Origin of the sequence: Desulforegula conservatrix Mb1Pa (genome assembly GCF_000426225.1) — a bacterium.
GTDB classification, from domain to species: domain Bacteria; phylum Desulfobacterota; class Desulfobacteria; order Desulfobacterales; family Desulforegulaceae; genus Desulforegula; species Desulforegula conservatrix.
This window is the reverse complement of record NZ_AUEY01000008.1, coordinates 1-96,535: the sequence shown is the minus strand read 5'-3', so window position 1 is coordinate 96,535 and position 96,535 is coordinate 1. Positions and strand designations below refer to the sequence as shown.

Genomic DNA, 96,535 nt, shown 5'->3' with positions numbered 1-96,535 from the left:
AAAGGGCGTCCTAATCCGACCTACGCATCACCCTTTTTTGATGGCAAATTAACCATAAAAGGCACTTCTTAACTGAAAATCAGGCAGAGCCACAAAAAACAAATGGCCTGGGCATCATCCAGGGAATCCGAACTTGGTCTGAATCTTAACCTTTTATCTGTCACGATCCAAAAAAATCATCCCTATAAGATGTCATGACTATGGATTTGACCCTTCCAAGCACCTTTTCATAATCGATGCAGTTTCTTTTCAGATAATATGTAAAATCAACAAGTCTCCCGCCATTATTCATATTGCCAATGAATTCCCTGAATTCATCCAGAGAATGAAATCTGTTTGCAAAAATCTCTCCCCAGCTGTTTTTGCATATAACGCCTATGTCACTTATCTCTCTTTCAAGATGATGGGTCTCAAAATTGATTATAACCATGGCCTTTTCGATGTAATTATTTGTGAGGTAATTCTGGGGGTCAGTCTCAAAGACATCACAGGTACCGAGAAAATTGCGCATTTTTGTGGCAAGGTTGATGATTTCCTGAAGAGTAACGCTTGTCGGATTAGGCTCCATTTTTGTGGCCACAGGTGAAAAAAAATCATTCCAGACGACAAAAGCAATGGCAGATGTAATGTCAGAAGAAGAAAAAAGAACGTTTTTCTTATCTGTCCCAGCATAAAGATACCAGGCATCGTTTCTGTTTACGAATATAATTCCTCCAAGATTAAGTTCACTGGAAGGCTTCAGGAGAACATTTATCTTGTCTTTTTTGGGCTGATACCCACACGTAATTTTTCTTCCAAGAATTGTTAAATCTTCTAATGCGGCCTTACTTGCAACTCCCTCATGGTTTTTTTTAATCTCATCGTAACTTTTTAGAAGATGAACAAAAAGACGCTTTCCCAGATTAATCTGGGCAGTCACAATCCAGTCTTTAAACTTGGACAAACGTATCTGTGTTTCTTTTGAAAGCTGAAACTGTTTGAAGAGTTCATAGGCGGACTTATTCTTTTTACTTTTTTTCTTATCAAAGGGGTTCAGTTCGCATTTCAGATAAAAGCATTCTTTCAGGAACTCAAAATCCGAAGGAGAACTTTTGTTGGAATAGTGTTTGAAAATCTCTTCCATTGTGAATGCCATGGGATCAAGCTCATAGTCCCCTGACAGCACTCTCTGCCTGAATCTGTGGCAAACAAGATTGTCCTGTTCAACTTCGAGCTGCATTTTGAGCAGGGCCATCTTTATGATGGATTTCATTGGCATGACCATTGATTTATTCAGCTGCCAGAGAGTTGCGCCGAAAAATTCATGCCGCGGAACATTTTCAAGATTTCCGAGATCAATATAATCGCATTCTTCAACAGGCCTTTGGGATGTTTCAAGGGCAAAAGAGTCATAATCCATTCTGCCCCATTCTTCATACGCCACCCACCAGCAAGGAATTTTACCGCAGATCAGTATTGAGGTTCTGTAGAATTCCTCTTTAAGCACATTCTGCTGAGTACTCCCTGAACTTTCAGAACCAACACTCCCGAAATCACCTTTTCTGATATCCTTAATTTCACATAAAAAAAGAAAGACCTGAATCTTGGAAAAATTGTCAAACCATCCCTTGATAAGGTTGATTTTCTGATTGAACTGTTTCCACATTATAGGGTCAAATTCTGACCTGTCATAGCAGATCCAGATATCGCAGTCTGAAATCTGGGTCTGGCTTATGGTTCCAACGCTGCCAATCGTATAAACACCATGGATCATGCATGAATCAGCCTTTGAAACAAGAAGCGAGCCTTTTTTCCTGATTCCGAAAGCTCTTTTAAAAAAATCCTCATTCTTCTGCTGATGTTTGTATTGGCCGCAATTTTCCACGCCGAAAACCCTGAAGTCCCTTTTAAGACCATCAATATATCCGGGACACTCAGGTTCGTTAACACTCAGGAGCCAGGGGAGAATGTACAAAATACGTTCACTGTCACGGGGAGAGTTTTCATAAAACACACTCTTCCGGTAATCATTATAAGCCCTGAAGCTCTTGGAATTTTTTGTAACTACAGGATTAAACATTTTAATACCTTGCAAACATAATCACCAGACTTTAAAATAAGTCAGAGAATGGACACTATAAAACAAAAAAACGGACCGGGTATGAAGCAACACAGAATCAACTGCCTAAAATGCATTCATTATCATGTAACATGGGATTCAAATTTCCCGCACGGATGCAGAGCCATGAAATTCAAATCAAAGGAAATGCCATCTGCAACGGTGCTGAAGAACACTGGACACGAATGCCTTCTGTTTGCGCTAAAAACTCAAAGCAGCAAAAACTCCGGCAAAGACGGCAATATCTCATAGAAGGCATAATCATCTTTTTCATTCATTCTTACTTAATAACATAAAACAGTGCATCTTTCAGCCTTAATTTAATTATTCAGGAATTCATAATGCCCAGAAAAAGCGTTCAACAGGAAAGAAAAACGCAGATATTGGAAGCCTTAGGCAATTGCCTAGTATATAAATCCTTCCCTGAAACATCGATAAAGGAAATTGCAAAAGAAGCAGGTGTAAACCACGGGGTTCTTCATTACTATTTCAAGAGCAAAGAAGATATCCTGATGAATTTCATAGACCATATACTTGAAACATATAAGCTGAAAGCAGCAGAATGGATCTCATCAAAAGACCTTGCGTCCCTTCCTAAAGATGATCTTGTAAGGGAAATATTCAGATACAAATATCATACGTTCACTTCAGACAAACAGCTTTCAATACTGTTCAATGAAGCCATGTCAATAGCTCACAGGAATGGAGAAGTTAAGGAAAAACTAAGGCATGTGTTTAGTCAGTGGGTATCGGTGGTCGCTGATATTCTTATCAGTACAGGCATGGAAAAAAAAATATCCCTTGATATAAGCAGGGAAATCATCTGTATCTTTGAAGGTATCAAAATCTACTCGGATGTTTTAAACTACTCCGAGAAACAGATTCGTGAGCTGCTTGCAGGATTTGAGGAACAGATCCTGCAAAGAATAGCCACTCTTCAAAGCAATTAGGATTCGGAAGACATCCCTGTAAACTTGTCTATATCCGACTGAAAATCACTGTAAATATCCTCAAAAAAAACAGGGAATAGCTTGCTGAAGGCATCAAGCACAGGAAGCATGGATTGCCTCATCTGGGGATGGGCCGCAGATGCGCATCTCTGATTGAATACAAGCCGCCACTGCCTGATATTGGCAGTCACCACTATATCTGTTTTCAGGCTGTTTGGGAGAACACTTCTTGCCTCCTGGGGAGACGCGCCATTATTCAAAAGATAAAGATAAGCTTTTTCGGCCTCTTTCATGGCGCCTTCCCATGTTTTATACATGAGGCTTCCTTTTTTCCAGAAAACAGGCCTTACAAAAGTAATTTCCTTGCCGAATTTTTCTCCTGCATAATTACAGTATCTCGTACTTTCCTGGCTGAATGAACAAAGCCTGTGGCGGACAAGTTCATGGGATACACCCCGGTCGCATATGAACCGTACGCTTAAACTTGAGTGCTCAAGAACACTGTGATGACCCATTTTTATGAGCCGTTTGATGAGATCTGCAGCAGAACCTTCGTTAATCTTTTCCTCTGATTTGTAACAGGTTCTGGCCGCAAGCTCAATATGCCTCAGCATGGCCTTGGCATCCGGCGCATTCAGTATTTCAAAGCTCGGATCAATTACTCTCATGATACCCCACTAAATCCTGCAGGTTCTGATATCAGTTATTATTATGCCCCTGGCGCCTATATCAGTCAGTCTGTCCATAATCAAATTCACTTCCTTGCGCTTGGCCATTGCCTTCACGGCAACCCATCCTTTCTTGCTTAAAGGTGCCACAGTAGGAGATTCAATTCCAGGAGTCAGGCGACAGGCATTCTGAAGATTTTTTTCCTCGACATCATATTCTACCATTATATATGCCCGCGCGAGAATTATGCCTTTGAGCCTCTCGATAAACCGTCTGACCCTCTCATCATTTTCTATTTCAGGTTTTCCTGATACAAGAACAGCTTCGGATTTAAGAATTGGTTCGCCAGTAATTTTAAGACCGGCCTCCACAAGGGTTCTGCCAGTCTGAACCACGTCTGCTATTGCATCTGCGACTCCAAGCTTTATTGATATTTCCACAGCTCCGTCAAGCTTGACAAGCTTTGCTTTGACGCCGCGCTTTGCAAGATCGGCTTTTGTCAGACTCACATAAGACGTAGCAATCCTCAGACCATTGAAGTCATCCGGAGTTTTGTTCTGATCCGATGGAAGCGCATAGCAAAAAGTCGATTTTCCGAAGCCAAGTGAAAGCAGTTCCCTAACTTCAACATCACTGTCAAGCGCAAGATCACGGCCTGTTATTCCAAGATCAAGAACGCCGTTGCTTACGTATACGGCAATATCCCTCGGCCTTAAAAAAATAAATTCAATGTCATTATCCGAATCCCTGACAACGAGTTCCCTGCCGTAACGCCTGCAGTTATATCCGGCTTCTTTTACAAGCTGCACAGCATCTTCGGAAAGGGAACCCTTATTGGGCAAGGCTATATAAAGCATTATTTTAAATCCCTGAAATTACAAATATTTATAAACATCTTCAAGTGTAAGGCCGCAAGCAATCATCATAACCTGGGCATGATAAAGAAGCTGGGAAATTTCCTCAGCTGTTTTTTCATTACCCTCATATTCTGCGGCAATCCAGACTTCACCCGCTTCTTCAAGAATCTTTTTCCCTATGAAGTGCCTGCCTTTGGCCAGAGCCTTTACAGTTCCTGATTCGGGGTCATTTCGCTCTGCCTTTTCTTTGAGCTCGGCAAAAAGCTGTTCAAATGTTTTCATTCTACTCCTGCCTTTGAAGAGCATCTATCTATGGCTTTTGCAATAACCTTCATATGTCCTTTCTCGGCCTGGGCAAGGGAGAGAAAAACTTCTGAAACAGACTTGTCAGAAACCTTATCTGCCATGACCTTATAAAGATCGTATGCTGAAAATTCAATATCAAGAGCTGTTTCCATAACATGCAGACAAAGATCTCGCTCGGTAAATGCATCAAACTTTCTCATCAGATCTTTAAATTCAAGTCCGCCTTCAATTACATCGCCCTTTAGATTATTAAATACTTCATCAAAATCTGGGTTGAAGCCAGGTGAAAATCTTTCCAGATATCCGTGAACAAGCCTTGCATGGGCTGTTTCGGCCTTGGCAAGCGGTTCAATATCCTTTACAAAGAAGTGATCACAATATTTTTCAGTAAGGGAATTATAGAAGACAAAAGCACCTTTCTCAAGCTCAATGGCTTTATAAAGAAGATCCTGAACAGTGCCTGAACCCTCAAAATGAACTATCTTTGGGAGATCATGGACAAGACGGCTTTCCCAGGCCCTAATTCCGCCGCTGATAGAGTAAAGATTTGCTTCTGTTTCAAGCTGCTCCGCAACCATCAGTGCCGCAATCCTTGAGCGTGACCCTGCGCCGCAGTAAAATATGATATCTCTGTCCAATGGAAGCTCTTTGACCCTCGAATCAATTTTCCCGAGAGGAATAAGCTTTGCGCCGGGGATGTGCTCGTCAACATACTCTTCCGGCTGCCGGACATCGACTAAAAGATATTCTGATTCCTGGTGCGTATCGATATACGACTCGAATTCTTCCGGCCATATCTCTTCAATACCCTTATGTCCCATTTTAGACCTCAAGATCACTTAAATCCAGTTCAGGGAAAAAAATTTTCATGGCTGTAAAAAACATATGCTTTTCAGTGTACCAGATTGTGTGGAGGAATTTTTCTTGGGCCCTTCTGATATGCGCGGCATGATCATCAATGAAAATCATGTCTTCAGGATCATAACCTATAGAATTAATAATGAGATCAAAAGTTTCCGAGTCCTTCTTGGTTCTGCCCAGCCTGTAAGAATTAAAGACATTGTCAAAAAGAGTAAAAAATCCGCTTCTCTGGTTAAGATCCTCGATCCAGTGAGTCTGGTCACTCAGAATATAAGTTTTTACGCCAGCCTGCCTCAGTCTTTTCACAGTTTCAAGCATGAAGGAACGAAGTGTGAAGCGTGACAGAACTGTTTCTGTCAGTTCAGCATCTGTTCCTGATATTCCGGTTGTCTGCCTGAAGAGCTTCCAGAATTTTCTATCATTAATCCTGCCGGTAACAAAACCAGTATCGTAGACAGCGTCAAACGCTGTCTTCCTAAGAGAATCAGGATCAAGACCGTTTTTTTTTGCTATTTCGTTGATTCCGGCCTTAAATCCTTCTTCGGCAAGTACACCGCCAAAATCAAAAACCGCCGCTTTTATGAGCATTTAAAACAAACTTTCTCCGACGCTTGGCACCGGAACAGTAAAAAAGGCTGCGGAAAAACCGCAGCCCTTAAAGTCATCTTAATATTTTTTATCGGCGTAATCCACCCACCCGCCAGCATTCACCAGGGCACGGTCAAATTCGGATACTACAAAAGGAATTTCATCAGAAAAAGACACTTCATCGGAAACGCCCTCGGCTATGAAAACAAATTTACCTGCCTGAAAATCTGTTTCCACAACAGTTTCCTTGCCGGCATATTTATCAAAAAGCATATCGATTACGCTTTCAGGAAGCTCAACAGCCATCATTCCGCAGTTAAACATGTTCTGCCTGAAAATTCTTGCAAAGCCTGTTGCAATTACAAGATTGATATCATTGACTTCAAATGCCCACGGCGCATGCTCTCTGGATGAGCCGCAGCCAAAATTATTTCTGGTTACGACAACGCGTTTTCCTTTTATTTTATCTACGGAAAAACCGTCCATCTTGAGGTCATCAAAAAGAAAAGGCTTAAGCGCTTCCTTTGTGACTTCAGTCAAATATTTGGCAGGTATTATTTCATCGGTATTTATATCAGAACGGTCCAGAAAAAGGACTTTTCCGCTGAAGTTTTTCATCCTAAACCTCCATCAGCCATTAAAAAGACTGGAATTTGTAATATGACCTGCAATTGCTGTCGCCGCTGCAGTGGCTGGACTCATGAGGTGAACCATACCGCCCCTACCCATTCTTCCGTTGAAATTGCGGTTTGTTGTCGCAGCGCATACTTCGCCTTCTGCAAGAACGCCGTTGCTCATGCCTAAACAGGCTCCGCATGTAGGGTTTGTAACGCAAAAACCAGCATCCATGAAAATTTTTATAATTCCTTCTTCGAGCGCATTGGAATAAACAGTAGGCGTAGCAGGAGAAACAACCCCTCTGACAGTGTCTGCGATCTTCTTCCCTTTAAGTACGTCCGCAGCTATTCTAAGGTCTTCCAGCCTACCATTTGTGCATGAGCCGATGTAAACCTGATCAACTTGAACATCTGTCATTTCACCTACAGATTTAACATTATCAGGCTTATAACCGAATGTAACCTGAGGATCGAGATATGAAACATCGAAATCCATCACCTGAGCATAAGTCGCGTCAGGATCAGATATCCACTTCCTGTAATCCTCAAGCGCGTCTTCTTTTGAAGCATAATCTTTGCTTATGAACGGCCATAGATAATCAACAGTGATGATATCAGGATAGCAGATACCACATGTGGCCCCAGCTTCTATTGCCATATTGCACAGAGTCATTCTTGACTCCATGCTCATTTCATAGACAACATTGCCAGTGAACTCTATTACCTTGTTTGTGGCTCCGTTAACGCCGATCTTTCCAATAAGATTAAGAATAACATCCTTTGAAAAAACACCTGGCTTCAACTCGCCAATTATGTTTATTTTAATTGTTTCAGGGGCTTTAAACGCACATACGCCTTTAAGAATACCGACTTCAAGGTCAGTTGTTCCGACACCTGCGGCAAAAGCACCAAAAGCGCCATGCGTGCATGTATGCGAGTCGCCCATTATGATCGTATAACCAGGCCGTACAAAACCCTGCTCAGGAAAAAGAGCGTGGCAGACACCATTTTTGCCGATGTCAAAAAAATCAATGATACCGTGCCTTCTTGCCCAGTCCCTGACTATTTTGCCCTGGGTAGCTGTCTTGGAATCCTTGGCCGGAGTTACATGATCGATAACAGCCTTGATCTTCTTAGGGTCAAAAACCCTGTCCTTTCCCCTTGCCATAAGGTCTGTGATGGCAATAGGAGTAGTGATCTCATGACAGAAAACAGCGTCAAGCTTTATGACATGAGTATCGCCAAAAGGATTATCTACAAGATGGGCTTTAAATATCTTTTCGGCAATCGTCTTACCCATTTTATCTCCTCGTCAAAAGGGCCTGCTTTGAGGCATTTAATTCCAACAGATTCATAGTCAAAGCGCCCTGAATCGGCATAGCTGCCTACAATTATCAGCTATCCTCAGGTTCCACCCAGATAATATGATTCTTATTGAGAAACATTATCTTGTCTTCAGCCTGCTTTGTCAGCGCTCCGACAACTACTATGAACGGATTTGAACTCTTGGTGAATAAATCTGAAACTCTCTGCTTTGATGACAAATTAACTTTGCCGTTGAGAAGGGATCCATCAATCATTTTTATGGTAACCCGAACATACCTAGCTTGGAATTCCATAGATTAGCTCCAGAGTTAAAATTTAAAGAAATAATGCTGGATACCACGAAAAAAAAGTACATGCCATACAAATTAAGTTTAGTTATAAATTATATACACATATTTTTTCATTTTTAAAATAGTCAAATTGTCTTAAAGAATCGACACTGAGACTGGAAAGTCTCAATATCAAAAACAATAAGCACAAGCATCGGAATTGACATGAATACCAACATAAGAATCGGCAGCATTGATCTTAAAAATCCGGTTATCTCAGCCTCAGGCACTTACGGCTATGCCCGTGAATATGGTGAAGCACTTGATATCAATGCATTAGGCGCAATTGTAGTCAAAGGAATTTCAATTGAACCGTCCAAGGGAAATCCTGAACCGAGAATAGCTGAAACGCCTTGCGGGATGCTTAACTCAATAGGCCTTGAAAATGTGGGAATAAAAGCCTTCATAAGTAAAAAGCTGCCTTACCTTAAATCCCTTGAAACACCTGTTATAACAAATATTTACGGCAAAACAGCGGATGAATATGCCGAACTTGCAGGGATAATAGACAAGCTTGATGGGATATCAGGAATTGAAGTAAATATTTCATGCCCAAATGTCAGTAAGGGCGGCGTTGCATTTGGTACAGTGCCGGAACTTACCCATGAAGTTATTTCTGCAGTAAGGAAACAAACTTCCAAGACATTAATTGCAAAATTAAGCCCGAACGTAACTGATATTACGATTATTGCAAGAGCAGCAGAGGCAGCAGGTGCTGATGCCCTTTCACTGATAAACACCATCACAGGAATGGCCATAGATATCAGAACCAGAAAACCCATGCTTGCAAACATTACAGGAGGACTCTCGGGCCCAGCCATCAAGCCAGTAGCAGTAAGAATGGTGTGGCAGACAGCAAACAGCGTATCTATCCCTGTAATCGGTCTTGGTGGAATAACATGCGCTGAAGACGCCATAGAATTCATAATAGCGGGAGCAACAGCAGTTCAGATAGGCACCGCAAATTTCCCGGATCCGAAGACCCCCCTCAGAATAATCGAAGGAATTGTGAAATACATGAAAAAAAACAAGATCACTTCTTTGCACGAACTGAGGGGAACCGTAAAAATATAAGGCTATGTTCCCTTTACTTTCCTGAAAGTTTTTGCGGAGCTTATTATAAAAAAGCGACCCGCCGGAAGCCGCTTTTTTATAATAAACAATTGTTAGTTATTGGAAAAATAAAATATTCCACACTTAACGGGAACAGAACCCAATATAAAAGAGGCCCGAAAGGGCCTCTTTTTGCTTTATCAATCTGAAAATATATTCAGATAGTATTAATTCATTTCTTTCTGTAGTCTCGCAGCTTCGCTTTTATAGTATGAGTTACTGGATTTTGAAGCTTTTTCGATAAAAGTTTTGGCTTTAGCCAGATTGGCGTCCCCACCTTTATCAATGAGCAGTTCGGCAACGTAGAGATTTCTCTCATCATCATGTTTGGCGGTGTGTTTGGTCGTGGACATATATTCTTCATAATATTTCATGGCTTTATCTTTGTCTGTAAACGGGAACGGAACAACTGCCCAAAAACGACCCAAGGCCAGCGGAGTACTTGCGTCATCATATTTTTTATCTATATTATAAGCCTTTTCCAGATTTGTCTGGATTTTGTCCTTCAAGCCTTCTTTAAGCGCTGTCATTATTCCTGCTCCATCAGAGTAGATTCCGGCGCAAACACCATAAAAATAAAACCCTTCAGGACTCTTGGAATTTACAGCAATGGCCTTCTCGGCAAATGTCATCCCTTTTTTGCCTGAATCAGCGCATATTTTCTCCCAATCTCCTTTTTTATTTTCTTTGTACCAGTTGCCGTAATCCCTGTAAATTCGCGCGCACTTCCAATTTGCTTCGTAATCCGAAGGATTTGCTGCCACTGCTTCTTCGTAGAATTTAATTGCAGCTGTGAAGTTTTCTATGCCGCCTTTTTCCCTTAGTGCCTCTGCCTGGGAAAGGGGGCTATCGGCCGCGAAGCCGACATTTGTAAAAAGCGTAATAATAAGTCCAAGGCTGAAAAAAAACATCTTTTTCATTGAAACAGCTCCTTTTATGGATTATAGGTTCTTCTGAATTTTTAAATTTAGTTAACTCTATGAAACAAACGAGTCAATAAAAAACAGTGTTTACCCAAGTTTTTTACTCGGCCGAGATCTCAATAGATCAAAACAAATCCCTATATTTATTGCAAATACACAAGCCAGCTAACGGAGAAATCCGTTTTTTTTCGAAAACAAAAACCAAGGAGCTCAAAAAAAATGAAAAAGTTACTGTCTGTATTGCTTGTTCTATTACTCACATCTTCTGTTGCATGGGCTAAAAAAGTAGGTGATTATGACGTGCCTGATACTCTTAAGGCGGGTAGTGAAAATCTTGCGCTTAATGGCGCTGGCTTCAGAACAAAAATAGGTATGAAGCTTTATGTTGGTTCTCTCTACACACAGAAGCCTGCAAAAGATGAAAAAGCAATAATTGACGCAGATGCACCAATGGCAATCACTCTTCATATCGTTTCAGGAATGATTACCAGCGAAAAAATGATGAACGCAATAAATGAAGGCTTTGAAAATTCAACAGGCGGAAATATTGCCCCTCTTAAAAAAGAAATTGATACATTCATTTCTGTTTTCAAAACAGAAATTAAAGAAGGTGACAAACAGCAGTTCATCTATGTTCCTGGAACCGGCGTCGAAATTTACAAAAATGGCGCAAAAGTAAATACAATTGCAGGAATAGCTTTCAAAAAGGCTCTTTTCGGTATCTGGCTGTGCGACAAACCAGCTGACGGCGATCTTAAAGACGCTATGCTTGGAAAATAAATCAGGCTGAAAATAGGTAACAAAAAGGGGGATGGTATCAGCCATCCCCCTTTTTAAGTTTAACAAGGTCGCAAAAAATCCGGCTTGGTGCTGAAGTCCTTTGCTGACTTTTTGCGAGTCCATAAAGTTAAAAAATCCTTGATCAGAAAATGACGATCAAAATGATTCTTTGTTAACCGGATTCTTCTTAAGATGATTAAGCCTGTTCAAGCCGTTTATATATGCTTTTGCACTTGCCGTTACAATGTCCGGATCTGCACCTTTCCCAAGTGAAATAAACTCGCCGTCCTTTACCCTTACAGTAACCTCACCCTGGGCATCGGTGCCCCCAGTCAGTGCGCTTACCGTAAATCTGAGGAGTTCGGGTTTCTCTCCAGTAACTTTTGTAATGGCGTTAAATGCAGCATCTATCGGACCGTTACCGTCACCAAATCCGGAAACGCTTTCGCCTTCTATTTTCATCTTTACGTGCGCCACAGGGGTTACTGTTGTGCCGCATCCGACGTGAAGATAATCAAGGCTGTAATATTCCCCGCCCCTCATTATATCCTCGTTGACAAGTGCTTCAATATCAGCGTCAAGAATATCCTTCTTCTTGTCTGCAAGTGCCTTGAATTTTACAAAAACTTTTTTAAGCTCTTCATCAGAGAGTTGGTATCCCATTTCCTCAAGCTTTGACCTTAATGCGGCCCTGCCTGAGTGCTTGCCAATGACGAGATTGTTTTTGCTTAAACCCACAAGTTCAGGATTCATTATCTCGTAAGTCATGGGGTTTTTCAAAACACCGTCCTGGTGTATTCCTGACTCATGGGCAAACGCGTTTGCTCCGACAACCGCCTTATTAGGCTGGACAATCATTCCGGTAATCATGCTCACAAGACTGCTGGTCGGGCATATCCTTGTCGTGTCTATGCCTGTTTTCACAGGAGCAAGGCCTGGCCTGGTATGAAGAGCCATCACAACCTCCTCAAGTGCCGTATTCCCAGCCCTCTCGCCTATTCCGTTTATTGTGACTTCTGCCTGTCTTGCACCGGCGGCTATTGCAGCAAGGGTGTTTGCGGTCGCGAGTCCAAGATCGTTATGACAGTGAACACTGAGAATTGCCTTATTCATATCCTTTGTATTTTTCATCACATAGCGGACAAGATCGGCAAATTCATGGGGAACGGCATAACCGACCGTATCCGGAAGATTCAGGGTAGTAGCTCCTGCTTCTATTACGGCAGAGAATACCTTGCAAAGAAAATCCCGGTCGCTCCTAGAACCGTCTTCAGCGGAAAACTCAACATTGTCCGTAAATTGTTTAGCGTACCTGACAGCCTCCACAGCTCGCTCAAGAACCTGTTCCTCGCTCATCTGAAGCTTATACTTCATATGAAGCGGAGAAGTGGCGAGAAAGGTATGAATCCTTGGATTTTTTGCAAGCTTTACAGCTCCCCAGGCCTTGTCAATATCCGCTTTGCTCGCCCTGCACAGGCCAGCAACCTGGATATTTTTTACAGCTTTCGCAACAAGAGAAACAGCTTCAAAATCTCCTTCAGACGCGGCAGGGAAACCTGCTTCAATTATATCAACACCGAGCTCTTCGAGCTGGGTAGCTATCCTGATCTTTTCCGCAGAATTCATTGTTGCGCCCGGAGACTGCTCTCCGTCACGAAGTGTGGTATCAAATATATAAAGACGCTCGCTCATGGTATAAACCTCATTTTAAATTTTCATGGATTCGAATTGACTATATTACACAGTTTTCGCCATGAGCATGGGCCGCAGGAAGGATATATTCCCTGCGGCATTGTTGTCTCCTGAATTCATTTAAATATTGCCTCCGGCGGATCGCTTTAAAAAAGTTCCGCAAAAAAACTTTATGAAAGTTTAAAATTAAAACTGTCCGAAAGAGCCTTCCAGCTCGCCTCTATTATATCCTCTGAAACGCCCATTGTGCTCCAGACCTGTCCTTCATCCCTTGACTCTATAAGAACTCGAACCTTGGCCGCTGTTCCATCCTGGCCATCTATTACACGAACCTTATAATCAACAAGATGCATATTGCAGATACGTGGATAAAAATGGCACAGAGCCTTCCTTATCGCATTGTCGAGGGCGCTTACCGGACCGTGGCCTTCAGCAGCAGTTATTCTGTCTTCTCCGTCGACCGCAATCTTTATAACAGCGTGGGATCGACATGCCTGATTCTTGTCTTTCTCAACTGTTACCCGGAAAGATACGAGCTCAAAAAACTCCTTATATTTATCAGCATGCCTGTCGATGAGCAGCTTGAGAGAGGCGTCCGCCACCTCAAACTGGTAACCTTCCTCCTCCAGTGCCTTTATTTCAGCAACAACAGCGCTTGCATTCACGTTAGAATCAGTATCTATGCCAAGTTCCTTGAGCTTGTATTCGACATTACTTTTTCCGGAATAGTCACTCATCAGCACCCTGCGCTCATTACCAACCAAGGCTGGATCCATATGCTCATAAGCCAGAGGATTCTTCATTACTGCGCTAACATGAACCCCGCCCTTGTGAGCGAATGCGCTTTTTCCAACAAAAGGCCTGCTGTTCTGAGGAGTCATGTTTGCGACTTCACTGACAAAACGTGATAGTTTGTTCATTCTTGCAAGATTCTCAGAACTCAAACAGTCACAACCCATTTTTAACTGTAAAACAGGAATGATTGATGTCATGTCTGCATTGCCGCAACGCTCGCCGTATCCGTTTATTGTGCCTTGAACCATCATGGCGCCTGAACGGACAGCCTCAATGGAATTTGCCACGGCCATTGAGCTATCATTATGTGCATGAATTCCAAGCTTTATTGGCAAAACATTGCTGTTGTCCTTGAATCTTTCATCCATAAAAGAAAGGACAGACCTTGATATTTCAGCGACTTCATGGGGCAAGGACCCGCCGTTCGTGTCACAGAGTGTTATATAGTCGGCTCCGCCTTCTACAGCTGCAGCAAGGGTTTCAAATGCATAATCTTTATTTGCCTTGTATCCGTCAAAAAAATGCTCTGCATCATAGATTACAATTCTGCCTTTCTTTTTGAGGAATTCTACGGAATCCCTTACCATGCAAATATTTTCAGGCAGAGTGTTCTCCATAAGAAAGACATGAAGATCCCACGACTTCCCGAAAATAGTCACAGCAGGCGCTTCACTTTCAATAAGAGCCTTCAAAATGACGTCGTCTTCTGGTTTTGTGTTCGGCCTTCTTGTGGATCCGAAAGCTGCGATCCTGGCATTTTTGAACTCCGCATTTTTTGCAAGCTCAAAAAATCTAGTATCTCTTGGGTTTGCGCCAGGCCAGCCGCCTTCAATGAAATGGAAGCCATTGTCATCAAGCCTCTGGGCAATTCTGAGCTTGTCCTCGGCAGTAAAGCTTATATTTTCTCCCTGGGCTCCATCACGTAATGTAGTATCATAAAGAAGTATGGACTTCATAAAATCTCCGATATCTGCTGGCTGGACTTTTAAATTCGCAAATGACTCTGAGTCAATTTTTCTGACAAAAAATGTTCACTTAACCTGAATTGTCAAATCTGATTACGGTTCATCCATTTATTCCTGGAAAACTGGAAGTAATTATTCCATAAATTTTCCTAAATAAAATTTCGATTGCAGATTTTTGAATAATGATCTTTGAAAAAAACTTAAAATTTTTAGCAAAAATCAAACTTCAAAAACCTTAATCACTTAAATTTTATGGTTCTGTCTTGTTTGAAGTTACGAGTGCCTTAGGCGAGTCTTTTTTTGAAAAAAGATCCGCAGAAACTTTATGGTTTTGTGATTTAACGAATATAATGATGCAACCATAACTTGGGGATATACATTATTCGTTCCCAAAAACAATACCGACAACGTCTCAAATTGAAAATACAAGATGCCGGATCAAGTCCTGCATGACGCAGACACGACGCTAAATTTAGAAACCCGTGAATTTAGAAATTGCGGGGGTATTTTTAAAAAAAATACCCCCGCATTCTATTTCCTGTTCAGAAAAAATACTTACTTATTTCTGTTTGCTGGTCTGAGCTTTCTTACAGCGGCTCCGGCTTTCCACATTTCAGAATTCTTGATTGCGTCCAGTTCTTTTTTCAGGACAACTTCCCTGTAGTCAGGAGCACTTGCAGCTGTCATTACTATTTCTGTTTCTTTGCCTGTTTTCACGCTCGCATAAAGCTGCTCAAAAACAGGTGCAACCGCATCTCTGAACCGTGGAGCCCAGTCAAGAGCACCGCGCTGTGCGGTGATGCTGCAGTTTGAGAACATCCAGTCCATGCCGTTCTGGTCAACCAGACGGATAAGGCTCTGGGTAAGCTCTTCAACTGTTTCATTGAAGGCCTCGCTTGGGCTGTGTCCGTTCTTGCGGAGAAGATTGTACTGAGCTTCCATGGTTCCTGCAAGGCATCCCATAAGAACACCGCGCTCACCTGTAAGGTCACTGTAAACTTCCTTTTCAAAAGTTGTTTCAAAAAGGTAGCCTGAGCCTATGGCTATACCGATTGCAAGAGCTCTTTCCTTTGCGCGGCCTGTAAAATCCTGGAAAACTGCAAAACTAGAGTTGATACCTTCACCATTAAGGAAGTTATCACGTACGCTGCGTCCCGAACCCTTTGGAGCAACCAGCGTTACATCTACGTTCGCAGGAGGAATGATCTTGGTCTGCTCCTTGTAAACAATTGAGAAGCCATGGGAGAAATGAAGCGCATCACCTTCGTTCAGGTTGGCTTTTACAATGTCCCAGGTTGCAGCCTGACCTGCGTCTGAAAGAAGTACCATGATGATGGTTCCCCTTTTTGCAGCTTCTGCAATAGGGAAAAGGTTTTCACCAGGAACGAATCCGTCTGCAATAGCCTTGTTCCAGAACGCGTCGCCTTCAAGCTGGCCGATGATTACAGAAAATCCGTTATCCCTAAGATTTAAAGCCTGGGCAGGGCCTTGAACACCATAACCAAGAATAGCAATGGTTTCATTTTTAAGAACTTCTCTGGCTTTTTCCAGAGGAAATTCATCTGACATTATTACTTCTTCCACAACGCCACCAAAATCTATTTTTGCCACGATTATTCTCCTTTAAATTCAGTTCACCGCTTGATTTGCGGCCGTTTTAATTTTTTCAGTAAATATTGATGGACTCGCAAAAAGACATATAAAAGCGTCAGCGTCATGCCGGACTTGATCCGGCATCCTGCATTTTCAGTTATTTCTGGATTCCGGAGCCCGGTTTTCACCGGGCCAGGCCCGCCGGAATGACGGAAAATCAGACTTTTTGCGATTTTGTCAATATTCAATCATTTTATATCTGTCCGAGCCAAAAACCTAAAGCTTTTAGCGGAGCTTTTAAAAAAAAGCGGGCCGCCGGAAAAATGTTATTCCCTAAAAAGAGCTACAGGGCCTGTACGGACAATTTCCTTTATACCCATAGGCTGAAAAATTTTCAATATAGCCGATATTTTATCTTCAGAGCCAGTGACTTCGACGGTATAATGTTCATTACCAACATCAACAATCTTTGCCCTGAAAACATCAGCTATCCTGAGAATTTCGCCCCTTGTTTCCGGTCTGGTATATACCTTGACAAGAACCAGCTCCCTGTGGACATAAGCCTTACCTGTCAAATCATGTACGGTGATGACGTTAACAAGCTTGTGAAGCTGTTTCTTTATTTGCTCTATAATCTGGGCAACCCCGGTCGTAACCATAGTTACCCTTGATACCTTTGGATCATTGGTTTCAGCAACGCTCAGGCTTTCAATATTGTATCCCCTGCCGCTGAAAAGGCCGGCTATTCTTGAAAGAACTCCAGGCTCGTTATCAACAAGAATCGACAAAATATGTTTTTCTTCATTCATGGCCAGTCTTCCTTTCTATACAAGCAGCATATTGGTAATTGGCGCTCCTGCAGGAACCATGGGATAAACACACTCCTCACGCTCAACCACAAAATCCATGATAACAGGCCCAGGAGTTGCAAGGCCCTTTTTAAGAACTTCTTCTACCTCAGAAGGCTTTGTAGCCCTGAATCCTGCTGCTCCATACGCTTCTGCAAGCTTCACAAAATCAGGCGCATGTTCCATGTTTGTGCTGGAGTAATTACGCTTGTAAAAAAGTTCCTGCCACTGTCTAACCATTCCGAGGAAACGGTTATTCAAAATAACTATCTTAACAGGAAGGCCGTACTGGACTGCTGTTGCCATTTCCTGAATATTCATCTGAATGCTTCCGTCACCTGCAACATCTACAACTATCTTGTCCGGGAACGCCATCTGCGCTCCTATTGCGGCGGGGAAGCCAAATCCCATGGTGCCTAGTCCGCCAGATGTTACCCACTGATTGGGCGTTGCAAACTTATAAAACTGGGCCGCCCACATCTGGTTCTGGCCAACTTCTGTCGTTATTATTGCCTCGCCCTTAGTGAGCTCATATAACTTTTCAACGACGTACTGAGGCTTGATAACATCACTCTGACTATAAGCAAGGGGGGTCCCTGTCTTCCATTCGCTGACCTGACCGAGCCATTCCTTTCGTTCGGGCTTTATGATTTCCGGTTTTTCCTGATCAAGAAGCTCATTTAAAACAGAAAGAGTAATTTTGCAATCACCTACAATTGGAACCTGAACAGGAACGTTTTTATGTATCGAAGTAGGATCAATGTCAACATGAACTATGGTCGCATTTTTTGCAAAAGCGTCTACTTTGCCTGTAACCCTGTCATCAAATCTTACGCCTAGGGCAAGCATGAGATCGCATTCAGAAATTGCCATGTTAGCGCAATATGTCCCATGCATTCCGAGCATTCCAAGCCAGAGATCGTCTGTCCCCGGAAAGCCGCCAAGGCCCATAAGAGAAGAAGTTACCGGAATATTCGTCTTTCTGGCCAGTTCGGTAAGTTCCTTGGAGCAGTCAGAGAGAATAATTCCGCCGCCGCTGAATATGAGAGGCTTTTTGGCATTCTTGATCAGACTTGCGATCTTTGAGATCTGCTTCATATTCGGTTTGTAATTCGGATTATAAGATCTGAGACTGACCTCTCCGGGCTGCTCATATTCAGTTCTTGAATTTGTGATATCCTTGGGGATATCAATAAGAACCGGCCCAGGCCTTCCTGTTCTTGCTATATGAAAGGCTTCCTTTATTATATAAGCCAGCTTTTTTACATCTTTCACAAGATAGTTATGCTTGGTGCATGGCCTCGTAATACCAACGATATCAACTTCCTGGAAAGCATCATTACCAATAAGGCTGGTCGGAACCTGGCCTGTGATGATAACCATTGGAATGGAATCCATATAAGCGGTTGCAATTCCGGTTACAGCATTTGTGGCGCCAGGGCCTGATGTAACCATGCACACGCCGACATCGCCGGTAACCCTTGCAAAACCGTCGGCTGCGTGAACAGCCCCCTGTTCGTGACGCACAAGAATATGTTTTATATCAGTCCTTGTCAGCTCGTCATAAAAATCTATTACCGCGCCTCCAGGATAACCGAAAATTACGTCAACACCCTCGTCTTTGAGGGATTTCATCACGATTTGTGCTCCTGTCATTTCCATGACATTTTCCTCGCTTTCTATATACCTGATTAAAGGCCGAAAACCGGCACAGAGTTCCTTTTGCATTCTATCGGAATTGATACTATTTCATCACAGCACCCTTGCTTGCAGATGACACCATTTTCGCATACCTTGCCATATATCCTTTTTTTATCTTGGGCTCAGGCTTCTTCATTTCAGAAATTCTCTTTCTGATTTCGGCATCCCCCACTTCAAGAGTTATGGTCTTTGCAGGTATATCGATTGAGATGATATCTCCTTCATTGACAGCTCCAATCGGGCCGTCCTGCATTGCTTCAGGCGAAACGTGACCGATGGCTGCACCCCTTGTACCACCTGAGAATCTTCCGTCTGTTATGAGCGCCACTTCTGCGTCGAGTCCCATACCTGCAATGGCGGAAGTCGGGGTCAGCATCTCGCGCATACCGGGGCCTCCCATGGGGCCTTCGAATCTTATCACTACAACATCACCGCTTTTGATCTGACCAGCCATGATGGCAGCGCTTGCCGCGTCCTCGGAATTAAAGACCCTCGCAGGCCCCTTGTGCTTCATCATTTCCGGGCGAACCGCAGACTGCTTGACAACACAGCCTTCAGGAGCAAGATTCCCAAAAAGAACGGCAAGGCCGCCGACTTCATGATATGGATTATCAAGTGGCCTTATCACTTCCCTGTCAAGAACCCTTGCTGACTTGAGATTTTCTCCAAGATTCTTCCCTGTTACTGTCAGACAGGAGTTATCCATTCGTCCAGCATCTGAAAGAGTCTTCATAACGCCCTGAATTCCTCCGGCAGCATCGAGATCCTGAATATGATAGGTTCCTCCGGGACTCATGGAGCAAAGATGCGGAGTCTTGGCGCTGACTTCATTTATTATGTTAAGATCTATTTCAATACCTGCTTCCATTGCTATGGCCGGCAGATGCAGAACTGTATTTGTCGAGCAGCCAAGTGCCATGTCAACTGCCAGAGCATTGTTGAAAGCCTGCTTTGTCATTATTTTCGAAGGAGTTATATCTTTTTCAAGAAGCTCCATAATCTTCATTCCTGCTTCTTTGGCCAGTCTTATTCTTGCAGCCATTACAGCAGGTATTGTGCCATTCCCAGGGAGTCCCATACCTATCGCTTCTGTGAGACAGTTCATGGAATTTGCGGTAAACATTCCTGAACATGAGCCACAGGTCGGGCATGCGGAGTCTTCTATTTCAAGTAGTTCAGCCTCGGTCATTTTACCGGACTTGACTGCTCCGACCGCCTCAAATACTGTAATAAGATCGACTTTTTTGCCTGGTTTGGAAGGATGAACCCCAGCAAGCATAGGACCGCCGCTTATAAATATTGTCGGAATATCGAGCCTTGCAGCTGCCATAAGCATTCCTGGCACTACCTTGTCGCAATTGGGAACCATTACTATTGCGTCAAAGGCGTGGGCAGTCGCAACCACCTCGACTGAATCAGCTATGAGTTCACGGCTTCCAAGCGAATAATGCATGCCTGTATGATTCATGGCTATGCCGTCACAGACCCCGATCACTCCGAACTCCACAGGCATGCCTCCGGCCATGTATATACCAGCCTTGACCGCATCGACTATCTTGTCAAGATGTGCATGACCAGGGATGATCTCGTTTGCCGAGTTGGCTATGCCGATAATCGGCCGTCTTATCTCTTCATCAGTGTACCCCATTGCCTTGAACAGGGACCTGTGAGGAGATCTCTCCACACCTTTTTTTACCAGATCGCTTTTCATGGTTCCCCTTTATCTCCCTTAAAAGCATAAAAGCCGTTATCAGCTTTGGCTGATAACGGCTTTTCAGTTTATTTTATGAATCGCTCATCAAGACATTATCAGCCCCGTCATCTCCCGTGTGACGCCCACGACGACCACGAGAATGATAATAATGTTCACGACTAGGCTAATGACAGAATTACGGTTCATATATATACCTTAAATAATAGTTAACTTAGTTAGTTAACAATCAACATAGATTAAGTCAAGAAAATATTTTTAAACATTGACTGCAAAAAAAATATCGTCTTTGCATATACGCAGACCGGATTCTGCTGCAAAATAGATACTGATGGACTCGCAAAAAATCAAAATACGGCGACGGTGTCATACCGGGCTTGATTCAGCAGCCAGTGTGTTCAGCTATTTCCGGATTCCGGACTGCGCCGGAATGACGAAAATATGACTCTTTACTACTCGTCAGATACTATCCATCTTTTAAATTTTCAACAATTCAGAGAAACAAGGCCTTAAAATAAGCGTTGACCATTAATCGTCACTCTATTAAATATTTAGTATTGGAAGCAATAAAAGGTTTCCGTGCCTCTTTTCATTTGACAAAACTCAGAAATAACGGTTATTTTCAAGCATTTCCTGTGGTTTTACTATAATATTTTCGCTCTAAATTCCGGCTGTGTCCAAACGGCCAAGAAAAAATAATATGCCAGAACTTGTCCCTGTAGTAACTGAAAAAGAAATTGAAAAAAGAGTGCAAGAAATAGCAGATGAGCTTTCTGAATTATATAAGGATAAAAACCTTATTCTTATTGGTGCTCTTAAAGGCTGCTTCATTTTCATGGCCGATCTTGCCAGAAAACTGAAGGTTCCTGCAACCATTGATTTCATCGCGGCTTCCAGCTACGGTGATTCTGACGTATCTTCAGGAGAGGTGAAAATAACCAAGCCTTTAAGCCTTGATATTGCTGGCAAGGATGTCCTCATAATTGAGGACATTGTAGATTCAGGCACTACCTTGTCATACCTTAAAGATTATCTATCTTCCATGAAGCCGGCATCACTTAGAATATGTGCTCTTATTGACAAACCGGAACGCAGAAAAACAGAAATAAAGATAGATTTCACCGGCCATGTCGTGGAAGAAGGTTTTCTTGTAGGTTACGGTTTAGATTACGCAGAGCAGTACAGACATCTTCCAGCCATTTATCATTTAAAATTTTAATACTCTAATCACGAGGAGCCTCATGATAATAACCTGTGATAATTGCTCAGCAAAATTCAAAATGGATGACAGCAAGGTAAAGCCTTCGGGCACCAAGGTAAGGTGCTCCAAATGCAAAAGCGTATTTGTGGCGTATCCCCAGGCTGCCATAACGCCGGAACCTTTTCCTGAACCTGTAGTACAGAAACCGGGCAAACCAACATTATCCCAGGAAAATGATTTTGATCTTAAAATGGAAAAAGATGAAGATCTTGATCTGACACTTGGATATGACATCGGCGAAAAAGTAAAATCCGCCCCTGAAGAAGATGATTTTGACATAGATATTGATAATCTTGATCTTGACCTTGATATGGGCTCGGACAAAGAGGTTGACGCAGTCTCTGTGGATGATTCGGATGACATAGATATTGACGCAGACATGGATTTCGACCTTACAGAGCCTGAAGGATCGCCTGCTGGCAAAAGCAGGAAAGAAAGTCTTGAGACGGATCTCGACCTCGATCTTGATATGGATTTTGATCTTGAAGGAGAAACAGTATCAACAAATTCTGCTCCGCCTCCTGTTGATGACATGGAAATCAGCCTTGATCTGGATCTGGGCATAGACCTCGGAGAAGAAACAAAAACAGCTCCAGCTCAGGCAGCCAGTAAAATCCCTGATGAAATTGATCTTGACCTTGATCTTGGCATTGAAAGCGCTTCGGTTCAACCTGCTCAGCCAGAAAAGAAACTGGAAGAAAGCTTTGATCTCGACCTCGAACTTGACCTTGGAATGGATAGTGTAGAAACAAAAGCAAAGCCCGTATCTGATGATTTTGAACTTGATTTTGACCTTGAGTTAGGAGAATCACCTGCCACATCAAAAGTTGAGAACAAGAAACAGGATTTCACAGAAGACAACCTGGAGTTTGATCTTGATCTTGGGCTTGATGAATCGCCTGTATCTGCAAAAACTTCAACTCCGGGAGATGAAATAGAGCTTGATCTGGATCTGGGGCTTGATGAAACAATTGAACCTGCAAAAACCTCGGCATCTACAGACGAAATAGAACTCGATCTGGATCTTGGGCTTGATGATGGTGACTCCATAAGACCGGATCTCGCAAAAGTCAACGAAGAAGACCTAAGTCTGGATCTTGTCCTTGATCTTGACCAGCTTGAATCAAAACCAGAAGCAGAAGACATAGAGCTTGAGTTTGATATCCAGAGCGAAGAGCCATTAACTCTTGATAAGGGAGGAGATGACCTTGATTTCTCGCTCGACCTTGATCTTGAACTTGACGAAACGTCCAAAAAAGACGGCGTTAAAACAAAGACCGAAGAGTTCGAATTTGATCTTGATCTGGACGATGATTTTTCAAAACCGGCCCCATCAAAAAGAGAACCTGTCAAGGCAGAAGAAAAAGAAATCGCTGCAACCATTTTTGCAGATGATTTAAATGACACAGGCAATGCCACAATAGCCATGCCTGAAGATGCTGACATGAGTCCTGAGCCTGCGGTGTCAAGCTATGTTCCCCAGAAACCTTTGGCTGATAAAAACCAGCCCAAGTTCAAGCCCCAGAAAGAATCAAGCAAGGCGCCGATTCTGGCTTTACTGCTTATCATAATCGTACTTGCAGGTGGCTATTATGCTGTATTCATGAAAGGCATCGGCAGAGATACTCTATCCACCCTGCCCTATGTAGGAAAATACCTGGGAGGAAAAGCAGAACTTAACTCAGAAGACCCTGCCGGAATCCTCAAGATAAATTTTGTCGATTACAGAGAGAGATTCATCCAGAATCAAAAAGAGGGAAATCTCTTTATAATAGAAGGCAAAGTAGTCAATAATTACAATATGCCGAGAAGCAACATAAGCATAACCGGCAAGATTTTCACAACCAAGAAGGAAATGGCCCAGCAGAAAACCATATTTGCCGGCAATTTGATTTCAAATGCTGATCTTGCGGTCATTGATATGACTGAAATAGACAAGAGGCTTTCAAATCAGACCGGTATTAATGGTATGAATACCAATATACCTTCCGGCAAAGAAGTTCCTTTCATGATTGTATTTTCAAAACTGCCGGATAACCTTGAAAATTACAGCGTTGAGGTGATCAAGTCTTTTTAATTTGCTTAATGCATTTTTTTGCTTGACGCATATACCCTAAGCTGTTAGTAACTGATCCGTTTTGGCGATGTAGCTCAGCTGGTTAGAGCATACGGCTCATATCCGTAGGGTCCGGGGTTCAAGTCCCTGCATCGCCACCAAACAACAATCTAACAGCGTCCTAAAGCTGTCCGAAGCCCCTTGAGCAATCAAGGGGTTTTTTGTTTTACAGCCATCCACATTCAACAGAAACCTTTCGAGGATATTTTTAATTCCATTTCTGCCTCTCCTTTTTTAAAGGACATATTCCTTTAAATGTTGAAATCTGAAAAACAAAATTCATGTCACTGAGAAGTTTAAGTAGCTTTTTCTGAAAATGACATGACTGGGAGGCAAAAGACGTCTTTCCGTACAGTCTCTCCACCTTTTTTAAACCACAAACCGAAAATAATATATGCTTCAAAATAAATTTTGGCTTTTTGCCCCCAATGAAATATTGTGCAAAAAAACAAAAAATTAAATAAACAGACCAAAGTATGACAAGGTCGCAAAAAGTCCGATTACCGTCATTCCGGCGTAGGCAGGAGTCCAGAAGTGTCTAAGAATACTGGATACCGGATCAAGTTCGGCATGACTCCGACGCTTTTTTTGACTTTTTGCAGTCCATAAAAATCACTTTTTTATTCGTACACTGCCGGAGGTAATAATGTCTGCTCTCAAAATACCTGAAAGAACAGAAATCAAGCACGAAGATAGATGGGATTTATCGCCGCTTTTCAGCTCAGATGATGAATGGAGCAAATTCTTTACTGAAATAGAAAACGGCATAAATGAGTATGAAGCATTTAAAGGAAAACTTGGAGCCTCATTCGAGATATTCAAAAAAGCCCTTGATTTCCACATGGATATTTCCCGCAAGGTTGACAAGGTTTTCACATATGCCCATCTGAGGCACGATGAAGAAAAGTCAGCGCCCAATTATGCCGGTTTTTTCCAGAAAGCCATGAATGTGGCGACCCGGGCAGCCCAGGCTGGAAGCTTCATGGAACCAGAAATCCAGGAAATTCCGGATGAGGATATTAATAACTGGATGACTGATCCATCAATTAAAAATTACTCATTCCATATTGAAAAAATAATACGCTGGAAGCCTCATACCCTGGACGCCAAAACCGAGGAACTCCTTGCAATGTCCGGTGAAATGGCAAGTTCAGCAAGGGAAATATTCGGGCAACTCGATGCGGTTGACATGAAATTCGGGACTATCAAAGACGGCCAGGGAAGGGAAAGAGAACTGAGCCACGGCAATTTTGTCACTTTCATGCAGGACCCTGACAGGGAAATCCGAAAAAAAGCTTTTCTCCAGTATTATGATGCTTACATAAATCATAAACATACAATCGCAGCTTCGCTTTCAGGCTCTGTCAAAAAGGACTGGTTCTATGCAAGGGTTAGAAAACACGAATCCTGTCTTAAATCAGCCCTGTTTTCAAATAATATTCCTGAGACTGTTTATGACAATCTCCTTGATGCAGTAAAAAAAGGAGTTCCTGCCCTTGTAAAGTATCTGGACATCAGAAGAAAAGCCCTGGGCCTCGAAAATCTTCATATGTACGATCTTTACATCCCGCTTGTTCCTGAGGTCGAATTCAACATGCCATACGACGAGGCCGTAAAAACCTGCATTCAGGCTCTTGCTCCGCTTGGCGAAGAATATACATCCGTTCTTGAAAAAGGCCTGACAAAAGGCTGGGTCGACAGATATGAAAACAAGGGCAAACAAACTGGCGCATATTCTTCAGGATGCTTTGATTCTCCGCCTTATATATTGATGAACTATGAACCAGGTAATATAAACAGCCTTTACACCCTGATCCATGAGGCAGGCCATTCAATGCACACATGGCTTGCAAACAAAACCCAGCCGTACTCAAATCACGGATACAGCATTTTCGTGGCTGAAGTAGCGTCAACCTTTAATGAAACCCTTCTAAGCGCATATCTTCTGGAAAAGTATAAAGATAACAGAAATATGACAGCATATATTCTGTGCAGGGAAATAGACAATATAAGATCAACAATGTACCGCCAGACAAAGTTCGCAGAATTTGAAAAGGCCATACATTCAAAGATAGAAGCAAACGAGCCTCTCACGCTCGATGTAATAACCAAGACTTACAAGAATCTCCTGGAAATATATTTTGGAGGAAAACTCGAAATTGACGATGCGCTTTGCCTCGAATGCCTGAGAATCCCGCATTTTTACTCTGCATTCTATGTTTATCAATACGCCACAGGAGTTTCAGCGGCAATATCCCTGGCAAAAAAGCTCATGACTGAAGGTGAGGAACAAAGAAAACGATATCTCGGATTTCTTTCGCTGGGAGGTTCCGTATATCCGATTGATGCTCTGAAAACAGCCGGAGTTGATATGTCAGAAGAAAAGGCCGTGAGAACCGCGCTGGAGTATTTTGAAGAGCTTGTGGAAAGACTTAGGGAAACACTGGCAGATTGATACTGCTAATTTGAATATGTGGGGGCAATCAAATGAAGCCCCCACACTTTTAAGGCATCAAAAATCAGTTCGTCCAGTGAAGAGTTCCTGAATTCCACTCAAATGTCCCATCGCCATTCAGATCAGCTTCAATTTTATATGATGAGCTGTCTATGATTGTAAGGCGGGACGAGGTTCCTTCTCCTCCTTCGACGTAAAGAATTCCATCCGTCGGGTGTTCTGCAAAAAGCTGCTGTCTGAAGGATTCTTCGGTATTCAAGGTTACGTTTCCGTAAATGCTGTGCCCAAAGGTGCCTGCCACTGTGTATACCATATAAGATGATTGAAGCATCATATTGAGGACATAGTTTTCAACCCTTGAAGTTGTTCCCTTGAGCTGATCCTTCACAGAAGCATTGGCAGTAAATACGGCTCCAGAGGTATCTCCTTCCATAGCCATTGTGCCAGCAAGTGTATAATCGTAATTATTGGCGTGTTTGATTCTGAATCCGTTAAAGGATATGTTCATTTTACCTGTGGGAGCATCAGAGGCAGAATCAAAGGTTCCGGTAAGAATGAGCGTGCCGTCGAGATATGTCTCAGGGTATGAAGTGTAGTCATCAAAAACAATGGAAAGCTTGAAAGAAGTACCCTGTTTGGAAAGAGAATATGTAGCTGAACCTCCATATAATCCTTGTTTTGTCCCATATAGATCATCGAGCTGGGTTCTTGAGCGTCCATCAGGATATGCTTCTTCATTATCAGACATAAGAGCGCCTGATTCATTCAGAAAATCGAGGATATAAAAGCCAAAACCCGCAATAATGTTTCTGCCGACAAGCTCGTTTTTTTCTTCTCCTGATCTGCCGATCTCTTCAGATACTGCCCCGCTTCCAGTAATCATGGCGTTTGTGGTCTGGAAAGCACTTTGAGTAACATCGCTGACATTATTCACTGTAAGCTTAACCTTGCTGGAGCCACCTGAAGATCCGCCCGAATCACTGCCAGAACAGGAAGCAAAAAAAAGAAAACCTGCCAGAGCAAACGTCAATAATACACTTTTACGCATGTATCCCCCATCTGATTTTTTAATTGTGATTTCATACTGTTAGATTCAAGGACAATAGCAGACAGAAATCATAAAAACAACTCTCAGTTAAAGAGAGGACATTTATCGCTAATACATTCCTGATTATCGCCGCATTGTTTACAGCTAATCACGTGATCAGCCAAAAGCGTTACATTCAGAAATTTTTGGGATATTTCCGCAGATTTTTTAAGGGCAATCCATCCGTCCCTCTGGCAGCACCGAGCAGCCTCAAAAGAAGCGATTTCCCCAAGAATTTCATGAACAATGCTTTGTACGGCCTTTCTTCCCGAAGGATTTACAGGAGAGCTTCCAAGAATAATGGCAAATCCGGTTCCAGCACCAGATGCTGCGCCGCATACCCCGGAATACCCGCAGCTTCCGCCCGCAATTTTTGAAGCCCGTTCCACAGCCTCAAGGATCATTGATTCATCTTTTCTGGCAACTGTATTCAGATATGCCGCGACAATGATTCCTGCCACGAGCGCATGATGTTCTGGCCCGTGCATGGGAATGCTTTTATGACTTTTAATTGTATCAAACATCAAGACCAAGTCTTTTTCATCTGTGGAAGTCAGATAGCGCCTGATAAAATCAAGGCCGTCAGCGGCATGGCATGAGTCACAAACAAAATGCCCGTTTCTACATGTCACGCTTGAATGCTCTTTCTTCCCGCAATAGCTACATGCCGATTCCTTCATAAATCCCACAGAATAATACAACACCTCTCCGCAGACCATGCATCCGGCCATATGCCTTGGCTGTTCAGCATCACAGCATGAAATTGAAGAAACTGAACCTGAGCAGCATGAAACCTCGCTTTCGGAAGAAGTCGAACAGCAGCAGGATGATTCCCCCCAAAAAAAATTGCTGACAGATCCATGATCATCAAGCACAAAAACATCTTCTCCGAGACCTTTTGCTTCTGTTGAATCCATAAAAGTTTTTATGCCAGCATGAAGAACCGTACCCGCAGAAGTAATAACCGAGACAAAAGGCCCCCGGTAAATAACAGCCACGCCTGATTCTTTTGGTCCTTTTGACGGTTTTATTGCAGAAAAAGTAAGGGAAAAAAAATCATGACCAGACACATTTCTGTATGGAAACCTCCTGATAAGCCTGACAGACTCAAATCCTGATTCATGCAAAATGCCCACAAGATCCTTCTGGGTCATGGCTCCTGCTATGCATTCCCCGCGCAGCTTTTCATCATTTCTTACTGATGGATCAGGTTCTTCATCACAGACGACATCAGACACGACAAGCCTGCCGCCTGATTTTAAAATCCGGAAAATCTCTGAAAAAGTTCTGCGTTTGTCAGGGGAGAGATTCAGCACGCAGTTTGATATAACAACATCAGTGCTTTTTTCTGGGACAGGCAGGCTTTCAAGAAATCCTTTTCTGAAATCAAGGTTGTCAAATCCAAGTTTCCCGACTACTTCAACTGCTCCCTGTCTTGCAATTTCAAGCATGGGATCAAGCATGTCTATTCCGGTTACCCTGCCATTTTCACCTGAAAGCTTTGCGGCAATAAAGCACTCGATACCCCGTCCTGAACCAAGATCGACGACATTTTCACCTTCTTTAATATCAGCGTCAGTAACCGGGCTTCCGCAGCCGTAGCCCCTGAATCTGTATTTTTTTGGGATATGTTCAATATATTCATCTGAATAGCATACAGGATTCAGAATATCCTCGGAATCGGCTGAGGCGGCTTTTGCATAAAAAGATGCAACAGACGACCTTACATCAGTAGAAGCGACATCCAGAAGGCAGTTTGAATGACAAAGAGTTACGCTTCCATGTTCTCCGCAGGTTTCGAGAATATCTCCCATTTTAAGGGCAAGACCAGGAATGTTCATATTTGAGTATTTTTCAGCTGTTCTTGCAATCAGCCAGACAGCAAGCATCATGTGCATCTGATAGTATGGATCTGCGCCTGTATACCTGCCCGATGAAGTATAGCTGTGATCAAAATCCCCTCCTCCAAGAATGAATCTGAAAGGATCATCAAGGGAAGCCATAGTCGCAACCCTGATCTCTTTCATGATTGGAGCATTTTTCCATGCAGACTCAAGGCCGTGTTCCATGCTTACGCCAAGCTCCTTATTCCCTATGGAAGCCGCAGACGGATAAAGCATGAGATCAGGGCCGATGGCAAGAGTGTTCCAAGCTGCCCCGCTTCCATCGTGTATTGTTCCTTGTGGAGAGAAAATACGGTTTTTTAATTCAGAAATATTATCTATATTTACGGACAACTCCCCTGCTTTTTCAGCTGATTCCTGGAGTAAAGGATAAATTTCAGAAGGATCTGCAAATCCGAAATTATCTCCCCTGCCCTTCACAAAATACCACATGAAATGAAGATTTTCGGCTCCGCAGTCTGAAGCCAGCTGAACCATTACGGGCATTTCCTTATAATTTGATTCAGTCACACACATCGAAAGGGTATATGCGAAACCTTCTTTTCTAAGCTCTCCAATGGTTGACATGGTTCTGTCAAAGGAGCCATCGCCCCTTATATTATCATGGGAATCCTTCAGTCCATCCAGACTGATCTGGAAATGAACCCTTTCAGGAGAAATCTTCTTTGCCAGCAGCATTTTTTCTTTAAGAATGCCATTGGTCAAAACCGCCACATGGCAATCCTGAAGATCTGTCACAAATCTTATTATATTCAGAATATCAGGATGAACAAAAGGCTCTCCTCCCGTAAGTACAAACATTCTGCATCCAAGCGAAAAGGCTTCATTAATAAAATCTTTTATTGCAGAAAATGAAATGGATGCCCTTGATTCAGGAGAAGAAGAAAAAAGGCAGTGGCTGCATTCAAGGTTGCAGTTGTCCGTAATATGAAGCCACAATTCTCTGATTTCATCGGTTTTCAGATAATGTTCCCTGCCTTCATATTTTTCGTAAGAACTGTCAGGAAGTCTTTTAATAAGCCGACATTCTTCGGCGCAAAGCCCGTCTTTTTTTTCAGAAGAGAATCTTTCAATAACAAAACTTCCGGAATTATTGGGAACAAACCAGGAAGCCCTATGCCTGTGCAGATAAATACTAAACCCTGAATTTTCAAATTTTGCCCAGTTTTCGGGGATGAATGACATATGACCTCCATATTTATGGCGGAAGAAGCTATATAGCCTTGATAAAAAAATTCCAACAAAATGAATTCAGTAGCAAACTTTCTTCAATTGGACAACAAAACTGCCAATAAAGCGCTATTCTTGACTCCCAGCGGTTCATACCAGACATTTCACCTTGAAAATGCATTGAACTGATGGTATTTTAAATAAAACTGGTAAACATTTTATGCGATGCTTTAATTTTGACAAGGCCGCAAAAAGTCCTATTACCGTCATTCCGGCGCAGGCCGGAATCCAGAAGTAACTGAAATTACTGGATGCCGGATCAAGTCCTGCATGACGTCAATGTCCTTTTTTGACTTTTTGCGAGTCCATCAATTTTCTTAATCTGCACAAGCTTTTTGCCATTTTTTCTAATCCGACACAAAATCCTTTTTTGATTAATTTTGTCCTCTTTTTTATGGAAAATCCAACTATAGCATCAAAAATTCTGGTTGTGGACGATGAGGAAGCCCTGCGAATTGGGATAACATCCTTTCTTGAAGACAGAGGCTATTCAGTCTGCGAGGCTGACAACGGAAGAACAGGCATAGATGTATTTAATCAGGAAAATCCTTCCGTAATTCTTGTGGATCTAAGGATGCCTGAAAAAAGTGGCCTCGAAATGCTTAAGGTGATTACTGATAATTCACCGGACACACCAATAATAGTCATATCTGGAGCAGGACTTGTATCGGACGCAATAGAGGCCCTTCATCTTGGAGCATGGGACTATCTCATGAAACCGATCCCGGACATGATGGTTCTGGATCACGCCATAAAAAACGCCATAGACAGGGCCAACCTCATCAAGGAAAACAGAAAATACAGGGAACATCTTGAAGAAGAAGTCAAAAAAAGGACTGAAGAGTTAGAGAAGGTAAATATAAACCTCAGAAATGAAATAGAAATAAGAAAAAAAACCCAGAGCAAGCTCAAGGAATCAGAGCAGATGCTTGATTCGATTCTGGATACTGTTCCTGATATTATATACAGGCTCGATCCTGAAGGAAGAATTACATTTATAAGCAGCGCAGTAAAAAAATACGGATATAATCCTGATGCACTTCTGGGCCAATATCTCATTGATATTATTCACAGTGACGACATGCTGAAAGGGAATGTCAGAATCGATGAAAGAAGAACCGGTGACAGGCGCACCCATAACATGGAAGCCAGAATAATCCCGTTCGGCCATGATTTTCTTGTAAATTCATCAAAATCTGACCTGCCTGTATTCCTCATCGAGGCAGAAGGTCTTTACAGATTTGAGAACAACCAAAGCAGATTCATTGGCACTCAGGGAATTGCAAGGGATATTACCCAGGAAAAGCTATCAAGCGCGGCCCTTAAAGAGAGCGAGGAACGTTTCAGAAGACTTGCCACCCATGCCCAGGATATTATTTTCAGAATATCCCTTCCGTCCGGCAAATGTGAATTCATAAGCCCGGCCATAACAGAAGTAACCGGCTATACAGCCAGGGAAATCAACGAAGATTTTTTCAGACTTCTTGAAAAATGCATAAAAAAATCCTGGCTGAAGAATTTTTATATAGAATGGCAGAATGTTCTTTCAGGTAATCCGTCTCCTGTCCTTGAATACCCGATAATAAACAAATCAGGGCATGAAAAATGGCTTTACCATCGAAATTTCATTATTTACAACGATGATAACGAGCCAGTTGCGCTCGAAGGCATAATTACAGATCTCACAGAAAGAAAGAATCTTGAGCATCAGCTCAGAAAAGCCCAGAAAATGGAAGCCATCGGAACCCTTGCAGGGGGTATAGCCCATGACTTCAACAACATACTAAGTGCCATAATCGGAAATACAGAACTGCTGAGGATGCTTATCCCGGAAGAAGACCCGCTTCAGGCCAAGACAATAAATATTCTGAAGGCAAGCCAGAGAGCCAGGGATCTGATAATGCAGATACTTGCCTTTAGCAGGCAAAGCGAACAGGAGCTTGGGCCTCTAAGAATCACCAATATTATCAAAGAAACCATAAAACTTCTTGAAGCATCACTGCCAAAAACCATTGAAATCAAACAGGAGCTTTCAAACAAAAATCTGACAGTGATGGCTGATCCGACCCATATTCACCAGATAGTAATGAATCTCTGCACAAATGCCCACCATGCCATGATGGAGACAGGCGGGATTCTTAAAATATCTGTACAGGAACAAATTCTTGTATCATGCCCATATGACATCAAAAGACCCAAAAACAACAAATGGATAAGAATAGAAATTTCTGACTCAGGCTATGGAATAAATAATGATATCATAGATAAAATTTTCGATCCTTATTTCACAACCAAGGAGAAAAGCCAGGGAACAGGACTCGGGCTGTCTGTTGTTCATGGTATTGTTACGAGTCTCGACGGTTTTATTCAGGTTGAAAGCAACTTTGGAAAGGGAACATCTTTTTTGGTATTCCTTCCTCTTATTCAAAATGAAGCTACAGAAATCAAAAAGGATCATAAAGACATTGTGCCTGAAACAGGAAAGGAAAGAATCCTTCTTGTAGATGACGAACCCATGATTCTACAGGCCAATGATGAAATATTGAAAAAGCTCGGCTATGATGTCGTAAGCACCGAGTTTCCTGAAGAGGCTTTAAGAATATTCGAACAGGAACCATATGAATTTGACCTTGTGCTTACAGACATGACTATGCCCAAACTTACAGGGGAAAACCTATCAAAAAAAATCTTGACCATCAGAGAAGACATACCTATCATACTCACAACCGGGTTCAGCGAACTGATATCTCCTGAAAAAGCCAGAATCATTGGCATTAAAGACTTCCTCATGAAACCGCTGACCATAGACATCCTGTCATCAAGCATTAGAAGAATTCTCAAGGCAAAGGATGAAGGCAGAACTAAACCATAAAGCCAATATATTCTGCCTCAAAAGCGACCCTGATGATCTGCCGTCTGAAACAGTTTCATCCTTTGATGAGGCATATGCAAAGCATGAAGACGAAAATTTCATACTTTGCAGAAATTGCGGATCTCCATTAACCTCGATAAATTTTAAAATATCTGTAAACGGAAATCATACCCATGCTTTTGTAAATCCATACGGCATGGTTTTCGAAATTGCCTGTTTCAGCAAGGCACCCGGATGCAGTGCGGCAAGCAGGCCTTCGGACGAATTTTCATGGTTTAAGGGACATACATGGATGGTATCGGTTTGCAAACTGTGTCTTAACCATAATGGATGGCTTTTCGAGTCCAAAGACCACTTTTTTTTCGGGCTGATTTTAGATCAGATTATTTGCCCGTGATCCAAAATCCATAATTCCGAAAACACCTATCAACAAACAACCACAGCTCACACTCCTTAATGTTTTTTAATAAAAAACAATGATTACAGCCAGATATTTCATTACGAATCACAGCAAAACATGTTTGACAAATCCGGATTCATAATATAGTGTGCTGATTTTCTCATGGGGAAAAGGAGGCGGTCTTTATTAACTACTTGAAAATAAAGACTTTTATACCGGAGTGGCTACAGCATTAAAAAACCGTAAGGCTTACGGAAATGCGAGGACACGAGATGGTATTAACTTCAACCAGGAGTTCGTTTTGACATTTTTTAAGCCTAGATCGACAAAAGCCGTCGAAGCCGTAAAAATTGCCGTGCTGTGTACGGTACTTTATGCTTCTGCGGCCAGGACTCAGGAATTCAGACCTGAACACCGGGATTTAGACGAAATTAAGCAGTCGGGTGAGATAGTAATGGGTCTGCCCGATAATGCCCCGGCCCTCTTCATGTATGAGGGAAAACCAATGGGATACGAATATGAACTTTCAAAGTCATTTGCGGATTCCCTTGGTGTAAAACTGAAAATTGTGACCTATGCTCAATGGTCCAGCATGGAGAATGCCCTGAAAAAAGGGGAGGTCGACATTGCTGCCCCATCAGCGCCTGTTTTCCAGGAAAGATATGATGCCTTGAGCTATTCAAGGCCATATATGAACACGCGTCCGACTGTAGTAACTCACCGTGATAACGGACAGGGTTCAACCATGCCAGATGTCGCTGTCCGGACTCTATACCCAGGAGACGATTCTGACTGGCATTCCAACGGCCTGCACTTTTATGCTGAAAAATCCTTCGGAGATACTTCAAGACAGATCCGTCAGGTAGCAAGCAAACAGATTATCCAGACTGTGACCAACGAGCACATTGCCAAAAATGTTCAGAGAAATTTTCCTGAAACAGTCGTTGGAGACAGTACCGGCCCGGCTCTGGGTATTTCATGGGCAGTTAATCCCAAATCAAGAAGACTACTCCACAGCGTCAACTCTTTTTTAACCGAATGTGAAAAGAACGGGGATTTCGAGGAACTTAACGAAAAATATCTGTCTGAGATTGCCGGTCTTGACGCAATAGACAGCATAGCCTTCCTTGATAAGACAAAAGCCTTTCTTCCGGCCTATAAAAGCATAATCAAGAGCGAAGCAAAGGATAAGGGTTTTGACTGGAGGCTGATAGCAGCCCTGATTTACCAGGAGTCGTCGTTTAACCACAGGGCTGAGGGTGGTGCAGGAGCAGCCGGCCTGATGCAGCTATTACCGTCAACAGCGGCTGATCTCGGAGCGACAAATCTAATGAATCCGTCATCAAACATCAAGGCCGGGGTTGGCTATCTCAAAGACCTGTTTGACATTCTGCCGGGCGAAACTGAAAATGACAGGCTAAGTTTTGCCCTGGCCGCTTACAACATCGGGCCAAATCATATCATAGCCGCAAAGAGCGCAGCTTCGTCCAAGGGGCTGAACAACCTTAAATGGAAAGATGTGGCAGAGGTTATGAAAACATGCAAAAAAGGAAGGGCTGCCAGAAAAAATTCGGGGTTCAATTTAAGAGGAAATAGGGCCGTGGAATATGTAAACAAAATCATGGCATATTTTGAAATACTTAAATACAGGGAAATAAAACCTCCTCCTGTGTGTTTTTACGGGCCATCACCTGCTGAAAAGGTTTAGACCCTAACCTGCTTGAGGTGGTTTAATTATGATGGTCTGGCAAAAAGTCAGAAAAAGACATCGGCGTAATGCCGGACTTGATCCGGCATCTTTGTATTTTCAGATATGTCCGGATTCCGGCTTCTGGTTTTAACCGGGACAGGCCCCGCCGGAATGACTGGAATCTGACTTTTTGTATCTTGTCAATTATGACGCAGAATACGTCATTTGCTATCTATCCCGGTTATGTTTCTGATCATTAATTAACGGGGGCTTACGGCCCCCGTTATACCAATTCCAAATCAAAGAGCTATCTCATTGCATGAACCGGGTTGGCATCGTCTTCAGCCTAAGAGCATACAAACAACGTACGTTTGCGTCGATTTCTCCTTGCCGCCTTGATTTCATCTTTGATTTGAAAATGGTATTAATCATTATTAATGCCCGCACCATTTGATCCCCAAAAAACCATTTACCCAGGTTTCGGGATAGCAACGATCACCTCTGTGCCTTTTCCGGGGTTGCTGTTTATATAAATATTTCCCTTGTAAAGCTCGACGACTTTTTTTGCTATGGTAAGGCCAAGACCAAGACCATCCTGGACTCTGGTAATGTAATTCTCTGCCTGATAAAACGAATCAAAAACATGCTCGAGATCTTTTTCCTCGATTCCTTCTCCTTGGTCTCTGCAGATGAACTGAACCTCACCTGGAGAATTCTTCAAAACAATTTCCACAGTGCCGTGCTCCTTGCTGAACTTCAGCGCATTGTCTACGATCTGAAAGAGTATTTCAACGAAATGATCGCTTTTGCCGTAAACCACAGACGGAGGGTCTTCTACGGAAAATAAAATACTGATATGTTTCCTGTCTTTTTTTTCTGAAAACGACTTGATAACGTTTTCAGCAAGTAAATCAAGTCGGACATTGTTATCTTCAGGAGAGCTCATATCACTGTAAAATTCAACGAAACGCAGTAGCTCCTTCACTATTTTTTCCAGTTTGTTTCCACATATATTGATCATGCCAATATATCTTCTGGAATCTTCAGAAAGTGCCGCAGAATCCATGAGCATTAAATCGGAAAGGCCCTTGATGCCGTTAAGAGGGGTTATAAGCTCATGCGACAGAATACAGAGAAATCTGGCCCGTTTTTCATCAGCCTGCTTCTTTTCTGTTATGTCCCTCATCATTATAAGATGGCCCTGGTCTTCCATGGGGGTTGTCAGCACGGAAAAAGTTTTCCGCCCCCACTGAGGGAATTCAATGTCAAGCTCGGCAGAGGTGCCAGCATGTTCAAAAAGGGATGCAAATCCGTCAGTCTGGATGTCACCAACAAGAAGATCTTTTAACGGGAGGCCTTGCAAAGCGCCCTTGCTTTTGCCGATGATTCTGAGAAAAGCCTGATTCATCTCAGTAATTTTCAAATCGCGGTCCACTGTGACCATACAATCGTTCATTCCGTCCAGGACAGCCTGGAGTTTCTGCAGAGTCCTGTTCAGCGCAAAAGTTTTCTGTTCAACGAGATGCTCAAGTTCTTTCTGATATTCCCTGACCCTGTCCTGGGCCTCTTTCATCCTGAGCATTGAATCCATACGGACCTTTAGCTCAATTCTGTCCACAGGCTTGCTGATAAAATCGTTGATGCCCACTTCAACGGCTTTGATCCTGTCCTTTTTTCCGGATAAAGATGTGACCATGATTACGGGTATATGGGAAAGCTGCTGATTTGCCCGCACTGATCGGACAAACTCGAACCCGTCCATGTCAGGCATGACCGCATCGACTATTATGAGATCAATACTGCCATCCGCAACCTCCAGAGCTGAAAGCCCCGATTCCGCCAGGATGACTTCATGGTCAAACCCTATAACCAGTTTGCCCACGTAATGCAGGTCAGTTCTGATGTCATCGACAACCAGCACGCGCTTTTTTTTCTCTGTGGCGTAGTCTGTTTGAATATTGGTGGGTTGCATCATGGCGTCATTCCTTCTCAATAAATACCACATCGACAGTTTCAAGGTATTTTCTGGCCCTTTTAATATGATGAAGGGCATTTTCCGAGTTTCGTTCAGCCGCTGCCTTCTCTATCTCCAAAAAGACATTTCCGAGATCAAAAAACTCGTAATTTCTGGCAGAACCTTTCAAACCATGCCCGAGTCGATACATGGTGTCAAAATCTTTTTCAGCTACAGCTGTCTCCATTGAGGCAAGTGACTCTATGAAATATTCAAAGAAATCTTTGATGAGATCTTCAAACATCACATCTATATACACTTTTCCCATCAAAATTTCCCTGCCCTTTAATTCGTCCTGAACATACTTCATAGAGTCATCAGGCAGCAGACCTGTCTCTTCTGGCTGAGACAGTGTTCCCTTTTGAGTAACCTGGAATATAGCCTGGATCAGGTCATTTTTACGAACAGGCTTGATCAGCAGCCTGTCACACCCTGCCTCGTAACACTGATTTCTCTGCTCTCCGAAGGCATGGGCTGAAATGATGATGAGCGGGCAGGGAGAAAGGTTGTTAGTCCGTTCCCATTCCCTTATCCGGCGAGTGGATTCAAGACCGTTCATAACAGGCATTTCAACATCCATAAGTACAAGATCAAAACTGCCTTTCTTGTAAGCTTCAAGGGCTTCAAGACCATTTCCGACAGCCACTATGGTGATCGGTGATTTCTGAAGATATTTGTGTACAACTTTTCTATTAGGCACAATATCGTCTGCCAGAAGTACGGTCATTGGAGGCAGACTTTCAATAGTCGCATTGGGAATCGCCTTTTCAATAATCGATCCATCATCCACTTTTTTAAGACTGAGGCTGAATAAAAAGGTCGAACCTTCGCCTTCAACACTGCTGACCGACAGAGTTCCGTCCATGAGTTCCACAAGCCTTTTGCAGATGGCAAGGCCAAGGCCTGTTCCTCCGTACTGCCTCTTGATAAAGTTGTCGGCCTGGGAAAAACTGTCGAAAATAATGCCCTGCTTGGATTCAGGAATTCCAATGCCTGTATCCCTGACCCTGAACACAATGCTTTCATAGGTTTCGGGATTGACTGGATCAGGGCTTTTGGCCACCTCTATGGTCACTCTGCCCTCATTGGTGAATTTGACCGCATTCCCTCCGAGGTTGATGAGGATCTGCTTCAAACGGACAGGATCTCCTGCAAGAAAACGGTGAATACCAGGATCTATGGAATAAGTCACAGGCAGATTTTTTTCCATGGCCCTGACTTTGATAAGGCCGGCAACTTCTTCAATCAACTGTTGAAGATCAAAAGGAGAGTCGTCAAGAATAAGCTGTTGGGCCTCAATTTTTGAAAAATCAAGGATATCGTTTATAATGGATTCCAGAAAAACTCCGGAGCTCTGTAGAAGCTTTATGTATTCCAGCTGGTCTTCGGTGGGGTTGGTTTCAGATAACATTTCCGTCATGCCAAGGACTGAGTTCAGAGGTGTTCTGAGTTCATGGCTCATTCTGGCTATGAAAAGGGTTTTAGCCTGGTTTGCCGCATCCGCAGCTTTCTGCTTTCTTTCAGCTTCTTCCCTCTCCATTCGGTCAGAAATATCAAAAATGGACCCCTCGTAATAAAGAACCCTGCCATCACTATCCCTCACCGCTCGGGCGCTTAAAGAAAACCAGAGAATCTCACCATTTGTTTTCAGTCCCTGTACGTCATATCTGGAAATAACACCTGACTCATTGAGTATATTGTCTATCTTCTTAAATTCGTCCGGCGAGACAAAATGCCGCTCAATCTTTGAATCACTTTGGAGCAGGCCCTCCGGCGATTCATACCCCAGGGTTCTGGCCATGGATGGATTGACGCTCAGAAAACGGCCTTCAGGAGATATCTGAAAAATTCCTTCTACAGCGTTTTCAAAAATGCTCCTGTATTTCTGTTCAGCCTCACGCAACTCGCCTATCTGAAGAAGAATCTTGCTCCCCATGACTCTTAACACGTCCACCACTGGCTGAAATTCGATATAGGGGAGATGCTCGTCTCTGCTTTCATATTTGCCGGAAGCATAGGAGCCAACGATGTTGCTCAGGATATCAAGGGGATTCTTCAGGAACATTCTAAGCAGAAACCCGGTGATGGCTATAAGAACGGACAGGTTAATCACCATGGTAATTATTCCTGACCAGAGAAGCTGGCGTATGGCCTCTTTGTATTTGTTGGATGAAAGCCCCATTTTTACAGTTCCGGCAACCTGGCTTCCGAACATGATGTAACGGCTATCCAAAACGGAGATGTCCCTTTTCTTTTCCATCTGAAACATTTCCTGTCCCAGAGAATCAGTGATGGTCAGGAAGACGACATCTTCGCTTGCAGCGTAAAGATTACCTGTATTTTCAATAGTTTCCTGATCATAACTCCATAAAGGCACCTGCAGTATCTCAGAAATGGACGAGATGTTTCTTTCAAGGTTTCTCTCCAGATCAGCCTTGGCCTTTCTAGAAGCCTCGATGTATCCGATTGATATAGAAATAACCGAAACGAATGCCACCGTAAAAATAATGCTTGTGGTAAGAAGCAGGGATATGGAACGCCCTTTCCTTTTAAACATCATTTTACCGGTCGTTTCCTTTTTTTGTTCATAGAGCATATGGAAAAAGTCCCTGTATGAGGGTATCTAACCCATAAATGGTTTTAAGCTTCCAGACGCCACTGGGAATCACCCCGTCCCGGGGCTTTCTCAATCTACTCGCTCTGCATAAATCTAAAAAGCCTTGTATCTATTAACCCAAAGACCTTTTAAAGTACTCTTTTTTGAAAAAAAGCTTGGCAAAAAACTTCCGGATTTGATGGATGATCCTTTTTGTACTCAAATAACGCCTGAGGTCGCGGGAGATTACTACAATGTACATTGTTTGACAACGTCGCAAAAGTACGTTTACCTTCATTCCGGCGGGGCCCGTCCCGGTGAAAACCGGGAGCCGGAATCCAGAAGTGACTGAAAATACAAAAATGCCGGATCAAGTCAGGCATAACGCCGATGCCATTTTTGGACTTTTTGCGAGTCCGTCTTTTTTAAAAAAACTGAAATTTTTTTGGGCAAATGTCTGGAAAACAGTTTTTACAAAAAAGGTTTTCCAGGAATAAACATGCATGCTGAAAATTGCCCTATTATTTATCTGAGTATCACTATCAAGGTACAGCCCCACTTTTCTTGAGCTTTTCGTAGGTCTTATCTAATCTGTCGATGATCTTCTGCCCATCCTTAAGCTTTTTTGAAACCACAAAGTAGCAAGGAAAGCTCGAGATAAGATTAGATGAAAGATCAGGAACTTTGACTGTCTCCAGAGCTTTTTCGGACGGATCCTTATAGTCGAGGAGATAGTCAGCCCTTCCTGCAAGAAGCATCTTGAAGGCAGCGTCGTGCTTATTGGCATTGATATAATTCACTTTGTTTGCCGGATCCTCAATGAAACTGATCCAGCCGCCATAGCTGTATCCCCTCATGATGATGACTGATTTGCCGGGGAGATCTTCTTTTTTAAGGATAGGCGGTTTGGAACCACGGGTATAGGACAAAAGTACAAGTTCTGTTATTACAGCTTTTCCTGTATAGGTTTTTCCTTCGAATTCTGGCAGGGTTTTAAGACCCATCCAGATATCCAGGTCTCCGGAACCGATGTAGTTGGCAAGGCGTCTTACCGGATATGAAGTAGCTGTGAAATCGAAGCCTGCCTCGGGATAGACTTTTTTTGCAAGGTCGATGAGAATTCCGGCAGGCTCACCGTTTTCTTTGGTATATGTATAAGGAGGAAACTCGATATATCCCAGCTTTAATGTTTCAGCAAAGACGGCGTTCCCGTAACCCGCCACCATCAGCACCAATGAAATGACAATTAAAGCGTTTCTCACCGCCATGTTTCCCCCTCTTTTTTCCCCTAAAGCGATTCTTTATGCTTTTTGTAGAAATCCATACCTGCTTTGTATCCGATATCACGAAGCTTTTTAAAGTTGGATGCGCTCCAGTCCATGACATATGGAGCATGTTCTTCAGGAATGGTAAACCCCAGCTTCAAAAGATTCTTTTCCCCCTTGTGCTTGGCTTCATAAAGCTTTGTATCATCTTCAGCTATGGTAATAAAGGGCAACATTATGGAAAGATTATAAGCATCATAAAGACTCTCGGGAGTTCTTATCAGGGACTTTTTATTCAGGATATTCATGACGACAAGGGTTTCGATATCGTCTTCCTTTCTCGACTCCATGAGGCCCTTGTAATTCAGGCTGTCAAGATACGAACCTTCACCATACCACTTCCCGTCGATGTTCTGCTGTGGACAGATGTAAAACAGTGAGGAACCTGCAATCAGGTGCTGCATGGTAATCTCTGTCTTGTCGAATATCTCTATCCGTTTGTCAGTCACGTTCAGGGCGTTGATATAAACGTCCTTCTCCACATTCTTGATATTGTCGAAGTCTATGAAATTTTCAAGAAAAGGAGCTATCCGGCTGATTGAGGTCTGATAAGGAGCAAGAGAACCGGGCGTCATGGCTGTAAGCATATACAGATACATGTCGCTAAAGAATCTCTGATACTCGTTCCTGGGATTAATCGAAAAAAATGGGTTGAAGGTCGTCATGGCTTCCAGCCAGGCGTTGCTTACCGGGTTCATGAACAGGCCGTTTTTCTGGAAAACCTTATAATTGTATGGACAAATGGAATTGTAGATATAATCCGAAAGCCCTGATGCATTGCACCACATTTCAAGGGCCTCCCTCCCTGTCATCCCTTTAGCTGGACTGGTGTATGTCAGGGCAATGACAGAACCGATACAGGCTCCTGATATGATGTCAAATTCCACGCCCATTTCGTCAAGTGCTATGAGAGCTCCGGCTTCAAGCCCCCCGAGCGGGCCTCCCGCGCCTAACAGTAATGCCTTCTTTTTCATTACGTTCTCCTTATGAATTTCATCTTATAACAACCGCCACTGAAGGTGGTTGGGTCTGAAAAAAGCGATGTAAAACCTTCATAGAGCAATTTCGACTTAATTTACGATATATGGATTGGGCTAACAGAGCAAACTCAGGCCGAAAGGTTACCAGCTGGAGAATTAGTATTTTCGGTATTTTTGTGATGCGGGTAAAACTCGTAATTTAAATTTGATGGTCCCGCAAAAACCAAAAAAGGCATCGGAGTCATGCCGTACTTTATCCGGCATACATTATCTTCAATCAATTCTTGATTCCGGCTCCCTGTTTTCACATACACAGGCCCAGCCGGAATTACGGGAATCTGACTTTTTGAACCTTGTCAAATTTATATTACTGTATCATTTAATCATAAAAAACAGAAACCATTTTTTTGTTGCAACGCCCTCGAAGCCCAAGTAAACTAAACGAATACATCACAAATACAGATCAATAATTCTAATCAGATTATACCCATCACTACTCACCACACGATCCGGCTTAGGAGGCTTAATGAAAACGGCAAACGACATCATCACAAAAAAATCCCATGACATTATTAGCGTCCAGGAAGACACTCCGATTTTTGAAGCCCTGAAAATCATGCTCGAAAAAAAAATAGGTGTCATTCTGGTAAAAAATGGAAATAAAATATCCGGGATCTGGTCTGAAAGGGATTTGATCAGAAATATAGTTAAAGACGAAGCTGATTTGAAAGCCACAAAAATTTCAAAAGCAATGCGACAAAATCTTATGTGGGTCGAACCGGATGCCACTCTTTACGAAATAATGGACAAGATGATAACAAATAAAATCCGTCATCTTCTTGTAAAAAAAGGTGAAGACTATATAGGGCTCATATCTATTGGGGACGTAATAACCCACGAGCTTAAAGACAAAGGCTATAAGCAGCAAGGCATACAGGAAATGCAACCATCGTTTGGCATCAATAATGGGGCTGATTCGTCACTCACACTGGAACAAAGATTCAAATATGAACCAGAAAAAAACCTCTTTTATGTAAATTTCAAGGATTTTACAGTAAACTCAAAAAGCGATGTGGGTAAAATTGAATTTATGGTTGCGTCCGAGCTGTCAGGCGTTGGCAAAAAAGTGCATGCGCTTGTGAACTATGAGAATTTTTATATTAACAGTGAAATTGTGGAAGATTACACGTGCATGGTAAACAGGCTGATGGAACATTTTTATCAGGATGTTACAAGATACACCACAAGCCAGTCAATACACTCCCAACTTGAAAGCGCCCTGAAAAAGGCGAATGTTGTCCCGAACATATTCGACAGCAGCGAAGAAGCTGAAAAGGTTCTCAGAACCTTGCTATAGCTGATCGTCAGAATACTATATCGCTTCCGTTCAATTTTATACTGATCATACCGGCCGGGTTCTTGTAAAGGGAAACCCGGCTGATTGAATCGCCTCCGCCAAGTTCTGTATATTCTGACCTTAATCCGCCGAAGTCTAGGGTTTCAAGGGCTTCCCTAAGCATTTCTATTCTATCTTCCATCTCATCAATCTCAATATTTTCCCTGAAGCATTTCCCTATGGATTTTGAGTAAAGCTTTTTTATCTCTGTATGTATGCAGTGTTTTGAAAGATCTAAGGGGATTTCCATTTTTCCTCTTAAAAAAATATTTGAACCGGTGATTAAAAAAGTTTAATCAAAAATCAAACTGATATTGAAAGCAAAATACACAAAAAGCAATTTTTTTTTAAATTCGGAGATTAAGTTGAAAGATCAAAATAGTACAACACCTGATTTTCTCCCTTTTGGGGGGCATGATTTTCAGTCACCCCCAACTGAAGCGCCAATACATATACTTCCTGTATGCTATGAACATAAGGTCTCTTATGGAACAGGGACTAAAATAGCGCCTCTTTATCTTCTTGAGGCTTCAGAACAGCTCGAGCAGATGGATGATGAAACAATGACAAACTGGGGAGAACTTAAATTTCATACACGCCAGCCCTTTTTCCCTTCAAATGATCCTAACAAATCAGTAGATGAAATTAAAGCCGCAGCTTTTGAATCCATAGAAGCCGGAAAATTTCTTCTTTCATTTGGTGGAGATCACTCCGTATCAATTGGCCTGATCAAAGCAGCTGCTGAAAAATACCCTGATATCGGGGTAATCCAGATTGATGCCCACTCAGACTTGAGGGACAGCTGGAACGGAAGCAAAAATAATCACGCATGTATAATGAGAAGGGTTGTTTCTGACATGAAACTCAAAACCGTGCAGGTGGGAATACGATCATTTTCCCCTGAAGAAGTTGTTTTCATGAAGGAGCAAGGCCTTAAGCCTTTTTTTGCATATGAAATTGACGGAAGACTCGACTGGATTGAAGAGGCAATAGAAGAGCTTCCCGAATTTGTCTATCTTACAATCGATGTTGACGGACTTGATCCGTCCATAATGCCAGGGACAGGTACTCCCGAACCAGGAGGACTCACATACAGACAGCTGACAAAACTGATATCAGAGCTCGGCAAAAAAAGAAAAGTGATAGCAGCCGACATAACAGAACTGTCCAAAATATCAGGATCCCAGGTTTCTGAATTTACTGCCGCCAAAATAGCCACAAAAATCATGATCCATTGCCCATAAGCCACACAAAAGGTTTTTTTGTGACCATTAAACCAAATACATATCTTTTGATTTTATGCCATAGAACAGGCATATAAACAGGAGCATATGCGTTAATACAATAAAAGCTTCAAGTTTTTGAGTGATTTGGGGAACTTTCTTACAAAAAGCTCCCCAAATCATGGTCAATTAATTGAATTGGATTCTTCTGCAAATTAAATTATGCCTTGAACTAAGGAATAATTGAAACTCACCAGCATTCCCTACCACATTGATTTTCTGCCTTCGCCCACAAACGGGTTATGGATTTTTTCGTCACCAACTCTTGTATCCGGGCCGTGACCAGGATGAACAACAACCTTTTCATCAAGGCTAAATATTTTTTTTCTGATCGTTGAGATCAGGGTTTCGTAATCTCCTCCAGGCAGGTCGGTTCGGCCTATTGATCCGGCAAAGAGTGTATCGCCGGAAAACAGATGACTTCCTGTGAGAATGGAAATACCTCCGGGTGTATGGCCTGGAGTATGAATAACCTTTAAGGTAACTTTTCCAAAGGAAATCACATCGCCGTCATTGAGTTCCCTGTCCGGCGGAGGTGAGTTTTCTGCCCTTAAGCCAAAAGCTGCGGCGGTTATGGATAGTTTTGAAAGCATGGCAGCATCTTTTGAGTGAATAAGAATCTCAGCTCCTGTCACCTCTTTCAGCTTTTTGTTTGCTCCGACATGATCGAAATGACCATGCGTATTAATTATATACTGAAGAGAAAGCTTGTCATCTGCAAGCGCCTTAAGTATCACGGAAGCCTCATCACCAGGATCAATTACTGCTGCGAGTTTAGTTTCCTCGCATCCTATAATAAAACAATTGGCCATAATAGGCCCCACAGGCATACCCTTTATAATCACATCACCCTCCTTGTTGTTTATCCTGGTTACTTCCTTGAATTTCTTGTCTTTTATGTCCTGACACTCTCCCCTGCCCGCAATAAAGAGCATGAGACAGAATGTGACTATTGCCATTTTTATATTCATTTAGCTCGCTCCGGAAAAATTCTTCAAAGAATAAACCCTGGGTGCGACAGCATTTGATCCATCAAAATAAGGCCAGGCAGACTATTTTCATGATTCAGCTTCATCAATTTTTTGATTGGAATACATCCATAGAATATTTTTAAGCTCACTGCAAAAATAAAAAAGGCGACCTTTTTAAAGGCGCCTTTTTTTATTCAATAATGATTAAAAAACACTTTATCCAAAACTTTTAATTATTCCTGGCTTTGGATACTTTTCAAATACTGACTCTGACTTTCTGCGGTCCTCTTCGGAAAGTTCAAAATTATCCACAAGGCCAGCAAAATACTTGTCATAAGCAGCAAGATCAAGAAGTCCGTGTCCGCTCCAGCAGAAGAGGATGGTCTTTTCCTTTCCTTCTTCTTTTGCTTTATTTGCTTCTTCAATGACGGCTGCAATGGCATGGGTGGTTTCAGGGGCAGGGATTATGCCTTCTGTTCTGGCAAGAAGAACGCCAGCATCATAACAGTCCACCTGAAGAACTGATTTTGGAGTTATAAGCCCGTCAATGATAAGCTGACTTACAGTTGGCGCCATGCCATGATATCTCAGACCACCAGCATGAAGCGGCGGAGGCATGAAATCATGGCCGAGGCTGTGCATTGGCAGTAGAGGAGTAAAACCTGCCGAATCACCAAAGTCATAGACAAAAGGAGCCTTGGTCATTGTAGGACAAGCAGCAGGCTCTACAGGATAAATTTCGACATTCTTGCCGTTGATCTTATCCTGTACAAAAGGGAAAGCTATGCCGGCAAAATTCGATCCGCCGCCAGCGCAACCTATTACAATGTCAGGATAGTCGTTAACAAGTTCCAGCTGTTTCTTGGCTTCAAGACCAATTATTGTCTGATGAAGACAAACATGATTAAGAACGCTGCCAAGGGAGTATCTGGTTTTGCCTGTCTCATCACTGAGCGCTGCTTCTATGGCTTCGCTGATGGCTATTCCAAGGCTTCCTGGTATATCAGGATATTTTTCAAGAATTTCACGGCCAACCTTTGTGGTGTTGCTTGGGCTTGAAATGCATCTTCCGCCCCAAGTCTGCATCATGGATTTTCTGTATGGTTTCTGCTCAAAGCTGACCTTTACCATATAAACAAGGCATTCAAGACCGAACTGGGAACAGGCAAAGGAAAGTGCGCTTCCCCACTGACCTGCGCCGGTCTCGGTGGTAATCTTCTTTATACCGAATTCTTTATTATAGTAAGCCTGGGGAACAGAAGAGTTTGGCTTGTGGCTTCCAGCCGGGCTGACACTTTCATTCTTGAAATAAATTTTTGCAGGAGTGCCGAGAGCTTTTTCAAGATTTGTGGCTCTAACAAGCGGGCTTGGTCTCCAGATTTTATATACGCCAAGAACCTCGTCAGGAATTTTGATCCATCTTTCAGAACTCATTTCCTGTTCGATAATATTCATCGGAAAAACCTTGGCAAGGGCGTCCGGGCTGACAGGATTGCCGTCCGGGCCAAGCGGAGGGTTCATTTTTATGTCGGCAAGGATATTATACCACTGTGTCGGCATGTCTGCTTCTGAGAGAAGAATTTTCTTTAAATCCATTTACTGCTCCTTGGAACCGGGATCATATCAGACCCCTTTTTTTGATGACCCCTTTTTCTCAAGATGGTCCCTTATTGTATCAAGAATACCGTTTATGAACCCGCCAGAATCTCTGGCTCCGTATTTTTTACCTATGTCGATCGCCTCATTTATTGAAACCTTGATAGGGATATCATTGCAGAAGAGCATCTCGTAAATGGCAATGCGCATCGCGTTTCTGTCCACCCCTGACATCCGGCTCAATTTCCAGTTACTCGAAAATTCGACCAAAAGAGTGTCAATTTCTTCCCTTTTTTCGATAACACCGGATACAAGACGCTCTGAAAATGGAGCTACGCTATCCTGGTCAGCATCCTGCGATTCGACAAAGCTTTCCATGAATTTTTCAAACATTTCAAGGGAATAGCTTTTTTCCATATCCATATAAAAAAGAGCCTGCATTGCAAGCTCCCTAGATTTTCGACGAAAACTCATGTCTGAAAATTTACCTTATTTCAACCATGAGGTTGGCCATTTCAATGGCAGTCATAGCTGCATCCCAGCCTTTGTTTCCGGCTTTTGTGCCAGCTCGCTCAATTGCCTGTTCAATGGTGTCGGTTGTGAGTATGCCAAAAATAACAGGCACGCCTGTTTCCATACCGGCCATTGCTATACCTTTGGTCGCTTCATTGCTGACATAGTCAAAATGGGGAGTGGCACCTCGTATGACGGCACCAAGACATATTACAGCGTGATATTTACCAAGGGCCGCAACTTTCTTGGCCACAAGCGGAATCTCAAAGGCTCCAGGCACCTTATAAATCTCGATATCCTCTTCTTTTGCACCGCATCTCTTGAGTGCGTCAACCGAACCGTCCACAAGTCTTGATGTAATGAAATCATTGAAACGACCGGCAATGATTGCAAAATTCTTTCCGTCAGCCTTTAAACCGGCTTCTATTATCTTAGGCATGGTTTCAGCCCCCTTTCTTACATTTTATTAGAGATTAAGCATATGTCCAAGCTTCAGTTTTTTACAAGCCAGATACTTTTCATTATGTTCATTAGGAGCTATCTGAATTGGAACCTGATCAACTATACTAAGGCCATAACCTTCAAGACCAATAAGTTTCTTGGGATTATTAGTAATGAGCTTCATCTTTTTCACACCAAGGTCTGCAAGGATCTGTGCACCAATTCCGTAGTCACGCATATCAGGCTTGAATCCAAGCTTGATATTAGCTTCTACGGTATCAAGTCCGTCGTCCTGGAGATTGTAAGCCTTGAGCTTGTTTACAAGACCGATCCCTCTGCCTTCCTGTCTGATATAAAGAAGAACACCGCTGCCTTCCCTGTCCATCATCCTCATGGCTTCTCTGAGCTGATCTCCGCAGTCACAGCGCATGGAACCAAAAATATCGCCTGTCATACATTCTGAATGAACCCTGACAAGAACAGGCTGGGTTATATCAAGCGTTCCCTTGACCATTGCAATATGCTGGTAATCATCCACATCGTTTTCATAAACAACAGCATTGAAATCACCGGCAAAGTCTGTTGGAATAACTGCTTCTGCTCTTCTGTGAACAAAGGATTCTTTTCTCATCCTGTATTCAACAAGATCCGCCACAGTGCATATATTGATTCCGTGAAGAGTGCTGAATTCCTCAAGCTGAGGCATTCTTGACATTGTTCCGTCATCGTTCATTATTTCACAGATAACACCAAAAGGACGTCTGCCTGCGAGCCTGGAAAGATCCACAGAGCCTTCGGTCTGGCCCGTACGGACGATAACGCCTCCGTCCCTTGCTCTTAAAGGGAAAATATGTCCTGGTTTTACAAGATCCGCAGGTTTTACGTCGTCTGCGATTGCAGCCTGGATTGTTCTTGCACGGTCAGCAGCTGAAATACCTGTGGAAACGCCTTCCCTTGCTTCAATGGATATTGTGAAGCCGGTTCCAAAAGGTGAGGTATTGTTTCTCACCATCATGGGAAGCTCAAGAAGATCGCATCTTTCTGCTGTTAAAGACAGGCAGATCAGTCCTCTGCCATATTTTGCCATGAAATTGACAGCTTCAGGTGTGATGGCATCGGCTGCCATACATAGATCGCCTTCATTTTCACGGTCTTCATCATCGACCAGGATAACCATCTTCCCCTGGCGTATGTCCTCGATAGCTTGTTCGATGGTGACTTTTGGCATATTTTGCACTCCTTAAAAATATATATTCACGCCTTGGGAGGCATGACAAAAAACCATAAAAATAAATCAGAGAAAACCGTTTTTTGCAAGAAAATCAACATCTATCCCTGATGGTTTCCCCTTGTCCCCCTCGCCTCCTGAAGAAGGCTTAAACATAAGTTTCTCTATGTATTTTCCAATAATGTCAACTTCTATGTTTACCTTGTCGCCAACACCTTTAAATCCTATGGTTGTCAGCATCGCAGTGTGGGGGATAATGCTCAGTTCAAAGTCCCGGTCAGAGCATCTGTTTATAGTAAGACTTATTCCGTCAACCGCAACCGAACCTTTTTCTATCATATATCTCGATATTGAAGGATCAATTTCAATGGTGATTATCCAGGCGTTTGCATGGCGTAATTTTGAGCTGATTATACCTGTTCCGTCGACATGACCGCTGACTATATGGCCGTCCAGCCTTGCGCCTAACCTGAGCGCTCTTTCAAGATTCACCCTTGCCCCTGCCCTTGCCTCATTATGGGTGGATCTGGAAAGAGTCTCGGGAGCAACATCTGCGGTGAACCTTCTTCCCTCAAGGGTCACAGCAGTCAGACAAGTTCCGCTCACACTTATGCTGTCGCCTATGCGCACGCCATCAAGATCAAAATCAGCCTCGATAGACATACGTTTTGCTGCCCCGCTTGCGTGAACTTCCCTTATTGTTCCGAATCCTTCAATTATTCCGGTGAACATTATATATAGCCCTCAATCATCACGTCATCCCCAAAGTGATTCACAGAAACATTCTTCAGCCTGATGCCATCCCTCATGAACTCTGGGCCCCTGCCCCTGCATATGGGGAATCCGTCGTCCCCGCCAAGTATGACCGGCGCATAAAAAAAGCTGACCTTATCGACTATGCCGGCTGAAAATGAAGATGCTATGACACTGCTTCCGCCTTCCACAAGAACGCTGGTCACGCGCATATCACCAAGTTTTTTCATTACATCTGCAAGATCAAGCATTCCGTTTTTATCGGCCACTCGAATGACCATAGTACTCCCTGAAGCCAGTAGATCAGCCTTTGCTTCAGGAGCTGATTCCGAGCAAAAAATAATTGTTCCTGAGTCAGGATTGGGAGCAAGGACATTTGCAGAGGGATCAGTCTCGAGAAAAGGATCCAGAATAACTCTCACAGGATTCTTTGTAATATGGCCGTCAAGCCTTGCGGTCAGACTCGGGTTGTCAGCCTTTACCGTGCCCATGCCCACCATTATGGCATCATAGGCATGGCGAAGTTCATGCACATGGCGTCTCGATTCTTCATTTGTAATCCACTTTGAATCACCCGTTCTTGTGGCTGTCCTTCCATCAAGCGTGGAAGCGCATTTCACAAGGACAAAAGGAGTTCCTGTGGTGATAAACTTAATGAAGGCTTCGTTCTGTTTTCTGGCAGCTTTTTCACACAGGCCCGTTATTACCTCTATACCCTTTGACCTCAGATAATCGTTGCCGCCGCCCTTTACAGTGGGATTTGGATCATCAAGGGCAGCAAAAACCCTTTTGATTCCGGAAGACAGGATCTTCTCTGTGCATGGGGGAGTTTTACCTGTATGGTTGCAAGGTTCGAGGGTGACATATATATCCGCGCCCCTGGCCTTATCACCGGCATCATTTATTGCATTTACCTCGGCATGGGCTTCTCCGTATTTCTGATGCCAGCCCTTCCCAACAACCTTGCCATCCTTAACAACAACCGCACCAACCATGGGATTTGGAGACGTAAACCCTCTGCCTCTTTCTGCAAGAAGAAGGGCCATTTCCATATAAAAAATATCCGATTTTGATATTTGAGGAGTCAAAATATACCCTGATCCATTATCTTCCGGTGTTCTGATTGCCTAATAGTAGCTTGAGCTCTGAAACAAAATCGCTCACATCCTTGAATTCCCTGTAAACAGAGGCAAACCTGACATACGCGACCTCATCTAAAGCCTGAAGCTTTTCCATTATCTTCTCACCGAGCATAGTTGAAGGAATTTCCTTTTCTCCAGTATCCCGGAGATCTCTTTCAAGCTCGTCAATAAAATCCTCGATTGCGTTAACACTGACGCTACGCTTTTCACAGGCCCTCTGCATGCCGGATCTGACTTTTTCCCTGCTAAAAGTCTCCCTGCGGCCATCCTTCTTGATAATCATGATAGGCATGTCTTCAATCTGCTCATAGGTGGTGAAACGTCTCGCGCATCCAAGACATTCACGCCTTCTTCTGATCGCAGTTGCGTCTTTGCTCAGCCTGGAGTCAATTACCTTATTGTCTATCTCACCACAAAAAGGACATTTCATGAAAGGTTCCTATGTTTCATCGGTTTTTGAAAGAAATATGCCAGCTTCTTCGAACATTTCTGACGACATAGCATCAGGGTATCCGTCTTTATAATAAATACCGGTAACACCGGCATTTATAAGCATTTTTGTACATATCGAGCATGGAAGATTTGTGCAGTAAATAACTGCCCCATGGATAGGAACTCCGTAATAAGCAGCCTGGACAATGGCATTCTGCTCTGCATGGATTCCCCTACAAAGCTCATGGCGCTCGCCTGATTTCACCCCAAGCTGTTCCCTCAGACATCCTGTCTGGGCACAGTGCTTGAGATTTCTGGGAGCACCATTATAACCTGTTGCAAGAATCCTTTTGTCCTTCACAATCACGGCGCCGACTGACCTTCTCAGGCATGTGGACCTTTTTGCGACCATCTCTGCAATCGACATGAAATACGCATTCCATGAAGGACGAGCAGATTCAAGAACTTCCATGTTAATTGCTCCTATTCCTTAAAAAGAGGAAAACCCGAACATAAATCAGCAACCTGTTTGTTAACTTTCTGAAGAACAGATTCGTTGGTGATGTTCTTTAGAACCTCAGCAATGCTGGATGCGATGAGTTTCATCTCAGAAGCGCCCATTCCTCGGGTTGTTACTGCAGGAGTGCCGATTCTTACTCCGCTTGTGACAAACGGACTTTTTGTTTCAAAAGGAATTGTATTCTTGTTTACAGTTATATTTGCCTTGCCAAGCGCAGCTTCTGCGTCTTTTCCTGTAATTCCCATTCTTGTAAGGTCAATCAGCATAAGGTGATTGTCTGTTCCGCCTGAAACAAGGTCAAACCCTTCTGAAAGGAGTGCCTCTGAAAGAGCCTTGGCGTTTTTGACAATGTTTTCCTGGTAAATCTTGAATGAAGGACTGAGAGCTTCCTTGAACGCAACCGCCTTGGCAGCTATTACATGCATAAGCGGCCCGCCCTGGATTCCTGGAAAAATCTGCTTGTTGAATCCGGCGTCCTCGGACTTTGAAATGATAAGACCACCCCTTGGGCCTCTGAGAGTCTTATGGGTGGTTGAAGTGACTACATCTGCGTAAGGCACTGGGGTAGGATGAACGCCGCCAGCCACAAGACCTGCAATATGGGCCATATCGACCATTAGCTGTGCGCCAACTGATTTTGCGATATCAGCAAATGCCTCAAAATCAAATACCCTCGGATAAGCGCTTGCGCCCGCAACTATGAGCTTGGGCTTTGTTTCCTGGGCCATTTTTTTCAGGAGATCATAATCAATTTTTCCGGTTTCCTTGGAAACACCGTATGAGATAAAATTGAAAAACTTTCCTGAAAAATTGACAGGGCTTCCGTGGGTAAGATGCCCTCCGTGGGAAAGGTCCATACCAAGAACTGTATCACCGGGTTCAAGCTTGGCAAAATAAACAGCCATATTAGCCTGGGAGCCCGAATGCGGCTGGACATTGGCATATTCTGCGCCGAACAGTTCCTTCACCCTTGAGATGGCAAGACTTTCTGCCATATCAACGTATTCGCATCCGCCGTAATATCTCTTGCCGGGATAGCCTTCTGCATACTTATTTGTAAGAAGAGTTCCCTGGGCAGCCATTACAGCAGGACTGACGATATTCTCGGAAGCTATAAGTTCAAGATTGTTAATTTGACGGGTTGTCTCAAGTTCAACAACGCGGGCAATTTCAGGATCTGTCTTTGCAATGATATTTATATCCAAAACACCAACCCCCTATTTGATTTTTTCATGCAACCGGAAACTGATGTTCCAGCTTTATTACGATTTTATTAATCCAGATTCTGTTAATCAAATTGATTAAACAAGGTCATCCATCATATTTATTCTGTCCTGATGGCGCCCCCCCTCAAACGGAGTCTCGAGCCAGGTCCTTAAAATCTCAAGGGCAAGAATATCCCCTATGACCCTCGCTCCAAGGACAAGAATATTGGAATCATTGTGCTGTCTGCTCAGCTTTGCCAGAAATACATCATTGCAAAGGGCGGCGCGTATGCCTTTGAACCGGTTTGCAGTGATTGACATTCCAAGGCCTGTACCGCAAAGAAGAATCCCTCTGTCAAACTCGCCTTTGGATACAGCAAAGGCCACTTTTTTGGCATAATCGGGATAGTTTACGGACTGAATTCCATTTGTTCCTATGTCCGTAATCTCAACACCCTTGTCAGCAAGATAAGTCTTAAGAATATCCTTGAGCTGATAAGCGGCATGATCGCAGCCTATTATAATTTTCATGACCTTAACTCCACGATCTATTTTATGTCCGATTTATGTCCGAGCCTGAAAAATCAGGCTTTTTAAATACAAGAGATATGTTGGTGCCGCCAAAACCAAAGGAGTTGCTCATGGCAGCCCTGATTTCCGAAGATCTTGCCACATTTGCAACATAATCGAGATCACATTCAGGATCAGGATTGTCAAGATTTATGGTTGGTGGCATCAAATCATTATAAATTACAAGAGCTGTAAAAGCTGCCTCAACCCCGCCCGCAGCACCAAGAAGATGGCCAGTCATGGACTTTGTTGAGCTTACTGCAAGCTTTTGAGCGTGATCTCCGAAAACAGTCTTAACAGCCAGGGTTTCCATGGCATCATTGAGAGGAGTCGAAGTACCGTGGGCATTGATATAATCTATGTCTTTTAAGGACAGGCCTGCATCTTCAAGCGCGGCACGCATACACCTGACATACCCATCCCCCCCCGGAGACGGGGCTGTTATATGGTAAGCGTCACCACTTGCTCCGGCACCTGCTACTTCCGCATAGATTGTAGCGCCCCTTTTTAATGCGTCTTCAAGGGGTTCAAGAATTACTACGCCAGCTCCTTCAGAAGGAACAAATCCGTCGCGTCCGGCATCAAAAGGACGGGAAGCTTTTTGAGGCTCATCATTCCTGGTAGACAAGGCTCGCATTGCCCCGAATCCGGCTATGCAGGAACCCGTTATCAGAGCCTCGCTTCCTCCGGCTATCATTATATCCGCCCTGCCTGACTTAATCTCCCTGAATGCATCGGCTATGGCATGACCGCTAGCTGCACACGCGCTGGAAGTCGTCCATTGAGGCCCCTTTGCTCCTGTATGAATGGCTACAAGCCCTGCTGCCATACTGCCTATGAGCATGGGAATAAAAAAAGGGCCTACTCGGCCCGGCCCCTGTCCGTCAATAATACGGACTACCTTCTCAACAGACTCGAGTCCCCCGAGTCCGCAACCTGTTACGATTCCAGTTCTGCATGAATTGGCGTCAGTGATTGATATGCCTGAATCAGCAAGGGCCATTTTTGCCGCAGCAACAGCATAAGCGCCAAAAAGCTCCATGCGTCTGGCTTCTTTTGCAGGAACATAAACAGATGCATCAAAGCCCCTGACTTCTCCGGCTATCCTGGTTGAATACCTGCAGGCATCAAACCTGGTTATTGCCGCAATACCTGATTTCCCGGCACACAAAGAAGCCCAGTTTTCATCTTTCCCGATACCCAGAGGGGTAACCAGACCGATGCCTGTTATAACTACACGCCGCTCCATATATTCCCTCCCCCCCAGTTAAAACGGGTTGTACGGATTAGAGCTTATCCTCCAGATACTTGATAACGTCCTTAACCTTAACAAGCTTTTCAGCTTCTTCATCAGGAATATCAAGATCGAATGTTTCTTCCATGCTCATGATAAGTTCAACTATATCAAGGGAATCAGCGCCCAGATCGTCTATGAGTGATGCTTCAGGAACAACTTCTGATATATCCACACCAAGTTTTTCTGAAATAACCTTACGAACCTTATCTTCAATAGACATGAGTATTATCTCCGTTTTAAATGTACATTCCACCGTTCACATGAATTACCTGACCAGTGATGTAAGAAGCAGGACCAGAGGCAAGAAAATGGACTGCGGCAGCGACATCTTCCGGTCTGCCACAACGCCCCAGAGGAATCTGGGCGAGCATCCCTGACTTAACCTGATCATTCAGGCCTGCTGTCATATCTGTTTCAATGTATCCCGGAGCCACGGCATTTACTGTGATATTGCGGGAAGCAAGCTCCCTGGCAGCCGACTTGGTGAGTGCAATGAGCCCTCCCTTGGATGCCGCATAATTCGCCTGCCCAGGATTACCTGCAACTCCTGCAATGGAGGTTATATTAATGATCCGGCCGTCCCGTTGTTTCATCATGGGTCTTACAACTGCACGAATACAGAGAAAAGCGCCCTTGAGATTGGTATCAATAACTGAATCCCAATCAGTGGTCTTCATTCTGGCTATCAGGCCATCTTTGGTCACCCCTGCATTATTCACGAGAACATCTATTCTCCCGCACAGCTCAAGAGCCTGACCAAAAAAGGCCTCAACCTCATCATCAGATGAGACATCAGCCTTTATTGCAGTAGCTTTTCCGCCTTTTTCCTCAATCATTCTGACAGTTTCCGCAGCATTTTCTACAGATGCCGAATAATTCAGGAATATATGGGTATTCTCGTCCGCAAATGCAAGACAGATGGATCTTCCGATCCCTCTGGATCCACCAGTCACAACAACAACACGCGGCGTCATTTCAAAATCTCCATGCCCGGAATGTTATCGCCCTTCTAAAGGGCACTTGCTATTCTACAGATAGAGGAGCGAGTTCACGACCTCTGTAGGTGCCGCAGCTTGGGCATACAGTATGGGGTCTCTTTGCTTCTCCGCAGTTTGCGCACGCTGAAACTGCTGGTGCAGATGTTTTCTGATGCGTACGTCTCTTGTCTCTCCTGGATTTGGAGGTCTTCCGCTTTGGAACCGCCATATCTAAATCCTCCCGAAAATTTCATTAACTATTTAGAATCAAAACCTTAATTGATCAAAATGCTCAACAAAAACGCAAGCATAGACAGTAGCGGTTTTACTAATTGAATTAAAAACGAATGTCAAGGCATTTCAGGGAATATTAAAAATACTCTGCTTGCAGCAAAAAATCATTTATGGTAGGTGAAAGAGTTTCCGGCACTCTTGCACAATGGCCAGAAATTTCAAGTAAAAAAACCAAATTTAATGGACCGGATATAAAAATGAATCAGAAAATTGATAAAATCATCACCAGATTTCCCCCAAGTCCTTCTGGATACCTCCATGTGGGCGGGGCAAGAACAGCCATCTTCAACTGGCTCTACGCCAGAAACAAAGGCGGAAACTTTGTCCTCAGAATTGAAGACACGGATGCCCAAAGATCCACCCAGGATTCAGTGGACGCAATATTCGACGGCCTTAAATGGCTCGGGATAACCTGGGATGACGGGCCTTACTACCAGAGCCAGAGAACAGACCTTTACCTCGAATATATACAGAAGCTGCTTGATTCCGGTAATGCTTATTATTGCACATGCTCTCCGGAAAAACTGGACGAGATGCGTGAAAAGGCCATGAGCGAAGGAAGAAAGCCAAAGTATGACGGAACATGCAGGGAAAAGAATTTGCCCAAGACAGACAATGCTGTCGTAAGATTCAAGGCGCCTCTCCACGGAGCTACAGTGATTGAGGATATAATCAAGGGCCATATTGCAATCCAGAACGAAGAGCTCGACGACTTCATTATATTAAGGAGTGACGGAAGCCCTACTTACAATCTTGCGGTTGTGGTTGATGACATAACAATGGGAATAAACACCATCATCCGCGGAGATGACCACATCAGCAACACTCCAAAGCAGATTATGCTGTTCAACGCCCTAGGATATAAACTTCCGCTTTTCGGCCATGTGCCAATGGTTCTGGGCGGAGACAAGACAAGACTTTCCAAGCGCCACGGTGCAACATCCGTTACTGCGTACAGAGACATGGGAATCCTGCCTGAAGCAATGGTCAACTACCTTGTCAGACTCGGATGGTCTTATGGTGACCAGGAATTCTTCACGATCGAAGATCTTTTGGAAAAATTCAATCTGACCAGTATTGGCAAGTCGCCAAGTGTATTTGATATGGACAAGCTTCTTGCACTTAATGCTGATCACATGAAGGCTGCCGGAGCTGCAAAACTCAAAGACCTGGTTAAACCATTCCTGGATAAAGCAGGAATAATTCCGCCTGAAGGCATTGATGTTGAAAAAGCAGTTGAAACGCTGATCCCAAGATGCCGCACGCTTGAGGAAATGGCCGAAGCATCGAGATTCTATTTTGAAGATGAAATAGTGTACGACGAAGAAGCTGTAAAAAAACACATGAAGCCGGAATCCATTGCTCCTGTAAATGCACTTATTGCCAAGATTGATGGATTGGAGGACTTTTCAGAAGCAAATATTGATAAAGTTTTCCATGAAATGCTTGAAGAAACCGGACTTAAATTCGGCAAAGCAGGCCCTCCTGTGAGAATAGCACTGACCGGGAAAACCGCAAGCCCCGGCATTTTTGAAATCATCGCTGTGATTGGTAAGGAAAAAACACTTTCACGGCTTAAGAAAGCAGCTGCCTATATTGAAAACATGGGGCAGGCAAAAAATTAGGACTTCTTTCATTTTTTGCTTGAAGCTAAAATGAAATACAGGTATATAGCCAAAGTTCTTTGGGGAATCGTTCAATGGCAGGACGGCGGATTCTGACTCCGCTAATCGGGGTTCAAGTCCCTGTTCCCCAGCCACAAAAAAATCAAAGCGATGGGTTTAATCCCATCGCTTTTTTTATCTTAACTTCCAGATAGTCACAAGCCTTCTTCAAACTCCTTACCGGTCTTATTCTTGAATAAAAATCTTAAAATTTGATTTAAAGATTTTTTTTTGCTACATTTTTACAAAACATGATGTACTGACAATCATCTCCCCACAGCTGTTCGCATCGTGTTATTCCCCACCGGATTCATTCTAAGGATCAGCCATGATAGACCTAAATAACATAAATATTCTAATAGTTGACGACATGGAGAGCATGTGCAAGTCCATAAGGGCCATGCTGAAAATCCTTAATATTGGCAACAGGGTCAGGATAGCCTTTAATGGCCGGGAAGGCCTTAACATCCTTAGAAAAGAGCCCAGTGATCTTGCCATAATTGACTGGAACATGCCAGTAATGACAGGGATAGAACTTCTCGACAAAATAAGGGAAGACCGGGTACTCAGGGACATGCCCATAATCATGATCACCGCCGAAAACTCAAGGGACATAGTTGCCCAGGCAGCAGAATCAGATATTGATGCATATATACTTAAGCCCCTTACAGTGAAATCACTTGGTGATAAAATTGAAAAAGTAATGGAACAGTGCCAGAATCCCAGCCACATGACAAAATACCTGAAAGCGTCAAGGGATCTTGAGGAAAAAGGCAATATTGACGAAGCAATCATCTGGGCTACTGAAGCCATGAATTCAGATCCTTTGTCTTCAAGGCCCATAAGAACAATTGCACATCTGCACTATCTTAAAAATGATTTAGATGAAGCCGAAAAATGGTTCATAAAAGCAGCCAAGATGAACAGGCTGGATGTTTATGCCTTCCATTACCTCGGTGAGATAAACATGAAACGCAACAATGTCGATATGGCTGTAAAATTCTATGAAAAAGCAATGGAAATAAGCCCGAGACAACTCGACAGATCAATTAATTTTGCAAAGCTCCTGATACAGAAAAAAAATATCTCAAAAGGAAAAACTGTCCTTGATAAGGCATTTGCACTCTCAGGATCTTCAGATACACTCAAAGAGGAAATAGCATTATTCTGCTTTGAAAATGAAGCCTTTGATTATGCCCAATCACTTATCGAAGAACTTATTGCATCCTACCAGGACAGATACGATCTTATGTACAAACTGGCAAAAATCCATCTTCTTAATGAAGACACCAACAGAGCCATGAATCTCCTGATAAAGATCGAACCCAAGATGCCTGACAATGTTGACCTGAAACTTTCTCTGGCCAAAATATACATAGCGGACGGCAGATCCTTAAGGGCTGATGGCATCCTTAAGACAGTTCTTGATATTGATCCTGATAACCAGGAAGCAAAGGACCTGATGCGTAATAATGTTTAATTTAGCTAAGACAGCTATGCCTTCTTGTCATGGATACATATATGTTATTTCTACCTGTGATGATTTAAATAAATGTTTGCACCCTCTCAAAAAAAACAGCTTCATGGACTTCGACAATTATATTCCATGACTTTGAGCTAATCAGATAAATATGGTGATGTTGATGAATAACAAAGAAAAGATTCTTGAAATGCTTATTGAGATAACCAGAATTTCCAATAATTCATCCATGGATTTTCATAAGAAGGTAAAAGAAATTATCCATAAAATAGTCGAGGCTGTCGGAGCAGAAAAAGGTTCGATAATGCTTGTCAAAGCCAAGAATATAGAGGTCGTGGCGTCAACAAACCCTGATCTTATTGGCATAAAACAACCTCTTAGCGAAGAGGCTCCATCTGTTTGGGTTGTCAAAAACAAAAAGGCCCTCTTGATAAACTCCGAAAAATCATCAGAGGCTTTACCCACAAAAATGGGAAGGTACCAAAAAAAGTCATATTTTCTTGCACCTGTATTCAGTGGCAACAAGGTTATCGGGGTAATCAACCTTACTGAAAAAAAAGGCCAGGACTGTTTCAGCAAACCTGAACAGGAGCTTATTTTGTCTGTATCAGGAAATGTAATAAGCGCACTTGAGAATTTCAGACTGGCAGAAACGCTCAAACAAAGCCAGAAAACCCTGACTCTGAAGAACAGACAGCTAAAAAAGCTTGAATCGCTTAAATCAGATCTTTTCAAAATGCTCATACACGATCTAAAAGGCCCTATTTCTGAAGTAACCGCAAACCTGGACATACTAAACTATACCTCATCCAGCGAAAACAAGGAGCACGTTGCAGCAGCTCAGTCAGGCTGTGATACTCTTTACAGAATGATCCTCAATCTTCTCGATATATCAAGACTTGAGGAAAAAATAATGCCCCTGATCATGGAAAAGCTTGAACCAGAGGATTTTTTAAAAGAGTCAGTATCCCGCATAATAAGCCTTGCAAGGAACAGGGGAGTAAAAATAATTGAGAAATTTCCTTCTGAATCAGACAAAACATCCTATTTCATGGGAGACAGGGATCTCCTCACAAGGGTTATGCAAAACCTTCTTATGAATGCCATAAACTATTCTACGGCAAACGAATATATTGAAGTAGGTTTTACAAAACCCCAGAAGGGCAAAATAGTATTTTTTGTAAAAGACAAAGGCCCGGGAATTGAACCAGCATTCCACGAGCTTATTTTTGACAAATATTTCCAGATTACCCAGAAAAGCCGCGGATCAAATTACTCAACCGGTCTTGGCCTGACTTTCTGCAGATTAGCTGTAATCTCGCATTCAGGCAAAATTTGGGTTGAAAGCGACGGTAAAAATGGTAGTATTTTTTCCTTTCAGCTGAAAACAATAGGTGATTGAGCCGTAAGCTTTTATAAGGACAGATGAAATGTTGAATATTAATACACACAAGTCTATTTCAAAAAAATTATGCGGAGTACCAACCGCCCTTGAAGACGGAAAGTCAACAGTTGAAATGGAACTGACCGGAGATATGTCGGCTGATGACTCAGGACTTGTCCATGGAGGCTTTATATTTGGCCTTGCAGATTACGCAGCCATGCTTGCTGTCAATCATCCGAATGTAGTTCTTGGCTCGGCAGATTCAAAATTCTTAAAACCTGCGGTTACCGGCAAAAAGGCTGTTGCCATGGCATCAATCGAATCAAAATCAGGTAAAAAGCTTATAGTCAAAACAAAAGTATCGGTTGATGGTGAAATCATTTTTGAAGCTATAATGACCTGTTTTACCCCTGAAAAACATGTGCTTTCGAAATAATATTTTCGAAGAAAAGAACCTATAAGAGCACCGGGCTATCAGTCAAAAAGCTTTTTACCGTCTCCAGGGTATGAAACCCATTCTGATCGCGGAGTATATGATCCGACCTCACACCATACCCCGGAATTTGGCTCAGATCCGGAAGCTGCGGCCGGACAAGGATTTGAATCCTTGAAAACTGGTTTTTTTCGAATATCAACGCCTTCGACATAAGAGCTAAATTCCACAGGAATATTATTCGGGTCAAATGAATATATTGACAGAATAAATCCATGATCAACCACTTCAGAAACCCATATTCCCGCAGCTTCCAGTTTGTCCTTCAAATGTCTGAGATCCTTCTCTGTTGCGACACCTATTGAAACGTGATCGAATCCATACGACCCTTTGACAGGGACACCGTGGTCTTTAAAGTGAAGCGGCTCAACCTCCCTCCATTCAAAAAAAGCAATAAGGTCGGTTGGGGAAATTTCAAAAAAATACTGCCTGTACCCATCATGGCCATATCCAAGAACCATGCGAAACCCAAGAAGGTCTCTCCAGAAAGTGATCGTTTCTTCCAGATTGCCTGTTGCCAAAGCCAGATGATTTATGCCAGTATATTTAATCATTACTTCTCCCGCTCATTTATATAATAATCCAGGCCGCATACAAATAATTTATAACCTGAACTTGAATAAGGGTTCATTATGAATATTTTATGTTAAATGTATCTTGATGGTCTATCAAAAAGCCAGAAACTTGTTTAAGCATCATGCCGGGCCTGATCAGACATAAAGTATTCTCAGATACGTCCTGATCCAGAAATGCTACGGAAAAACGAGAATAAGGCTTTTGAATTTTATCATATTTATACCATTGTTAAACAAACGGGAACATATCTTGATAAGATCCTTGTTTTTTATTCGGCATCTTTGATGGACTCGCAAAAAGGTCGATAAAGGCATCGGCGTCATACCGGACTTGATCCGGTATCCTGTTTTTTCAGCTACTTCTGGATTCCGGCTCCCGGTTTTCATAGGGACAGTCCCCGCCGGAATTACGGGAATCAGGCTTTTTGCGACCATGTCAACTATTATCAAACTAAAAAAATGGAGAACATCATGGCAAAAACAGCTCTTCAAGGCAACACTATCAATACATGCGGAGAGATCCCGAGTAACGGCTCCTTCGCACCTGATTTCACCCTTGTAAAGACAGATCTTACAGAAATAAAACTTTCAGATCTGAAAGGTAAAAAGGTTATCCTTAACATTTTTCCAAGCATAGATACTCCTGTATGCGCTACTTCAGTAAGAAAATTCAACGAAGCAGCATCTAAGCTCGATAACACAGTAATACTATGTGTTTCAAAGGACCTTCCTTTTGCTCATGCAAGATTCTGCGGAGCTGAGGGTATAGAAAAGGTACACTCAGTATCTGATTTCAGGACAGGACAGTTTGGAGAAAAATACGGCGTAACCATTATTGACAGTCCTCTGTCAGGACTTCTCGCCAGATCAGTTATTGTAGTGAATGAAAAAGGGAATGTAATTTACTCTGAACTCGTAAATGAAACCACTTCGGAACCAAACTATGAAGACGCGCTAAAAGCGGTGAGCTGAAAAATAAAGGGATCAAAAATCATTATAATTTTTGATCCCATCCATTTCGAAAAAAGCCAAATAATGTAACAGGCATCCCATGCATGTTTAAGCTGGGATTATGCCTTGCATAGCCGGTGAATGGTCTGAGCATGCCATTTGCCTTTCTTGGAGAAAGTTGGAATACCCTCATCATCAAGAAATTTGGCTATCTGCTCATATGTTGACCCCTGCTTTCTCATTTTTTTTACCATCTGGACAATCATACCCCGGTCAACGAGACCGGCCTGACGTTCGGCTATTCTTTCTTCAATTTTCTTGTCCAGATTTTCAGGAATAATAATCGCGGGCGATTCTTCCTCTCTTTCGACCTGTATCCCGCCTTCTGCAATTGAACCCATGAAATCGCCAAGATGGGCTTCTATTGCCTCAAGAATAAGATTTCTTCGTTCTTCGGTCTCGGCCAGTTTTTCCTTGGCAGCCGCTATTCTTACCTGCTGTTCGGTCAATTTTTCAAGAAAATAACTTATACGGTCAAATATTTCCGGCATTTCATCAGAATCATACCTTGGACGATGATGAGGAGAGTGCCTTCTCTCGTTTCCCGTTCTTCTATCCTGGAAATTAGGGTCGTACTGCTGTCCTCTCTGCTGGCTCTGAGGATGCTGACGATCCTTGCTTGAACTCCGCAAATGCTTTAAGAACTCGTTCATCTTAGCCTCCTTCATGCTTGCCATAATGGAATAAAAATACAGCCTGTTATAACTAATATAAGATCTGTTTATTGGATATTAAACCCCGGGGAAAGGGATTATGATATTCGCTTTAATCTTATCCTGAACTTACTCAACCGCGCAGAAGCTGAAATCCCACAAAGCAATGAAAAAGGGGAGCCAAAACAGACGCTTAATGGAAAAGTATCTTAAGACAAATAAACAATAACGGAAAAGCTCAAAACAAGGAAAGATTTAGAGGCGAACACTCATGATTAACTATTTATAATCAAATACAAAACTTTTCAAACAAAAAAAGCGTTATTTTGATACTTTTTGACGCAGTGTCAATAAAATAGGGGAAACACTTGACAGGCCACAAAAAAAAAGCAGAAGCCAAAAGGCTCCTGCTTTATAAAAACGATGGCTTCCGCTTAATTACTTAGCAAGAAGCTTAGCGATTGCTGCTGCCTGAGGATGTGCATAAATAAGAATAAGAGCAACAACAAGAGCATAAATACAAAGAGATTCGATCATCGCAAGACCGATAAGAAGTGTAACAGTAACCTTACCAGATGCTTCTGGGTTTCTTGCGATACCTTCTACTGCGCTCTTAAGGCCAAGACCCTGAGCTATACCACACATTGATGCTGCGATTGCAAGACCAAAACCAGCTGCTGTAACGCATGCGATGAAGAATTGAAGTGCATTTGCTTCCATTTTAAAACTCCTCCTTTGAAGAAAAAAAATTGAATTTAAAAAACTTTTCCCATTTCCCAATCAAAATTTATATACAGCCCTAAAGCGGTATTACTTTTTAATTAGTGTGCATGCTCCATTGATCCGGAGAAATACATCACTGACAGCAGGAAGAAAACGAATGCCTGAACAAGGGCGACAAAAATCCCGAGAGCCATGATTGGCAGCGGCGCAAGAAAAAACCCTGCAAGCATGAAGAGTATCCCGAGAACCAGTTCATGACCGCACATGTTTCCGAAAAGACGGAAGGAGAGTGAAAGAACGCGAGCACAATGGCCAATAATTTCTATCGGCATTATGATCGGAATCATCCACCACACAGGACCTGTAAAATGATGAACGTAATGAACACCATGGTACTTGATACCTATGTAATGAGTAACTACAAAAACCACGATGGCGCATGAAAACGTGGTGTTAAGATCAGCAGTCGGCGGGAAAAATCCTGGAATCAGACCAACCAAGTTAGATACGAATATATAAATGAAAATCGTACCAACTATGGGGAAAAACCAGCGCCCCTCTTCTCCTGCCACATCGATCATGAAATCTTCGATGCCTGAAATTAACATTTCAAAAACATTCTGGAGTTTTCCCGGCACCATGGAGATCTTTCTTGTTGCAAGAAATCCCATGATGATCAGAAACGCCATAACTACCCATGAATAAACCACATGAGGATATTTATGGGCGAAGCCTCCTAATCCGACTACCTCAAAAAGCTTGACGAAAAATAAAAATGGATGTTCCACCTAAACAGCCTCCTTGAAAATTAGTTTCTTAATCTCAAGCAGGGTAGCTAGCATGAAGCTTGCGGCCACCACTGATAATCCAATAATAAGTCCCAGCGGATGTACGAGTTTAAGGCCAAGCAGGATAAAAATAATTATTCCGCTAACCAGAAATCTCAAATAATACTTGGCAATCACTGACTGATAGGATGCAATAAAGGGAGGCTGAAAGGCCTTTTGAAGGGTTCTTGCCAGCATGTGAAAATTCACGGTGACGATGGCTCCCCCGCTCAAAACCCCAAAAGCAAAACCCTTTGAAGCACAAAAAAAAGAGACAAGTACAAAAAAAGCGAAGAGCACCCAGTTTGACCGACTGACAAATCTGACAATTCGTTCCTGTGGCTGCATTTTTCTTACTTTTCCCTATTCTTCCTGATAGCCAGCGCAATATTTCTGAATCCGGCAGCGATACCAAACCCCAGAAAAATCAATGTAAACCAAGGCGTAGTACCGATCTTACCATCAAGCCAGATTCCGAAAAAAAGGCCGATAAAAATCGACAAAGACACAGACAGACCGAGACTGCTATAATAAGCCAGTTCCCTGACCTGCCTAAGGGTTTCTCTTTTCATTCAACCCCTTATGATATTGCTTAACCAAGTTGCTGTTTGGACTTTGTGCAGTTAACACAAGGAGTACCATAAGTCAATTCCAAAAATCCGGATATATTGGGTTTCTTCTTGAAATAGATCATTATCAAGGCGTTGATCCTGTCAAAAAACAGAAATGATTCCTGCCTGATTGGAACCGGTCATCTGGCCAATTATCGCAGCCTCGATACCTTCGCTTTTCATTTCATCTACACAAAACAAGGCTGCTTTTTCCCTGATCGTAAAAAGCAGTCCGCCTGATGTCTGGGGATCAAACATAAGATCAGACAGATTTCTTGGAATCATCTTGTCTATGCTCAGATAATTGCTGCAAAAATCCATGGTTCTGTGGCAACCTCCGGGCAAAAGCCCCATGCCAGCATATTCAAGAACTCCGGGCAAAAGGGGCACAGAGGAAGAAGCAATCATCATCCCGAGTCCTGATCCCGCAGCGATCTCCCTTGCATGACCGGCAAGACCGAAGCCTGTCACATCCGTACATGCGCCGACATCATGCTTAAGCATTATCTCCGACGCGGCCCGGTTCAATTCAGATGCAGTACGCACAAGATTATTAGCATCCCCGGAGGATGCGACACCAGCTTTTATGGCGGTGGAAAGCACGCCGGTTCCTATGGCTTTTGTCAATATAAGAAGATCACCTTCCCTGGCGCCTGAATTCCTGAGTATTTTTAAGGGATTCACAGATCCTGTTACAGACAGCCCGTATTTGAATTCGTTATCCTCAACGCTGTGACCACCGGCAAGAACAGCGCCGGCCTCTTCTATCTTTGAAAGCCCACCGGCAAGGGTTTCCCTGAGAACTTCCACAGAAAACAGATTGACAGGAAAGCAGACTATGTTCATTGCAGTGAGAGGCCTGCCGCCCATTGCGTATACGTCGCTCAATGAATTTGCAGCCGCAATCTGGCCAAATGCAAACGGGTCGTCCACAAGCGGTGTTAAAAAATCCAGGGTCTGAACCAGCGCGATTTCATCAGAAAGCAGAAAAACGCCGGCATCGTCAGCCGAGTCAAAACCAACAACAAGTCTTGGGTCTTTTTTCTTTGGAATGCCTTTCAATATCTGATCCAAAACCTTTGGATCTATTTTTGCCGCTCAGCCGGATGCACTGACCGATTGGGTAAGGCGCAGCCCCTTTTCTTCCCTTGTCATGGGAAATTCTCCATTATTCAGTTTAATAATCTGCAAAACAAAAAGTATCCAGACAGATCAATACAGTTGGATTACTCGATGAATCCGTGATTCCGAGCATAACCAGGGAATATTCTCACCGCATCATCAAGCGGAATAAATCCCATGAAACACCTTGCGCGCATCATTTTAGCGCTCAAAAAAAGTCTCATGATATTCCATTTATTGCTTCTTCCAAAGACACTCGGATATTTTGACCACCAGAAATTATTAACGCCAAAATGATAGGTTCCAAATAAAAGATGCGTCAAAAGTTTCCAGTATCTTAGTCCATACTTTATTCTGAACATCAGGTTGCCCATAATTAAAACCCGCTAATTTAATTGTTAATACATATAAAACCAGCCATTCTTCCTGTGATTTTTGATCCCCTGTAAGAAAAGAATGAATCCTTATCACATTTTGTACAAAGACCTGATACAGAAATCCGGTCAGCCTGCAATCCTGCTTTCTGAAGCTGCGCCCTGCTTATTTCCCAAAAATCAAAAAAGCACTTTTCATCTCCATATGCCCATAGCGCTTCCGGAAGTTCGGTTCTGAAATTAATGAATTCAGCGCAGCACGGGCCAAGAGAAGGCCCGATGGAGGCTCTTATATCCGACGGATCAGAATCAAAAACCTCGGCCATTTTCCTTACTGTTCTGCCAAGGATATCAAAAACATTGCCTCTCCAGCCAGAATGAACCGCTCCAGCCACCTTTTTCACAGGGTCATAAAGGAGAGCGGCCTGACAGTCAGCGGTCTGGATTACGAGAGCCAAATCTTTGCAGTCAGTGATCACACCGTCCGCCTTAACTGTATCGGGGTCTGGAATTGAGCTGTCATTTTTAATTACCAGAATTTCAGAACCATGTACCTGAGTAAGATACACAGATCTTTCTGAACAGGATATTCCTGATATCAGATTTCTATTTTTTTTGACATTTTCCTCTAAATCACCAACAGCGATTCCAATATTAAGGCTGTCATAAGGAGCTGGACTCTCCCCTCCTCTGCGTGTTGAAAATCCATGGGACAGGTCTTTAAAAGATTCTAGTATTTCAGATTTCAGTACAGGAACTCCAAAAATATCCTTTCTTATGAAGCTCGAATTTTTCATATATTGTATGCCCCTGGCTTTATATGCTCAAGACATGGCATCATTTTTCTGAATCTTACCAGCTCTTCAGGATCAATATCTGCGACCACAGACTCCTCGCCTTCATGGCATTCTCCGATCACTCTCCCGTAAGGGCTTATTATTCTTGAAGATCCTCCATAAATGATAGAAGAATCCTTACCGCATCTGTTTGAGGCTACAATAAAAACCTGATTTTCTATGGCCCTTGCCGCCAGCAGCGTATTCCAGTGATGGATTCTTGCTCCTGGCCACTGGGCACTGCATACTATTATCCCTGCTCCTGCGAGTGTTAAGGCCCTGCAAAGCTCAGGAAACCTCAGATCATAGCATATTATAAGTCCAAGAATCCCATGCTTGGTCTGGCATATTACCGCACCTTCTCCAGCTGAAAAACTCCTGTCTTCTCCTGTTGGTGTAAACAGGTGTATTTTGCTGTAAGAAGTTTTTACTTCGCCTGAATCAACGACAAACATGGAGTTGAATATCCTGCCATCCCTTTTTTCAGGGAGGCTTCCGCAAATCGTGATGCCCAAAGATACTGACATTTCCTTCAATCCATCAAGTATTACAGGAGTCTTTTCAGCATGCTTGTCAAGATTCCTGTAATCAAACCCGGAAGACCACATCTCTGGCAATACGCATAGATCAGCGCCATCTGAACATAGAGACTCAATAAACTGCTCTGCCTTTTCAATATTATGGGTCAGATCGCCCAGCCTGATATCCCACTGGGCAACCCCGGCTTTTATAATTTTGCCGTTCTTCATTTTACCTCCGGCTGATCGCTTTTTGAAAAAGCCCGGCAAAGTTCACTGCCTTCGCGGCTTCAATAAATACCGAAAATCTATAAATCATGAATCCTTTACCCTGGCAAACGTATATACTGATACCCTGGACGCTCCGGCCCGTTTCAGTGCCTTTGCGCACGCAGAAACTGTTGCCCCTGTTGTAAAAACATCATCCACGAGAATGACATGGCGGCCGACGATCTTTTCAGGTACTTTCACCCTGAAGGCATTTTTTACATTGGCGATCCGCTCTTTTTTGTGAAGACCAGCCTGGGTTCTTGTATTAACTGTTCTTTCAAGAATATCTAAGTAAAATTCCAATGGTCCATGAGCTGGTCCATTAGATGCAAGACAGATCGATTCAGCGATGAGTGCGGCCTGATTATATCCTCTTTGCCTCAATTTCTCATCATGGAGTGGAACAGGAAGAATAATTGATGGGCAGGAAGAATCATTCGCCTCAAATTTTATAGCAGTGGCTTCCCCCATGAAAGAAGCAAGCCTTGTTATGCCTCTGTATTTCATTGAATGAACAATTCTGCGGGCTGCCCCCTCATAAAAAAAAGCGGATCTCACTGAATCATAATAAGGCGGATCTGTTATGCAATTTCCGCATCTTCTGTCAGACACCCCTGATTTAAGTGTTCTGCCGCAGATTGAGCACATCGGGCTTGATGGATGTTTGAGGTCGGCGGAGCATTTTGGGCATAGGACATAATCAATGCTCCGGGCATGATAAGTCTTTTTCCCCAGGGCATATTCAGGCCCTGAATTCCCTGGTTCCAAAAAAAATCCGCATGCCTGGCATTTAAGAGGAAAACAGGCGTCTCTTAATGCCAGTGCGATGCGGATTAAAATCCTTTTTAAAAAGGATATCTGCATAATAATTTATGCCATATGCTTCACAATCTCATGACCAAATTCCGAGCATTTCACAGTAACTGCGCCTTCCATCTGACGCTCCAGATCGTAGGTCACCCTTCCGGCCCTGATTGCCTTCTGAAGAGCCTCACGAACCATTTTTGCAGCTTCTTTCCAGCCCATATAGTCAAGCATCATTACTCCTGAAAGAATGAGCGAGCCAGGATTGACCTTGTCAAGCCCTGCATACTTGGGCGCTGTCCCGTGGGTGGCTTCAAAAACAGCAGCCTTATCACCAATATTTGCTCCTGGGGCAATACCAAGTCCGCCTACCTGGGCAGCGAGAGCATCTGAAAGATAATCTCCGTTCAGATTTGGACAGGCAATTACGCCGAAATCCTCTGGTCTTAAAAGAACCTGCTGAAAAATCATGTCGGCTATTCTATCATTTATTACGACAACTCCGTCAGGCTGCTTTCCGTTATATTTATCCCAAAGTTCGCCCTCAGCAATAACCTTTCCAGGAAAAAGTTCTTTTGCAACTTCATATCCCCATTTACTGAAAGCGCCTTCAGTAAACTTCATGATATTGCCTTTATGCATCAGGGTAACGGTTTTGAAACCATTATCAAGAGCATGACGAATTGCGCTGGCAACGAGTCTTTTGGAATTTACGGCGCTCATGGGTTTGATGCCAATTCCTGCGTTTTCAGGAAGCTCTGCACCTACTCCCAATTCTTTTTTCAAAAACTCGGTTAATTTAAGCGCTTTTTCTGAGCCAGCCTCAAACTCTATACCTGCATAAACATCTTCGGTGTTTTCACGGAAAATTACCATATTAACTTTTTCAGGATTTTTAACCGGACTTGGAACAGGGTCAATATATTTTACAGGACGAATACAAGCATAAAGATCAAGTTTCTGTCTAATGGTTACGTTCAGACTTCTGATACCTTTACCAACCGGAGTAGTCAGAGGCCCTTTGATTGCAACAACATGATCTTCAATCATTTTAAGGGACTCATCAGAAAGATACTGGCCGGTTTTCTCAAATCCCTTTTCTCCTATCGGAAGCTCAAGCCAACTTATTTTTTTCTTCCCACCATATGATTTTTCAACGGCTGCGTCTATTACGAGCTGGGTGGCGCGCCAGATATCAGGACCGGTTCCGTCGCCTTCTATAAAAGGAATAATAGGGTTATCCGGAACATTTATTGAGCCATCCTTGCTTATTGTAATTTTCTCAGCCATTTTTCTTTCCCTTTCAAAAAAAAATTATTCGGATTATAATTTCAAATATATCTGATTTATAACTTTTCAGTTTTTTTTTAACGGATCTTTATTGCATCAAAAAAGATTCCGCAAAAACGTATATCATATTGATGCGTATATCAAACAAGGCAGATACTCAGCTTCAAAAAATGAACTTCACGCACCAAGCCTCTGCCTGACAGCCTCGTAAACAGCGATTGCTCCGGCCACGGACGCATTCAGTGAATTAACAGGACCTACCTGGGGAATAGAGACAAGAAAATCACAATTTTTTCTCACAAGATCCCTGAGCCCTGAATCTTCTCCTCCGACAACGATTCCTGTCGGCCCTCTGAAATCCGCAGCAAAAACAGTTTTATCTCCGCTTCCGTCAAGACCTGAAACCCAAACGCCAGAATCCTTGAGTGCCTTGATGGCATTCACAAGATTTGTGACCACCACAATCCTGAGATGCTCCAAAGCTCCGGCTGATACCCTTGAAACCGTGGGTGTAGGACCAGAGGCTCTGTCCTTTGGAACGATCACTGCATCAACTCCTGCTGCAAGGGCTGTTCTGCAAAGAGCACCGAAATTATGGGGATCTTCGATGCTGTCCAATATCAAATACAAAGGAGCCTTATCACCAGACTTAAAACCCTCAAGATCTTCAAATTCATAGGATTTGTAAGGACTTACCCTGGCAGCGATCCCCTGATTCATCTCACTCTTTGTCAAAAAGGCCATCTGATCTGATGAGATTTTTGTAGTCCTTATACCAGTCAACCCAAGACCGGAAATAAACTGAGCAAATTTTTCATCGGCCTTGTCTTTGGATACTGAAACCTCGAATATTTTACGGCGCTTTGCCCTGACAGCCTCAAATACAGAATTGAATCCATATAGAATTTCTTCATTTCTTGAGTCTGAAACAGGCTTTTTTTTTCTGTTATGCAAGTGAACTCCTGATCATATAACCGGACACAATATTTATGATCTCTTCAGAGGCGACATCAAGGTCGTCATTAATTACAATATGCTTATAGGAATCCGTTTTTGAGATCTCTATTTCAGCATTCCCCATTCTCTTTGCAATGCTCTCTGGCGTTTCTGTCCCCCGTGCGGATAACCTCTGCCTCAGAACATCAATGGAAGGAGGCATTATAAATATGGTTACGCATTCAGGAAAGACTTTTTCGATAAGCTCCTTGCCCTGGACATCAATGTCAAGAATTATTCCGGCACCTGAGGATAAATTCTCTTCAATAAACGCCCTTGATGTACCGTAATAATTGTCATGAACCTTGGCCCATTCGGCAAGTCTGCCGGTTTCAATCATATCCTCGAATTCGTGTTTATCCACAAAAAAATAATCCCTGCCGTGGGATTCACCTGCTCTTGGAGCCCTTGTGGTATGAGAAACTGAAAAAATAAGGTCAGGGACATTCTGCATAAGCACTTTTATCAGAGTTGATTTACCCGCTCCTGACGGAGCAGATATGACAAAAAGCACTCCTTTGTTTTTAGACGTCATTTCCATTCTCCTGGGGCTGGTCTTTTAAGGCCATGAACCTTCCTGATACGGTTTCCGCCTGTATTGCCGATAAAATTATATGGTTGCTGTCCATTACAAGGATTGACCTGGTCTTTCTTCCGTGGGTAGCGTCCACAAGCCTTTTTTCTTCCTTGGCATCATCCTTGAGTCTTTTCATGGGCGCAGAGTTGGGAGACATTATTGCAACCACCCTTTCGGCCACTACGCTGCTTCCAAATCCTATATTAAGAAGTTTCTGGTCAGACTTTCCGGCCATGAACGCTCCTGCTTTGCCAGACAATTAACTGGCTGAAATAATGTTTGTTAAATCAGAGTTGCCTGCGGCGGGCCGAGCTTAAAAAACCGGCAGGGGACTCCTTGTATTTTTGATTTTAGAAGTCTGATTTTTGATCGTTGTTACAGAACAAAAAACATACATTCAAAAAAGCAAAAACCATTAAAATCATTCTACATTCTGAATCTGCTCGCGGAGTTTTTCAAGCTCAGACTTAACTTCGACAACGAGATGGGAAACATCTGTGCTCGATGTCTTTGAGCCTATGGTGTTGAATTCCCGTCCGAATTCCTGGACAAGAAAATTCATTTTCCTGCCTGCTGGCTCGGCTCCGTACATGGTTTCAAGGAAAAGAGCCACATGGCTCCTCGCCCTTACTATTTCCTCTGAAATATCAGTCTTGTCAGCCATAAATGCTGCTTCCTGAATGATCCGGTCAGCATCGAGTTCTATGATCCCCTTGGTCAGGTTTTTTATTCTCTCGACAAGCTTTTCTCTGTATATTTGAGGAAGCTCGGCTGAAATCTTCTCAATTTTGTCAATCGAAACATCAATGAAATCAATTCTTGCCTTTAAATCTACCTGAAGATTCTCACCTTCCCTCTTTCTCATTTCCATGAGCTCTTTTATTGCTGAAGCAAGGGCGTCCTCAAGCGGAACCCAGTATCTTTCAACAGGGAGATATGTTTCCTGAAAACGTATGATGCCACCGCCCGAGATTACGTTCTCAAGGCTGACTTCCTGCTTTATTCCAAGTTCGTCTCTTATGCCTGTCATGGCCTTGTAATATGCTTTAGCCCTTAATATATCGACTTCATAATTTTTTACGTCTTCCGAAGTCTCGTTTATGTTAACTTTCAGCTCCACCCTGCCACGGGAAATTCTCGAAGACACATATGCCCTGATTTTTTCCTCAAGCTCGGACGGGCCTCCGTATATCTTAACCGACAGATCAAGACTCTTGCTGTTGTAAGTCCTGATAACAACTGAGGCCGATGCGCCTTCCGCCATTTTTTCGGCCTGGGCAAATCCGGTCATACTTCTAATCATATTTTACCTAATCCCATTTTATCCTAATCATATTTTATCAGGCCTCTTTTCCATCTTGAATTTCTCAAGATCAAACCTGTATTTTGCCCTTATTCTTTCAAGATATCCTGTCATCTCCTCTTTTACATAATCAGGATAAGTCCACGGCAGAGACTGAAAGCCCTTTCCTCTGTAGATGAGGGTCAGGTCAGCATAAATCCCTTCTCCCACATGAATCCTGTGGGAGAAATTTTTGCCGGTAGCGAGAACAAAACGCTCTGAAAGCATGTAGCCGGGATCTATATTGATTCGCCTGTTTCCTGAAATCAGGTATTCTTTTTCAAGATTATTCGTGGCTTTCTTGATTTCAGACAGATCAAGCTGCTCAATCAATTTTTCAAATGAAACAAGCCTTCTCCACAAGGGATGTCCCATTTCTTCCTCATAATAATCTGTGTCTCCGAACGGAAGCCAAGCAGAAATCATGTCATAACCACCGAAAAGAGTCCCAAGCTTTTCCAGAAGCTCTCCGAAAAGAGTTCTGTCCTGCATATAGGCTCCCATCACAAGCTTTGCCTTTTCAGGTGGTTTTGGAACGCTCATCGAACTCCCGGAAATCAGTCTTTTAAGGGTTTTGCCTCGTCAATCAGCATAATAGGAATATCATTCCTGATCTCGTAAACAAGTCTGCATGCATTGCATATTAGGCCGTCGCCTTTTTCATTAAGAATTACATCACCCTTGCATTTAGGACAGGCAAGTATTTCAAGAAGTTCCTTTTTTATGGCCATTGTCTTCCTCCGTAATAAATATTTCAACAGGCATGTCATACCTGATAAGTTCAGATAAGGATCAGTGCCGCCACCGTCTGTGGGTCCAGAACCAGTTCTCCGGAGCTGCCCTGACATGCTTTTCAATTATCTGGTTAAATCGTCTTGTATTGTCAATAATGTCAGCCGAAGTATCCCCCGACTTTGTCAGTTTGACTGGCTTGTCAAAAATGACCCTGTACCTGCCGTCAGGCATTCTGTAATTAAATGCAGGCACCACACATGCGTCATATCTAAGGGCCAGGAGGGCAGCTACTTTGTTGGTAAGGGCCGGTCTTCCGAGAAAAGGGACATCGACGGCCTGACTCCCCGAGGCTTTCTGGTCAAGGAGTATACCCACACTCTCCCTGCCTGCAAGAAGCCTGCGCATTATCCCCCCTGCATCGTACTTGTTAAGAACCCTGTTTCCACTTATTTCCCTCAGCTCATTTGCAATACGCCCCATCGGCTCGTAATCAAGGGGCCTTGCAATAACATTCAGAGACTTTCCGAACCTAATCGGCACAGAAACAGCCATCAGTTCCCAATTTCCCATGTGAGCCGTAATAAGCATTACGCCTTTGTTGCTTTCAAATGCCTTTTGCAGATTATATGTGCCTTCAAATAAAACAAAATCATCCAGATTGCTTTTTTTGAGTCTGAATATTCTGGGTATATCAAATAACAGTCTTGCAAACTGAATAAAATGCCGCTCTCTTAGATCAAGGATGTCTTTTTCGGGAAGACTCATCCCATAAGCGCTCCACATATTTTCAAGGGCTATTTTTGCATGCCTCTTGTCAATTCTAAGCCAGAGCCTGCCGATAATCCCCGACAAAAAGCCATATGACTCAGGAGGAATAAGGGACATCAAATTTATAATTGTTCTCAGAATAAAAAACTGGATATTTTCAAAACAGCCGGGTTTTGTTTCCATTTCTTCACCTGTATAATATCAAATTCCTATTACCCTTGCCGCAGCCTTCTCAAATGTAAAGTTTCTTGCCTTAAGCGCGGCGCCAACAGCTATTTCCCTGCATTTTTCCGGGTTTGAAAGAAGGTGCTCAATTATTTCATCTCTCTCCTGATCACTCTTGTACCAGACAATATCCTTCCAGTTTTCAAAATGGTTCTCTATTTCTTTGACATATGGAACCAGATGAACAGCACAGGCGAGCATGGTATTTGCCGTTCTGTTTGAAAGATAAGCAGCCATCTCTGAATATCTGTTACAGTTTTTATCTCTGCACACACCCTTACTGTAGGTCCCTGTCCTTTCAACTGCTACACATTTGTCGCCGTCTGAATTTCTGCAAAGAGGGCCTGCAGGGTCTGCCATTACAATCCAGCTATTGGAGCAGACATCTGCATAGTCTTTATCGTAATAGACATGATAAGCGCCGAACTCAGGCGGCCAGTCATTTCCATAGACCTTCATCCCAAATTTTTCTCTTAAGAAACTTACAGCTGAGAATCTGTCCCTGTTGTAATTATTTCCTATGAAAACCAGATTGTTTTCCTTTACAGGATTCCATTCCCTTTCAAGCTCGGCCGGAACAGGACAGACAAGAAAATTATACCGGGAATCCTTTACAAAGCTCATATTGGTCATGAAGAAAGCATCCACGTAGTTTTCTATGCTGTTGTAATATTCTTCGATATTATATCCGTCGCCGTAAAAAAAAGTGATTCTCGCTTCAGGGAATGTTTCCCTTGCCCATTTAACAAAATCAGGGGGCATCTTGCGAGGTGTTTTGGCGCTACCTCCAAAATGAATGCAATCAGGAGCAAACGACAGCATATCCTTTTTGACCCTGGCTTTTTCAAAAAAACCGGTCAGCCTGTTTTTCATCCTGTTTATATCAAATATGCGGACGTCACCGTATTCTTCGAATGCACGGAGCCAATACCCATTGGAATTAACTTTTATATTCTTGAAATTGTCAAAATAGTAGATTTTTTTTTTCAATTTCCTTCCCCGCCTCTTTCGGATCTCCCTGAACGCAGAGCCACAGAAATAGCCGCGAGAAGAAGATAATAATAATGAAGCCTGATATTCTTGAACAAGGTTGAGTTTGATACCGAGAAAACCATGTAACCTGCTATGAAAATTACTCCAACCCAGAAAAGAGGTTTGGAAGGATCTTTACCTGAATAAATGTAAAGAATATACAAGGGCAATAAATAAGCTGTCATCACAAAAATAACAAGGCCCGGAATCCCGCTGCATGTTGCGACCGTCAGGTAGTCATTGTGAGGATACTGATAAATGCCTATTGCCTTGTCTGCCTTGCCGGTTTCGATGTATTCCAGAATTTTACCGTGGTATCGTCCAGGGCCTACGCCCAGAAGTGGATGGTGTTCAATCATATCCAGGGCGACCCTGTACATTTCCAGCCTTCCGCCAATACTTATGAACCCGCCGTCTGCACTTGTATTAAGGTCATCCAATCCATAAAAATATTTTTTAACTGCACTACCGGTTTCTGATAGCCTGTTTTGAATAATCGAACCATCCACAGATCTGCTAATGATGAATACGGCAACAAGCCCTGAGATAAGAGCAATAAGAGTATGGACGGGCTTTATAAATTTCTTGCAATTAATCAGAGTGATCACGGAAAGCACCGGAATCGCAAGCCACGCGCCTCTTGATCCTGAAAGAACAGATCCTGTCAGACCCAGAAAAAAAGCTGCTACAGGCAAAAGAACCAGACTGTTTCGTTTTTTTTTAAAATAAATAAGGCCGTTTAACGAAACAAAGGCCGAGATGATCGAAAAGCAACCGAAACTGATGGGATTACCTCCGCCGCTGACCCTGAATACCTCAGGACTGATCATCTTTAAGGCTATTGCGTATATTCCGGAACTAAGTGCTGCAGCAACAGCGCCCCACCAGATGATCTTTTCAGGAACCCCTGTTCTCTTCATTAAAATCAGAAAAGGAACGAAAAAAAGAAAACGAAGCTGCTTGTCAAAGTATTCAAGCTCGGATGTCGAAATTTCGAGGAGCCTTCCACCAGCAACAAGCGACAATGTTGAAACTGCCAGCGCTGTTAAGCCCACCTTTAAAAAAAGAATCTCGCATGCGTGGTCAGACAGTTTTCCTTCCTTCCTGTCCCTGAAAAGAATGACACTTCCGCAGATCATCATTACAAGCATTGCCAAAGTAAAAGAATGCTTTATAAAAAGGACGCTTGTCGGATAAATTGCAACCAGAATCCATACGAAATATTTCTTTACCAGATCATTGACCTGGTCTTTAGTGTATTCTTTTCCAAGAGCCTTAATCATCAAAAGCCCTTTCTCTTGCTCAAAATGGCTGAAGATACAATATCAGACAGCTGTTTTTGAAGTATTGCCCGTGAGAAAAATATTTCATAAAGGCTTTTTGTGTTTCTGCCTCTTTCCTTAAGCATAGACGGCGCTCTCATCCATTCCCTGATTTTAGCAGCAAGTGAAGCAGCAGAGCCAGGCTCCACCCAGCCTATGACATCAGATTGTAAAAGCCCATTAGGATATGAGACAGCTTTTTGGGTAATGATCGGCTTGGCCATGGACATGGACTGAAAAAACTTGTTGGGAATAACCATGCCTGATTTTTTTGTGCCTCCGAATACGCCAAGAAGGATATCGGCCCGTGCAATTCTTGATGGCAGATCTTTATATGAAACCGGTTTTTCAAAAAAAACAGAGGGCGCGTTTGCTGCTGTCCTTTCGAGACCATCCCTGCATGGCCCATTTCCAAGAAGTACCCATCTTATGTTAAGATCTGATGTCATCTTTGCAGCCTCCACAATGACATCCACTCCGTGAAGTTCCAAAAAACTGCCGTAAAACAAGATTTCCATGGCATCAAAGGAAGGCCTTTCGCATAAATCATTTCCATACAGGCAAGGATTGAAAACAGCCTCTTCTGCACCCACATAAAGAATCTTAAGTTTCCTTGGATCAACACCGAGATACTGGCGGAAAAAATCCGCATGGGCCTCGGTATCACCCACCACAATATTTGCGCGGGAAAACAACTGTTTCTCTTTATTTCTTGATTCAAGCGACTTTCTATGCCACTCAGGCCATTTTTTTTTCTCGAATACATCCTTTTCATAGGCTGAAATAAGAGGATCAAAAATCAAAGGAACATTCCACTGTCTTGCTTTCATGCTGGCGTGGATCACATCTCTTTGCCTGAAGTTAGCAACCCAGACAAGATCAGGCTTAGGTATATTTCTTAAAAAAGACTCCAGATATCCGAAGTCGCTTGATATGGGCTTGAATTCATAATTGGTCCAGCCAAGTGATTCAAAAAGAGACCACACCATCCGGTTTCTGGAGTATCCCGAATCATGTCTGCCCCACCAGAGAACATTCTTCTTATCCGGCTTACCAGGCTGTTTTTTTTTAATTATTTCTGAAAAAAGCATAGATTAGTCTGCAAAACGAATGAAAGGTCAAAAATCAATCAAGCACAATCATTTCTCTATATGGATAATTGCCGCGCCCTTTTCAAAATTCAGGTATTCAAGGCTGGTGAATCTGAACTTGTTTTTCCACATTTCCACAGCCTGCTGCTCATCCTTTCGTTTCACATCGTCCAATATTATGAGACAGTCATTCGAAAGCCTGTCATACAGGACAGGAAGAGCGGGAAACCTGGCATATTCCTGAACATTGTTGGGCGGCCCGTCCACAATCAGAAGATCTATGGGGATATCCCCTGTATCGATCAAGGCTGTGTCATACCACAGCCAGTCCTTGCCATCTATTTTAACGTTTGAAAGCGGCGCGTGGATCACGGTCGCAATATCATCCAGGCCATGGGTTTTTAGAAGCTCCCGAGAGATTTCGGCGTACTTGCCGTCATGCTCAAGTGCTATCACTTTCCCGCTTCCGATGCGTCTGAGGCAATATGCTATCATTAAAGTTGAAACACCGCTGGATGCCTCAACAACAAGCCCGGGTTTTCTGTTAAGAACGACTTCCGATATCTTTTTTAAAAGATCAGGAGAAGCAGCAAACCCTCTTGTGGTTGGCATTGGATAGTCAGGTTTTATTGTAAAAAACAGGGAAAGAAGTGACTCAATCTGCTTGAAATGATTTTCAAAATACACGGGCTGGTTTTTAATATTAATGAATATGGCAATATTGAATCCCAGAATGGCGAGGCATGCAAGAAAATAACTGCCCACAAAAACCTTTTCGCATATTACAGCTATTAAAAAAAGAGAGATTCTTATTGTGTATTTTAGTGTTTTTTTATCCTTGAAGATGGCCAACTTGTTTCCCCTGAAAATATTTATTGTTTATGAACCTTCACGTCGTCTATCGCACCGGCTGCATTTATTTTAAAACTCATATAACCGCTTCTGCCATATGCGGCAACGCCGTTCAAATAATATAGACCTTTTTCCTGTCCCGGATTTATGATCTCAAGACCAAACAACTCGGCAAGGTAATTGCCAAGATCATAATGAGTCACAACGCCGAGGGACTTCATCTTCCCTTTGAATTCTTCATCTTTACCTGTACCGTAATAGATGAATGGTACCTTGTAGTTTTCCATGTCCAGGTGATTATGGCCCCAAAGGCCGTTTTCACCAAACATCTCCCCATGGTCAGAGGTGATAAAAACATATGATGTCCACTTATCCGAAAGAGATTTGAAATATTTTATGATTTCGGAATACAGCCAGTCGCTGTAAAGCATGGAGTTATCATAGGAGTTGACCTGATAAACTTCCCTTGGCTGATTCTCTATCAGGAACACATTGAATTCAGGCCTGTGGCTGTAATTCGACGAATATGGGGCATGGGCATTTCTCTGATGAAGTATAATAAAATTTCTGTCAGAAAGCTCAAGCCCCTTGGCAAGTTCGAGAATCCCATCATCTTTTTTCTGTTTAAAAAGATCTTCATTGTTATCAAATGCAGCTACATAATCAATATATGAAGCATTCACGCCATTGAGGCAGTTTATGTTCTGGGCAGAAATATAGAAAGTCTTGAACCCCTGGGATTTAGCGAGCTTAAAAAGATTGGCCGGTTGATTCTTGACCATGTTCATGTCAAGCGGATGATACTGAACATTATAAAAAAGGGGGAGAGATGATCTTGTTGCATTGGCAGCTGATATGCCGCTCTTGAAAATGAAATTGTCATCAGCCGAGGCGATGGCGTCAAGATTAGGGGTCGTCTTTCTTTCATATCCATACAGGGACATGTGATTTGAACTGGCGCTTTCCCCCATTACAACAACTATATTGATTTTCTCGGCAGGAGTTTTTTTCTTTTCTATTCTATATGCTTGAAAAGCTGGTCCTTTTGAGGCTTCGGCCGGTGGTATGAGCACAAAATTGACCCAAGCGTAATAGGTGTTAAGACTGTTTACAAGCGAAGGATCTGAAAGAATAGGAAAAAAACTGAAAATATCCTTTGAATCGCTATGCAGTTTCATCCTGATACCTGGAAACACCAGAATGAGAACAACAACCAGAGCCATGAAAGGTATTCTGAATCTTAAAGATCTGGTGAAATAAAGGACAAAACCGGCGCATAAATATGGAATCAGCACAATAATAGGGACAAAATAAAAACGACCGGCACTGGCAAATACCTCTTGCCCCACGTCAATGGCTTCAATGAACATCTGCTGAACCCAGAACGGATTTATAAAATCCCCGAAATATGCGAGGGAGCCATACTGGGTTATCTCAAGCACACCAAGCACTGCGAGCACTGATGCGATGAAGCCAAAGCTCCTGCATCCTGAAAGAACAAGGCCAAATGCAAAAAAAATCCAGAAATACTTTACATTGAACCATATCGTGTTGGTTGCCGCAAAATATTTGAATAACAGGCCTGGAAGCATAAGACAGAATGCGACCACAAGCGCGGTGATTGTATGAATAAGTATTTTTGAAAAAACGTTTTTCATTATAAAATTTCGTGACTATGTCTAATTTCCAGGTCGTAGGTCGGATTAGAGCGTCCTTTGCTCGTAATCATACATTGATCCGAACGCCTTCGGAGAGTCGCTTTTTGAAAAAAGCTCCGCAAAAACTTTTGGTTTACGGCGGCTGAATAGTTCATTAATAATTCGAGCTTTTTATGGGTGAATAGATCATGCGCTCCCAATCACAACTTAAAAAATGGACGAGGGGACATAAAAATATGAAAATCACCCGTTTTTCTTCATTTTTTTTGATATGGCCGTAAAATAAGCTTCTTCTGTTTTCCTGCACATTCTGTCAAGGGTAAAATATCTTTTAACCCTGTTTCTCCCCGCAATTCCCATTTGACTCCGTTTTTCAGCAGAAGAAAGCAGAAGCCCAAGACATTCTGAAAGACAAGAAGAATCACCTGGTCTGTAAAGCAGGCCAGTTATTCCATCAAGAACGGTTTCCTCAAAACCGCCTATTCTTGGAACCACCACTGGACGCTCCATTGCCATGGCCTCTACAGCAGTTCTGCCGAAAGCTTCCGGCCTTACAGAAGATGAAACCGCAACATCACATATAGACAGAGCAGCAGGCATGTCAGAGACAAATCCCCCGAATATCATCCTGTCTTTAATTCCATAAGAGGAGGCAAGAGACACCAGTTCACTCACATAATGAGGATTTTCGTGATGATCACCGACAAAAACGGCCGTCCATGGCTTATCTTTAAGTTCTGAAAGAGCTTTAATGAAAAGTTCCTGCCCCTTGAGCCTTGTGAATCTTGCCGGCAGCATTATCAATGGACTATGAGAATCATCAATCTGCCACTGTTTTCTTACAGCATTTTTTCGTTCTTCTGATACTGCATCAGCGGAAAAGCAGGAAACATCCACGCCCCTTGGAACTATGCGGATATTCCTTTTTGTTCCGTAGCATTCTGAAATATGCTCACTGATTATCCTGGATACAGCTATGACAATCTCACCCGAAGCCATGATAGCGCTGTAAGGATTAACAGAATGAAATCCGTGAAAGGTTGTCACGACAGAAGGTCTTTTTTCCGGCTCAATCATTTTAAGGGCCAGATATGCCACCCATGCAGGAACCCTTGATCTTAAATGAAGGATATCAGGACGCTCATCCTCAATAATTTTTTTTAAGGAAAAGCTGCTTTTGATGGTCATTGGAGATTTTGAGGCAACCTGAAGCCTTATGTGTCTTGAGCCTTCTGTTTCCAGCTCATTAACGAGCCTGCCTCCGGCCGAAATAACAATGGAATCGTGTCCCTTACCTACGAGATACTTACCAATCTCAAGCGTACCGCGCTCAACACCTCCGGAATTCAGTTCAGGAAGCATCTGTATAATTTTCAGTCTTTTTTCAGCCATCTGCTGATGATCTCCTCTGCACAGCGACCTGCCTCGTCAAAAGTTTCCATATTTTTTTCTATATCCGGGCTTTCCGGATAAAATGCAACGAGTCCGCGTGAAATCAAAAAGTCGAAACTTCTTTGGAACTTTACTGTCTTTTTCTTCCAGAGAACAGGAATAACACCGACTCTGCATCCGGCAGAAAGGGCCTCGTAAACCATCGAAATACTGTCGGCTGTTACCCATACGGTCTTGCATTCATCATACATGGACTCCAGCCACCCCCTCGGAGTAGAGGAAAATGGCCTGAATTCCGAACCTGTTGCATCTGTAATCTGCTTAAGTCCCACATCCATTGAATCAGGTGTTCTTGGTGATGTTGACACAGTCCATTTTATATCAGATCCTGACTTCAGTATTTTTTCGACATTTTCAAGAATAACGTCCTGATCCCAGTAATGACTTTTTTCATCTATTCCACCTATCAGAACAAGCCCTGCCGTTTTGTCATGATGTCCTCTGTCAATATTGATGCCAGGAGGCCCTGCAGTCTTGAAAACATTATTATTCTCAGACAAATCGTCGTGGACAGGGACAAAGCAAAGATCAAAAAAAGGAAGAAAAAATTTCTCAGGACTCATGCAAATGACAGCTTTGGCTTTTGAAAGGAGTTTTGCAGTAATTACGCAGATATGGGTTTTGCTGCCTGTGCCGATTACAATATCAAATCCTGAGCCGTTGTTTTCAAGATTTTCAGACTGCCTCTTATACTCAGAGATTGCCTTATAACTGCCGGCTAATCTATCTTTAACTTTTATTTCAAATACTTCTATTTCTGTTCTCTGAGAAAGAGCCCTTATAATCCCTGCTGTCTGTTTTTCATGTCCAGGCCTGCCATCAAGAAATGCCGCTATTTTCATCAGCCATTCAATCCTTTTTCAAGCAAACAGTTTTTAACTTTGCCAAGTATCCAGCCCTCGAATTCTTTTCTGTTTCTGCCGAAATCATGATCCACGCCAAGCACAAGCCAGCCTTTTCCATTTCCTGGGATATCTTCTGAAAATGCGGCAAGTTTGGCATGATCTTTTTCAGTGGTCACAATCGTGTCAGCGCCTGAGGCAATTGCTCCATTCACAATGTTTTTATAATCAGATGCTGAATAATTGTGATGATCATCAAAGGAAAGATAACCAGAAACAATCAAACCAGCTGACTCAATACCCCGAATAAATCCTGAATTGTCAGCAATGCCTGAAACCACAAAAACATTTTTAATTTTCTCGTATTCAGATGAACAAAAAGAAACATACTGTCTGTGCCTCGAATAAAAAACAGACTTCCCATTCAGCTCTTTTTTCAGCTTTTCATTCTTAATAGCAGGGTAAAGGCTGCGCGTCATAACAACAGCGTCAGCATCTGATAAGGCAGATAATCCTTCCCTCATCAGCCCTCTTGGAATGATGTAGCCATTACCCAAAGGTTTTTCCCAATCCATGAGGACAATATTGATATCCCTTTGAAGGGCAAGATGCTGAAACCCGTCATCCATAATAACAATATCTGTTCCGAGCTTCACGGCTTCAAGGCCTGAGGCGTATCGGTTTTTTCCGCAAATAACAGGAAGCCCTGTCCTTTTAGCCATCATATAAGGCTCGTCACCTGCTTCTGATGGGCTCGCAAAAATAGTTTTGCCATCTGAAACAATGCCGCCATTTTTTTCAAAACCGCCTTTGTATCCCCTGCTTATGATTGAAACCCTATAGCCATTTCTTGTTAAAAGTCCGGCAAGATAAATAGTCATAGGGGTTTTACCGGAGCCGCCAGCTGTAAGATTTCCCACAGAAACAATCACGCATGGAAGTTTTTTAGATTTTACCACGCCTTTTACGTAAGCCGTACGTCTAAAAAAAAGTACGATTCCATAAACAAGGGAAAGTGAGTAAAGAAAAAACGCGAGGCTTTTATAGCGAGGCTTTTCCGCCTTCAAAATATTTTCAATTATATTTTTCATAATCCTTCTTCAGAATCGAAAAGATCTCGTTTGAACAGGCTTTGGCCACACCTTTTTCAACGCAGGACGCTTCAAAAGCTCTTTTGCCGGTTTCAGCAAGTTTTTCATTATCAGAGACAAGATCAAGCAGCCTTTGGGATAAGTCATCCGCAGAAACGACCTCAAAGCCCCCCCCTGCCGAAACAATGGCGCAGGCAATTTCCCTGAAGTCGTTCATGTATGGCCCGAACATGACAGGCTTTTCAAAAGAAGCCGGCTCCAGAGGATTATGGCCGCCAAGGTCAACGAGGCTTCCCCCGATAAATGCGACATCACATACTGAGTATAGTTCAAGAAGGCGTCCAAGCGTATCCACGATTATTATATCTTTGCGTCCATCCCTGATGTTGTCACCAAGAAAACCCGTGCTGTATCCATTTTTTTCAAACAGTTCTGAAATGTCAGAGGACCTTGATGGGTCACGGGGGGCAATTATGAATAATATTCCGGTTTTTGTGCCAGCCATTTTTGAAGATACTCTTTCGTAGACATCAAGAAGTATCTCCTCTTCCCCGGAATGGGTGCTTCCTGCAACAAAAATCATTTTTGATTCATCTATTCCAAAAAGTTCGGTTTTTGAAAGATTTTCAGAAATATCCGCCCTGTAATCCCTGTCAAATTTCAAATTCCCGGTTCGTTTAATCTTTTCAGAACATATTCCTATCCCAGAGAGTCTTTCTTTGTCTTCATTCGTTTGGGCCAGTACAAGGTCAAAGCAGTCAAAGAAAGGTCCGATTATATGCCTGAATGTGTAATAACCGCTAAAGCTTCTGTCCGAAACCCTTGCATTGGCCCATATAAGGGGTATTCCCTTTTTTTTTACGGTCCATACAAAATTCGGCCATATGTCATTTTCAATGATTATTACAGCGGTCGGCCTAATGGCGTTCAAGGCTTTTTTTACTGATAAGGAAATGTCAAAGGGGAAATAAAAGACAAGAATGTTTACGTCCTGAAACATTTTTTTTGCGGTCTGGTAGCCTGTGAGAGTTGACACTGAAAATACAAGAGGGATTGATAATTCTTTTGAAAGGCTGTCCACCAGAGGCTTTGCAGAAAGGGTCTCTCCCACGGAAAGGCCATGAATCCATATGCAGCCTTCATTTTCGTTGATTCCTTCAGGAATCTTCAGCCATATCCGCTCAAGAAATATTGTCCGCCATTTTTTCATGTATAAAACAAGAAGCCCCAACAGAGGGAATGAAACAGTCAAAAGGCATACTAAAATAAAATTATAGAGAAAAATCCAGATAGACACTTTTGATGGTCATCCTTCCGGGGACAGGAAAAAATAAGCGGAAGCCATGAAAAAAACAAAATTGGAGGCCCAAGCAGCTATTATTGCCGGAAGCATCCCTCCATAGCCCATGGAAACTGAGAAACCGTTAAGCGTCCAGTAAAGAAATAAAACGAAAATGCCAAGCCCGACGGATATAGAGATTTTCTCCCTGAATTTCCTCATGGAAGCTATGGAAACAGCAGCTATGGCCATTATGAAAACAGAGAAAGGGAAAGATATCTTTGACATGAAATCGACCCTGTACAAAGTGGCATCGTATCCATCTGCTTCAACTTTATTGATGTATTTATAAAGATCGCCGATACCCATTTCTTCGGATTTGACCGAGGCAGCCCTTGCTTCTTTGGGTGTAAAACCAAGATCCATCGAAAGGGTTTCATCAGACAGAACGCTCACAGATTCCTGTCCATCGGTTAAAGAAATGGTCATAATATCCTTGAGCTTCCATTTTCCCTCTATAAATTCACCGCTTGAAGCGTCAACCCTCAAAGATGGCTTAAATCCCTTATCAAACCGATATAGAGATATTCCATGAATCGTCTTTGAGGCTGGCTCATAATAACTTACATGGACAATCTGCCGGTCTCCCCTGATCCATATATTCTTCTTGCCGGTTGTTATGGCCGAGGATTTTCTTATCTCAAAATCCCTAATCTTATTTGCCTTGGCCGTTGTAACAGGCGACACCACTTCTGATATAAAAAACATGAAAAAAGCAACCGCTCCGGCAAGTATAAAAGTCGGCACAAGCATATATGTCGGACTGACTCCGCCACTCTTAAGGGCAACTATCTCATTATGCCTGTTCATCAGACCAAAAACAGCAACTACAGCTATCATGAAAGCTGCGGGGGTAAGCTGGACAGTCATCATGGGGAGTTTGAGAAGAACATAATAGAATGCTCTTACCAGGCTTATCTTAGCGGCAAAAAACTCGTCCATATTTGACAGATAATCAACTGCCGCAAAAAGAATAAGAACAAGAATATTGATCATCAGAAAAAAGAAAAAAATCTGCCTGATGATATATCTGTGTATTATTGACAGCATTCCCTATGCCTCCGATCCAAGTCTGGAAAACTTAGACTTTAAAAAAGCATAGGCTTCCATGAAAGGAGCTTCGAGTGCCACGGGCTTTTCCTTTGCGACCCTTCTCATGAAATATATGCCGCAGCAGAGGGTGACGATGTTTGGCACCCACATACCCAGGGCAGGATGGTATGCGCCGGACTCTCCAAAAGACCATCCTGCAGTAAGCAAAACATAATAGATTGCAAAAAAAATGATCCCCTGTGTGATCCCCCTTGATTTTTTCCTCGACATCCCGGAAAGACCTAATGGCAAGGCAAGAAGCGCAAGAACGACAGAGGCAAACGGCATGGTAAATTTTTCATTCATCTTCATGACAATCTTATAATAAAGTTTGTCTTTTTTCGTATGGTCTTTCAAAACGCCGAGCATATCTGTAAAATACATTTCTTCAACGCTTTTCCACTTATCTTTTTGCTTCGTATCCTTCTGACCGTTACGGAGGTGAATATCATAGACGGTAAAACTTCCTGAATTGGCGGTTTTTTTCACCATATTCGAACTGAGCATATTGCCTCTGTAAAGACGCAATGTGTGTAAACCCTTTGCAGGATCACTTATGAAATAGCCCTCCGGAGCTATTATGGCTATAACGCCTGCATCAGGAGACCTGCTGTCTTCAATGAAAACATCCTTCATGCGCCCGGTTTCCTTGTCGATCTCGTTGACATAAAGCATGATATTATCAAATCTGTCGTTAAAAACCCTGGGCTTCAGCTCAAGATTGGCAGCCATTGTAATGAGCTGTTCTTTCATATTCCTGAAAGACTGCTTGCCCCAGGGCAACCCGTAAAAAGTCATTATCCCTGTCAGAACGGCAGCAAAAAGGCTGAACGCTATAACCGGAGGAATAAGCCTGTAAGGGCTGACACCGCCAGATCTTATTGCTATTATCTCATTGTCGCCGGAAAGCCTCATGAATGAAAGAAGCACTGCGGCCATTACTGATAATGGTATTGTGAACTGTAGAAAAAAAGGAGATGAGTATAAAAGAAGATAGAATATGTCAGTCAGGCTTGTCCTGTAATTGACAATGAGTTCGGCAATATCAAGTACCTGGCTCATGAGAAACACAAAGGTAAAAAAAAGAAGATTCAGAGCAAAAGGAAAAAAAAGCTCCCTGAAAATATATTTGTCTAATATTCGCATTTAAAATCTGGGTCAAACCTCATAAGGCAAATTAACGCTCAGGATCATTCATCTCCGAATCCAGAAACTCTTCGGCATCTTCTATGGTATCGGCAGCTGCGGCTGAATAACCGGCCGAAAGCCTGCTGGCTCTTTCAAGCTGCATCTGGCCCCTTTCAAAAGTGCTGTTTATTACCCTGACAACCTTTGTCATACCTGCCTGCCAAAGTATTATCTGGGCCTGGATAAGAAGATCTTCATCATTTTCGGATATCGGTGTGTAATTACGGATATCTGTAAGGCATGAAAAGCCTCTCTGAAGCTTTTTGCACTCCCTTTCTATATCATTGACAATGCCCCGGACTTCATCCCTGTTGCCGTGCTCAAGACATATGTAAATCCTGTTCTTCCTGATATCAGCGCGAATCTCGTTCATGTATGCTCCGTTCAGCCAAACAGTTGTCAACACCCTTTGCAAACCCATAAAGAGTTTTTTATCTATCATATTAAAATTAAAACCGATAGCTAAAATTTAAGGAGACAATGACCATGATATGATCGAAGTTCTTAATACCGCAGAAGAAATAAAGACAAGGCTAAGCCATATAAAATAAGGAAATTCATTGGCTTTTATGAATAAACAGAAAGTATTGAGGTAGACAAGGTCGCAAAAAGGCAAAAAACGCGTGGGTCATGCCGAGCTGGTAAGGCATCAAGTATCTTCAGATACTTCTGGGGTTCAGGCTCCCGGTTTCCAACCGGACAGACCCCGCCGGAATGACGAAATTCGGCCTTTTTGCGACCAGTCTCTAAATCTGATGGTCTCGCAAAAAGTCAAAAAAGGTGGCGGCGTCATGCCGGGCTTGATCCGGCATCCAGTATTATCAAATACTTATAGATTAAGACCTTCGCCGGCATGACTAAAATTGGATTTTTTGCTACGTTGTCACACCTTGAAGCTTTCAACAATTTCTTTCAAAGCCCCGGACATTTCTGCAAGATGATCAGAACTTGCAATTATGGTTTTGATGCCATTTGAAATATTTTTTGACGCAGTATCCACCTTAAAAATGTCCTGCGCTATTTCTCCGGCGACAAGTGCCATCTGGCTTACACTTGTGTTAGCGTCATAAACATTTTTTGCGACATTATTAATATTTGAAGCAATTTCCCTTGTTGCCGTGCTCTGCTCCTCTATTGCCGAGGCTATGGTCGATACAATGTCACTCGTTTCAGAAATTATGGAAGCAACGCTTGCGATGCTTGCAACAACGGTTTCAGTCGAAGACTGAACGCCATTGATCTTTTCCCTTATTTCATCTGTTGCTGTTGATGTCTGCCGAGCAAGTTCCTTAATCTCATTTGCCACAACGGCAAACCCTCTGCCTGCCTCTCCGGCCCTTGAGGCTTCAATTGTGGCATTAAGAGCAAGAAGATTTGTCTGTCCTGAAATATCTGTAATCACCTCCGTGACCTGCCCAATATCTTTGGCCGCGCCGCCGAGGGCATTCATATGCTCGCTGATTTTTACAGCCTGGGTTCTGGCGTCCTCGGTTATCTTCCTTGCCTTTTCAGCACTCATTGCAATCTCATGAATGGTTGAGCTCATTTCCTCAGTAGCGCTTGCGACACTGCCCAGTCTGCCTGATGCGCTGTCCATACCAGAGGCGACACCAGAAGCGCTTACGCTCATCTCTTCTGCCGCAGCAGCGACAGTTTCGGCGATTTTTGCCGCCTCATTAGCGCCAGCAGCCATACTGCCTGATATTTCAGTAAGATCGCCCGACGCATTTTCCAGGGCTAATGTTTTTTCATCAAGGTCCCTGATTATGGTACCAAGATTATCAGCCATGGAATTCATTGCTCCTGCGAGATCTCCTATCTCGTCGTTGCTGGTAATCGTGACCCTGTTGGTCATATCCCCTTTTTCCATGAGCTTGACCATATCGATTGTTTTTTTAACAGGTCTTGTGATTGAAAGGGCGAGGGAAAGGCCAAAAAAAAGTGAAAATACAAAACCGCCAAAAACTCCTAAACCCGAGACTGTTTTAGAGATGACAGCATTTTTTCTTGCTTTTTTGCCGGCATTATCCGCTTTTTGGCTATTCAGGGCTATGATTTTTTCTATGAATTCTATGGAAGCTTTTTCCTTTGGCCGGCAGACCGTATAGATCTGTGTTGCCATTTTGGTCCGAAGCTCTTCTGCGTCCTTAACTTCGGAATCTATCTTGGCGACAATGGAATTCAAGGCCTCATCCAAAGGCCTGTCGATACCTTTCAGCATCTTGTCCACAACTCGGTATGAATCAGGGTTTGAAGAATCATATGATTTCAGGGCATTTCTATATTTGGAGCCAAGCTCAGCATGCATGGCTATTATGGCGTCGACATCTCCGGCACCAAGACCGGCAGCTGTTGCAAGCTCTTTAAGCTTGATCAGTCCGTCTTTGACCGCTGCCTCATTGGCTTCGAAACCTTTTAGATATTTATCAAAGTTCTCCTTGTCATAGCCCCTGAGAAGAATATTTTTCCATTCCTGAACCTGAAGTTTGAAGCTGACGAAAACCCTCATTCCAATCAGATCAGCTTTCTGTATGACTTCATAATAAGAAGCTTTCTCTGACATGGGATCGCTAAAAAAAGGCTCCATTTTTTTACCATACTGCCTGGCAAGATCAAAAAAAGCGTCATTTGCAATTTTCCACTCACCAACGAGTTTTACAAAATCAGCCCATATTTTTGCTTCATCCCCTTCTTTCGGCACATTTTCGTAAACTTTCCATGCGTTTCTGTAGCCAGCCCTGGCTTTATCCAGATTTTCGAACTGTCTGAGATAAACTTCTTTCGTTATATGCGGGTTTATAAGGTTTCGTTGAACTGTCCTTATGCTTTCAAATTCTTTTGACACTATCCTCACAGAGTCGACACTGGGAAGGCTCACATCGAGTATTTCCCTCATGCTTGATGTCAGTGAGGCAAGCCCCCAGAAAAAGAAAGCACCGACAACAAGCGGAATAAATGCGGAAAGAATTCCTCCTCCGACCAGTTTTTTATAAAGGCTTATATTACTCAACAATCTCAACATGAAACTTCCCTCTCCCTCCCTATTTCTTAAGAACTTAAACATAATGGTCTCGCAAAAAGTCAAAAAAGGCATCAGCGTCATGCCAGCCTGCGCCGGAATGACACAAATCGGACTTTTTGCGACCTTGCCAAACATAAAAAACACTAAAAAATGGTGTTCATCATAAAGTACAAAAAAACACAGCGTCCCCAGACGTTAAGCCTTAAAAAATTAAGATCCGGAGCCTGGTTTTACATTTAGAAAAAATTTTGGTTGTATCAGAATGTTTTTACAGTAAAATCAGATATTTATTCCAAAAAATCGGGCAACCGTCCTAAAAAAACAGAAACACAAGTGAGGCAGATAATTACCCCTTATGCATCAGTAAACAAATATAAAAAGATCAAGAAATAATAACGTTCCTTGCTTCCCTTGCCATATCTTTTACTTCTTCTGAAACGTCTGATTTGACTATTTTTGATAAAAACTCACTGGCATTTCTGTTTCTTATCTCGCTAAGAACCTGAATTATGTCTCCCTTGACATTGTCATCAACCTCAAAAAATCTTTCCGCAAGCGGAGATATCAGCATAGCCGCAATATCAGGCCTGCTTTCACAGAGAGTCTCCGCAGCGACCATAGCTCCGAGCCTTACAGGCCATTTCTCGTGCAGAAGAACGTCTATAAAAGAAGGAAATACATGGTTTTTTTCAATCATCATTCTGGCAATATCCAGAGCCTTGCCGTCAGCAATCATATTCTCAAAGGAGTCTGCGCCGAGAGAGGCTGGGTCGCGAGTTACCATCGCAGCCAGAATATCATTGATAGGTATGGATCCTGACCATCTGAAACCGTCGCAGGAAACAACAGTAGGCACGGATCTGATATCATATTTTTCCGAAAGTTCAGGGTAGAGTAGTCCGTCTATAACCCTAACAGTAATTTTGGGATTGAATATGGCAAGCGGAGCAATCTTTCTCACTGCATCAGGGCAGAAAGGGCACTGTTGGCCGATGAAAATATCTATGGCGCATGGGATATCCACAAGAATTGCCTGGTCAGAAATCTCCCTTGGAACATGGGCGGCGGCCTTTCCTGAAAGCAGATCAAGAAAAGGAAGAAGTTCCTTTTCGCCTGGAACCGCATAATATTTTATCTGCTGATTTATCCTGATATGGGAAAAATCACCTTCCATAACCTTGTGGGTATGAACATTGACTATTCCGGCATGTCTTTCAATCAAGTCGCAGAATTTTTTAAGAAGCTTGCCTTGTTCGTCGTTTCCATGGTGCAGATCAATAATCAAATGTTTATCAAGACTGGATTTCCAGTCTTTAATTACGGCAATATCAAGTTCCATATAAGACACTCCGTTTTTTCAGAAAAATATTTGGTAAATCCGGTTTAGATACTCTATTCTTGAGATAAAATAAAGGATTCTCAAAGAGAACATTTTTTTTATCATGACAAGGTCGCAAAAAGTCCGATTTCCGTCATTCCGGTGCAGGCCGGAATCCAGAAGTAATTGAAAATACTGAATGCCGGATCAAGTACGGCATGACGCCAAAGCCTTTTTTTTGAATTTTTGCGAGACCATCAATCATATTAGATAGTATTTTATAGCAGCATGCAAAGCTGCGGTTGAACCTATATGAAATAAGGTTTCCTCTATGCCCATGAAAGAGTATTACAGAATTCTTGGATTGAGCGAATCCGCTGATATGGCGGAACTCAACGAACGCTACAGAAACAAAATAAAACTGTTTCACCCTGATCTTTTTGCAGGAGACCCTGAAAAACAAAAAAAGGCGAATGAGAAAACTAAAGAAATCAATCACGCCTATTCTGAACTAAAAAAAATCATAGCGAAAAGGCCGCCCTCCAAAACAAAACAGGATGATACAGAGGGAGCAGATGCAAGGCACAGGGATGCTTTGAATAATTTTGATTTTTTTGGCTCCGTTTATAATTTTATTTCTAAACTGACTAAAAAAAATGTTTCCGGCAGCGCCCCTGACAGCTCTGAAAATAATTCAAAAATAGCTAAACAACCAAGGTCACAATTCAGGGAAGTACTAAAAAACAAAATGGAGACAACACAGCAGAGAAAACCTTCTGCCACTTCATATTCAAAAACGTACAGGGAACTTCAGAAAAAAAGAGCCCTATATGGAAACAGGCAGAAAGACGGCAGTAATGAAAAGGGACCGATAAGCCCGGTATCCGCTGTCCAGGGCATTAAAAACAACAGGGTTCAATGATTCTTCAAGTACCAGCGGCCTTTTACAACTTTTTACAAATTGATTTTTCCCGGTTTTTAATCTACACATTCATAAAGAATGGAGGTGGATTCATGAAATCTTCGAGTATTTATTACAATGCGCAGATAATTGCCTCTGCCATCAGACTAATCGATCACAAAAACTCAACCCCGCCAGGGATTGACGAAATATGCATTTTAACAGGATTCTCTGCTGAACATTCCGGATTCATATGCAAAAAAATGATTGATGCAGGGGCACTGTCATCAGTTGATACCCCAGATGGCCCACGATACTTCATAGACAATCATCTCAGGCTCGAAGACCTTCCAAAAGAAGAAGCTTCGGACAAAATGAACGAGGAAATCCAGAAATTCAAATCAAGAAAGGACGACCTTTCAAAAAAGGTGGAGGAATTTCAGGAGAAGCAGAAAAAAAAGCAGCAGGAACTTTTTGCCAAGCTTAACTCGGAACTGAAAATAAAAAACGGGCTCAAATAGCTTATAAAGAGTATTGGTTGCACTTCTTATGAGAGCTGCGCCAATGTGCATAGTTTGTAGGCTTTTTAAGCTTGACAAGATCGCAAAAAGTCAGATTACCGTCATTCCGGTGCAGACCGGAATCCAGAAGGATCTGATAATACAAAGATACCAGTCAAGTCCGGCATGACGCTAAAGCGACTTTTGGCGAGTTCATCAAGATTATAACGATACCAAGCAAATTCAGGTTGCCCTGTGATTGTGAATAAGGAGCCGGCTTACCAATATAAATTGCCTTTAATGGCCCATTCCATCCTGAACAATCCACAAAAAAAAGGACCATATCCATGTCGGAATACAGGAACAAAATTGAAACCGTAAAACTGCTTCAGCTGATTACCGGTATATCCTTCCTGATCCTGTTTTTTGAGACAGCAAGCCTTGTATGGGGCCTGAACACTTCAATCATAAGAATCATGCTTTTAATACTCCTTTCAGGCTTTTCTGCATATAAAATTGCCGGAATAAAGGGGTTTTTTAGCAAAAACAACAAAGCCGACAGAGATTTTAAACCAAGCATATTCATAGATTTCAATCATTTCGAGCAAAGAGCGAACCATTTGATATCACAAGCAAAAAGATATTCACATGAATTCAGCATAGTGTGCATTGGGATAGACGGGCTGGAACTTTTTTTTAAAGACAAAAAGACAGATGCTCTTAAAGGTATTGAATATTCACTTAATACAGTATTAAGAGAAAGTGATTTTCTCACAAATAGTTCATCAGGAAGAATCTATGCGTGCCTTCCAATGACAACCGAAAAATGGGATTTAACATCTGTAGCTGAAAAAATAATAAACAGCCTAAACAATTATTTCTATATTTCCTCGTTCAGAAACAATGTCAAATCCAATCTGGGCATTTCAAGGTACCCTGATTCGGCCCTTGATTTTGCATCGCTTGTCATAGCTGCCGAAAAAGCGATGCTTGAATCAAAATCAAAGGGAGGCAACACATTCATGATATATGAATAGTTTTATGGTTAATTTGCGATCAAAAAAGGGTGATGCGTAGGTCGGATTAGGACGTCCTTTGTCCGTAATCCGACGTTAAGCCGAGTGCCTCCGGCGAGGCTTTATAACCCAATAGACCAAAATCAGATGAAGCGTATTCGTTCGGCTGTTTTGAAGTTGATAGGGCGAGTGCCTCGAGCGGGTCGCTTTTTGTAAAAAGCTCCGCAAAAACTTTATGGTTTTGTTAGTAGGCAAAAAACTGATATTTTTA

General features: G+C 42.7%; 91 protein-coding genes and 2 tRNA genes. 22 read left to right on the top strand and 71 right to left on the bottom strand.

All coding sequences use genetic code 11. From position 1 onward, the window contains the following. Positions 1-160: 160 nt before the first annotated feature. Positions 161-2,059 (bottom strand): class I adenylate cyclase, encoded by a 1,899-nt coding sequence (locus tag K245_RS0105485; RefSeq protein WP_027358498.1) that lies wholly within the window; start codon positions 2,057-2,059, stop codon positions 161-163. Between the two features lie 165 nt (positions 2,060-2,224). Here K245_RS0105485 and K245_RS28465 point away from each other — a divergent pair, with 165 nt between their 5' ends. Together K245_RS28465 and K245_RS0105475 are read left to right on the top strand one after the other, a co-directional pair. Next, complete coding sequence (locus K245_RS28465) at positions 2,225-2,350, top strand: hypothetical protein (RefSeq protein WP_269545258.1); 126 nt, start codon at positions 2,225-2,227, stop codon at positions 2,348-2,350. 89 nt (positions 2,351-2,439) lie between these two features. Then, positions 2,440-3,048: a TetR/AcrR family transcriptional regulator gene (locus tag K245_RS0105475; protein WP_027358496.1), complete on the top strand. Its 609-nt coding sequence runs from the start codon at positions 2,440-2,442 to the stop codon at positions 3,046-3,048. Here the strand turns inward: K245_RS0105475 and thyX are convergent. From thyX to K245_RS0105435, 8 genes are all read right to left on the bottom strand, one after another. Continuing rightward, positions 3,045-3,716, bottom strand: a complete 672-nt coding sequence (thyX, locus tag K245_RS0105470) for an FAD-dependent thymidylate synthase (RefSeq protein WP_027358495.1) — start codon at positions 3,714-3,716, stop codon at positions 3,045-3,047. The two genes, K245_RS0105475 and thyX, sit on opposite strands and share 4 nt — an antisense overlap. Positions 3,717-3,725: 9 nt before the next feature. Beyond that, complete coding sequence (gene hisG, locus K245_RS0105465; RefSeq protein ID WP_027358494.1) at positions 3,726-4,574, bottom strand: ATP phosphoribosyltransferase; 849 nt, start codon at positions 4,572-4,574, stop codon at positions 3,726-3,728. A gap of 18 nt (positions 4,575-4,592) precedes the next feature. Continuing rightward, positions 4,593-4,856 carry a phosphoribosyl-ATP diphosphatase gene (locus tag K245_RS0105460; protein WP_027358493.1) on the bottom strand — a complete coding sequence of 88 codons (264 nt, stop codon included), beginning with the start codon at positions 4,854-4,856 and terminating at the stop codon, positions 4,593-4,595. Next, entirely contained in the window at positions 4,853-5,701 is an 849-nt protein-coding gene (locus K245_RS0105455; RefSeq protein ID WP_027358492.1) for a rhodanese-like domain-containing protein, read from the bottom strand. The genes K245_RS0105460 and K245_RS0105455 overlap by 4 nt, the downstream gene beginning before the upstream one ends. A 1-nt stretch (position 5,702) precedes the next feature. Next, on the bottom strand, positions 5,703-6,329 hold the full coding sequence (locus K245_RS23205; protein WP_035276531.1) for an HAD family hydrolase: 627 nt from the start codon (positions 6,327-6,329) through the stop codon (positions 5,703-5,705). A 78-nt stretch (positions 6,330-6,407) separates the two neighbouring features. Next, positions 6,408-6,947: a 3-isopropylmalate dehydratase small subunit gene (locus K245_RS0105445; RefSeq protein WP_027358491.1), complete on the bottom strand. Its 540-nt coding sequence runs from the start codon at positions 6,945-6,947 to the stop codon at positions 6,408-6,410. Between the two features lie 12 nt (positions 6,948-6,959). Further along, the gene (locus K245_RS0105440) at positions 6,960-8,246 is read right to left on the bottom strand and encodes a 3-isopropylmalate dehydratase large subunit (RefSeq protein WP_027358490.1); all 1,287 of its coding nucleotides are present in this window, start codon (positions 8,244-8,246) and stop codon (positions 6,960-6,962) included. Between the two features lie 94 nt (positions 8,247-8,340). Then, positions 8,341-8,565 carry a DUF6812 domain-containing protein gene (locus tag K245_RS0105435; RefSeq protein WP_027358489.1) on the bottom strand — a complete coding sequence of 75 codons (225 nt, stop codon included), beginning with the start codon at positions 8,563-8,565 and terminating at the stop codon, positions 8,341-8,343. A gap of 201 nt (positions 8,566-8,766) precedes the next feature. Between K245_RS0105435 and K245_RS0105430 the strand changes: the two genes are divergently transcribed. Then, positions 8,767-9,675, top strand: coding sequence for a dihydroorotate dehydrogenase (locus K245_RS0105430; protein WP_027358488.1), 909 nt, complete (start codon positions 8,767-8,769; stop codon positions 9,673-9,675). 206 nt (positions 9,676-9,881) lie between these two features. On the opposite strand, the gene K245_RS0105425 is transcribed toward K245_RS0105430, so the two are convergent. After that, entirely contained in the window at positions 9,882-10,634 is a 753-nt protein-coding gene (locus K245_RS0105425; protein WP_027358487.1) for a tetratricopeptide repeat protein, read from the bottom strand. A 222-nt stretch (positions 10,635-10,856) separates the two neighbouring features. Here K245_RS0105425 and K245_RS0105420 point away from each other — a divergent pair, with 222 nt between their 5' ends. After that, on the top strand, positions 10,857-11,417 hold the full coding sequence (locus K245_RS0105420; RefSeq protein ID WP_027358486.1) for a chalcone isomerase family protein: 561 nt from the start codon (positions 10,857-10,859) through the stop codon (positions 11,415-11,417). 156 nt (positions 11,418-11,573) lie between these two features. On the opposite strand, the gene K245_RS0105415 is transcribed toward K245_RS0105420, so the two are convergent. The 6 genes from K245_RS0105415 to ilvD all read right to left on the bottom strand — a co-directional run bounded on the left by K245_RS0105415 (position 11,574) and on the right by ilvD (position 20,722). Continuing rightward, the gene (locus K245_RS0105415) at positions 11,574-13,109 is read right to left on the bottom strand and encodes a 2-isopropylmalate synthase (protein ID WP_027358485.1); all 1,536 of its coding nucleotides are present in this window, start codon (positions 13,107-13,109) and stop codon (positions 11,574-11,576) included. A gap of 170 nt (positions 13,110-13,279) precedes the next feature. Further along, the gene (gene cimA / locus K245_RS0105410) at positions 13,280-14,860 is read right to left on the bottom strand and encodes a citramalate synthase (RefSeq protein ID WP_027358484.1); all 1,581 of its coding nucleotides are present in this window, start codon (positions 14,858-14,860) and stop codon (positions 13,280-13,282) included. A gap of 564 nt (positions 14,861-15,424) precedes the next feature. Continuing rightward, on the bottom strand, positions 15,425-16,480 hold the full coding sequence (ilvC, locus tag K245_RS0105405) for a ketol-acid reductoisomerase (RefSeq protein ID WP_027358483.1): 1,056 nt from the start codon (positions 16,478-16,480) through the stop codon (positions 15,425-15,427). Positions 16,481-16,788: 308 nt separating this feature from the next. Beyond that, positions 16,789-17,271, bottom strand: a complete 483-nt coding sequence (gene ilvN / locus K245_RS0105400) for an acetolactate synthase small subunit (RefSeq protein WP_027358482.1) — start codon at positions 17,269-17,271, stop codon at positions 16,789-16,791. A 15-nt stretch (positions 17,272-17,286) separates the two neighbouring features. Further along, positions 17,287-18,972: a biosynthetic-type acetolactate synthase large subunit gene (gene ilvB / locus K245_RS0105395; RefSeq protein ID WP_027358481.1), complete on the bottom strand. Its 1,686-nt coding sequence runs from the start codon at positions 18,970-18,972 to the stop codon at positions 17,287-17,289. Positions 18,973-19,054: 82 nt separating this feature from the next. Beyond that, entirely contained in the window at positions 19,055-20,722 is a 1,668-nt protein-coding gene (ilvD, locus tag K245_RS0105390) for a dihydroxy-acid dehydratase (RefSeq protein ID WP_027358480.1), read from the bottom strand. Positions 20,723-21,422: 700 nt separating this feature from the next. Between ilvD and hpt the strand changes: the two genes are divergently transcribed. The 4 genes from hpt to pepF all read left to right on the top strand — a co-directional run bounded on the left by hpt (position 21,423) and on the right by pepF (position 26,554). Continuing rightward, positions 21,423-21,941: a hypoxanthine phosphoribosyltransferase gene (gene hpt / locus K245_RS0105385; RefSeq protein ID WP_027358479.1), complete on the top strand. Its 519-nt coding sequence runs from the start codon at positions 21,423-21,425 to the stop codon at positions 21,939-21,941. 22 nt (positions 21,942-21,963) lie between these two features. Next, the gene (locus K245_RS0105380; protein WP_027358478.1) at positions 21,964-24,060 is read left to right on the top strand and encodes a DUF3426 domain-containing protein; all 2,097 of its coding nucleotides are present in this window, start codon (positions 21,964-21,966) and stop codon (positions 24,058-24,060) included. Between the two features lie 63 nt (positions 24,061-24,123). Further along, positions 24,124-24,200 (top strand) — tRNA-Met (locus K245_RS0105375). A gap of 545 nt (positions 24,201-24,745) precedes the next feature. Beyond that, on the top strand, positions 24,746-26,554 hold the full coding sequence (gene pepF, locus K245_RS0105370; protein ID WP_027358477.1) for an oligoendopeptidase F: 1,809 nt from the start codon (positions 24,746-24,748) through the stop codon (positions 26,552-26,554). A gap of 64 nt (positions 26,555-26,618) precedes the next feature. On the opposite strand, the gene K245_RS0105365 is transcribed toward pepF, so the two are convergent. Together K245_RS0105365 and K245_RS0105360 are read right to left on the bottom strand one after the other, a co-directional pair. Next, positions 26,619-27,602, bottom strand: coding sequence for a hypothetical protein (locus tag K245_RS0105365; protein ID WP_027358476.1), 984 nt, complete (start codon positions 27,600-27,602; stop codon positions 26,619-26,621). An 83-nt stretch (positions 27,603-27,685) separates the two neighbouring features. Then, positions 27,686-30,730: a radical SAM protein gene (locus K245_RS0105360; RefSeq protein ID WP_027358475.1), complete on the bottom strand. Its 3,045-nt coding sequence runs from the start codon at positions 30,728-30,730 to the stop codon at positions 27,686-27,688. Positions 30,731-31,169: 439 nt separating this feature from the next. On the opposite strand from K245_RS0105360, the gene K245_RS26375 reads away from it, so the two are divergent. From K245_RS26375 to K245_RS28460, 3 genes are all read left to right on the top strand, one after another. Then, on the top strand, positions 31,170-33,647 hold the full coding sequence (locus K245_RS26375) for a response regulator (RefSeq protein ID WP_156906705.1): 2,478 nt from the start codon (positions 31,170-31,172) through the stop codon (positions 33,645-33,647). After that, positions 33,625-34,044, top strand: coding sequence for a cereblon family protein (locus tag K245_RS23195; protein ID WP_051283897.1), 420 nt, complete (start codon positions 33,625-33,627; stop codon positions 34,042-34,044). The genes K245_RS26375 and K245_RS23195 overlap by 23 nt, the downstream gene beginning before the upstream one ends. 304 nt (positions 34,045-34,348) lie before the next feature. Then, a complete protein-coding gene (locus K245_RS28460) occupies positions 34,349-35,755 on the top strand; it encodes an MltF family protein (RefSeq protein ID WP_027358474.1) in 1,407 nt (468 codons plus the stop codon). A gap of 451 nt (positions 35,756-36,206) precedes the next feature. Here the strand turns inward: K245_RS28460 and K245_RS0105340 are convergent, their stop codons facing one another. The 4 genes from K245_RS0105340 to K245_RS23185 all read right to left on the bottom strand — a co-directional run bounded on the left by K245_RS0105340 (position 36,207) and on the right by K245_RS23185 (position 42,646). Continuing rightward, positions 36,207-37,712, bottom strand: coding sequence for an ATP-binding response regulator (locus K245_RS0105340; RefSeq protein WP_027358473.1), 1,506 nt, complete (start codon positions 37,710-37,712; stop codon positions 36,207-36,209). 4 nt (positions 37,713-37,716) lie between these two features. Next, positions 37,717-40,311: an ATP-binding protein gene (locus K245_RS26370; RefSeq protein WP_198013834.1), complete on the bottom strand. Its 2,595-nt coding sequence runs from the start codon at positions 40,309-40,311 to the stop codon at positions 37,717-37,719. Between the two features lie 578 nt (positions 40,312-40,889). Beyond that, entirely contained in the window at positions 40,890-41,615 is a 726-nt protein-coding gene (locus tag K245_RS0105325) for a substrate-binding periplasmic protein (protein WP_027358471.1), read from the bottom strand. Between the two features lie 20 nt (positions 41,616-41,635). Beyond that, positions 41,636-42,646 carry a patatin-like phospholipase family protein gene (locus tag K245_RS23185; protein WP_051283896.1) on the bottom strand — a complete coding sequence of 337 codons (1,011 nt, stop codon included), beginning with the start codon at positions 42,644-42,646 and terminating at the stop codon, positions 41,636-41,638. Positions 42,647-43,178: 532 nt separating this feature from the next. Between K245_RS23185 and K245_RS0105315 the strand changes: the two genes are divergently transcribed. Continuing rightward, on the top strand, positions 43,179-44,009 hold the full coding sequence (locus tag K245_RS0105315; protein ID WP_027358470.1) for a CBS domain-containing protein: 831 nt from the start codon (positions 43,179-43,181) through the stop codon (positions 44,007-44,009). A 7-nt stretch (positions 44,010-44,016) separates the two neighbouring features. Here the strand turns inward: K245_RS0105315 and K245_RS0105310 are convergent, their stop codons facing one another. After that, positions 44,017-44,298, bottom strand: a complete 282-nt coding sequence (locus K245_RS0105310) for a hypothetical protein (RefSeq protein ID WP_027358469.1) — start codon at positions 44,296-44,298, stop codon at positions 44,017-44,019. A 115-nt stretch (positions 44,299-44,413) separates the two neighbouring features. Between K245_RS0105310 and speB the strand changes: the two genes are divergently transcribed. After that, positions 44,414-45,292, top strand: coding sequence for an agmatinase (gene speB / locus K245_RS0105305; RefSeq protein ID WP_027358468.1), 879 nt, complete (start codon positions 44,414-44,416; stop codon positions 45,290-45,292). Between the two features lie 242 nt (positions 45,293-45,534). Here speB and K245_RS0105300 read toward each other — a convergent pair whose 3' ends face one another. The 15 genes from K245_RS0105300 to rpmF all read right to left on the bottom strand — a co-directional run bounded on the left by K245_RS0105300 (position 45,535) and on the right by rpmF (position 57,205). Then, a complete protein-coding gene (locus tag K245_RS0105300; RefSeq protein WP_332248653.1) occupies positions 45,535-46,302 on the bottom strand; it encodes an MBL fold metallo-hydrolase in 768 nt (255 codons plus the stop codon). A gap of 216 nt (positions 46,303-46,518) precedes the next feature. Further along, a complete protein-coding gene (locus K245_RS0105295) occupies positions 46,519-47,898 on the bottom strand; it encodes a TrpB-like pyridoxal phosphate-dependent enzyme (protein ID WP_027358466.1) in 1,380 nt (459 codons plus the stop codon). Positions 47,899-47,925: 27 nt separating this feature from the next. After that, entirely contained in the window at positions 47,926-48,372 is a 447-nt protein-coding gene (gene nusB / locus K245_RS0105290) for a transcription antitermination factor NusB (RefSeq protein WP_027358465.1), read from the bottom strand. Positions 48,373-48,382: 10 nt separating this feature from the next. After that, positions 48,383-48,850 carry a 6,7-dimethyl-8-ribityllumazine synthase gene (gene ribH / locus K245_RS0105285; protein WP_027358464.1) on the bottom strand — a complete coding sequence of 156 codons (468 nt, stop codon included), beginning with the start codon at positions 48,848-48,850 and terminating at the stop codon, positions 48,383-48,385. A gap of 27 nt (positions 48,851-48,877) precedes the next feature. Next, positions 48,878-50,080: a bifunctional 3,4-dihydroxy-2-butanone-4-phosphate synthase/GTP cyclohydrolase II gene (locus tag K245_RS0105280; RefSeq protein WP_027358463.1), complete on the bottom strand. Its 1,203-nt coding sequence runs from the start codon at positions 50,078-50,080 to the stop codon at positions 48,878-48,880. A gap of 66 nt (positions 50,081-50,146) precedes the next feature. Beyond that, positions 50,147-50,812 (bottom strand): riboflavin synthase, encoded by a 666-nt coding sequence (locus K245_RS0105275; RefSeq protein ID WP_027358462.1) that lies wholly within the window; start codon positions 50,810-50,812, stop codon positions 50,147-50,149. Continuing rightward, complete coding sequence (gene ribD / locus K245_RS0105270; protein ID WP_332248651.1) at positions 50,812-51,921, bottom strand: bifunctional diaminohydroxyphosphoribosylaminopyrimidine deaminase/5-amino-6-(5-phosphoribosylamino)uracil reductase RibD; 1,110 nt, start codon at positions 51,919-51,921, stop codon at positions 50,812-50,814. The genes K245_RS0105275 and ribD overlap by 1 nt, the downstream gene beginning before the upstream one ends. A 16-nt stretch (positions 51,922-51,937) precedes the next feature. After that, on the bottom strand, positions 51,938-52,405 hold the full coding sequence (gene nrdR / locus K245_RS0105265; protein WP_027358460.1) for a transcriptional regulator NrdR: 468 nt from the start codon (positions 52,403-52,405) through the stop codon (positions 51,938-51,940). Between the two features lie 9 nt (positions 52,406-52,414). After that, positions 52,415-52,879: a deoxycytidylate deaminase gene (locus tag K245_RS0105260; RefSeq protein WP_035276528.1), complete on the bottom strand. Its 465-nt coding sequence runs from the start codon at positions 52,877-52,879 to the stop codon at positions 52,415-52,417. Between the two features lie 11 nt (positions 52,880-52,890). Next, positions 52,891-54,132 carry a serine hydroxymethyltransferase gene (gene glyA, locus K245_RS0105255; protein WP_027358458.1) on the bottom strand — a complete coding sequence of 414 codons (1,242 nt, stop codon included), beginning with the start codon at positions 54,130-54,132 and terminating at the stop codon, positions 52,891-52,893. Between the two features lie 96 nt (positions 54,133-54,228). Further along, positions 54,229-54,663, bottom strand: a complete 435-nt coding sequence (rpiB, locus tag K245_RS0105245) for a ribose 5-phosphate isomerase B (RefSeq protein ID WP_027358457.1) — start codon at positions 54,661-54,663, stop codon at positions 54,229-54,231. Between the two features lie 22 nt (positions 54,664-54,685). Further along, positions 54,686-55,951 carry a beta-ketoacyl-ACP synthase II gene (gene fabF, locus K245_RS0105240; protein ID WP_027358456.1) on the bottom strand — a complete coding sequence of 422 codons (1,266 nt, stop codon included), beginning with the start codon at positions 55,949-55,951 and terminating at the stop codon, positions 54,686-54,688. Between the two features lie 37 nt (positions 55,952-55,988). Further along, a complete protein-coding gene (locus K245_RS0105235) occupies positions 55,989-56,219 on the bottom strand; it encodes an acyl carrier protein (protein WP_027358455.1) in 231 nt (76 codons plus the stop codon). A 16-nt stretch (positions 56,220-56,235) separates the two neighbouring features. Further along, complete coding sequence (gene fabG / locus K245_RS0105230; protein WP_027358454.1) at positions 56,236-56,973, bottom strand: 3-oxoacyl-[acyl-carrier-protein] reductase; 738 nt, start codon at positions 56,971-56,973, stop codon at positions 56,236-56,238. 49 nt (positions 56,974-57,022) lie between these two features. Beyond that, positions 57,023-57,205, bottom strand: coding sequence for a 50S ribosomal protein L32 (rpmF, locus tag K245_RS0105225; RefSeq protein ID WP_027358453.1), 183 nt, complete (start codon positions 57,203-57,205; stop codon positions 57,023-57,025). Between the two features lie 262 nt (positions 57,206-57,467). Here rpmF and gltX point away from each other — a divergent pair, with 262 nt between their 5' ends. The 5 genes from gltX (at position 57,468) to K245_RS0105200 (ending at position 62,234) form a co-directional block, all read left to right on the top strand. Beyond that, a complete protein-coding gene (gltX, locus tag K245_RS0105220; protein WP_035276545.1) occupies positions 57,468-58,895 on the top strand; it encodes a glutamate--tRNA ligase in 1,428 nt (475 codons plus the stop codon). Positions 58,896-58,955: 60 nt separating this feature from the next. After that, positions 58,956-59,029: transfer RNA gene (locus K245_RS0105215), tRNA-Gln, on the top strand. A gap of 233 nt (positions 59,030-59,262) precedes the next feature. Further along, on the top strand, positions 59,263-60,414 hold the full coding sequence (locus K245_RS26365) for a response regulator (protein ID WP_051283895.1): 1,152 nt from the start codon (positions 59,263-59,265) through the stop codon (positions 60,412-60,414). 163 nt (positions 60,415-60,577) lie between these two features. Beyond that, positions 60,578-61,816, top strand: a complete 1,239-nt coding sequence (locus K245_RS0105205; RefSeq protein WP_027358451.1) for a GAF domain-containing sensor histidine kinase — start codon at positions 60,578-60,580, stop codon at positions 61,814-61,816. Between the two features lie 28 nt (positions 61,817-61,844). Beyond that, positions 61,845-62,234 carry a PaaI family thioesterase gene (locus K245_RS0105200; protein ID WP_232223796.1) on the top strand — a complete coding sequence of 130 codons (390 nt, stop codon included), beginning with the start codon at positions 61,845-61,847 and terminating at the stop codon, positions 62,232-62,234. A gap of 38 nt (positions 62,235-62,272) precedes the next feature. Here K245_RS0105200 and K245_RS0105195 read toward each other — a convergent pair whose 3' ends face one another. Further along, positions 62,273-62,845 carry a VOC family protein gene (locus tag K245_RS0105195; protein WP_027358449.1) on the bottom strand — a complete coding sequence of 191 codons (573 nt, stop codon included), beginning with the start codon at positions 62,843-62,845 and terminating at the stop codon, positions 62,273-62,275. A 492-nt stretch (positions 62,846-63,337) separates the two neighbouring features. Between K245_RS0105195 and tpx the strand changes: the two genes are divergently transcribed. Further along, positions 63,338-63,838 (top strand): thiol peroxidase, encoded by a 501-nt coding sequence (tpx, locus tag K245_RS0105185; protein ID WP_027358447.1) that lies wholly within the window; start codon positions 63,338-63,340, stop codon positions 63,836-63,838. 98 nt (positions 63,839-63,936) lie between these two features. Here the strand turns inward: tpx and K245_RS0105180 are convergent, their stop codons facing one another. The 32 genes from K245_RS0105180 to K245_RS0105020 form a co-directional block, all read right to left on the bottom strand. Continuing rightward, on the bottom strand, positions 63,937-64,530 hold the full coding sequence (locus tag K245_RS0105180) for a serine integrase family protein (protein ID WP_027358446.1): 594 nt from the start codon (positions 64,528-64,530) through the stop codon (positions 63,937-63,939). A gap of 438 nt (positions 64,531-64,968) precedes the next feature. Then, positions 64,969-65,250 (bottom strand): ATP synthase F0 subunit C, encoded by a 282-nt coding sequence (gene atpE / locus K245_RS0105175; RefSeq protein WP_027358445.1) that lies wholly within the window; start codon positions 65,248-65,250, stop codon positions 64,969-64,971. Between the two features lie 101 nt (positions 65,251-65,351). Next, on the bottom strand, positions 65,352-66,041 hold the full coding sequence (atpB, locus tag K245_RS0105170) for a F0F1 ATP synthase subunit A (RefSeq protein WP_027358444.1): 690 nt from the start codon (positions 66,039-66,041) through the stop codon (positions 65,352-65,354). Beyond that, positions 66,042-66,428 carry an ATP synthase subunit I gene (locus K245_RS0105165; RefSeq protein ID WP_027358443.1) on the bottom strand — a complete coding sequence of 129 codons (387 nt, stop codon included), beginning with the start codon at positions 66,426-66,428 and terminating at the stop codon, positions 66,042-66,044. 5 nt (positions 66,429-66,433) lie between these two features. Beyond that, complete coding sequence (locus K245_RS0105160; RefSeq protein WP_027358442.1) at positions 66,434-66,652, bottom strand: AtpZ/AtpI family protein; 219 nt, start codon at positions 66,650-66,652, stop codon at positions 66,434-66,436. 141 nt (positions 66,653-66,793) lie between these two features. Beyond that, positions 66,794-67,846: a selenide, water dikinase SelD gene (gene selD / locus K245_RS0105155; RefSeq protein ID WP_084156134.1), complete on the bottom strand. Its 1,053-nt coding sequence runs from the start codon at positions 67,844-67,846 to the stop codon at positions 66,794-66,796. Between the two features lie 71 nt (positions 67,847-67,917). Further along, positions 67,918-68,175, bottom strand: a complete 258-nt coding sequence (locus tag K245_RS0105150; protein ID WP_156906703.1) for a hypothetical protein — start codon at positions 68,173-68,175, stop codon at positions 67,918-67,920. A gap of 29 nt (positions 68,176-68,204) precedes the next feature. After that, positions 68,205-68,984 (bottom strand): peptidoglycan editing factor PgeF, encoded by a 780-nt coding sequence (pgeF, locus tag K245_RS0105145; RefSeq protein ID WP_051283894.1) that lies wholly within the window; start codon positions 68,982-68,984, stop codon positions 68,205-68,207. Next, positions 68,981-69,772 carry a carbon-nitrogen family hydrolase gene (locus tag K245_RS0105140; protein ID WP_027358438.1) on the bottom strand — a complete coding sequence of 264 codons (792 nt, stop codon included), beginning with the start codon at positions 69,770-69,772 and terminating at the stop codon, positions 68,981-68,983. The genes pgeF and K245_RS0105140 overlap by 4 nt, the downstream gene beginning before the upstream one ends. Before the next feature lie 84 nt (positions 69,773-69,856). Next, a complete protein-coding gene (locus tag K245_RS0105135) occupies positions 69,857-70,579 on the bottom strand; it encodes a ComF family protein (RefSeq protein WP_198013833.1) in 723 nt (240 codons plus the stop codon). Positions 70,580-70,681: 102 nt separating this feature from the next. Beyond that, positions 70,682-71,905: an isocitrate dehydrogenase (NADP(+)) gene (icd, locus tag K245_RS0105130; RefSeq protein WP_027358436.1), complete on the bottom strand. Its 1,224-nt coding sequence runs from the start codon at positions 71,903-71,905 to the stop codon at positions 70,682-70,684. A 177-nt stretch (positions 71,906-72,082) separates the two neighbouring features. Next, positions 72,083-72,859 (bottom strand): 23S rRNA (guanosine(2251)-2'-O)-methyltransferase RlmB, encoded by a 777-nt coding sequence (rlmB, locus tag K245_RS0105125; RefSeq protein WP_051283892.1) that lies wholly within the window; start codon positions 72,857-72,859, stop codon positions 72,083-72,085. Then, entirely contained in the window at positions 72,852-73,436 is a 585-nt protein-coding gene (gene gmk, locus K245_RS23175; RefSeq protein ID WP_035276525.1) for a guanylate kinase, read from the bottom strand. The genes rlmB and gmk overlap by 8 nt, the downstream gene beginning before the upstream one ends. Continuing rightward, a complete protein-coding gene (locus K245_RS0105115) occupies positions 73,426-73,713 on the bottom strand; it encodes a DUF370 domain-containing protein (RefSeq protein WP_027358434.1) in 288 nt (95 codons plus the stop codon). The genes gmk and K245_RS0105115 overlap by 11 nt, the downstream gene beginning before the upstream one ends. 186 nt (positions 73,714-73,899) lie before the next feature. Then, positions 73,900-74,781, bottom strand: a complete 882-nt coding sequence (locus K245_RS0105110; protein ID WP_027358433.1) for a YicC/YloC family endoribonuclease — start codon at positions 74,779-74,781, stop codon at positions 73,900-73,902. Positions 74,782-74,808: 27 nt separating this feature from the next. Then, positions 74,809-75,363, bottom strand: a complete 555-nt coding sequence (locus K245_RS0105105; protein ID WP_027358432.1) for a DUF4416 family protein — start codon at positions 75,361-75,363, stop codon at positions 74,809-74,811. A 14-nt stretch (positions 75,364-75,377) separates the two neighbouring features. Then, entirely contained in the window at positions 75,378-75,551 is a 174-nt protein-coding gene (locus K245_RS27165) for a Trm112 family protein (protein ID WP_084156133.1), read from the bottom strand. 61 nt (positions 75,552-75,612) lie between these two features. Continuing rightward, positions 75,613-76,506 carry a lysophospholipid acyltransferase family protein gene (locus K245_RS0105095; protein WP_027358431.1) on the bottom strand — a complete coding sequence of 298 codons (894 nt, stop codon included), beginning with the start codon at positions 76,504-76,506 and terminating at the stop codon, positions 75,613-75,615. Between the two features lie 18 nt (positions 76,507-76,524). After that, positions 76,525-77,538: a glycosyltransferase family protein gene (locus K245_RS0105090; protein WP_027358430.1), complete on the bottom strand. Its 1,014-nt coding sequence runs from the start codon at positions 77,536-77,538 to the stop codon at positions 76,525-76,527. Next, positions 77,535-78,863 (bottom strand): O-antigen ligase family protein, encoded by a 1,329-nt coding sequence (locus K245_RS0105085; RefSeq protein ID WP_027358429.1) that lies wholly within the window; start codon positions 78,861-78,863, stop codon positions 77,535-77,537. The genes K245_RS0105090 and K245_RS0105085 overlap by 4 nt, the downstream gene beginning before the upstream one ends. After that, positions 78,863-79,993, bottom strand: coding sequence for a glycosyltransferase (locus K245_RS0105080; RefSeq protein WP_027358428.1), 1,131 nt, complete (start codon positions 79,991-79,993; stop codon positions 78,863-78,865). The genes K245_RS0105085 and K245_RS0105080 overlap by 1 nt, the downstream gene beginning before the upstream one ends. A 48-nt stretch (positions 79,994-80,041) precedes the next feature. Continuing rightward, a complete protein-coding gene (locus tag K245_RS23170) occupies positions 80,042-80,845 on the bottom strand; it encodes a class I SAM-dependent methyltransferase (protein ID WP_051283890.1) in 804 nt (267 codons plus the stop codon). 20 nt (positions 80,846-80,865) lie between these two features. Beyond that, positions 80,866-82,503, bottom strand: coding sequence for a phosphoethanolamine transferase (locus tag K245_RS0105070; RefSeq protein WP_027358427.1), 1,638 nt, complete (start codon positions 82,501-82,503; stop codon positions 80,866-80,868). A gap of 243 nt (positions 82,504-82,746) precedes the next feature. Continuing rightward, positions 82,747-83,895 (bottom strand): glycosyltransferase family 4 protein, encoded by a 1,149-nt coding sequence (locus K245_RS23165; RefSeq protein ID WP_035276523.1) that lies wholly within the window; start codon positions 83,893-83,895, stop codon positions 82,747-82,749. Further along, positions 83,877-84,797: an ELM1/GtrOC1 family putative glycosyltransferase gene (locus K245_RS0105060; protein ID WP_027358426.1), complete on the bottom strand. Its 921-nt coding sequence runs from the start codon at positions 84,795-84,797 to the stop codon at positions 83,877-83,879. Before K245_RS0105060 ends, K245_RS23165 begins: the two co-directional genes overlap by 19 nt. Continuing rightward, a complete protein-coding gene (gene lpxK, locus K245_RS23160) occupies positions 84,797-85,888 on the bottom strand; it encodes a tetraacyldisaccharide 4'-kinase (protein ID WP_051283889.1) in 1,092 nt (363 codons plus the stop codon). Before lpxK ends, K245_RS0105060 begins: the two co-directional genes overlap by 1 nt. Next, positions 85,872-87,185 carry a 3-deoxy-D-manno-octulosonic acid transferase gene (locus K245_RS0105050; RefSeq protein ID WP_027358425.1) on the bottom strand — a complete coding sequence of 438 codons (1,314 nt, stop codon included), beginning with the start codon at positions 87,183-87,185 and terminating at the stop codon, positions 85,872-85,874. Before K245_RS0105050 ends, lpxK begins: the two co-directional genes overlap by 17 nt. A 9-nt stretch (positions 87,186-87,194) precedes the next feature. Continuing rightward, positions 87,195-88,277, bottom strand: coding sequence for an LPS export ABC transporter permease LptG (lptG, locus tag K245_RS23155; protein ID WP_051283888.1), 1,083 nt, complete (start codon positions 88,275-88,277; stop codon positions 87,195-87,197). 3 nt (positions 88,278-88,280) lie between these two features. After that, positions 88,281-89,465 (bottom strand): LPS export ABC transporter permease LptF, encoded by a 1,185-nt coding sequence (lptF, locus tag K245_RS23150; protein WP_035276522.1) that lies wholly within the window; start codon positions 89,463-89,465, stop codon positions 88,281-88,283. A gap of 31 nt (positions 89,466-89,496) precedes the next feature. After that, on the bottom strand, positions 89,497-89,880 hold the full coding sequence (locus K245_RS0105035; protein ID WP_027358424.1) for a hypothetical protein: 384 nt from the start codon (positions 89,878-89,880) through the stop codon (positions 89,497-89,499). A gap of 510 nt (positions 89,881-90,390) precedes the next feature. Continuing rightward, a complete protein-coding gene (locus tag K245_RS26360) occupies positions 90,391-92,529 on the bottom strand; it encodes a methyl-accepting chemotaxis protein (protein WP_198013832.1) in 2,139 nt (712 codons plus the stop codon). Positions 92,530-92,911: 382 nt separating this feature from the next. Continuing rightward, positions 92,912-93,868, bottom strand: coding sequence for a thioredoxin family protein (locus K245_RS0105020; protein WP_027358423.1), 957 nt, complete (start codon positions 93,866-93,868; stop codon positions 92,912-92,914). A 310-nt stretch (positions 93,869-94,178) separates the two neighbouring features. Between K245_RS0105020 and K245_RS0105015 the strand changes: the two genes are divergently transcribed. The 3 genes from K245_RS0105015 to K245_RS0105000 all read left to right on the top strand — a co-directional run bounded on the left by K245_RS0105015 (position 94,179) and on the right by K245_RS0105000 (position 96,285). Next, positions 94,179-94,769, top strand: coding sequence for a J domain-containing protein (locus K245_RS0105015; RefSeq protein ID WP_027358422.1), 591 nt, complete (start codon positions 94,179-94,181; stop codon positions 94,767-94,769). 92 nt (positions 94,770-94,861) lie between these two features. Further along, the gene (locus tag K245_RS0105010) at positions 94,862-95,269 is read left to right on the top strand and encodes a hypothetical protein (RefSeq protein ID WP_027358421.1); all 408 of its coding nucleotides are present in this window, start codon (positions 94,862-94,864) and stop codon (positions 95,267-95,269) included. A gap of 326 nt (positions 95,270-95,595) precedes the next feature. Continuing rightward, positions 95,596-96,285: a diguanylate cyclase domain-containing protein gene (locus K245_RS0105000; RefSeq protein ID WP_027358420.1), complete on the top strand. Its 690-nt coding sequence runs from the start codon at positions 95,596-95,598 to the stop codon at positions 96,283-96,285. Positions 96,286-96,535: the final 250 nt, after the last annotated feature.

Bases quoted from the DNA above. Each gene is read 5' to 3' on its own strand.
- K245_RS0105485 (WP_027358498.1), bottom strand. From the start codon at position 2,059: ATGTTTAATCCTGTAGTTACAAAAAATTCCAAGAGCTTCAGGGCTTAT.
- K245_RS28465 (WP_269545258.1), top strand. From the start codon at position 2,225: ATGAAATTCAAATCAAAGGAAATGCCATCTGCAACGGTGCTGAAGAAC.
- K245_RS0105475 (WP_027358496.1), top strand. From the start codon at position 2,440: ATGCCCAGAAAAAGCGTTCAACAGGAAAGAAAAACGCAGATATTGGAA.
- thyX (WP_027358495.1), bottom strand. From the start codon at position 3,716: ATGAGAGTAATTGATCCGAGCTTTGAAATACTGAATGCGCCGGATGCC.
- hisG (WP_027358494.1), bottom strand. From the start codon at position 4,574: ATGCTTTATATAGCCTTGCCCAATAAGGGTTCCCTTTCCGAAGATGCT.
- K245_RS0105460 (WP_027358493.1), bottom strand. From the start codon at position 4,856: ATGAAAACATTTGAACAGCTTTTTGCCGAGCTCAAAGAAAAGGCAGAG.
- K245_RS0105455 (WP_027358492.1), bottom strand. From the start codon at position 5,701: ATGGGACATAAGGGTATTGAAGAGATATGGCCGGAAGAATTCGAGTCG.
- K245_RS23205 (WP_035276531.1), bottom strand. From the start codon at position 6,329: ATGCTCATAAAAGCGGCGGTTTTTGATTTTGGCGGTGTACTTGCCGAA.
- K245_RS0105445 (WP_027358491.1), bottom strand. From the start codon at position 6,947: ATGAAAAACTTCAGCGGAAAAGTCCTTTTTCTGGACCGTTCTGATATA.
- K245_RS0105440 (WP_027358490.1), bottom strand. From the start codon at position 8,246: ATGGGTAAGACGATTGCCGAAAAGATATTTAAAGCCCATCTTGTAGAT.
- K245_RS0105435 (WP_027358489.1), bottom strand. From the start codon at position 8,565: ATGGAATTCCAAGCTAGGTATGTTCGGGTTACCATAAAAATGATTGAT.
- K245_RS0105430 (WP_027358488.1), top strand. From the start codon at position 8,767: ATGAATACCAACATAAGAATCGGCAGCATTGATCTTAAAAATCCGGTT.
- K245_RS0105425 (WP_027358487.1), bottom strand. From the start codon at position 10,634: ATGAAAAAGATGTTTTTTTTCAGCCTTGGACTTATTATTACGCTTTTT.
- K245_RS0105420 (WP_027358486.1), top strand. From the start codon at position 10,857: ATGAAAAAGTTACTGTCTGTATTGCTTGTTCTATTACTCACATCTTCT.
- K245_RS0105415 (WP_027358485.1), bottom strand. From the start codon at position 13,109: ATGAGCGAGCGTCTTTATATATTTGATACCACACTTCGTGACGGAGAG.
- cimA (WP_027358484.1), bottom strand. From the start codon at position 14,860: ATGAAGTCCATACTTCTTTATGATACTACATTACGTGATGGAGCCCAG.
- ilvN (WP_027358482.1), bottom strand. From the start codon at position 17,271: ATGAATGAAGAAAAACATATTTTGTCGATTCTTGTTGATAACGAGCCT.
- ilvB (WP_027358481.1), bottom strand. From the start codon at position 18,972: ATGGAAATGACAGGAGCACAAATCGTGATGAAATCCCTCAAAGACGAG.
- ilvD (WP_027358480.1), bottom strand. From the start codon at position 20,722: ATGAAAAGCGATCTGGTAAAAAAAGGTGTGGAGAGATCTCCTCACAGG.
- hpt (WP_027358479.1), top strand. From the start codon at position 21,423: ATGCCAGAACTTGTCCCTGTAGTAACTGAAAAAGAAATTGAAAAAAGA.
- K245_RS0105380 (WP_027358478.1), top strand. From the start codon at position 21,964: ATGATAATAACCTGTGATAATTGCTCAGCAAAATTCAAAATGGATGAC.
- pepF (WP_027358477.1), top strand. From the start codon at position 24,746: ATGTCTGCTCTCAAAATACCTGAAAGAACAGAAATCAAGCACGAAGAT.
- K245_RS0105365 (WP_027358476.1), bottom strand. From the start codon at position 27,602: ATGCGTAAAAGTGTATTATTGACGTTTGCTCTGGCAGGTTTTCTTTTT.
- K245_RS0105360 (WP_027358475.1), bottom strand. From the start codon at position 30,730: ATGTCATTCATCCCCGAAAACTGGGCAAAATTTGAAAATTCAGGGTTT.
- K245_RS26375 (WP_156906705.1), top strand. From the start codon at position 31,170: ATGGAAAATCCAACTATAGCATCAAAAATTCTGGTTGTGGACGATGAG.
- K245_RS23195 (WP_051283897.1), top strand. From the start codon at position 33,625: ATGAAGGCAGAACTAAACCATAAAGCCAATATATTCTGCCTCAAAAGC.
- K245_RS0105340 (WP_027358473.1), bottom strand. From the start codon at position 37,712: ATGATGCAACCCACCAATATTCAAACAGACTACGCCACAGAGAAAAAA.
- K245_RS26370 (WP_198013834.1), bottom strand. From the start codon at position 40,311: ATGATGTTTAAAAGGAAAGGGCGTTCCATATCCCTGCTTCTTACCACA.
- K245_RS0105325 (WP_027358471.1), bottom strand. From the start codon at position 41,615: ATGGCGGTGAGAAACGCTTTAATTGTCATTTCATTGGTGCTGATGGTG.
- K245_RS23185 (WP_051283896.1), bottom strand. From the start codon at position 42,646: ATGAAAAAGAAGGCATTACTGTTAGGCGCGGGAGGCCCGCTCGGGGGG.
- K245_RS0105315 (WP_027358470.1), top strand. From the start codon at position 43,179: ATGAAAACGGCAAACGACATCATCACAAAAAAATCCCATGACATTATT.
- K245_RS0105310 (WP_027358469.1), bottom strand. From the start codon at position 44,298: ATGGAAATCCCCTTAGATCTTTCAAAACACTGCATACATACAGAGATA.
- K245_RS0105300 (WP_332248653.1), bottom strand. From the start codon at position 46,302: ATGAATATAAAAATGGCAATAGTCACATTCTGTCTCATGCTCTTTATT.
- K245_RS0105295 (WP_027358466.1), bottom strand. From the start codon at position 47,898: ATGGATTTAAAGAAAATTCTTCTCTCAGAAGCAGACATGCCGACACAG.
- nusB (WP_027358465.1), bottom strand. From the start codon at position 48,372: ATGAGTTTTCGTCGAAAATCTAGGGAGCTTGCAATGCAGGCTCTTTTT.
- ribH (WP_027358464.1), bottom strand. From the start codon at position 48,850: ATGCCTAAGATAATAGAAGCCGGTTTAAAGGCTGACGGAAAGAATTTT.
- K245_RS0105280 (WP_027358463.1), bottom strand. From the start codon at position 50,080: ATGCCAAAAGTCACCATCGAACAAGCTATCGAGGACATACGCCAGGGG.
- K245_RS0105275 (WP_027358462.1), bottom strand. From the start codon at position 50,812: ATGTTCACCGGAATAATTGAAGGATTCGGAACAATAAGGGAAGTTCAC.
- nrdR (WP_027358460.1), bottom strand. From the start codon at position 52,405: ATGAAATGTCCTTTTTGTGGTGAGATAGACAATAAGGTAATTGACTCC.
- K245_RS0105260 (WP_035276528.1), bottom strand. From the start codon at position 52,879: ATGGAAGTTCTTGAATCTGCTCGTCCTTCATGGAATGCGTATTTCATG.
- rpiB (WP_027358457.1), bottom strand. From the start codon at position 54,663: ATGAAAATTATAATAGGCTGCGATCATGCCGCTTATCAGCTCAAGGAT.
- fabF (WP_027358456.1), bottom strand. From the start codon at position 55,951: ATGGAGCGGCGTGTAGTTATAACAGGCATCGGTCTGGTTACCCCTCTG.
- K245_RS0105235 (WP_027358455.1), bottom strand. From the start codon at position 56,219: ATGTCTATTGAAGATAAGGTTCGTAAGGTTATTTCAGAAAAACTTGGT.
- fabG (WP_027358454.1), bottom strand. From the start codon at position 56,973: ATGACGCCGCGTGTTGTTGTTGTGACTGGTGGATCCAGAGGGATCGGA.
- rpmF (WP_027358453.1), bottom strand. From the start codon at position 57,205: ATGGCGGTTCCAAAGCGGAAGACCTCCAAATCCAGGAGAGACAAGAGA.
- gltX (WP_035276545.1), top strand. From the start codon at position 57,468: ATGAATCAGAAAATTGATAAAATCATCACCAGATTTCCCCCAAGTCCT.
- K245_RS26365 (WP_051283895.1), top strand. From the start codon at position 59,263: ATGATAGACCTAAATAACATAAATATTCTAATAGTTGACGACATGGAG.
- K245_RS0105205 (WP_027358451.1), top strand. From the start codon at position 60,578: ATGAATAACAAAGAAAAGATTCTTGAAATGCTTATTGAGATAACCAGA.
- K245_RS0105200 (WP_232223796.1), top strand. From the start codon at position 61,845: ATGTTGAATATTAATACACACAAGTCTATTTCAAAAAAATTATGCGGA.
- K245_RS0105195 (WP_027358449.1), bottom strand. From the start codon at position 62,845: ATGATTAAATATACTGGCATAAATCATCTGGCTTTGGCAACAGGCAAT.
- tpx (WP_027358447.1), top strand. From the start codon at position 63,338: ATGGCAAAAACAGCTCTTCAAGGCAACACTATCAATACATGCGGAGAG.
- K245_RS0105180 (WP_027358446.1), bottom strand. From the start codon at position 64,530: ATGAACGAGTTCTTAAAGCATTTGCGGAGTTCAAGCAAGGATCGTCAG.
- atpE (WP_027358445.1), bottom strand. From the start codon at position 65,250: ATGGAAGCAAATGCACTTCAATTCTTCATCGCATGCGTTACAGCAGCT.
- K245_RS0105165 (WP_027358443.1), bottom strand. From the start codon at position 66,428: ATGCAGCCACAGGAACGAATTGTCAGATTTGTCAGTCGGTCAAACTGG.
- K245_RS0105160 (WP_027358442.1), bottom strand. From the start codon at position 66,652: ATGAAAAGAGAAACCCTTAGGCAGGTCAGGGAACTGGCTTATTATAGC.
- K245_RS0105150 (WP_156906703.1), bottom strand. From the start codon at position 68,175: ATGTTCAGAATAAAGTATGGACTAAGATACTGGAAACTTTTGACGCAT.
- pgeF (WP_051283894.1), bottom strand. From the start codon at position 68,984: ATGAAAAATTCGAGCTTCATAAGAAAGGATATTTTTGGAGTTCCTGTA.
- K245_RS0105140 (WP_027358438.1), bottom strand. From the start codon at position 69,772: ATGAAGAACGGCAAAATTATAAAAGCCGGGGTTGCCCAGTGGGATATC.
- icd (WP_027358436.1), bottom strand. From the start codon at position 71,905: ATGGCTGAGAAAATTACAATAAGCAAGGATGGCTCAATAAATGTTCCG.
- gmk (WP_035276525.1), bottom strand. From the start codon at position 73,436: ATGACGTCTAAAAACAAAGGAGTGCTTTTTGTCATATCTGCTCCGTCA.
- K245_RS0105115 (WP_027358434.1), bottom strand. From the start codon at position 73,713: ATGGCCGGAAAGTCTGACCAGAAACTTCTTAATATAGGATTTGGAAGC.
- K245_RS0105110 (WP_027358433.1), bottom strand. From the start codon at position 74,781: ATGATTAGAAGTATGACCGGATTTGCCCAGGCCGAAAAAATGGCGGAA.
- K245_RS0105105 (WP_027358432.1), bottom strand. From the start codon at position 75,363: ATGAGCGTTCCAAAACCACCTGAAAAGGCAAAGCTTGTGATGGGAGCC.
- K245_RS27165 (WP_084156133.1), bottom strand. From the start codon at position 75,551: ATGGCCATAAAAAAGGAACTTCTTGAAATACTTGCCTGTCCTAAATGC.
- K245_RS0105095 (WP_027358431.1), bottom strand. From the start codon at position 76,506: ATGGAAACAAAACCCGGCTGTTTTGAAAATATCCAGTTTTTTATTCTG.
- K245_RS0105085 (WP_027358429.1), bottom strand. From the start codon at position 78,863: ATGATTAAGGCTCTTGGAAAAGAATACACTAAAGACCAGGTCAATGAT.
- K245_RS0105080 (WP_027358428.1), bottom strand. From the start codon at position 79,993: ATGCTTTTTTCAGAAATAATTAAAAAAAAACAGCCTGGTAAGCCGGAT.
- K245_RS0105070 (WP_027358427.1), bottom strand. From the start codon at position 82,503: ATGAAAAACGTTTTTTCAAAAATACTTATTCATACAATCACCGCGCTT.
- K245_RS23165 (WP_035276523.1), bottom strand. From the start codon at position 83,895: ATGGCTGAAAAAAGACTGAAAATTATACAGATGCTTCCTGAACTGAAT.
- K245_RS0105060 (WP_027358426.1), bottom strand. From the start codon at position 84,797: ATGAAAATAGCGGCATTTCTTGATGGCAGGCCTGGACATGAAAAACAG.
- lpxK (WP_051283889.1), bottom strand. From the start codon at position 85,888: ATGAAAAATATAATTGAAAATATTTTGAAGGCGGAAAAGCCTCGCTAT.
- lptG (WP_051283888.1), bottom strand. From the start codon at position 88,277: ATGCTGTCAATAATACACAGATATATCATCAGGCAGATTTTTTTCTTT.
- lptF (WP_035276522.1), bottom strand. From the start codon at position 89,465: ATGCGAATATTAGACAAATATATTTTCAGGGAGCTTTTTTTTCCTTTT.
- K245_RS0105035 (WP_027358424.1), bottom strand. From the start codon at position 89,880: ATGAACGAGATTCGCGCTGATATCAGGAAGAACAGGATTTACATATGT.
- K245_RS26360 (WP_198013832.1), bottom strand. From the start codon at position 92,529: ATGTTGAGATTGTTGAGTAATATAAGCCTTTATAAAAAACTGGTCGGA.
- K245_RS0105020 (WP_027358423.1), bottom strand. From the start codon at position 93,868: ATGGAACTTGATATTGCCGTAATTAAAGACTGGAAATCCAGTCTTGAT.
- K245_RS0105015 (WP_027358422.1), top strand. From the start codon at position 94,179: ATGCCCATGAAAGAGTATTACAGAATTCTTGGATTGAGCGAATCCGCT.
- K245_RS0105010 (WP_027358421.1), top strand. From the start codon at position 94,862: ATGAAATCTTCGAGTATTTATTACAATGCGCAGATAATTGCCTCTGCC.
- K245_RS0105000 (WP_027358420.1), top strand. From the start codon at position 95,596: ATGTCGGAATACAGGAACAAAATTGAAACCGTAAAACTGCTTCAGCTG.